76 protein-coding genes, 1 tRNA gene and 1 pseudogene are annotated in these 91,502 nt (G+C 41.4%); 42 read left to right on the top strand and 36 right to left on the bottom strand.

The window, feature by feature from the left end:
* A pseudogene (locus tag H6G83_RS22065) lies at window positions 1-113 on the bottom strand (photosystem II q(b) protein); the annotation flags it as partial.
* Window positions 114-335: 222 nt separating this feature from the next.
* Between H6G83_RS22065 and cofG the strand changes: the two are divergent.
* Complete coding sequence (cofG, locus tag H6G83_RS22060; RefSeq protein ID WP_242044739.1) at window positions 336-1,337, top strand: 7,8-didemethyl-8-hydroxy-5-deazariboflavin synthase subunit CofG; 1,002 nt, start codon at window positions 336-338, stop codon at window positions 1,335-1,337.
* Between the two features lie 3 nt (window positions 1,338-1,340).
* On the opposite strand, the gene H6G83_RS22055 is transcribed toward cofG, so the two are convergent.
* Together H6G83_RS22055 and H6G83_RS22050 are read right to left on the bottom strand one after the other, a co-directional pair.
* A complete protein-coding gene (locus H6G83_RS22055; protein ID WP_190476115.1) occupies window positions 1,341-1,640 on the bottom strand; it encodes a type II toxin-antitoxin system RelE/ParE family toxin in 300 nt (99 codons plus the stop codon).
* Complete coding sequence (locus H6G83_RS22050; RefSeq protein ID WP_190476114.1) at window positions 1,637-1,903, bottom strand: ribbon-helix-helix domain-containing protein; 267 nt, start codon at window positions 1,901-1,903, stop codon at window positions 1,637-1,639. Before H6G83_RS22050 ends, H6G83_RS22055 begins: the two co-directional genes overlap by 4 nt.
* A 236-nt stretch (window positions 1,904-2,139) precedes the next feature.
* Between H6G83_RS22050 and H6G83_RS22045 the strand changes: the two genes are divergently transcribed.
* From H6G83_RS22045 to hflX, 5 genes are all read left to right on the top strand, one after another.
* Window positions 2,140-3,471, top strand: a complete 1,332-nt coding sequence (locus H6G83_RS22045) for a P-loop NTPase family protein (protein WP_190476113.1) — start codon at window positions 2,140-2,142, stop codon at window positions 3,469-3,471.
* Window positions 3,472-3,701: 230 nt separating this feature from the next.
* Entirely contained in the window at window positions 3,702-5,072 is a 1,371-nt protein-coding gene (locus H6G83_RS22040) for a tetratricopeptide repeat protein (protein ID WP_190476112.1), read from the top strand.
* Between the two features lie 79 nt (window positions 5,073-5,151).
* The gene (locus H6G83_RS22035) at window positions 5,152-5,373 is read left to right on the top strand and encodes a hypothetical protein (protein WP_190476111.1); all 222 of its coding nucleotides are present in this window, start codon (window positions 5,152-5,154) and stop codon (window positions 5,371-5,373) included.
* Complete coding sequence (locus tag H6G83_RS22030) at window positions 5,354-5,680, top strand: type II toxin-antitoxin system PemK/MazF family toxin (protein ID WP_242044737.1); 327 nt, start codon at window positions 5,354-5,356, stop codon at window positions 5,678-5,680. The genes H6G83_RS22035 and H6G83_RS22030 overlap by 20 nt, the downstream gene beginning before the upstream one ends.
* Window positions 5,681-5,809: 129 nt before the next feature.
* Entirely contained in the window at window positions 5,810-7,549 is a 1,740-nt protein-coding gene (gene hflX, locus H6G83_RS22025; RefSeq protein WP_190476119.1) for a GTPase HflX, read from the top strand.
* Between the two features lie 649 nt (window positions 7,550-8,198).
* Here hflX and H6G83_RS22020 read toward each other — a convergent pair.
* The 3 genes from H6G83_RS22020 to H6G83_RS22010 all read right to left on the bottom strand — a co-directional run bounded on the left by H6G83_RS22020 (window position 8,199) and on the right by H6G83_RS22010 (window position 11,778).
* Entirely contained in the window at window positions 8,199-8,924 is a 726-nt protein-coding gene (locus tag H6G83_RS22020) for a hypothetical protein (RefSeq protein WP_190476109.1), read from the bottom strand.
* A 244-nt stretch (window positions 8,925-9,168) separates the two neighbouring features.
* Window positions 9,169-11,058 (bottom strand): M48 family metallopeptidase, encoded by a 1,890-nt coding sequence (locus tag H6G83_RS22015; protein ID WP_190476108.1) that lies wholly within the window; start codon window positions 11,056-11,058, stop codon window positions 9,169-9,171.
* A gap of 123 nt (window positions 11,059-11,181) precedes the next feature.
* Entirely contained in the window at window positions 11,182-11,778 is a 597-nt protein-coding gene (locus H6G83_RS22010; protein ID WP_199328540.1) for a LemA family protein, read from the bottom strand.
* Window positions 11,779-13,068: 1,290 nt separating this feature from the next.
* On the opposite strand from H6G83_RS22010, the gene H6G83_RS22005 reads away from it, so the two are divergent.
* Window positions 13,069-14,832: a fasciclin domain-containing protein gene (locus H6G83_RS22005; RefSeq protein ID WP_190476107.1), complete on the top strand. Its 1,764-nt coding sequence runs from the start codon at window positions 13,069-13,071 to the stop codon at window positions 14,830-14,832.
* Window positions 14,833-15,146: 314 nt separating this feature from the next.
* Entirely contained in the window at window positions 15,147-15,719 is a 573-nt protein-coding gene (locus H6G83_RS22000) for a Uma2 family endonuclease (protein ID WP_190476106.1), read from the top strand.
* Window positions 15,720-16,359: 640 nt separating this feature from the next.
* On the opposite strand, the gene H6G83_RS21995 is transcribed toward H6G83_RS22000, so the two are convergent.
* Together H6G83_RS21995 and H6G83_RS21990 are read right to left on the bottom strand one after the other, a co-directional pair.
* Window positions 16,360-17,751, bottom strand: a complete 1,392-nt coding sequence (locus tag H6G83_RS21995) for a malic enzyme-like NAD(P)-binding protein (protein WP_190476105.1) — start codon at window positions 17,749-17,751, stop codon at window positions 16,360-16,362.
* Between the two features lie 50 nt (window positions 17,752-17,801).
* Window positions 17,802-18,596 carry a PhzF family phenazine biosynthesis protein gene (locus tag H6G83_RS21990; RefSeq protein ID WP_190476104.1) on the bottom strand — a complete coding sequence of 265 codons (795 nt, stop codon included), beginning with the start codon at window positions 18,594-18,596 and terminating at the stop codon, window positions 17,802-17,804.
* A 98-nt stretch (window positions 18,597-18,694) separates the two neighbouring features.
* Here H6G83_RS21990 and H6G83_RS21985 point away from each other — a divergent pair, with 98 nt between their 5' ends.
* Both H6G83_RS21985 and H6G83_RS21980 read left to right on the top strand, forming a co-directional pair.
* The gene (locus tag H6G83_RS21985) at window positions 18,695-18,940 is read left to right on the top strand and encodes a hypothetical protein (protein ID WP_190476103.1); all 246 of its coding nucleotides are present in this window, start codon (window positions 18,695-18,697) and stop codon (window positions 18,938-18,940) included.
* 49 nt (window positions 18,941-18,989) lie between these two features.
* Window positions 18,990-20,351 (top strand): aminopeptidase P family protein, encoded by a 1,362-nt coding sequence (locus H6G83_RS21980; RefSeq protein WP_190476102.1) that lies wholly within the window; start codon window positions 18,990-18,992, stop codon window positions 20,349-20,351.
* 871 nt (window positions 20,352-21,222) lie between these two features.
* On the opposite strand, the gene H6G83_RS21975 is transcribed toward H6G83_RS21980, so the two are convergent.
* Together H6G83_RS21975 and H6G83_RS21970 are read right to left on the bottom strand one after the other, a co-directional pair.
* Window positions 21,223-22,137, bottom strand: a complete 915-nt coding sequence (locus H6G83_RS21975; protein ID WP_390822546.1) for a polysaccharide deacetylase family protein — start codon at window positions 22,135-22,137, stop codon at window positions 21,223-21,225.
* A 43-nt stretch (window positions 22,138-22,180) separates the two neighbouring features.
* Window positions 22,181-22,384, bottom strand: coding sequence for a hypothetical protein (locus H6G83_RS21970; RefSeq protein ID WP_190476100.1), 204 nt, complete (start codon window positions 22,382-22,384; stop codon window positions 22,181-22,183).
* A gap of 368 nt (window positions 22,385-22,752) precedes the next feature.
* On the opposite strand from H6G83_RS21970, the gene hpnK reads away from it, so the two are divergent.
* Window positions 22,753-23,652, top strand: a complete 900-nt coding sequence (hpnK, locus tag H6G83_RS21965; protein WP_190476099.1) for a hopanoid biosynthesis-associated protein HpnK — start codon at window positions 22,753-22,755, stop codon at window positions 23,650-23,652.
* 275 nt (window positions 23,653-23,927) lie between these two features.
* On the opposite strand, the gene H6G83_RS21960 is transcribed toward hpnK, so the two are convergent.
* Window positions 23,928-25,604, bottom strand: coding sequence for a cyclic peptide export ABC transporter (locus tag H6G83_RS21960; protein WP_190476098.1), 1,677 nt, complete (start codon window positions 25,602-25,604; stop codon window positions 23,928-23,930).
* A 410-nt stretch (window positions 25,605-26,014) separates the two neighbouring features.
* On the opposite strand from H6G83_RS21960, the gene hpnI reads away from it, so the two are divergent.
* The gene (gene hpnI / locus H6G83_RS21955) at window positions 26,015-27,199 is read left to right on the top strand and encodes a bacteriohopanetetrol glucosamine biosynthesis glycosyltransferase HpnI (RefSeq protein ID WP_190476097.1); all 1,185 of its coding nucleotides are present in this window, start codon (window positions 26,015-26,017) and stop codon (window positions 27,197-27,199) included.
* 383 nt (window positions 27,200-27,582) lie between these two features.
* Here the strand turns inward: hpnI and H6G83_RS21950 are convergent, their stop codons facing one another.
* From H6G83_RS21950 to H6G83_RS21915, 7 genes are all read right to left on the bottom strand, one after another.
* The gene (locus tag H6G83_RS21950; protein WP_190476096.1) at window positions 27,583-28,320 is read right to left on the bottom strand and encodes a phycocyanobilin:ferredoxin oxidoreductase; all 738 of its coding nucleotides are present in this window, start codon (window positions 28,318-28,320) and stop codon (window positions 27,583-27,585) included.
* 652 nt (window positions 28,321-28,972) lie between these two features.
* Window positions 28,973-32,185 (bottom strand): tetratricopeptide repeat protein, encoded by a 3,213-nt coding sequence (locus H6G83_RS21945; RefSeq protein WP_190476095.1) that lies wholly within the window; start codon window positions 32,183-32,185, stop codon window positions 28,973-28,975.
* A complete protein-coding gene (locus H6G83_RS21940; protein WP_190476094.1) occupies window positions 32,182-33,381 on the bottom strand; it encodes an ATP-binding protein in 1,200 nt (399 codons plus the stop codon). Before H6G83_RS21940 ends, H6G83_RS21945 begins: the two co-directional genes overlap by 4 nt.
* A 250-nt stretch (window positions 33,382-33,631) precedes the next feature.
* Window positions 33,632-35,371 carry a bifunctional serine/threonine protein kinase/MFS transporter gene (locus H6G83_RS21935; protein WP_190476093.1) on the bottom strand — a complete coding sequence of 580 codons (1,740 nt, stop codon included), beginning with the start codon at window positions 35,369-35,371 and terminating at the stop codon, window positions 33,632-33,634.
* A gap of 304 nt (window positions 35,372-35,675) precedes the next feature.
* Window positions 35,676-36,017, bottom strand: a complete 342-nt coding sequence (locus H6G83_RS21925; RefSeq protein WP_190476092.1) for a helix-turn-helix domain-containing protein — start codon at window positions 36,015-36,017, stop codon at window positions 35,676-35,678.
* A gap of 61 nt (window positions 36,018-36,078) precedes the next feature.
* Window positions 36,079-37,818, bottom strand: coding sequence for a 2-succinyl-5-enolpyruvyl-6-hydroxy-3-cyclohexene-1-carboxylic-acid synthase (gene menD, locus H6G83_RS21920; RefSeq protein WP_190476091.1), 1,740 nt, complete (start codon window positions 37,816-37,818; stop codon window positions 36,079-36,081).
* Window positions 37,819-37,828: 10 nt separating this feature from the next.
* Window positions 37,829-38,002: a hypothetical protein gene (locus H6G83_RS21915; RefSeq protein WP_190476090.1), complete on the bottom strand. Its 174-nt coding sequence runs from the start codon at window positions 38,000-38,002 to the stop codon at window positions 37,829-37,831.
* Between H6G83_RS21915 and H6G83_RS21910 the strand changes: the two genes are divergently transcribed.
* The 13 genes from H6G83_RS21910 to H6G83_RS21850 all read left to right on the top strand — a co-directional run bounded on the left by H6G83_RS21910 (window position 38,001) and on the right by H6G83_RS21850 (window position 54,486).
* Window positions 38,001-38,750, top strand: a complete 750-nt coding sequence (locus tag H6G83_RS21910) for a class I SAM-dependent methyltransferase (RefSeq protein ID WP_190476089.1) — start codon at window positions 38,001-38,003, stop codon at window positions 38,748-38,750. The two genes, H6G83_RS21915 and H6G83_RS21910, sit on opposite strands and share 2 nt — an antisense overlap.
* Window positions 38,751-38,929: 179 nt before the next feature.
* Complete coding sequence (gene folB, locus H6G83_RS21905) at window positions 38,930-39,295, top strand: dihydroneopterin aldolase (protein WP_190476088.1); 366 nt, start codon at window positions 38,930-38,932, stop codon at window positions 39,293-39,295.
* A gap of 218 nt (window positions 39,296-39,513) precedes the next feature.
* Entirely contained in the window at window positions 39,514-40,023 is a 510-nt protein-coding gene (locus H6G83_RS21900) for an inorganic diphosphatase (RefSeq protein WP_190476087.1), read from the top strand.
* A gap of 285 nt (window positions 40,024-40,308) precedes the next feature.
* Window positions 40,309-40,692 carry an aspartate 1-decarboxylase gene (gene panD, locus H6G83_RS21895; RefSeq protein WP_190476086.1) on the top strand — a complete coding sequence of 128 codons (384 nt, stop codon included), beginning with the start codon at window positions 40,309-40,311 and terminating at the stop codon, window positions 40,690-40,692.
* Window positions 40,693-40,703: 11 nt separating this feature from the next.
* Window positions 40,704-41,603, top strand: a complete 900-nt coding sequence (locus tag H6G83_RS21890; protein WP_190476085.1) for an MBL fold metallo-hydrolase — start codon at window positions 40,704-40,706, stop codon at window positions 41,601-41,603.
* 388 nt (window positions 41,604-41,991) lie between these two features.
* Window positions 41,992-44,022, top strand: coding sequence for a cation:proton antiporter domain-containing protein (locus tag H6G83_RS21885; RefSeq protein ID WP_190476117.1), 2,031 nt, complete (start codon window positions 41,992-41,994; stop codon window positions 44,020-44,022).
* An 82-nt stretch (window positions 44,023-44,104) separates the two neighbouring features.
* Window positions 44,105-45,151, top strand: a complete 1,047-nt coding sequence (mtnA, locus tag H6G83_RS21880) for an S-methyl-5-thioribose-1-phosphate isomerase (protein ID WP_190476084.1) — start codon at window positions 44,105-44,107, stop codon at window positions 45,149-45,151.
* A gap of 430 nt (window positions 45,152-45,581) precedes the next feature.
* On the top strand, window positions 45,582-46,784 hold the full coding sequence (locus tag H6G83_RS21875; RefSeq protein WP_206758999.1) for a S8 family peptidase: 1,203 nt from the start codon (window positions 45,582-45,584) through the stop codon (window positions 46,782-46,784).
* On the top strand, window positions 46,781-49,231 hold the full coding sequence (locus tag H6G83_RS36020; RefSeq protein ID WP_190476082.1) for an NACHT domain-containing protein: 2,451 nt from the start codon (window positions 46,781-46,783) through the stop codon (window positions 49,229-49,231). The genes H6G83_RS21875 and H6G83_RS36020 overlap by 4 nt, the downstream gene beginning before the upstream one ends.
* Window positions 49,232-49,305: 74 nt before the next feature.
* Entirely contained in the window at window positions 49,306-49,761 is a 456-nt protein-coding gene (locus H6G83_RS21865; RefSeq protein WP_190476081.1) for a GFA family protein, read from the top strand.
* A 1,194-nt stretch (window positions 49,762-50,955) separates the two neighbouring features.
* Window positions 50,956-52,380, top strand: coding sequence for an HlyD family efflux transporter periplasmic adaptor subunit (locus H6G83_RS21860; RefSeq protein WP_190476080.1), 1,425 nt, complete (start codon window positions 50,956-50,958; stop codon window positions 52,378-52,380).
* A 39-nt stretch (window positions 52,381-52,419) separates the two neighbouring features.
* The gene (gene devC / locus H6G83_RS21855) at window positions 52,420-53,577 is read left to right on the top strand and encodes an ABC transporter permease DevC (RefSeq protein ID WP_190476079.1); all 1,158 of its coding nucleotides are present in this window, start codon (window positions 52,420-52,422) and stop codon (window positions 53,575-53,577) included.
* Window positions 53,578-53,766: 189 nt separating this feature from the next.
* On the top strand, window positions 53,767-54,486 hold the full coding sequence (locus H6G83_RS21850; protein WP_190476078.1) for a DevA family ABC transporter ATP-binding protein: 720 nt from the start codon (window positions 53,767-53,769) through the stop codon (window positions 54,484-54,486).
* Between the two features lie 115 nt (window positions 54,487-54,601).
* Here H6G83_RS21850 and H6G83_RS21845 read toward each other — a convergent pair whose 3' ends face one another.
* Window positions 54,602-55,402, bottom strand: a complete 801-nt coding sequence (locus tag H6G83_RS21845; RefSeq protein ID WP_190476077.1) for a hypothetical protein — start codon at window positions 55,400-55,402, stop codon at window positions 54,602-54,604.
* Between the two features lie 104 nt (window positions 55,403-55,506).
* Between H6G83_RS21845 and H6G83_RS21840 the strand changes: the two genes are divergently transcribed.
* Window positions 55,507-56,337 (top strand): HAD family hydrolase, encoded by an 831-nt coding sequence (locus H6G83_RS21840; protein WP_190476076.1) that lies wholly within the window; start codon window positions 55,507-55,509, stop codon window positions 56,335-56,337.
* Window positions 56,338-56,539: 202 nt separating this feature from the next.
* Window positions 56,540-56,737 (top strand): hypothetical protein, encoded by a 198-nt coding sequence (locus H6G83_RS21835; RefSeq protein WP_190476075.1) that lies wholly within the window; start codon window positions 56,540-56,542, stop codon window positions 56,735-56,737.
* A 28-nt stretch (window positions 56,738-56,765) separates the two neighbouring features.
* Here H6G83_RS21835 and H6G83_RS21830 read toward each other — a convergent pair whose 3' ends face one another.
* Both H6G83_RS21830 and H6G83_RS21825 read right to left on the bottom strand, forming a co-directional pair.
* On the bottom strand, window positions 56,766-59,429 hold the full coding sequence (locus tag H6G83_RS21830; protein WP_190476074.1) for a KGGVGR-motif variant AAA ATPase: 2,664 nt from the start codon (window positions 59,427-59,429) through the stop codon (window positions 56,766-56,768).
* On the bottom strand, window positions 59,429-60,055 hold the full coding sequence (locus H6G83_RS21825; protein WP_190476073.1) for a hypothetical protein: 627 nt from the start codon (window positions 60,053-60,055) through the stop codon (window positions 59,429-59,431). Before H6G83_RS21825 ends, H6G83_RS21830 begins: the two co-directional genes overlap by 1 nt.
* 468 nt (window positions 60,056-60,523) lie before the next feature.
* Here H6G83_RS21825 and uvrA point away from each other — a divergent pair, with 468 nt between their 5' ends.
* The 5 genes from uvrA (at window position 60,524) to H6G83_RS21800 (ending at window position 67,532) form a co-directional block, all read left to right on the top strand.
* The gene (uvrA, locus tag H6G83_RS21820; protein WP_190476072.1) at window positions 60,524-63,424 is read left to right on the top strand and encodes an excinuclease ABC subunit UvrA; all 2,901 of its coding nucleotides are present in this window, start codon (window positions 60,524-60,526) and stop codon (window positions 63,422-63,424) included.
* A 32-nt stretch (window positions 63,425-63,456) separates the two neighbouring features.
* Window positions 63,457-64,650 (top strand): ATP-binding protein, encoded by a 1,194-nt coding sequence (locus H6G83_RS21815; protein ID WP_190476071.1) that lies wholly within the window; start codon window positions 63,457-63,459, stop codon window positions 64,648-64,650.
* The gene (locus H6G83_RS21810; RefSeq protein ID WP_190476070.1) at window positions 64,647-65,645 is read left to right on the top strand and encodes a ParA family protein; all 999 of its coding nucleotides are present in this window, start codon (window positions 64,647-64,649) and stop codon (window positions 65,643-65,645) included. Before H6G83_RS21815 ends, H6G83_RS21810 begins: the two co-directional genes overlap by 4 nt.
* Window positions 65,646-65,851: 206 nt before the next feature.
* Window positions 65,852-66,556, top strand: a complete 705-nt coding sequence (locus H6G83_RS21805) for a HipA domain-containing protein (protein WP_242044731.1) — start codon at window positions 65,852-65,854, stop codon at window positions 66,554-66,556.
* A gap of 211 nt (window positions 66,557-66,767) precedes the next feature.
* The gene (locus tag H6G83_RS21800) at window positions 66,768-67,532 is read left to right on the top strand and encodes an HIRAN domain-containing protein (protein ID WP_190476069.1); all 765 of its coding nucleotides are present in this window, start codon (window positions 66,768-66,770) and stop codon (window positions 67,530-67,532) included.
* A 7-nt stretch (window positions 67,533-67,539) separates the two neighbouring features.
* On the opposite strand, the gene H6G83_RS21795 is transcribed toward H6G83_RS21800, so the two are convergent.
* The 5 genes from H6G83_RS21795 to H6G83_RS21775 all read right to left on the bottom strand — a co-directional run bounded on the left by H6G83_RS21795 (window position 67,540) and on the right by H6G83_RS21775 (window position 73,342).
* Complete coding sequence (locus H6G83_RS21795) at window positions 67,540-67,737, bottom strand: hypothetical protein (protein WP_190476068.1); 198 nt, start codon at window positions 67,735-67,737, stop codon at window positions 67,540-67,542.
* 38 nt (window positions 67,738-67,775) lie between these two features.
* Window positions 67,776-68,630 (bottom strand): mechanosensitive ion channel family protein, encoded by an 855-nt coding sequence (locus H6G83_RS21790; RefSeq protein WP_190476067.1) that lies wholly within the window; start codon window positions 68,628-68,630, stop codon window positions 67,776-67,778.
* Between the two features lie 430 nt (window positions 68,631-69,060).
* Window positions 69,061-69,915, bottom strand: coding sequence for a mechanosensitive ion channel family protein (locus H6G83_RS21785; RefSeq protein ID WP_190476066.1), 855 nt, complete (start codon window positions 69,913-69,915; stop codon window positions 69,061-69,063).
* A gap of 291 nt (window positions 69,916-70,206) precedes the next feature.
* Window positions 70,207-71,673 (bottom strand): M16 family metallopeptidase, encoded by a 1,467-nt coding sequence (locus H6G83_RS21780; protein ID WP_242044730.1) that lies wholly within the window; start codon window positions 71,671-71,673, stop codon window positions 70,207-70,209.
* Between the two features lie 82 nt (window positions 71,674-71,755).
* Window positions 71,756-73,342 carry a M16 family metallopeptidase gene (locus H6G83_RS21775; protein ID WP_190476064.1) on the bottom strand — a complete coding sequence of 529 codons (1,587 nt, stop codon included), beginning with the start codon at window positions 73,340-73,342 and terminating at the stop codon, window positions 71,756-71,758.
* 346 nt (window positions 73,343-73,688) lie between these two features.
* On the opposite strand from H6G83_RS21775, the gene H6G83_RS21770 reads away from it, so the two are divergent.
* Window positions 73,689-73,928, top strand: a complete 240-nt coding sequence (locus tag H6G83_RS21770; protein ID WP_242044726.1) for an addiction module protein — start codon at window positions 73,689-73,691, stop codon at window positions 73,926-73,928.
* A 114-nt stretch (window positions 73,929-74,042) separates the two neighbouring features.
* On the opposite strand, the gene H6G83_RS21765 is transcribed toward H6G83_RS21770, so the two are convergent.
* Complete coding sequence (locus H6G83_RS21765) at window positions 74,043-74,381, bottom strand: XisI protein (protein ID WP_190476063.1); 339 nt, start codon at window positions 74,379-74,381, stop codon at window positions 74,043-74,045.
* Between the two features lie 311 nt (window positions 74,382-74,692).
* On the opposite strand from H6G83_RS21765, the gene H6G83_RS21760 reads away from it, so the two are divergent.
* On the top strand, window positions 74,693-75,307 hold the full coding sequence (locus H6G83_RS21760; RefSeq protein WP_190476062.1) for a TetR/AcrR family transcriptional regulator: 615 nt from the start codon (window positions 74,693-74,695) through the stop codon (window positions 75,305-75,307).
* A gap of 9 nt (window positions 75,308-75,316) precedes the next feature.
* Here H6G83_RS21760 and H6G83_RS21755 read toward each other — a convergent pair whose 3' ends face one another.
* Complete coding sequence (locus H6G83_RS21755; RefSeq protein ID WP_190476061.1) at window positions 75,317-75,784, bottom strand: DUF4332 domain-containing protein; 468 nt, start codon at window positions 75,782-75,784, stop codon at window positions 75,317-75,319.
* A gap of 472 nt (window positions 75,785-76,256) precedes the next feature.
* Between H6G83_RS21755 and H6G83_RS21750 the strand changes: the two genes are divergently transcribed.
* Entirely contained in the window at window positions 76,257-77,096 is an 840-nt protein-coding gene (locus H6G83_RS21750; protein WP_190476060.1) for a metallophosphoesterase, read from the top strand.
* Window positions 77,097-77,209: 113 nt separating this feature from the next.
* A complete protein-coding gene (locus H6G83_RS21745) occupies window positions 77,210-78,037 on the top strand; it encodes a metallophosphoesterase (RefSeq protein WP_190476059.1) in 828 nt (275 codons plus the stop codon).
* Window positions 78,038-78,513: 476 nt separating this feature from the next.
* Here the strand turns inward: H6G83_RS21745 and H6G83_RS21740 are convergent, their stop codons facing one another.
* From H6G83_RS21740 to H6G83_RS21725, 4 genes are all read right to left on the bottom strand, one after another.
* Window positions 78,514-78,684 (bottom strand): hypothetical protein, encoded by a 171-nt coding sequence (locus tag H6G83_RS21740; RefSeq protein ID WP_190476058.1) that lies wholly within the window; start codon window positions 78,682-78,684, stop codon window positions 78,514-78,516.
* Window positions 78,685-78,903: 219 nt separating this feature from the next.
* Window positions 78,904-79,545 (bottom strand): hypothetical protein, encoded by a 642-nt coding sequence (locus tag H6G83_RS21735; protein ID WP_190476057.1) that lies wholly within the window; start codon window positions 79,543-79,545, stop codon window positions 78,904-78,906.
* A 761-nt stretch (window positions 79,546-80,306) separates the two neighbouring features.
* Window positions 80,307-81,227: a WD40 repeat domain-containing protein gene (locus H6G83_RS21730; RefSeq protein WP_190476056.1), complete on the bottom strand. Its 921-nt coding sequence runs from the start codon at window positions 81,225-81,227 to the stop codon at window positions 80,307-80,309.
* Window positions 81,228-81,354: 127 nt separating this feature from the next.
* The gene (locus H6G83_RS21725; protein WP_190476055.1) at window positions 81,355-81,960 is read right to left on the bottom strand and encodes a J domain-containing protein; all 606 of its coding nucleotides are present in this window, start codon (window positions 81,958-81,960) and stop codon (window positions 81,355-81,357) included.
* 198 nt (window positions 81,961-82,158) lie between these two features.
* On the opposite strand from H6G83_RS21725, the gene H6G83_RS21720 reads away from it, so the two are divergent.
* The 4 genes from H6G83_RS21720 (at window position 82,159) to cobJ (ending at window position 86,837) form a co-directional block, all read left to right on the top strand.
* Window positions 82,159-83,232 carry a tocopherol cyclase family protein gene (locus H6G83_RS21720; protein WP_190476054.1) on the top strand — a complete coding sequence of 358 codons (1,074 nt, stop codon included), beginning with the start codon at window positions 82,159-82,161 and terminating at the stop codon, window positions 83,230-83,232.
* Between the two features lie 33 nt (window positions 83,233-83,265).
* Window positions 83,266-83,339 (top strand) — tRNA-Arg (locus H6G83_RS21715).
* A 352-nt stretch (window positions 83,340-83,691) separates the two neighbouring features.
* Entirely contained in the window at window positions 83,692-84,726 is a 1,035-nt protein-coding gene (locus H6G83_RS21710) for a hypothetical protein (RefSeq protein ID WP_190476053.1), read from the top strand.
* Window positions 84,727-85,106: 380 nt separating this feature from the next.
* On the top strand, window positions 85,107-86,837 hold the full coding sequence (gene cobJ / locus H6G83_RS21705) for a precorrin-3B C(17)-methyltransferase (RefSeq protein WP_190476052.1): 1,731 nt from the start codon (window positions 85,107-85,109) through the stop codon (window positions 86,835-86,837).
* Window positions 86,838-87,555: 718 nt separating this feature from the next.
* On the opposite strand, the gene H6G83_RS21700 is transcribed toward cobJ, so the two are convergent.
* Entirely contained in the window at window positions 87,556-87,729 is a 174-nt protein-coding gene (locus H6G83_RS21700) for a hypothetical protein (RefSeq protein WP_190476051.1), read from the bottom strand.
* A gap of 65 nt (window positions 87,730-87,794) precedes the next feature.
* Here H6G83_RS21700 and H6G83_RS21695 point away from each other — a divergent pair, with 65 nt between their 5' ends.
* Window positions 87,795-88,145, top strand: a complete 351-nt coding sequence (locus H6G83_RS21695; protein ID WP_190476050.1) for a hypothetical protein — start codon at window positions 87,795-87,797, stop codon at window positions 88,143-88,145.
* 73 nt (window positions 88,146-88,218) lie between these two features.
* Here the strand turns inward: H6G83_RS21695 and H6G83_RS21690 are convergent, their stop codons facing one another.
* Window positions 88,219-88,767, bottom strand: a complete 549-nt coding sequence (locus H6G83_RS21690) for a pentapeptide repeat-containing protein (protein ID WP_190476049.1) — start codon at window positions 88,765-88,767, stop codon at window positions 88,219-88,221.
* Between the two features lie 317 nt (window positions 88,768-89,084).
* Between H6G83_RS21690 and H6G83_RS21685 the strand changes: the two genes are divergently transcribed.
* Complete coding sequence (locus H6G83_RS21685) at window positions 89,085-90,056, top strand: carbohydrate kinase family protein (RefSeq protein WP_190476048.1); 972 nt, start codon at window positions 89,085-89,087, stop codon at window positions 90,054-90,056.
* Window positions 90,057-90,540: 484 nt separating this feature from the next.
* Here H6G83_RS21685 and H6G83_RS21680 read toward each other — a convergent pair whose 3' ends face one another.
* Together H6G83_RS21680 and H6G83_RS21675 are read right to left on the bottom strand one after the other, a co-directional pair.
* Complete coding sequence (locus H6G83_RS21680) at window positions 90,541-90,945, bottom strand: type II toxin-antitoxin system VapC family toxin (RefSeq protein ID WP_190476047.1); 405 nt, start codon at window positions 90,943-90,945, stop codon at window positions 90,541-90,543.
* Window positions 90,942-91,184 (bottom strand): DUF2281 domain-containing protein, encoded by a 243-nt coding sequence (locus tag H6G83_RS21675; protein WP_190476046.1) that lies wholly within the window; start codon window positions 91,182-91,184, stop codon window positions 90,942-90,944. The genes H6G83_RS21680 and H6G83_RS21675 overlap by 4 nt, the downstream gene beginning before the upstream one ends.
* Window positions 91,185-91,502: the final 318 nt, after the last annotated feature.

Below are 91,502 nucleotides of genomic sequence, written 5' to 3'. Positions count from 1 at the left end.
ATCATGAGTACGCCGAACCAACCGATGTATAGGCGGTTGTTGGTGCTGGTGATCCAGTTGCAGAACTGCTCCCATACGTTGGCGCTTTGGCGCTGTTGTAAGGTTGCTGTCATGTCTTTATGATTACGTTGTTTGTATGAATGTTGTAGGTGCTTTCACCTGTTACACATCTTAATACTAGTTATTGCAGTTTGTAAAGTATTTTGAGAAAAATTTTTTCTGCATAGCTGTCAATTAGGCTGTAAACCAGTAACTACAATGGTTTTAAGTTCTCACAAAAATAAATTTGTGTTACTCACACTCAAGTTAATTTATATTAAGCAAAAATCATTCTTATGTCAGATGCCAATAGTGCAGGTACAATGTATTGCCATCAGCTGCTCCGCGATTACACTACTTACAGCCCTGCATATACAATTGTTCCTACCTACGAGTGTTTTAATCGCTGCACCTACTGCAACTTTCGCACCAACCCAGGCGCAAGTCCGTGGATGACTTTATCAGCAGCAGAGGAAATCTTCAGGCGACTGCAAAAGCAAAAAGTCTGCGAAATTCTCATCCTCAGTGGCGAAGTACACCCCCACTCACCACAGCGTCAAGCATGGTTCCAAAGAATTTATGATTTATGTAACTTAGCCTTAAACTGGGGATTTCTCCCCCATACTAATGTGGGGCCATTGAGTTTTGCCGAGATGCAGCAACTCAAAAGCGTCAATGTTTCGATGGGTTTGATGCTGGAACAGTTAACGCCAAAATTATTAGCCACAGTCCATCGTCATGCACCGAGTAAGTTACCAGAACTGAGACTACAACAATTAACATGGGCGGGAGAGTTGCAAATTCCCTTTACAACTGGGTTACTGTTGGGAATTGGGGAAACCTTAGATGATTGTTGGGAAACGTTAGAAGCGATATCGCACCTACATCAGCGTTACCATCATATACAAGAAGTGATTTTGCAACCCCACAGCCCTGGAAATCAGCAAACCTTTGATGCACCAGCTTTTAATCCCCATCAATTACCAGAAATCATTACCCAAGCAAGGCAGATTTTACCCGCAGATATTACCATTCAAATTCCCCCAAATTTGGTTAAGAATGAGCAATGGTTACTAGCTTGTATAGAAGCTGGTGCAAGAGATTTAGGGGGAATTGGGCCGATAGATGAAGTCAACCCCGATTATCCTCATCTTCAAGAACAGGAGTTAAGAGAAATTTTACAGCCTGCGGGTTGGCAGTTAGTCCCGCGTTTACCTATATATCCGCAATTTGATAGTTGGTTGTCAGAAGAATTGCAAGCGGCGGTGAAACGGTGGAGGAAGTTTATATTTACATAGAAATTATTCGGATTCTGTAAATAAAGACTCTAAATTTCGATAACCACTAACTACACGTACAACTTCAATCCTACTATTTATAGTTCGATAAAGAATAATGTAACTATCTAAAGGAATACCCCTCAAATCAGATTGAATATTGCTATAACTACGTCCCATATTTGGGAAATTGGTTAAGTATTTACACTTTCTTTCAAACTCATCAATAAAACGTTCTCCTGCTTCAATATTTCTAGCTGTAAAATAATCAATAATTTCTGATAAATCAAGGCTGGCTTCTGGGGATATGATATATTGTTTCATTCTTGCGCCTCTCTGGCTTGACGTAGCTTAGAGCGCAATCTTTCAATAACAACTTCCCCGTCAATTCCTTCTCCCCTATCTAATTGTTCAATAGCTACCTCAACTTTTTGCCTTGTTTCTTCTATCCACTGTTGATAACCTTGTTCCCACTCTAATAAAAGTTTTAATGCTTTACTGATTACTTCCTCAGCATCGCTATATCTACCTGTAGCAATTTGTGCCTCAATGATTTGCTCTAGTTCAGGTTTAAGTTGGATATTCATGATTTTACTTTTAGTTGATTTACAGCTTTGATCTTGTTATAACAATTCTCTATGAAGTTGCACGGAAAAATAATGTAGAGACGTTGCATGCAACGTCTCTACAGTGCTTTGCGCCTCTGCACCTTTGCGTGAGCTAAATATACATCCTCAATCACCAAAGCCAAAAATTACAATCTAATCATATTTATCTCCGTAATTATGCGCTAATATGGCGCTAGTCTGGGAGATTTCTACTTATGACACAAGAATTTGCCCTTTTGAAGCGAATATACAACGTTTTTGACCCATTCCGACCTTTACCCGCAGGAGATCCGGCTTATGTCGATTGTGGGGAAGTGCGGGGAGAGGGCGATATCCTTGTGGAAGTGGGTAGAGAAATTTTGTTGTCAGACAGAAAGACTTGTCAACTTTATGCAGGACATCGCGGTGCGGGTAAGTCAACGGAACTGCTGCGTCTCCAGCAACATTTGGATGAGGAAGGCTGCTTTGTGGTCTATTTTCCCAGTGATGAGGAAGATATAGACCCAGAAGATGCTCAATATACTGATATTCTTTTAGCTTCCACGCGACATTTACTAGAAGGATTGAAAGATAGTGCTTCCCCTGCAAGTTTGTTAAATTGGTTAAAGGAGCGTTGGCAAGATTTAAAAGATTTTGCTTTGACTGAAGTGGCTTTAGAAAGTTTAAGCATTGAGGCTCAAATTTCTCAGTTTGCGAAAATCACTGCTAATTTGAGAACTGAACCAAGCCAGCGCCAAAAAATTCGGGAACGAGTCAACCCCCATACTATTACTTTAATTGAGGCGTTAAATCAGTTTATTAGGGATGCAAAAGAACATTTACCTGCGGGTTATTCTCAACTGGTGTTAATTGCTGATAACTTAGACCGAATTGTTCCCATACCTCAAGAAGATGGACGCAATAATCACGACCAGATTTTTATCGATAGGAGTGAACAGTTACAAGCTTTAGATTGTCATTTAATTTATACAGTGCCGATTTCTTTACTGTATTCTAACCGTGCGGCGGATGTGGCAAATATATATGGGAATACTCAAGTTTTGCCGATGATTATGGTGCAAACTCCAGAGAATCAACCGTATCAGCGAGGAATTAATAAGGTTACGGAAATATTGCAAAAGCGGCTAAGTTTGGTTGAGCCTAGTTTATCTATCGTCGATATGTTTGAGCAGAGAGAAGCTTTAGAAAAACTCTGCTTAATGAGTGGGGGTCATGTGCGAAATTTATTATTATTAATGAAGGAGGCGATTAAATACACTAACAGTTTACCCATTCCCAACAGAGCGTTACAGCGTTCGATTAGCGAGTTACGCAATACCTATCGTAATACTGTTTATTTTAATGAATGGGAAGCTTTAGCAAGGGTGTATCAATCTAAGCAGATAGAAAACGACCAATTGTATCGGGGGTTATTATTTAATCGTTGTATTTTGGAATATCGTTATTTGAATGGAGATGGAGAAAGTCAGGTATGGTATGATGTTCATCCTTTGATTAAAGGGATTAAGGAATTTCAAGATAAATATAATCAACTTTATTCATCATAAAATTTAAATTAAGACGAAATGGGCGGTTAGAAACCGCATCTACACAGACAAAACCTGCCTTCGCAGGTTGAAAAACCTTTAGCCCACCAAAACCATGATATGGTGGACAGTGCATCGGCATACGTATATTTAAGAAATTAAATAGAAATTCTATATATTGAATTGCTGATATCTATGTTGCCTTGCTATTAACCTAACCTAAATTTTACCCACAGCATTTGTCTGAGATTATGACACTAGAACTTACTGACTGGGATGAAGATTTACCAGCAACAGCAGATGAAGAATATCAAGCCTTAGTCCGCACGCTCAAGTTTACGGATGGCTTTGGTTTGTTATTTGTGCGGTGTTCTCCATCCCAAGGTCAGCAGTTAATTAACCAAGTTAAAGAAGATATTAGTGATAAAAATATTGAGGTTTTGAATTTAAGGCAACCTGTTGATAATTTATATCAAGAAATTGCTAAATTAAACAATAAACAAAAATTAGATATTTTATTTATCTCTGGTTTAGAGCAGTCATTTTATCAATACGAAGAAAGTAAAAGTTATTCAGGATGGGATAGTAGAGATACACACTCATATAGTTGGAAGGGTGTACCGCCTGTTTTGATTAACCTGAATCAACAGCGAGAACGTTTTAGAGAAAATTTTCATACTTGTTTTGTGTTCTTGCTGCCTATATTTGCAATTAAATATTTTATCCAACGCGCTCCAGATTTCTTTGATTGGCGTTCAGGTTTGTTTGATTTTCCGATAGATGAAGAAACCTTAGAGCAGGAATCATCACGCATACTTCAAGATGCAGATTATGAAAAATATCTAGCTTTAACCTCAGAAGAACGAAATCAAAAAATACTTGAGATTCAAGAATTAATTTCAGTTGGAAATTCAATAGGTAATAATCTACCAGAATTATTATTTGAACTAGGTAATTTATACACTGCTGCAAGAGATTACGATAAAGCGATCGCATCCTACGACCAAGCCATCAAATTTAAACCAGATGATCACGAAGCTTGGAACAATCGCGGCATTGTGCTAAGGAATTTAGGACGCAATGAAGAGGCGATATCATCCTACGACCAAGCTATCAAAATTCAACCAGATTTTCACCCAGCTTGGAACAATCGCGGCAATGCGCTATATAATTTAGGACGCTATGAAGAGGCGATCGCATCCTACGACCAAGCCATCAAATTTAAACCAGATGATCACGAAGCTTGGTACAATCGCGGCATTGTGCTAGGGAATTTAGGACAATATGAACAAGCGATCGCATCCTACGACCAAGCCATCAAATTTAAACCAGATTATCACCAAGCTTGGTACAATCGCGGCATTGCGTTAGATGATTTAGGACGCTATGAAGAGGCGATCGCATCCTACGACCAAGCCATCAAATTTAAACCAGATTTTCACGAAGCTTGGTACAATAAAGCTCGTTGTTATGCACTGCAAGGTAATAGTGAAAAAGCAATTGAAAGCTTGCAAACAGCAATTAATATAAATCCTGATGAATGCCGTAAATGGGCAAAAGATGATGATGATTTTGATAGAATTAAGAATGATGAACAGTTTAAAAAAATAATAAATTATTAGTTATAATAATCTAAATCTATGTTAAAATAAGAAATATTAGAAAAATTATACAGAACAACCCACTTACTCAATGCAGAATATGAATGGTGAATTGATTAAGTTGATTTATGAAATTGAACTGCAACCAGGAGAAAAATTAAATCTTCCAGAATCAATCGTGGACAGCATTAGTAATGGACGTTGGGTCATAACTATTGAACAAAAAGCAGAAAAAATCGAAAATATCCGTAGCCATGATGCTTTTTTAAAAGGTTACGCACCAGAAGACGAAGGATTGTATGATGACTATCCAAGCAGGTGATTTTTGGGTAGCAGATATTCCATTTACTGATGGTGACGGTTCTAAAAAACGTCCTGTACTTATTTTGTGGTTAGATGGGGATGATGTTGTAGCAGCAATAGTTACCTCTGCAAAACCGCGCACACAAACTGATGTTGTTTTAAATGATTGGTCTGCAAGTGGCTTGCGGGTTAGTTCGACAGTGCGTCTGTCTCGATTGGATTGTTTAGAAAAGACTTTGTTAACAGCCAGAATTGGAAAAATTTCTGAATCAGATGGAAAGCGAGTAAAAGAGGTATGGAATTTGTACATTAAACCTCAATTTTAAATTTAGAAGAAAAGGCGAACCACTCCTACACTCCTAATCCCACCACAAGATTGACCTTGCACCCTTAACGCTGTTGTAAAATAGACAATAGATGGATTCGGGGGGCCAGTTTAGCTGGTCGAAACGCCTATAGAAACTATTTTCGGTAATCTTCAGGGTTTAAAATCCAGTCAGCTGAAGCAACTACAGCGACTATACCACCAGCGTATCCCAGGCGATCGCATCACAACGCCTGAGTTCTCCCAGCGTCTGGCGGCTATTAGCACGGAAATTAACCTACCTGTATGTGCCTATGTTAACCGTCGCGGACAAGTGATTCGGGTTGGCGTAGGCACACCGCGTCAAACGCAAATTCCCCCGATGGAATTACCGCGTTATGGTGCGGAACGTTTGTGTGGTATTCGTTGCATTTCCACCCATCTCAAGGCGGAACCGCCTAATGATTCAGCTTTAACAGCAATGGCAATGCAGCGTTTAGATGCCCTAGTGGTGATTAATATTACCGGGACGGGCTTCACCAGACGCGGTGGTGGGGCTACAGGATACGTCAAAGAAGCGTATCTTGCACATCTAGTCCCCCAAGATACCCGTGCTTTGATTCCTAGTGCAGCATTTTCTGAGTCCAAGAATGGTCAGTCTGCCAGTTGGAGTATATCACCACCACTGAATTTAGATGATCTGGCACAGCAAGATTTCCTTGACCTTGTGGAAGGACTGGAAGAGGAGTTCCGGCGGGAGTTCGTCGCCCAGGAAGTTGATGCTGACCACGATCGCGTGTTAATTGTAGGAGTAATGACTGATGATATTTCATTACAACAATTTCACGACACTGTGGCGGAATTGGCGCGGTTGGTGGATACGGCTGGTGGAGATGTATTACAGACAATACAACAAAAGCGATCGCGCATTCATCCGCAAACCGTCATTGGCGAGGGTAAAGTCCAAGAAGTCGCCCTGACAGCCCAAACCTTGGGATGTAATCTAGTGGTCTTTGACCGCGACCTCTCACCCTCCCAAGTCCGCAACCTAGAAGCGCAAATTGGTATCCGCGTAGTTGACCGCACTGAAGTTATCTTAGATATCTTTGCCCAACGCGCCCAATCTCGCGCCGGGAAATTACAAGTCGAACTAGCACAGCTAGAATATATGCTGCCACGACTGACTGGTAGAGGTCAAGCAATGTCCCGACTGGGGGGTGGTATTGGTACACGTGGCCCTGGTGAAACCAAACTAGAAACAGAACGCCGCGCCATTCAACGCCGCATTTCTCGACTGCAACAAGAAGTTGACCAATTACAAGCGCACCGTTCCCGCTTAAGACAACGGCGACAACATCAAGAGGTTCCCTCAGTCGCTTTGGTGGGATATACCAACGCTGGCAAATCTACCTTATTAAATGCGTTAACTAACGCTGAGGTATATACAGCCGACCAGCTATTTGCTACCCTTGACCCCACCACACGCCGCCTAGTCATTCCTCATGCAGAAACTGGACAACCCCAAGAGATTCTAATTACAGATACTGTAGGGTTTATCCATGAACTACCTGCACCGTTAATGGATGCTTTCCGCGCCACCTTGGAAGAAGTGACAGAAGCCGATGCTTTATTACACTTGGTTGATTTATCTCATCCAGCTTGGTTGAGTCATATTCGCTCAGTGCGGGAAATACTAGCACAAATGCCCATAACTCCTGGCCCGGCGTTGGTGGCTTTTAACAAAATTGATCAGGTAGATAGTGCAACTCTCGCCTTAGCAAGGGAAGAGTTTCCCCTGGCTGTGTTTATTTCCGCAAGTCAGCGTTTAGGATTAGAAACTTTACGTCAGCGTCTAAGTCAATTAATTGAGTACGCTGTAGACTTGCAGTAAACACTTATTCTTTATGAAATTATTATCATGCCGTAGTTACAATGACTGCGGCATTTTTTATTCATAGCAGGGGACAGGCTGAAAAATGTGATGGTTTCCCTGAGCATTGCCAACTAGAATTATGAAAATAAGTAGGTAGAAATAATTAAATATAACGTGAGTTCGACAAGCGTTGTTTTGACCTCACCCCCAACCCCTCTCCTAAAACTGACTGTTCACGGGATCTGGAAGACCTCTCTCCAAACCTCTCTCCTACAAGGAGAGAGGCTTTGATTTCTCCCCCTTCCCTACTAGGGAAGGGGGCTGGGGGGTTAGGTCTGTCGTTAGCTTTTCCACATGACGTGAAAGGTCAGCTCCTAAAAGGCGTTCGCGTAGCGTCTCCGTCAGGAGAGGGAGGTTGGGAGGGAGAGGTTCATCGAACTTACGTTAAATATAAGAGAGTTATTGTTCGTATTGTTTGCGCTGCTTCTCTCAACAGAGGGATTTATCGCTGTGTTGCTGGGTTTGAAAGGACTAAAGTCCTCACTACAAACTTATATTTTATTAAGTCTGTCTACTTGTAGCAGTAGCCACATAGGTTATGACATTGAGGAATCACAAAATCTTTATGGTCAGCAGGTTTTGAACCTGTTACCTGTCCCCTACGGCGTTAAACATTAGATTGGCTTTGTAGAGTTTTCATTTCATATTGTACATCTAGGGCAATTTGTAATGCTTCATTGAGTAACCTGCCGTGTTCAGTTGCTTGTTCTGTTACCTGTATAGCGGTTAAAGCTGCTAAATTGTTAGTAAATAATTCTGTATTACTAAGAATAAAATTCTTATTTTCTCTCAATATTCTTTCTGTTCGCAAAGCTCTAATTAAATCTGCTCTTGTTAGTTTGAGAGCGGCAATAACTTTTTCTCTTTCTTTAATACTCACCCCCGCATTACCAGCGTCTTCTATTTGGTCATTAATATCTATCACTTTAATGACAGAATTATATCTTTGAACATCCTTTAAAAGGATTTCTAAAGAAATTGTCATATTTTTTTGCAGGATTTTTTGCTGGTTACGCCACCAGTAGTATAAAATAGCCTGTGTGCCTACACAGCCGAAAAAACCTAGAATTATCAATATTAGCCAGGATGGGATATCTATCCATGCTGCAAATACTTTGATAAAAACATCAAATATTAGATAGGCAAAAATAGATACAGAAACACTCAAGAAAACTACTGTGGCTCCTTCTGAACCTTGAATTTGAGTGATGATTTTTTGACAAAATTTATTAAAAATATTCCTGATAATAATTAATTCGGAATTAACGGGTAGATTAGTCAATTTTTCTAGTTCTTTCTGGCTAATCTCCAAATTTTGTAAATCATTACGCACAGTTTTCCCCAGGTTTGACCGAATGTTATTAGTACAATATAACAATCACTCTCAAGGATTATCGAAGGGTCTGTGAAATTTTACAATTTTACAAAAAATGGCATGGTTTGAGTTTGTAGTAAGTTGCTCTAGCCCTTTTTTCAGGACAAGTCTTGAATGTATTTATCAAGGATGCTGTTTTTGGCGAAAGAGCCTATCTTTAAATAAACACAAATTGTTTGAGCAAATCAGGCTAATTAAAAAATTAGGATCTGGCTTTGGTGATGCGGCGTTGAGAATTTAAAAATGGCGGGATGGGACAGTCTAAGGTCATGGCGATCGCTCTTAACAAATCGGCTTCGGAGTTGGTAACTTGATTATCTAATAGGACTGTGTGAGCGCAAGCATCAACGATCGCTTGCTTGAGTTTAGGAGCGGCGAGGCGGAGACGTTCCATACTCTTTTTCACTTCCGAGAAATTACAATTGACTGGTGTATCTGCTGTTGCTTGTTTTCCGGCTCCGGGTAGGCGGAAAACTCCAGAACGAAAGGCATAAGCAATATCATCAGGTCGGGACTGTCCGACACGGGCAATTGTGGATAGTACATTAATACTGTCTAACCAAATATCCTCTATGGACGTAAATTCTACTTTGATTGTTGCGGCGGGATCTATACAAGATTGCAAGCGATGCCATAGGACTAGCTGTAAAATAAAGTGCCACAAGGAAAAACTGCCAGTGGCGACAATTAAACCTTGAATACATTTACGTAATCTGTGACATTCTTTAGGGGACAACTTGCGTATTGCTGGTACTACTAAATCTATGAGCGGTAAGCGTAAGCCGGGGTCTAGTTGGCTGATTTCGTGACTAAATGTCAAAGTTTGCTCTACAACTTCATTTGGTTGGACTTCACGTAACCAAACTAGCTGGCGTTCATATACTTGAGGATTTTCTATTTCTAAGGCTAAGGCAAATGCGATCGCCATTGCACTATGCTGTTCCCTAACACCCAGACGTAGGGATTCTGGCAACTTTGATAATAAAGCTTGAGCATGGGCAAAATGCTCTGGTGCAACGCTCCCTACTTGGTTAACTACCTGTTCTGGGGTAATGGTAGGACTACCGCCAGCGAAACCCATTGTACGGGAATCTGAATTGTGAGAACGACGGGTGGGTGGTGGTGCTAAATCGCGGGTGTTCAAACCCCGGACGCGGCGGATACGTTCTGTCAGGGGTGGATGGGTGGCAAACATGGCTTCCCAGAAAAAAGGGTTGAGGGGATTGCCAAAAAACATATGACTGGAAGCTTCTGCTTGGGGGGAAATCAGCCGTGAGTCCAGACGTTGGAGTTTTTCAAAGGCGCTAGCAATACCATTAGGGTTACGGGTGAACTGTACGGCACAAGCGTCGGCTAGAAACTCCCGTTGGCGGGAAACGGCGGCTTTGATCAGGCGACCGCAAATTAAGCCAATCCAGCCGATTACCATCAATGCTAAACCAAAAGCCCACAGAGGCGGCCCCTTTTGTTCGCGGGACTGATAATCGCGCATCCGCCATAATAAATTTCCCGTGAGGTAGATGAATAAAATTCCATGTAGCAACCCCAGCAAACGCAAGTTTAGCCGCATATCACCGTTGAGAATGTGGCTAAATTCGTGACCGATGACTCCTTGTAGCTCATCTCTGTTCAGGGACAGGAGAGTACCACGGGTAACGCCGATGACAGCATCGTTAAGTGTAAACCCGGCAGCAAAGGCATTGATGCTCATTTCCGCATCCAAGAGATAGACTTCTGGCACAGGAACACCAGAAGCGATCGCCATTTCCTCAACAATATTTAATAGTTGCTTTTCTTGGGGGTTAGCGATGTCAGCAATCAATATGCGTCCGCCTAACTCTTGTGCAATGACCCGTCCGCCTTCCCGCAAACAGAATATTTTATATACACTACCGATAGCGATCGCTATAATGGTCACGCTAGAAACACAAAAAAATATTTGCGGTTCCCACCAAATACGGGGAGCCAAACGTAACAGAAACAACGCAGCAGTATAAATTGCGAAAATCATTACCACAATAGACAAGGCAAATAACCCCAGTAGCTGCTGTGTGTTTTGGCGTGCTTTGTCTTGGTGTTCAAAGAAGTTCATAGATGAGGGAGGGGGAAAGGGGAAGGGGGAAGGGGGAAGGGGGAAAGGGGAAGGGGGAAAGAGGCTAATGAATGTTGAAGATTGGAGTAATTCTTACCCTTACACCCTCACACCCCTACACCCTTAAAAAGACACGCGAGGAACATTCTTGACTTCGGGGGCGGCTTCTGGTAAAAGTTCTGCCAGGGTGAAGTTGAAGGTGTTGGCGATTAAGTTACTGGGGAAAGACTCGTTTTTGGTGTTGTATAGGGTGACTGCATCGTTGAAAGCTTGACGCGCAAAGGCTATGCGGTTTTCTGTTGAAGATAGTTCTTCCATGACTTGGGTCATGGTGCGATCGGCTTTCAATTCTGGGTATGATTCCGAAAGTACTATCAAGCGACCTAATGCGCCTGTTAACGCGGCTTCAGCATTGCCTAACTGTTGCATCGCTTGAGGATCACCGGGATTTTGTGAGGCGCGACTGCTAGCATTTATTGCCGAATTCCTGGCAGCAATTACAGCTTCTAAAGTTTCCCGTTCATGTTTTATATACCCTTTGGCAGTTTCTACTAAATTGGGAATTAGATCGTAGCGGCGCTGTAGCTGCACGTCTATCTGGGAATAAGCATTTTTGTAGCGGTTGCGAAACTTAACTAAATCGTTGTAGCTATTAATGATGATGACGGCAATAATCGCAACTATAGTAACGACAAATATCAAAAACCCTATCAGACTCATACATTTACATCCAATATAGAATTATTTTCTCTAGAGAAATTTGCAGCACAATTCTCACAGGACTTAAGCAGCAACAAGAGTAATCAAAGGTTTGGACAAGGGTTTGGGATGTGAGGTGTAGGTATTTAAAACCCTGACACGCTTACACGCTGACACCTAGTCTGAACAGATAACCTTGGTGCGTAAGTCCTAATCGAAGAAAGGTTTACTGGGATATAAGCACGAGTCTACTTTCAGCAAGCGAGTTCCGTCTTCTGTAAAATCAATTACGAAAATCTGCTGAGGGGCTAATTCATCTGTTTTTATCAACTGTTGACTCTTTCTCGCTTTCCGTTTAGGTAAGTAGTGGACTGGCAAGGCTAAAATGTTGCATTATTCCTTTCTTGTAGGATGGGCATCTTGCCCGTCCGGTGCGGACAAGATGCCCACACCACAAGATTTATTTTCATTGCACTATTTTAGGCTTGCCACGCCACTACTGGCGTGGCAAGCCTAAACTTGTGCATTAGCGAAAAATCTATCATCTTGTTCATCTGCGTTCATCTGCGTTCATCTGCGTTCAAATTTATCCAAACCTATTGCCACATTTTAGCCTTGCCAGTCCAGTAGGGTGTGTTACGGCAGTGTCAAGATTTGAGTATGAGCGACAGTATAAATTGCCGTAACGCACCGCTTGAGCATGGTGTGTCAGATGGGGAAAATCCTTGAATCTGTACGAAATTATTGGGGCTGACGCACCCTACAGTTAGTTTGATAATGAGACTTGCCTAAGTTGTAATGCTTATTCTTGTGATAATCATACTTATTTAGATATATTTACTTTGAAAAACCCAGCCAGATTCATGGCATAATTCAACTATCTAAGGTATGAAAAAATGTTTAGGAAATATAACCTTGAGCTAGTTATTAAAATGGGTTAATATCTGTAACAATTCTATTCAGAAGACTAATAAACTTTAAAGTAATATTATTACTAGATGGTGATAATGAGAGGATGTTTTTGAGTTCAAACCCTTACCTAATAATGAGTAGAGGATTATATAGCCATACATCATCTTATCTTATAACTTACTATCTAACTCATGATATTGTAAGTTTTAGTTTAGCAATAAACAGATATGTTATTAGAGAATTTGATGTCCAATGGCGAAAAATCCTTGATCAATTTGGCAATTTCTTAAACCAGAAGCCCATCTAGACATTTATTGAATCAACCCTAAAAGTAGTTGTTTCCCATAGTCGATCCATACGTTTGTGCAATTTTTTACTTAGTTTTTGGAGGAAAATTTCATGGTTAGTTCGGTTCATCGGTCGTTAGCACATACAACTTTGCTGGCTTTGGGGATGACAGCTATGACAATAAATCCCTCAATAGTTTTGCAGCCAGTTTCAGCACAAACACCAGTTCCTACTGACACACCTGCTACAACTGTCCCAACGGAAACTCCTGTTATAACTACTCCAACGGAAGCTCCTGATACCATTGTGCAATCGGATACACCTGCGAGTAGAACTTCTAACTTTTCTGATGTAAGTACAGATTACTGGGCGCAACCATTTATTCAAGCTTTAGCAGAAAGAAATATTATTGCTGGTTTTCCCGATGGCAGTTTTAGACCAAACCAACCAGTTACTCGTGCTGAATTTGCTGCATTAATTCAAAAAGCTTTTAACCAACAACCAGTTCGGCAATTAGGCGCAAGTGGATTTAGCGATGTTCCTGCTAATTACTGGGCATCTGGGGCAATTCGGCAAGCTTATGAGACTGGGTTTTTGTCAGGCTATCCAGGGAATGTATTTCGTCCCAATCAACAGATTCCTAGAGTACAGGCGATCGTTTCTTTAAGCACTGGTTTAAATTTGACAACCACTGATACTGCATCGGGTGTTCTCAGTAATTACTATGCAGATGCTTCCGCAGTTCCTAGCTATGCGGTGAATGGTGTTGCGGCTGCTACACAAAGCAATATAGTTGTTAACTACCCCAATATTAGACAACTTAATCCTGAATCGCCGCTTACCCGTGCGGAAGCCGCAGCAATTTTGTACCAAGCTTTAGTTAGACAAGGACGAGTACAACCCTTAGCCAGTAATGTTGCAGCTGCTAACTATATAGTAGGTGGTACTGGTACTACTACAGGTAGTACACAAGGCGGTACTATTGTTGCTTTGGCAGGTTCTAGTAGTTCTTTTAGTACTTTGACTTCTCTAATCAGAACAGCTGGTTTGACAGATGTCCTACAACAACCAGGTCCTTATACCGTCTTTGCTCCTACCAATGAAGCATTTGCGGCTTTACCTGCGGGTACTCTAGAACAATTGCAGCAACCTCAAAACAGAGAGTTATTAAGAAGGATTCTGCAATACCATGTGGTTCCCGGTCAATTAACTTCTAGCCAACTCACATCTGGACAATTAACAACTGCTGATAATGTGCCACTAAATGTAAAAGTTGACACAGCGAATAATCAAATTTCCATCAATGAGGCTAGAGTTGTCCAACCGAATATTCAAGCTAGCAACGGCGTTATCCATGCAATTAACGAAGTCTTGATTCCACCAAACCTTACCAGTCAACAGCCACCGGAAGGTACAAATCAAGGACAAACTCCTACTGATACTACTGTTACACCAGGTAGAGCTACTCGTGGCGGCTCTAGTTATATTGGGGTGGCTGGAAATATTGGTTTGGGTGGTGATTCTGCTCTGAGTGCAGGTAATCTTGCGGTCATCACTAAAGTTGGTTTGACAAGGGTTTTATCTGTACGACCAACAGCCGTGTTTGGTGACGATACAGTAGTCTTAATTCCTGTCACCCTAGATTTTGTCCCCCGTGCAGTAGAACCTACTGAGCAAGCAAGATTCCCCGTAGCGCCTTACGTCGGTGCTGGTGTGGCGATTGAAACTAGTGATGATGCTAATGTGGGATTACTGTTAACTGGTGGTGTTGATATTCCTTTGGGCAATAGATTCACCGTCAATGGTGCTGTGAATGCAGCTTTTCTAGATGAAACTGATGTCGGTTTACTCTTGGGTATTGGCTACAACTTTTAGGTCTTTCCCACTCTACAATTTCTGCTAATTTCTGATCTCTGTTTAATTCTTCCTACCACTATTGATAGGAAGAATTTTCGTCATATGGGAGTTTGTAGTAAGGGCTTTAGCCCTTTCCTGACAACTAAAGCTACTAAGGTGCGTCAGTACCAGAAACCCTAACTATACCAAGAAAATATTGATACTGACGCACCCTACATTTTGCTGCGCGTAGCTTCCTCGGATGGGTACACTACGAACTGAGGCGATCGCAATGCCCTAATAGTGTCAAGACGCTTTTTATAATAATCGTAATAACTAACTTAAAACTGCCTATGATTGCTTCAAGCGAACCAACATACCTCACCCCTGAAGAATATCTCCAGTTAGAAGAAAGCAGTCCCGTCAAACACGAGTATATCAACGGTTACATTTACGCAATGGCTGGGGCTAGTGATCCTCATGTAACAATAGCGGGAAACCTGTTTGCCCTTCTGCGTAGCCATGTACGCGGTTCTGGTTGCCGTGTTTACATTGCTGATATGAAAGCCAGGATTGAGTCGTTAAATCGATATTATTATCCTGATGTGATGGTTACTTGCGACCAACGAGATCAGGAAACGCCTAATTATAAAAGATTTCCTCGTTTAATTGTAGAAGTTTTATCTAGTTCTACAGAAGCCTTTGATAGAGGAGATAAATTTGCAGATTACCAGGAAATTGAAACTCTACAGGAATACGTTTTAATTAATACAAAACGCCAGCGAGTTGAATGTTTTAAACGGGTTGATAACGGTTTATGGATTTTGCAAAGTTACACCGAGCAAGATAAATTTTTCCGGCTCAATAGTATCACTTTTGATGGTGCGATCGCCGAACTTTACGAAGATGTAGTTTTTGAAACATAACTTGCTTGTGACCATTGCCAGATATACATAAATCCTTAATCATCTGGAAATTGCCAGGAGGAAATTTTCTCTACATTCTCACTACTGCATTTAATGCAAGTAACATCAAATTTTGAATCCATCCATTCATAACCGCAGGCTCGACAGTGGCAAAAAATATTATTACGGTTTGCATCTTTTATTCCCTGATGCCATTGTTGTAGTTGCTCAGGATTTTGAAAAGGAAAATTATCAGACATCCTTCGTAGAGTTATGCACAATTAAATTTAACGTGAGTTCGATGAACCTCACCCTCCCAACCTCCCTCTCCTACGAGGAGAGGGAGGAGAAACGAAAACCTCACCCTCTTACTCCCCTCTCCTGGTAGGCTATTCATTACCCACATCTTTCTTTACAATCTTAAAACCCTAGCCCCGTAAGCATCTTGTCAACTCAGTTTTTCATGGGGCTTGACAAATTCGCACCTTGTCTTCTCGCTAAAACCATGTTTTTATTGAGAATCAACAACGAACAAATCAGGGTTAGAAAAAACGTGAGTGAATACTCTCACAAATGTTGAGATAGATCCGGGTAATGGATAGCCTGGTAGGAGAGAGGTTGGGGGTGAGGTCAAAACAACGCTGGTCGAACTCACTTTTAACTAAGCTCTAGCAATTTCCTCTTCCCGTGCTGCACGTTGCACCGCAGCAGCGACGGCAAAGACGACACGTTCATCAAAAACTGAAGGAATGATATGTTCCCGATTTAAGTCTGAGGGGTTAACTAAAGAAGCGATCGCACTAGCTGCTTCTAAATACATTGTCGTGGTAATTGTCCTAGCGCGACAATCTAAAGCACCACGGAAGACCCCAGGGAAAGCTAAGACGTTATTAATTTGGTTGGGGTAGTCACTGCGACCAGTAGCGATAACAGCTACGTCTTTGTTAATCAATTCTGGCTGAATTTCGGGAATGGGATTAGCCATAGCAAAGACGATGGGGTCTTTAGCCATAGATTTGACCATCTCTGGTGTTAACACTCCAGGCGCACTGACACCAATAAATACATCGGCTCCTTGGACTGCACCTGCTAGTGTACCCTGAGCTTTCACAGCAAATTCCTGTTTTTCTTCATTCAAGTCAGTGCGACTAGTGGAAATAATGCCTTTAGAGTCGCACATCCAAATTTTATCTGCTCCCGCCTTCCGCAGTAACCTAGCGATCGCCACACCAGCTGCACCCGCACCATTAATCACGATGCGGATGTCAGCTAGTGATTTGTCTACCAATTTTAAGGAGTTAAATAGAGCAGCTAAGGTGACGATCGCTGTACCATGTTGGTCATCATGAAAAACGGGAATATCTAATTCATCGCGTAACCTTTGCTCAATTTCAAAGCAGCGTGGTGCGGCGATATCCTCTAAATTCACCCCGCCAAAGACGGGAGCAATATTTTTTACTGCTTGGATAATCTCATCGGTATTTTGGGTATTCAAGCAGATAGGAAAAGCATCCAACCCGGCAAATTCTTTAAATAACATGGCTTTACCTTCCATCACTGGTAAAGCTGCATGGGGGCCGAGATTGCCTAATCCTAAAACTGCACTGCCATCGGTGACAATGGCGACAGTATTTTGTTTGATAGTTAAATTGTAAACTTCTGCTGGGTCTTGAGCGATCGCCGTACAAATCCGACCGACACCAGGAGTATAAGCCATTGCTAAGTCTGATACACTCTTAAGCGGTATCCGGCTAGCGATGCTAATTTTGCCGCCACGGTGTAAATTAAAGGTGCGATCGTAAACACTGATCACCTTAATATCGGCTATGGCTTTGACGGCTTGCACAATAGTTTCCGCGTGTTCAGTACTAGCCGCATCAACTGTCAAGTCACGGATAGAAATTTGCCGAGTTTGCTCGATTAAATCGATTTGACCTAAATTACCTCCAGTGGATGCGATCGCCTGCGTAATAGCTGCTAACATTCCCACACGATTAGGAATCTGCACCCGGAGAGTAACACTAAAACTAGAATTGGGGGTTAAGTCTGCCATCTTGATTGAGGATTTGAGATTTTCGATTTTACAGCCTTTTTTGCTCTGCTTTAAATTAATTCTCCCCGCATGACTGTAACTGCTTGTCCTGCAAGCAAGACGCGATCGCCTCCTGCATAACGCACTTTTACCACTCCGCCACGACTGGAGGCTTGATAAGCTAAGAACTCATCTTGCAAGAGGCGATCGCGCCAGTAAGCCGCCAAGCAGCAATGGGCCGCACCTGTTACAGGGTCTTCGTTTATACCTAAGCCAGGGGCAAAGAAACGAGAGACAAAATCATATTCAGAATCAGGATTGGTTTTGCTAGTTACTATGACATCTGACAATGGCAGAGTTTTTAGTAGTTGGAAATTCGGCTGCATTTGCCGCAGCAAATCTTCAGACTCCAACTCTACCAAATAACCCAAAGTATTTTGATAAACTGATTTGTAAGCAATGCCCAAAGCTTCTTCAAGTATTGGCGATGCAATTACCTGTTTTGAGTGATTGACAGGAAAATCTAACTCAATCCAATCACCTTGTAATTTGGCAATTAGTAAACCACTTTTGGTATAAAAACGAGCTACTTCATCAGGTGATAAATGTCCCTGCGACCATAATACATGAGCGCTAGCTAAGGTTGCGTGACCACAAAGTGGCACTTCCACAGTCGGCGTAAACCAACGCAGATTAAAACCGTCATCTTGTTTGACTAAAAAAGCTGTCTCCGATAAATTCATTTCCAAGGCGACATTCTGCATCCATGTGTCATTTTGAGGAGAAGATAAAACACACACAGCCGCAGGGTTGCCAGCAAAGGGTTTATTGGTGAAAGCATCTACCTGAGTAATGATTTGTCCCATGTATAATTCGTAATTAGAAAAGTAAGTTTTATTAAAAATGAATCAAAGGCAATGCAGTACCTTAGAGATTAGTAAACTATTTGTAGAACCCTGAGTCAATGTTCAACGCCAAAGGTAATTTGCAACTCCAAATCATCAAAAGCATCTTTGCTACCTTCCATACAGGATTAATTTTTGTCGGTTTAGTTGGTTGTAGTGCTGAACAAAAATTACCATCAACTCCCCCGGAAGTACAACCACCAGTAGCGCAACCAGAAGCACCAAATAAGCAAAATGACGATGACGATGATGATAAAGAGCAAGAAAAGGACAATCAGGATGATGATAAAGATGATAAAGATTAATGTTTCTAAACCTGCGATCGCCTAAACCCTAAACCCCTACAATCCTACTATGACTTCCCTAGCTAATACTTTACGCGATCGCCGCCAAAAACTAGCCAGCCTAATTGATTTCCCGGTAATTCTCTGGTCTGGTAGCGACACTCCCCGCAACTTTCCCGCCAATATTTATCCGTTTCGTGCCAGCAGTCACTTCCTCTATTTTGCCGGCTTACCCTTACCTCATGCCGCCATTCGCCTGGAAGCAGGTAAGTTAGAACTATTCATTGATGATCCCACACCCGGCAGCGCCCTTTGGCATGGAGAAATGCCCAAACGTGAAGAAATTGCCGCCCAAATTGGCGCAGACTCCGCCAGAACCATGTCTGAATTAAAACATCGGGGCAGCAATGCCGCATCAATCCCCGTCCAAAATTATCGGACGACCCTTGTACAGTCACAAGTGTTGCAAAGAACCATATCTTCACCCTACGACTTGGATGGCATAGATAAGGAATTAGCCAAAGCAATTATCAGCTTACGCCTTACCCACGACACAGGGGCATTAGCTGAGTTACGCAAAGCAGCAGATGTGACTGTAGCCGCCCACAAAGCAGGCATGAAAGCCACAGCCAACGCCAAAATCGAGGCAGAAGTCCGGGCAGCGATGGAAAGCGTTTTCATCGCCCACAACATGACAACCTCATACAATAGCATCGTCACAGTCCACGGCGAAGTTCTGCATAACGAACAATATCACCACCCTCTGCAACCAGGGGATTTATTATTGGCTGATGTTGGTGGCGAAACAGCAACAGGTTGGGCAGCAGATGTTACCCGCACTTGGCCTGTTGCGGGTAAATTTTCCCCAACACAACGCGACATTTATGATGTGGTGCTAGCAGCCCATGATGCCTGCATTGCCAAAATCAGCCCTGGTGTGGAATATAGGGATCTTCATCTGTTGGCGGCGACAGTCATAGCTGAGGGTTTAGTTGATTTAGGCATTTTGCAAGGCAACCCCCAAGACTTGGTAGAAATTGATGCCCATGCTTTATTTTTCCCTCACGGGATCGGTCATTTATTGGGGTTAGATGTGCATGATATGGAAGATTTGGGAGATTTGGCAGGGTATGAAGAAGGGAGGAATAGAAGCGATCGCTTCGGCTTAGGTTACTTGCGTTTAAATCGTCCTTTAAAATCAGGAATGTTAGTCACAATTGAACCCGGATTTTATCAAGTCCCAGCAATTTTCAACAATGCCGAAAATCGTGCCAAATATCAAGATGTAATTAACTGGGAACGCCTAGCACAATTTGCCGATGTCCGAGGTATCCGCATTGAAGATGATGTTTTAGTCACAGATACAGGTAGCGAAGTACTGACGATCGCCTTACCAAATGATGCTGATACCATAGAATCTTTAGTCAATTAAGGCTTACGCACCAAAGTTGTCTATTGAGTTTGGGTATAAAGCAGTACAGATTATATCTTGCACCAGCCTCTTATTTTCAGGACTTACGCAAGTGTCACAATTGGTAGTTGGTGCGTGACGCTACAAGTCTCATGACTACGTTCAAATATTTTCGCAGCGTCACACACCCTACAGTAACGTGAGTTCGACAAGCGTTGTTTTGACCTCACCCCCAACCCCTCTCCTACGAGGAGAGGGGAGTAAGAGGGGGATTTTTTCGTTTCTCCTCCCTCTCCTAAAAGGCTACGGTGTACACACAAGTACTATATACAAGGGTTTCAGGCGTTATAGCCCCTTAAATTGTCATTACGAGCGGAGCGAAGTAATCACATAATCCCGTGGTTTTTGCAATTGCTTCGTCGTTCCTCCTCGCAATGACAGGTTTGAGAGAGCGATCGCACAACCTAAAGCTAGATGACGAAACCAAGTACTAAAGGGAATTTTCCGACTTGTGTGTACACCGTAGCTCCTAAAAGGAGAGGGAGGTTGGGAGGGTGAGGTTCATCGAACTCACGTTACAGTATCAGCACAATAGTAGGGTGCGTCAGATGTGGAAAATTCTTGAATTTGTACGAAATTATTGGGGCTGACGCACCCTACAGTTAGTTTAATTATCGTAACTAAAAGGGTTTAAGACCCCTACGTCTATACGTAGTATCAGTTTCAGTCGGGGTTTAAATCCCCGACTGTTCGCGTAGCGTGCCGTAGGCAAAATGTCTTGAATGCGCGAATTTTGCGGAAAGTTCTGTAGGCGGGTTTCCCGCCGTAGGAAACTTTCCAAGACGAATTTTGAATTTTGAATTGTTAACCCTTTTCAGGCGTAAGTTCTTTACTAATGACTAGGCTGATTTTCTGGTTTGGCCTTAGTTGTCACAGGTGATGCGACTGCAAGACTTTGTTCCTGAGACTGCATTTCCAAAAGTTCAGGTATAGTGACAAATTTATATCCTTGTGCCTTGAAATCACTAATAATTTGTGGTAAAGCCTGAACAGTGCGAGAACGATTACCTCCTCCATCGTGCATTAGCACAATTGCGCCCGGTTTCACACCTTTAATCACATTTTTGACCAAAGCAGATGGTTGTTCGCGACGCTGGGTATCAGATGACTCATCCGACCACATCATAATTGCATACTTTTGGCTTTTGGCGTAGTCAGCTAATCCATTGTGTAAAAAACCACCAGGAGGACGAAACAGAGTAGTTTTCACGCCTGTCGTCTTGTAAATAATATCTGCTGTGCGCTCAATTTCACTAGCAGCTGTGGCTACATCCATACGACGATACCAATGATGCCAAGTATGATTACCTATAACATGACCATCTGCGGCAACTTGCTTGGCAATTTGGGGAAAATTCTTAACCATCATCCCCACCATGAAGAATGTTGCTTTAATATTATTTTTCTTTAAAATCTCTAATACTTGGGCTGTGTTTTTTGGGCCTGGGCCATCATCAAAAGTTAAAGCCACAACTTTGTTATTAGGGTTTAATTTGGCTTGATAAATGGTTTGCCCTTGAAATTGTTTCGGTATTTCGGTTTTAATAACTGGGGCTGCGGCTTGTGCAGATGCACTTGTCACTGCTTGGTTATGGGCTTTGCTATGCCTATCAATTGGCTGTTTACTTAGCGACAAATGATCAAAGCCTATTTTGGGTATGAGTAGCCCTAAACTAATACCACCAGCCGTAATCCCAATAACACTAACTAATTTTATAGTTTGTAACAATTTCTCATTAGACACAATTAATACTCCTCAAGTTTCAGTTAGTAGTCGGTAGCGTTTTTGCTTATGCTCTTACCGCCTCATCTCCTAACTTTTGTCTTAGCTTGGCTGGTTGAAGCTTATGTAAGATTTTTGTTCCTGATGACTTAATTGGTAAGCACCCGTAACTAACTATATCTCTTACCAGAAGAAAATAGAGTAAAATGCTGTGAAACTTTAGGCGATCGCGATCGCTACCTGCACAATTTGTTGTGAAAACAAAGTGCAATTATGAAAAATTAATTTATCTTTACTGAATATCGTGGGTTGTAAGTAGAGAGACTTAACTAAATATAAGTTTGTAGTAAGGACTTTAGTCCTTTTAAACCCAGCAATAGAGCAATAAATCGCTCTGTTTCGTTCCCTAAGCGACGCTACGCGAACACTTAGCTTGTCGTAGACAGACGTTGCGCCAACAATACGAACAACTCACTTTATATTAAAATATTTCTACCTACTTAATAAAACTTCATTAATTTATGCCGCTCAAGCAGCATATCGGGGAATTGGTTTTCAAGCTACTGGCGAGAAGTTTGGTTTGATATTATTCCAAGATACTAACTAAAAGGGCGTAAATATTTCTTGGCTCAGACAATTATGACCCAGTCCCCAGTCCCCAGTCCCCAGTCCCCCCGCCGTTTCGCCATCATTAACGGTGATGATTTCGGCTTTTCTGGTGGTGTGAATCAAGGGATTATTCGAGCGCATCAGCAAGGGATACTCACCAGTACTAGTTTAATGGTAACTGGGGATGCAGCCCTGGAAGCGATCGCTCTGGCACAGAATCATCCTAATTTAGCCGTTGGTTTACATCTAGTTTTGGTATGTGGTCGTTCAGTATTACCACCAGAACAAATTCCTCATTTGGTAGACTCCCAAGGTAACTTTTCTGACAGTGCTTTTTTGGCAGGGTTGCGATACCAATTCCATCCTGCCACCCGTGGGGAACTGCGTCAAGAAATCCGCGCCCAGTTAACTAAGTTTCAAGCTTCAGGACTACCCCTTTCTCATGTAGATGGTCATTTACACCTGCACGTCCACCCAGTTGTCTTGCAAATTCTGGTGGAATTGGCGCAGGAGTTTAAGATTCGCTTCATCCGCCTACCTGCTGAAGAACTAAGCAAGAATCTCAAGCTGAACCGTCAAAACTTGCTGACTAAATTACTCTGGTCATTGGTCTTTGGAGCGCTGCGTCGTTATGGTGAGACAATGCTGACATCCCACGGTATTAGTTTTGCCCAGAGAGTTTACGGGTTATTGCAAACTGGGAATGTTACGGAGGAATATTTGTTGGGTTTAATACCGCAGATTCAAGCAAATTTGATAGAGATTTATTGCCATCCCGCAGCATTTCCAGATGGAGAGCCACTAAACGGCCCACCAGGAGCAGGTGAAGCGGAACTAGCCGCCCTGTTGAGTCAGCAAGTACGCGAGTTATTGACTGCAAATGGTTTTGAGTTGGTTAGTGCGAGGGGACGGTTGACAGTTGACAGTTGACAGTTATCAGTTGACAGTTGACAGTTATCAGTTATCAGTTATCAGTTATCAGTTATCAGTTATCAGTTGTCAGTTATCAGTTGTCAGTTATCAGTTGTCAGTTATCAGTTATCAGTTACCAAGTTACAGCATATTTTGGGTAAATGAGGTACAAGCTTAAAACCCAAAATCATGTAGAGACGTTACATGTAACGTCTCTACAGTATTTCACGAATAGCGAAACTGCTGTATTTTCATTGTCCACTGTTCACTATCCACTGTTCACTGTCCACTGTTCACTGTCCCCTGTCCACTGTCCACTGTCCACTGTCCCCTGTCCACTGTCCCCTGTCCCCTATCCCCCAGTAGTCAATTTTGCCGTAGTCTAGTTTGATGATGCGGTCTGCTAGGTGAAAATAGCGATCGTCGTGACTAATGACTAGCACGGTTTTACCTTTATTTCTCAATTGTGGTAGTAACTGTGTGTAGAAGAAATCCTTAAATAATGGGTCTTGATCAGATGCCCATTCATCAAATAGATAAATTGGTCTATCTTCTAAATATGCTGTGAGTAAAGCTAGGCGTTTACGTTGTCCTTGAGAAAGAGCCGTAGTTGAAAGTCTGCCATTGTCAATTTTCACTTTATGATCTAACTGGAGTTGCTTAAGGTAACTTTCAGCTAGACTATCTAAATCACTATTTCCTATACCTAAAAGTTCATCAAATAAATAAAAGTCGGAAAATACGACTGCGAAATGCTGCCGATACCATTCTCGATTCTCGTCGGTAATTAGTTCTTCGTCAAATACAATTCTCCCTCTTTCAGGAATGTAGAGTCCGGTAATTAATTTGGCTAGAGTAGATTTACCACTGCCATTTCCACCTACTATAAATATGAGTTCTTGAGGGTGTAGTCTTAAGTCGATGGGGCCGAGGATAAAGCTTTGGTCTTCCTGTTCTTGATGATAGGTGTGAGTTACTCCTTGAAAGTCTAAAATCTGCCAGGAAGTATTTAAAGGTGGTGGTACATTCGAGACTTCTGCACGGCTAGCTAGAGATAAACCTAAAGATTCTATCTTTTGCAGAGCGATATTGGCTTTACTAATTTGGGGAAGATTATTGATGATGTTGTCCATTGGTAACATCAAATAAGTAAATGTGAGAATGTAGCTAGAGATTGTTTGAGGATTAATTGTCAATATTTTAGGGAGTGCGAATAGGAGAAAACCCATCGCGAAGAAAAATATCAACCTCCCCCAGCTAGTTGTAGCAGCAAATAAAGTTAAACCATCGACGTTATGTCGGCGAAATTTGGCTACTGTTGGTTGCAAATTTCTTTCCAAAAATCCTTGACGGCGTTGATAGTTAAGTTTGAGTTCTTTCACTCCGGCGGTGACGGTTTGAAAATGCTTAAATAGTATATCTTGGTCATCACGAGCTAGTGCTAGTAATTTTTCCCCTTTGCTGATTAACCATTGACAACTGCCTATTCCGACTACAATTAAACCGCAAAGAATCAATAATACTAACCAAGATAACCAAGTGATATATACTAAACATCCCAAGACGATCGCTAAATCAATGCACAAAAAAGGCATCACATACACTGCATTAGCTACTGTCTGGACATCTTCTGTTAAAATTGCCAATAGTCGAGGATTGCCCAGCTGCTCTAGATGAGTTAATTCAGAAGTAAGTATTTGCCGACTCAAACGCATCCGCAATTGGGAAACTGCATCTTGAGACAAGCGCACTAGCATTACTTGAGAAGTGATGCTAGTGATGAGTCCGACTATCACCAGTCCCAGAAAAGCCCATACTATGTATGTTAATGATGTCTTGTTGCTACCTGCACTAGCACTGCTAATTAAAGCAATTAGTGCAGCACTACTACCTCCACTTAGGAAACCTGTACCAATTGCGATCGCCACCATTCCCCAAGAAGAACGTAGAAGTAAGTAAATCAGTTTCATAACAATAGTTTAACCAGCAATGAATTCCTACGCTAGGACATGAAAAACCATTAATATTAATAAATCATTACATATATCATCCCTTAGTCATAACTTTGTCAACTAAAAGTCATAAAATTTTTCCAAAAATATTCATAATTGATATAGAGATAATCAGTAAAAATATTATATATTCTCAATATATAGTAATCTGCTTTGATGGCTAAACCGATTTGCGTATTAGGTAACAGATAGCAGGGAATAGATATGTAATAAAATATGTTCAAAAATCAAATGAGACACCTATGATAAAGGAAATTTTTAATTTGTGAAAATTTAAAAAATAGGTTGACAAAAATAGAGAATTAATGCTTGAAAAACATAGGTGATTAAGTGATACAAATGGAGATTAATTTCGATAGAGGAAAAGTATGATTTGGCTGCTGGGGTGCTTATGCTTATCAGCTACTATCTATTACTGTTACGCAATTTATGCAGCGATCGCTTTTTCGCGTCAGCCCCACACCATAAATCATGAGTTTCATCCACCTGTGACTATTTTAAAACCACTGTGTGGGCTAGATAGTGATGCTAACAATAACCTAGTTTCCTTCTGCCTGCAAGATTACCCCAACTTTCAAATCATTTTTTGTGTGCGCGATCGCCAAGACCCCATCATAGAAGTTGTGGAAAAAGTCATCCAACAATTTCCCAATGTAGATATAAGTTTAGTGGTGAGCGATCGCGTCATTGGGGCTAACTTAAAAGTAAGTAATCTAGCCAACGCCTTAGCCCAAGCTAAACATGAAATTCTGCTGATAGCCGATAGTGATATTCACGTCAATGCAGATTATCTGCAAACAGTTGTGCAACCGTTGCAAGATGAAAGCGTAGGTGTTGTTACCTGTTTATATCGTTCCCTCGCCGAAGGGTGGGGCGCAATTCTAGAAGCAATCTCCACCGCTACAGATTTTCATGCAGGTGTGTTAGTCAGCAATCAATTGGCTCCTATAAAATTTGCCTTTGGTTCCACAATTGTCATTCGCAAATCTGTACTAGAAGAAATTGGTTCCTTTGCAGCGATCGCTGATTATTTAGCAGATGATTTTCAGCTAGGTCACTTACCAGCCAAAGCAGGCTACAAAGTTATACTGTCTAATTATATAGTTGAACACGTCTTAGGCAATAGCACCATTGCCAATTCCCTACATCGTCAGATTCGTTGGGCGCATAATATTAAAATTTCCCGTACTTGGGGCTATTTAGGTCTAATTTTTACCTATGGTACAGTTAGTAGTTTGCTATTTGTAATTATCACAAAAGGTTCTATACTGGGTTGGAGTTACCTAGCGATCGTTTGGACAATGCGGCTAGTTATGGGTTGGCTAGTAGGAGCGATCGTGCTTGATGACGTAGTTACCAAAAAATACTTCTGGCTAATTCCCTTGTGGGACTTACTGCACTTTGTTATCTGGTGTTTTGCTCTTGTCGGTGGAACAATTGAGTGGCGCGGACAGCAATTAAGATTAACCAAAGATGGTAAGTTAATACCGCTAGAACAGGATGCTGAGTTTGTCAGTAGTCAGTGGTCAGTGGTAAGGATGTTTGGGAGATGAGGGAGTAACCCACCCCTAGCCCCTCCCTGGAGGGGAAAAAAGAGATGAGGGAGATGAGGGAGTAGGGGGAGATGTAGTTCGACAAGCTCACCAACCGGAAGTGGGGGAGAATAATTAATAACTGTGGACTTAATGACTAATGACTGAATTTTGAATTTTGAATTTTGAATTGTTAATCTTATCTGAACTGTATATTTATATCTTGCACCCGCCTCTTATTGACAAAATAACGAGTCCAAAAGCTGATTATTTCGTAGGGTGGGTAGTGCAGGGAGCCACGTAGTTATTGAGAAGGTGCAAGATTTGAGTATAGGCTGAGAGTCAACCGTCAACCGTTAACAGTCAACAAGAAAAAATGTACAATTAGCGTTTGCTCATGACAATTATTGCGGTAAATCAAACAACACCGTGGTCATGTAATGTTCTGCCCATTCTGCACCAAAGGCTTTTTCTAGTACCCTGCGAGTTTTGTCGTTTTGTTGCTGTTTGGTACAGTAGTTGTGTTGTCCGGCGAGAATTTGCTGTGTTTGTTCTGGGGAAACGGGAGTAGCGGCGATCGCATTTTGACAATGTACTTCCAAAAACTCCCGCACCCTTCCCAAAAACATGGTTTCTTCTTCCGGGGAACTGGGACGGATAAAAATACAAAACTCAGAGAAAATATGTCCCCATTCTGGTAATTCTCGCGGCTGGGAAAAATTTACTGGCTGGAGATTTGACAGCGCAGAATTATAGGACTCAGGTAGGGTACGGTCTAAGTGTACAGGAGAAAGGTCAGCGATCGCCGCACTAATTTGACCCCTACCCCCAACTAAATCACAGCCAAACATCGGTAGGTCATATTCTGGACGGGGAAACATAACACAGTGCAGAATGTCAAGCATATTTCCCACTTTGGCTAATTCCAAGTGCATCTTGCGAAACTGGGGTGTTTGATAGCAACGGTTTTCAATCGTCAGTTTTTCACCCTCTAGTCTCCCTTCCACATACCCCAACTCAGCAGGCAAATGGTAAGGCGACAAATCCAAATGTTGATGCCAAACTGCTTCGATACAGTCCGCTAGTTGGCGAATGAGGGGATGTTGTTGCTCACGTAGCGAGGGAATGGAAGTTAGTGACATATCCTATTCGATAATGCAATCTAATGTCAGTCTACGGCCTGGGGCGTTTGTTATGTTCGCGATCGCAATATAAGTTTGGGTATTGGGGACTGGGGACTGGGGACTGGGGAGATTTGTTGTTAGATGAAGGAAGTATATTTGATTTCTCGTTTTGTAGGAGAGATTTTGACCCCTCTCCAAACCTCTCCCCCACGGGGGGAGAGGCTTTGAAACACAGTTATCATTTTTTTGGGTTATTAAAACCACCTTGCCCTTAAGATGACTTTGATTTCTCCCCCTTCCCTTGTAGGGAAGGGGGCTGGGGGGTTAGGTCTGGCGTTAGCTTTTCCCCATGATGCGAAAATTCAAGTGCTACATCTCAGCAAAAAAGGCTGTCAGTGCTGTTGGGGATGACAAATCAGGGTGGGAGTGATTATCACATTTGGGTTAATGATTATCTCAGTATATTAACGAGAATGAAGCGGTGGTGAAGAACCTATAAAATTACTATAAATTGTGGTAATTACAGTAGTCAAACAGGTGTCTAGGTTTTAGAATCAAAGCGTAAAGTAAATATACAGAACCAATTATAGTCTACCACCTATAAAAGCCCCCTGACTAGGTAATTATCGCCCGTCAGGGGGTATTAATTTGGGGAATGGCGAGTGGGTGGTTATTCTAGTCCGAGTAGGGGTTTTAACAGGTTGCGTTGTTCAATGGGTAGTTCTAGTAGAGTGCGGCGATCGCCTTTTGTCAACCGATAGCGCACAGCAGCATTCAGCAAGCCCAGGGCAATTTGGCAGCCTGCAAGCCCTCCCGCCAACTCCTGCCACACTTCGAGCCATAATTGCACAACTTCATCGCTCACCTTTTCGGACATTAAGGCGGGGATGCTGCGTACTAGACCCTGAGATAATGCGGGAATAACTTGATACTTGCTAAATAGTTCTAGCAGAATTTTAATCAGGGTTTTCCATGTCAGTGCATCCTGAGTATTTGCAAACAAAATCCGGCAGATGATTTCTGTGTCCTCTGTAGATGCTTCCTCCCCTTCTTCAAGATTTTGCAGAGCATCTTCCATAGCTGTTACCCCTTCTTCCCAACGTTGCAACCCCATAAGAGAAATAGCGCGGTTGGTTAAAACACAATCATCTCTCTCTCCAAAAGAGATGATTTGGTCGCAAGATTCCAAAGCTTGTTGATAGCGTTCAAGGTTAATTAATGTCCAACTTCGGTCTAGCCAAGCCAATTCATTATTAGTATCAAGTTCAATGGCTTTGTTATAAGATGCTAAAGCTTCCTCATAACGTTTGAGATTGCCAAGTGCATTTCCTCGACTTGCCCAAGCCAATTCATCATTAGGGTGAAGTTCAATGGCTTTATCGCAGGATGCTAAAGCTTCCTCATCACGTTTGACATGACTAAGTGCATGGCCTCGAACAGCCCAAGCCCAAGCATAATTGGGATCAATTTCAATGGCTTTGTCACAAGATGCTAAAGCTTCCTCATAATGTTTGAGATTACCAAATGTATTTCCTCGCCTTACCCAAGCCCAAGCATCGTTAGGGTCAAGTTCAATGGCTTTATCACAAGATGCTAAAGCTTCTTCATAACGTTTGAGATTGCCAAGTACATTTCCTCGCCTTGCCCAAGCCCAAGCATGATGAGGATTAAGTTTAATGGCTTGATCACAAGATGCTAAAGCTTCCTGATAACGATTGAGATTTTCCATTACCCAAGCTCTGTTTACCCAAGCCCAAGCATAATTAGGGTGAAGTTCAATGGCTTTATCGCAGGATGCTAAAGCTTCCTCATAACGTTTGAGATTGCCAAGTGCATTTCCTCGCCTTGTCCAAGCCCAAGCATAATTAGGGTGAAGTTCAATGGCTTTGTTACAGGATGCTAAAGCTTCCTCATGACGTTTAAGATTGTCCAATAGCCAGGCTCTGTTTACCCAAGCCCAAGCATAATTAGGGTTAAGTTCAATGGCTTTGTTACAGGATGCTAAAGCTTCCTCATAAAGTTTGAGATTACCAAGTGCATTTCCTCGCCTTGCCCAAGCCCAAGCATCACTAGGGTCAAGTTCAATGGCTTTGTCACAGGATGCTAAAGCTTCCTCATAACGATTGAGATTGTCGAGTACATTTCCTCGAATTGCCCAAGCCCAAGTATCATTAGGGTCAAGTTCAATGGCTTTGTCACAGGATGCTAAAGCTTCCTCATAACGATTGAGATTGTCGAGTACATTTCCTCGAATTGCCCAAGCCCAAGCATCATTAGGGTCAAGTTCAATGGCTTTGCTTAAAGCAACTAAAGTATCCTCATAGCGTTCAAGTCCATTTAAACAATCCGCTTTTAAAACCCAATCTTGTACTTGACCACGCTTTTCGGTAAGTTTCTCTGCATATTGCAAAGCACCTAAATAGTCTTTATTATCTATTAAATTTTTACATTCCTGTCGATATGCTACAAATATAGGGTTTTCTTCACCATCTTCTTCCATCGCCTCCAACGCTTTAAGAATATATTCTCTATCTACTACAGCATCAGGTGGTAGTGGTTCTAATATTTGTGGATATTTTCCATAATTTTTTTCCTGCGAAAAATCATTAATTAATGCTTGACTGAAATTTGAATCAGCCGCATTCCCGATTTCATTTCTTCTCGTATCATTAAATCCCAATCCCAATCTTTGCTGCAATTCTTCTCGCGTATACCACAACCGCAAAAAGTCTATAAATAAACGTATCGGTTCGCCTCGCTGCTTTTTCACTTCCAAGCAGAAACGCATGAGTGGTTCTTGCAGTTCGTAAAATGACTCACGCCCTATGGCTTCAGAATTAACATAACCCTTCTCTCGTAAATCTTTGAGTTGGCTGGATGCTGTCTGATGACTAATAAAACAGCGTTGGGCTATATATTTTACCGATAGCGCAAAACGACAGTCTGATAAAATCTCTACTATTTTTCTTTGCTGCGGTGATAGCCACTGCATCCGGGATTGATAGTATGGTGTCAAATCATCTAGCATCCCCATGAAGGGTTCTTGCAGTTCTTCTAATGACTGGCGGGTGAGAAATTCGGAGAAAATCACATACAGGCGGGGACTACCACCTGCTAAGTGATGGACTGCACGAATGCGATCGCATCCTCTAGGAGTGTGGATAAAATCTTCTAAGTCGGTTTTTCCTTCTAGTTTGGCAATATTCCCTAATAGTTCGGTTGCTTCCTCTGCTGTTAAGTCCATTAAATAGCGGATGCGGAAGAAACCATAAAACGGTGATGTCTGAAGTTTGACACCGTTAAACAAACTTTGCGATGTTGCCAAAATCGTACAGCAACTATTCTCCTGCAAGAAACCACGCAGTTGTAATTGTCCCTCTTCTCCTAACCCAACGAATATTTCATCGAGGTTTTCCATCATTAAAAGCAGGGTGCGGTTTCCTATCACCTCTTTTAAGATAGCTGCTGCTGTCTTTTGCGCTATCTCTGGCGACATTTGATATAGTGCTTCTACCTTTTGTACAAGTCCAGGTAACAGTTTGTTCTCGTCTCTATACTCTTCTAATAAAGCTCGAAAAATTCGCAACAGTAAATCTAAAAATGAGGTCACACCCCATTCTTCTTCTCTCAGCCAAGCTATTAATAAACTTGGCTGTAAATCATCCATCTTACAAACACGATGGTAAACCAAAGAAACAAAGTGAGTTTTACCAATACCACGAGGCCCAATTAACAAAGTATAGTATTTGGATGGTGTCAAAACACTTTCGCGGATGAGTTCAACTATATACTTTGCTAACTCCTGACGCTGCACAAAAATATCTTCCAAAGCTTGCGGTGTCATCAAGCTAGGAGTGAAGCGAGAAAGGAAGGTATCTTTCATGCGGCTAAACCTCTATGCAGTCGCCAGGAACGCTGAATTAAGGGGAAGCGGAAACATAACCCACCCTCAAGTTTGCGAATAACATAATGGTCGCATTCCAGTAGAGTTAAAACGCTACGTGTCTGTTCTTTGTCAGGGTTATCAATGTGGCTGTGTAACTGATTAAATAAATCCTCAAATGGTAAAGGCTGCTGGGTAACAGCCAAAATATCTAATATTGCTAACGCTAGGGGTTTTTGCTCATTTGGGTAATAAACATCTATGCGTTCACTGTAATAGCGTAAATGCCAAGGGTCATTGGGGTCAATGAGATAGTTGCTAACAATTTCCTCTACTTTCTCCGCGCTGGCATTGCTGTTTTGTGTGAACAATTGGTCAATAATATGATGGATAAAGTAAGGCATTCCATCAACGCTTTTTGCGATCGCCTTCGCTGTTCCCCTACCATCTATACTGACAATACCTTCCCCAGCCAGTAACCGATAAGCTAACTCTTCCGCATCCGCCAGCGCCAAGGGTGGGACATCCTGCTTGTTCATGTCGTTGGTGGGGTCGTTAGCATAACCTGCACGTTTCAACCCAGTCAGCACATTATGCAGTCCAATAGAACCAGTAAACACCATCCGCAACTGTGGGAACATCTGCCGCAGTGAACGCAAAGCATCCAACACTTCCATTGCTGCATCTTCACCCTGTCTGTTTTTAATGTTGTACAGCATCAAGGGCATTTCATCCCAAAAAAACACCATAGTCAGCTTTTGGTTATCTAGCTGCTTCACCAAATCTTCCGCCATCGTCATTAATAACTTTTTCCAATGCGCTGCATCGACTTCAGGGAACTTGATCATCCCGGCAATTTCTGTACCACCAAGTTCCGTTAATAATTTTCTTGTCCCCGTCGCCAACCGCTTAACACTGCTTAAGTGAGACTCGACATCTTGGAAGATGATCTCTACAAATTCTATAGGCGATCGCACCCCTTCCAAATCACGATATACAGTTAAATAATTCGCCTTCCCTTCCTTAGTCATTTTTTTGACAACACAAGTTTTGCCCATCCGCCTCTCTGCGCTCAAGACAAGACTCTGCCGTTCCAGTACCCGCCACAAACCTTGTATTAATCTATCCCGCCCAAATACCTCAGCCGGAGCTATTTCTCCCCCAGGATTAGCCCTTAATCTCTGTTGTACTGCCATACTTTATAAGTCAAAACCAATGTACGTCAAAAATAACGTATGTCAATCTTGACGTACTTTCATAAAAACGTCAAAAGACCTCTTGCAAAAGTCATTCTTAGCGTTCTTTTCTTTGCGTCTCTGCGCCTTCTCTACGAGACGCTACGCGAATGCGTGAGACAAAAAAGATTTATGCAAGAAGTCGAAACTATGTAGGCGGACTTTGTTTGTATAGCCGTGAATTACATTCTCCCAATCCCCAGTCCCCAACCTACCGCCAACCCAAAAAACGTAATCCTGGCACAACAAGGTAGTAACTTATACCTAACCAAAAGCTCATCAAAATACCAACAGAACTAAAAAAGGCAATAGGTAAAGATAAATCTGACCAAAGGTTACGACTAGAAATTTGTAATATATTAGGCGGAAACCCTAAAAATATCAGAATTGCTACAACGATCGCCGTTCCCAATGAGCCAATAATGGCATAAACTATATGATGGCTACGGAAACCCATACTGAGGGATAGCAAAAATACGGCTATGGCGGTTGCACTTACCAAACCCTCTCCTTCAGAGGTGTTGGAGGTGATTACTTGCCATAATAACCAAGCAAAAGCATAGCTAATTATACCCATGACTGAGGCGACTAAAAACCGTCGTCGTTGGGCAAAAGACCCGGATGCGGTCAGACCCCAAGCTGTACCTAAACCGGCGGCGGCAAATATGATTATTTCTAAACCCAATCCTGAGTCAGGCTCAGGTATAAATTGGGGTAATTGAGTGATGATAAATTCAATTAAGCGATCGCCTAAGTTCGTCTGATATGCCAAAATAAATCCAGCGATCGTCCCAGCGCCAGCACCAAGACCAGTTAACAGCATTGCCCAAATTGTTAAAGAACAAGCTTTGATAATTTGAAAGATTGTTTGAACAGTCCAGCGTAGGATTTTGCCGATGATTTGTCCTAAGTTGCTGAAAGCTTGGTCAGCAGCTTGACCCAGTAGCCTAAGTTGCTGGGAAATTTGTGTTAAAACTGGTTGGGGACTATTTTTTCCTGACGAGGGTTGATTAATTTTGGCTAACCGTTTTTGGATGATAGCAGCATTAGCGGGGCGCGATCGCACATCCTCTTGCACCATCTCATCCAACAAATCTGCTAACGCAGGTCTAACATTAACTCGATTACGCCACTGCAAAACCCCCGTCTGCGGATCTTCCAAATCTGGTGGATACCTACCTGTGAGTAATTCAATCATCGTCCGACCAAGGGCGTAAAAATCAACCGATGGGCTGATGTTTCCCCCCGTCACTTGTTCTGGTGGACTGTAACCAGAAGAAAATAATCTTGTCGAACTCGACTCTTGGCGCTGTCTGGCTGAATTAAATTGTTTCGCTCCCCCAAAATCAATCAAAACTAATTGTTCCCAACCCGTCCCCCCTGGAGATGTCAGGACACTAGGCGAGGGACTGCGTAACATTAAATTAGAAGGTTTAATATCACGATGTATAATTTGATGCTTATGTAATTCTTGCAGAATCTTGACAGCTTGGGTTAGCCAGTTTAATACCAAATCTTCTGTGCATCCTTGGGGATGTTGATTTAAAATTTCTTCCAAGGTAGGGCCGTTAATTTTTTCCATTACCAAGCATGGTAATTGGCGCGGCTTGGGATTCGATAAATTAACTTGAAAATGCCCATCAGCCTCAACTTTAGGCACACCCGGATGACGTAACCTGACTAAAACCTCAGCTTCTTGGGTAAATAATTCCAGTGCTTTAGGCGAATCTTCTATCAACACCTTTAACACTTTTTCAGTATCGGTCTTCTCATCCCACACTGTATAAATTTGGGCAAATCCTCCCGCGCCCAAGCTTTGTAGCGGGACATAACGATCTAACAACTTTAGCACCGCGCCACAGTTGTTACAAAACTTGTTACCCCAGGGTTGGGGATAGGGACGTTTACAGTCAGGATTTATGCAGTGAACCGCAGAAGCACGATTTACCAAGGCTTTTCATCTCTAATTCATTTTCAAAGCTCAAGTAATGTTCACAATAGTTGTTCGTCGGTTTTGAGCATATATAGTCAGCCTCCGTGTACTATTTTTATTATGCTCAATGGATGGTTAAATCGTGATGTTGAGTCCAAAAAAATCAATCCTGTTCTACCTCAGAAGATTGATCAACTAATTCTCCTAGTGTAGATATCGTTACAGGTGGTCTATCAGGAAATTCTGCTACAAGTTTTAGCTCACCTCCCATAGCTTTCTGACTTTTCACGGCATCTAGAAGACCTCTCTCCAAACCTCTCTCCTACAAGGAAAGAGGCTTTGATTTCTCCCCCTTCCCTTGTAGGGAAGGGGGCTGGGGGGTTAGGTCTGACGTTGACTTTTCCACATAACGTGAAAAGTTAGCCATAGCTTTGACATAGCTACGCAATGTAGACAGCAACAGGTCAGCACGTTTTTCTAGCCGAGAGACGCTATCTTGACGAATACCCAATAGCTCTGCCATAGATTCCTGAGTTAACTTTCTGGCCTTTCTCATATCTTGAAGTGTCATATTTTCAGCAATCAATGCTTGAACGCGAGCTTCAATTTTAGCGCGACGTTCAGGTGGCAATTGAGCCATTACATCACTGAGTTTTTTTGCCATAATTTCATTCTCCTGTTTCTTTCATCTGTTCAAGATGAGAGTCAAATCGTTGATAGGATAATTAAATTAAAATACTTGCAGCAAATTTATGTAAATTATCTCGTCGCCATTTAGCATCGGTTTTACGATTTGTTGGCAACTCTAAAACTCGAATACCTTGGGTTGGGAGTGGGTTTAATCTTTGTTGTAATTCCTGCCAAGAAGTAATTAATTCATGCTGGACACCATAGGTAGCACATAATTGAGCGAAATATATATCTTGTGGTGTACCGAAGAATTCTTCAAATGGTGGGTCGAATTTGGCAATGGGTAACATTTCAAATATTCCGCCGCCATTGTTATTAATTAAGATAATTGTGAGATGTCCAACGAATTTGTTTCTAATTAGAAAACCATTGGTATCATGTAATAAAGATAAATCTCCTGTGAGCATGATGCTACTTTGATGACGGTGGGCAATTCCTAAAGCGGTGGATAATGTGCCGTCAATGCCGTTTGCACCTCGGTTAAAATGCGATCGCACTCCTAAATTATTCGGTTTCCAGAAAAATTCCACATCCCGCACAGGCATACTATTGGCGATAAATAGGGGCGTTTCTGGCGGTAATACCTGAGAAAGCAACCAAGCAGCCTTACATTCTACTAAATCCTCCATCTGACTAAAAGTATCATCAACATTCGCCCTAACCTTAGCTTCAGCATCACACCACAACCGCAAATAATCAGAAAGAGATTTTACTCCCTCATCTCCCCCCACTCCCAAATCTTCCACCCTAATTCGCAAATGCGTCGTCCTCCCATGCAAAGGGTCGAGGTTTTCGTCACTGGGGTCAATTACCCAACGTCGGGGTTGGTGGTAATCTAGCCAAGTACGCAATTCTTTACTAGTTGGCATATCACCAACTTGAATTACCATGTCGGGTGCTAGCTGCTTGGCTAACTCTTGATGGCGTAAAATCAGGTCGTAGGTAGATATTAAATAGGGGTTGAGGTCAGCGTAATTTCTGACTGGGGAAAGTCCCTCGGCTAATACAGGCCATTGGAGGGCTTGGGAAAGTAGTGCGATCGCTCTACAATATTCCTGTGGTTGCTGTGGTTGAGCGACACCAGCAATGATGATTCCTCTGTGAGTTTGTGACCATTCTAGAGGTGTGGCGTGTGGGGTGTAGGGTGTGGGGTGTGGGGTTGTAGTTATTCCTGCGAAAAATTCTTCTGGATGGAACTGGGATAATAAATAGCTTAAATCTATGCCGTCGGGAATGGGTGCTAAAGGGTCACGAAACGGGACATTTAAGTGTACTGGCCCTGGTGTTGGTGCTTGCGCTCTGTGCCAACTATAAATTAGAGTTTGTCGCAGATAAGCTAGCATTCTCATCTCTGGGACGGGTAAGGCTAACTCTGTTTGCCAATTTGGGTAATTACCGTAGAGTTTTACCTGATCTATGGTTTGTCCAGAATGGCAATCTCTTAATTCTGGGGGTCTATCGGCGGTTAATAATAACAGTGGCACACGACTTTCTTTAGCCTCAATAACGGCTGGATAAAAGTTTGCTCCCGCAGTTCCAGAGGTGCAAACAATAGCCACAGGACGACCAGTCGCTTTGGCTACTCCCAAGGCGAAAAAGGCGGCGGAACGTTCATCAAGTATAGAAATCGCTTCAATATCAGGTGCTTGTTGGGCAAAGGCGACTGTTAAGGGCGTAGAACGGGAACCAGGGCAAATTACAGCACAAGTTAATCCTAAACGCTTCAGTGTTTCAACAAAGATATAAGTCCAAAGTTGATTGATATTTTTAGTCATTAGTCATTAGTCATATGTAGCTTGTAGGGTGGGTAATGCCCACCGTATGATGATTTTGTTGGGCGTTGCCCAATACTGATAAATACTTATAGTAATGAGTTAAAGAGACTACGCCAATAGGATCTGGTTTTAGCTGTTTTGTTTCTCGATAATGAAAATTGTTTTCATAAATCAGATTAATCATGGCTGCACATTCATTCGATGGTAACAGCGTGTTCGAGGATGATTATCTCTACTTTTATGACAAGTTGTTAACCCCAGAACGTACTCAACATGAGGTTGACTTGATTTGTCGCTTGCTTCATCTCCAACCAGGGATGAGCATTTTAGACTTAGCTTGTGGACATGGGAGAATTGCTAATCAGTTAGCAGTTCTTGGTTATCATGTGACTGGAGTTGATGCTACTCCTTTTTTCTTACGAAAAGCAATCGAAGATGCAGCAAATTGTGGTGTTCAGGTGGAGTATCTGCAAGGCGATATGCGTTCACTCCATTTTCAAGACTGCTTCCATTGCATTATCAATTGCTTCAATGCTTTCGGTTATTTTGATGACAATGACAATAGGCTAGTTTTAGCCCAAGCTTATAAAGCCCTGAAAGCTGGCGGTAAATTGCTCATTGATATTCAGAACCTCAGCCGCCTGTTACGAGATTTTCAACCTGACTTAGTTACTGAGCGTGATGGTAATTATATGCTGGCACGCAGTCGCTACGATGCTCTAACTAATCGGACTCACACTGAACGTATTATCATTCGGGATGGACAGGTGCGACGCGGTGAATACTTTATTCGTAATTTTACCTTTCCCGAAATCCGTGATTGGTTATTGCAAACCGGCTTCAGCCATGTAGAAGGTTATGGATACAACGGTGAACCGTTGGCTGTTGATAGTCAACGAATGATTGTGGTAGCTATAGCAGGGGACAGGTGATAGGTTACAGGGGACAGGTAAGAGAAAGCCCTTGCAGTAAAGATTTGATGATTCATCAATGTCCGCGCCCTATGTGGCGACTGCTATAACAAGTAATCATATTTCCCCCAGTTTCCAATCCCCAATCCCCAATCCCCAGTCCCTGGTATATTAATTAAGTTGCAGAGACGGAATTTGAGATGGACTGCATTCACTTAACAGGAATTCGCTGCTATGGATACACTGGTTATTTGCCAGAGGAACAGGTATTAGGACAATGGTTTGAGGTGGATGTCAAGTTATGGCTAGATTTATCCGCAGCTGCTAGGAGTGATGCGATCGCCGACACTCTAGATTATCGCAGCGTCATCAGCTTGATACAAGACATAGTGAAAACTTCTCAGTTCGCCCTTATAGAAAGATTAGCAGGTGCGATCGCCGATGCCATTATTCAGCAGTGTCATCAAGTCACCCAACTGCAAGTTATAGTCACCAAACCCGCCGCACCTATCCCCGACTTTGGTGGCAAAATCAGCATTGAACTCACTAGAACTAGGTCGGTGTAACTGGGGAAAGGGGAAAGGGGAAGGGGGAAAGGGGAAGGGGGAAAATAACAACTGACAACTGACAACTGTCAACTGTCAACTGTCAACTGATAACTGATAACTGATAACTGATAACTGACAACTTCAATAAATACTTTGGGAAGGTGTCCATCTTGGCCATAAAATTCTACACGGGGAGTATGTCCCCAATACACTTTTAGCTATGACAGGAGTTTTTTGTGGACTTATCCCGTATTCCAGCACAACCTAAAGCCGGTATCATCAATGTTCTGGTTGAAATTCCCGGTGGTAGTAAAAATAAGTACGAGTTTGATAAAGACCTGGAAGCCTTTGCTCTAGACCGAGTGCTGTATTCTTCAGTTAAGTATCCTTACGATTATGGTTTTGTTCCCAACACTCTGGCTGACGATGGCGATCCCTTGGATGGTATGGTGATTATTGATGAGCCTACCTTCCCTGGTTGCGTCATCGCCGCCAGACCAATTGGCTTTTTGGAAATGATTGACGGTGGCGATCGCGATGAGAAAATTCTCGCAGTACCCGATAAAGATCCCCGCTACGCTCACGTAAAATCTTTAAATGACGTAGCCCCTCACCGCCTTGATGAAATAGCCGAGTTTTTCCGTAGTTACAAAAATTTAGAAAAAAAAGTAACTGAAATTCTCGGTTGGCAAGATGTTGACCAAGTGAAAGCTTTAGTAGATAAATCTATTAAGGCTTACAGATAATAGCGACTGGGGACTGGGAAAAGGGAAAAGGGAAAAGGGAAATAATTATTTTCTCCTCTGCTGGGTTCCCATCCAGGGAGGGGCTAGGGGTGGGTTGCTCCTCTGCTCCTCATCTCCCCCATCTCCCCCCACTCCCTCATCTCCCTCATCTCCCCCACTTCTTGTTCCCCTCCAGGGAGGGGCTAGGGGTGGGTTGCTCCCTCATCTCCCCCCACTCCCCCATCCCCTCCTTCCACCGATAGGAGATAATTGACTTAAATAATTGCTGTAGAGATTTTAACTAAAATGCAACGTACCCTCCTGTTGGCAAAAATTCATAATTGCACCCTCACCGGAGCAAACATCAATTATGTGGGTAGTATCAGCATCGATCAAGTTTTATTAGAAAAGGCTGGCATTTTGCCCTATGAGCAAGTGCAAGTAGTGAATAACGCCAATGGACAACGTTTTATTACTTATGCGATCGCAGCTCCAGCCCATTCAGGAATAATTGAGCTAAATGGGGCGGCAGCTCGTCTAGGCATTAAAGGCGATCGCGTGATTATAATGACTTACGGGCAGTTTACATCGGAGGAGCTAAAAAATTACACTCCAACGGTAGTGATTGTAGATGAACACAACCGACCCCTAGAGGTGCGGCGCTACGATGACCTGCTTAGTAAGGTTTAAATTTTAAGAAGATGACAAATCTTGATCTGTCAGGTTCCCAAAGCTACCTAAATGATGAGTCTACTAGTAACCTAAGTAGTCTTGCTGGTAAATTTATTGTCCAGTTCTGGGGGGTAAGAGGATTAATTCCCACCCCAGGCGGTCATACTAGCCGCTATGGCGGAAATACTGCTTGTGTGGAAATGCAAGTGGCTGGTAAACGCTTAATTTTCGATGGTGGTACAGGTTTACGGCTATTGGGTAAAGCTTGGCAGCATTTGCAACAGCCGCTAGAAGCCCACTTATTTTTTACTAATTCTCAATCAAATCGCATCCAGGGTTTTCCCTTTTTCGCCCCAGCTTTTATTGCCGAGAATTGTTTTCATATTTACGGCGGTGCTGCTTCTAATGGGGCTTCAATTAAACAATGTCTGTGTGATCAGATGCTGCAACCACACTTCCCTTATCCTCTACAAGTGATGCAGTCAGACTTACAATTTTACCATATAACGCCTAACAGTGAAATCAGGTTAGATGATGTCACAATTACCACAGCATTAATTAACCAAACTCAGCGTTCAATAGGATATCGCGTTACATGGCAAAACTATAGTGTCGCCTACGTTACAGATATCAATATGAATGCTGAACAAGGCGAACAAGAGCAAATTATGCAAATTATTCAAGGTGTTGATTTACTCATTGCTAACGCCACTTATACACCCCCAACATCCCATGCTCATGAGTCAGCTGAGTTTCTCTGGCAAGCTGCTGTAGAAATGTCTCACAAAGCCGGGGTACAAAAGCTAATCATATCTCACCATCACCCAGATGATCATGATGATTTTCTTGATCAGGTGGCTAAAGAAGTTCAAGCTAATTTCCCTAACACCTTACTAGCTTGTGAAGGTTTGGTACTACCTATTGTTTAAACCATTTACAGCCGAATTTACAAGTAAATCCTCCAGGTTTGTCTCAAATTTATAACCAAAGCTCAGGATAAGCAATTTGTAATTAAAAAATTGCGTTTTTATATGGATTTCTAATACCAATTTGAAAAAAGAATGTACAGATGTGCGCCCCTACTGATAATGGATGTGTTACCAAGATTTTTGGAATCACTGTAACTTCGTGAATTTCAGATAAATTGACTGGAAAATGGAAAAATATATATCTAATAATAGTGTCAATTTAATAGCAGTTTTGAGAAGGTACTAGTGTTTGTGTTAATGCAAATATACTGCTGTATAAACCTTCATGTTATTCGATGCGATAATCTACGGTGGGTGGAATGCTTTCACCTATGCTGATGCTTTACCCATGACAACTTTTTGGCCAAGTTTAAGTAAGAATTTAATTGCTTCCATATTTTTGCGACCTATTAAAGACCCAGTACCAGTTTTCTTGATGATTTTGGGGATTATGTTAGTCGCTCCCCTACTCTTTGAGAAGATTAGGCTACCGGGGATTGTCGGATTAATTTTGGCTGGGGTAGTAGTCGGCCCCAACGGTCTGGGATTATTGGCAAGGGACAATACTATTGTGCTTTTAGGCACTGTAGGCTTGCTGTTCTTGATGTTTATGGCAGGCCTGGAAACTAGCCTAGATGACCTAAAATATAATGCTGATAAGGCTGTCATCTTTGGACTAGCAACTTTTGTAATACCGATGGCTTTGGGGACTGGGGCGATGATGGCTATTGGCTATGATTTCCTCCCAGCGATTCTTGTGGCTTCTTGTTTTGCTTCCCATACTTTATTAGCCTTACCCATCGCCAGCAAATTGGGGATCATGCGTTCTCAAGTCTTAACTACAACTCTAGGCGGTACGCTAATTACTAATGTTTTGGCATTATTAGTGTTGGCTGTGGTGGTGAGAGCGCATCAAGGCAATTTAACCCTGAGTTTTTGGTTATTCCTGATCCCAGCGTTAATTATTTACACCTTTCTCACTTTGTGGGGTGTACCACGCATTGGACGCTGGTTTTTTCAAAGGTTTGGACATGATGAAGGGGCAGAATTTACTTTCGTCTTGGCTACGCTGTTTGTAGTATCTTATGGGGCAGAATTAGTCCAAATTGAGCCGATTATTGGGGCTTTTTTGGCGGGTGTGGCTATCACCCAACTTATTCCCCAACTTAGCCCTCTGATGAACCGAATTCAATTTATTGGTAATACTCTGTTCGTTCCGTTTTTCCTGATTTCCGTGGGAATGCTGGTTAATCCTTTGATTCTGCTCAAAGAACCGCGATCGCTAGTAGTATCAGCTGTGATGGTAACTGTGGCTATTGTGGCTAAATTCCTACCTGCTTGGGGTTCGGGTAAGTTATTTGGCATGAATTTTAATAACATCATGGTGATGTTTGGGTTATCTGTGGCGCAAGCTGCTTCCACCTTGGCAGCGATCACCGTGGCTTATAATATCCAGCTAGTGGATCAATTGACAGTCAATGGTACGATCGCCATGATTTTAGTTACCTGTATTGCTTCGCCTTGGGTAACAGCAAAATGGGGACAAAATATTAAGCCAGAAGCCGATAATATTGTAGTACGTCAAGGTGGCAGTATAGGCGATCGCGTTTTAGTCCCAGTTGCTAACCCCAACACGGAAGATAACTTACTCCAATTAGCAATCATCCTGACGAAATCAGCCTCCGGTACTCTATTTCCCCTTCATATTTTACTAGAGGGCAATCAGCAAATTTCCCCGGATGCTAAAGCCAAACAAAGCCAACTCCTATCCAACGCCGAAATGATTGCCCATGCGGCAGTAGCCAATGTTACCCCTATTGGTAGAATTGATGAATCGATTGACAAAGGTATAGCCCGTGTAGCTGAGGAAAAACAAGCTAGTGTGATTATCTGCGGTTGGAAGGGCTATTCCAGCTATCAAGAAAACTTATTTGGCACAGTAATTGATAAAATTGTTCAACGTAGTTCTGTACCCGTTTTAGTATCTCGCTTTCCCTTACCTATTGAACATACAAATCGGGTATTTTTAGCGTTTACCACAGAACAAGCCCAAGCCAAAACCTTTAGGCAAAACATCGAATTGGCTAAAAGTTTAGCTACAGAACTCAAAGCCTCTCTACAACTTTTACAGGTAGTAGTGCGCCGAGGCGAAGCTATCGAATTAGCTGATGCTGGACTACCAGCAGATACACCAATTCAGAAAGTAAGAGGTAACTTTGTTAAGCAAGTTTCCCGCCTACTCAAAACCAACGATTTGCTGCTGTTAAATGGGACAGTGGAACAGAAAACTCAACTACTTTCCCTGTTTGATAATGCCCCAGATGCGATCGCTCGTAATCATCCGAAAGTTGCTATGATTATTGCTTACTTTCCGCAATAGGGACTAGGGACTGGGGATAAGGCAGAAATTCTTCCCCATCTCCCCCCACTCCCCCATCTCCCCACTCCCCCCACTCCCCACCATGATTTATCCCGTTATCTGGCAAAATAACTCTGTCCTCCTAATTGACCAAACCCGTTTACCCAATGAGTATGCGGTTGTAGAAATTCACCGTAGCGAAGATATGGCGCAGGCGATTAAAACTATGATTGTCCGGGGTGCGCCTGCTATTGGTGTGGCTGCGGCTTATGGGATGTATTTGGGCGCTAGGGAAATTGAGACAAGCCAACGTCATGAGTTTTTACAGCATTTAGAAAAAGTGGCTGAGTTATTGCGCTCAACTCGTCCAACAGCTGTAAACTTATTTTGGGCAATTAGTCGAATGTTGAAAACTGCCCATGAAAGTTTAGGAACCGTCGCCCAAATTAAAGAAAGTCTGTTGCAAACAGCCCAAGCTATTAATGCGGAAGATTTGCAAACCTGTCAGGCTATTGGTGATCATGGTTTGGCTGTCTTACCCAAAACACCACATAAACTTACATTACTCACTCATTGCAATGCAGGCGCTTTAGCCACAGCCGGCTATGGTACAGCCTTGGGGGTTGTACGTTCAGCTTGGCGCGAGGGGCGTTTAGAACGTTTGTTTGCTGATGAAACCCGTCCTCGTTTGCAAGGGGCAAAACTCACCACTTGGGAATGTGTGCAGGAAGGTATTCCTGTCACCTTAATTACTGATAATATGGCAGCCCATTGTATGAAACAGGGGTTAATTGATGCTGTAGTTGTTGGTGCTGATAGAATCGCCGCTAATGGTGATGCTGCTAATAAAATTGGCACTTATAGTTTAGCAATAGTTGCTAAAGCACACAATGTTCCTTTCTTTGTGGCTGCGCCTCTTTCTACTATTGATTTTGCATTATCTGATGGTAGTAAAATTCCTATTGAGGAACGCAATTCTGAAGAGATTTATCAAGTTGGTGATACTATTTTGACACCTGCTGGTGTGGAGTTTTACAACCCAGCTTTTGATGTGACACCAGCCAATTTAATCACAGCAATTATTACAGAGAATGGTGCATTTGCTCCTAGTAATTTAAGCAATGCCCAAATACAAGCAGTAGCTTTATAGGATTTGTACTTAATTGTTGAAATTGTAGGGTGGGCAGTGCAGCGCCATAACCATATACTGGCGTGGCAATAGATTTGGAGAAATTTGAACGCAGATGTACGCAGATGAACGCAGATAAATGCGGATGATCAAGACGTTACCTAATGTACTACTTTAGTCTTGATACGCTAATAAGGTAGTGGACTGTCTAGACTAAATTTGTGCATTAGCAAACTCTTGTGGGATGGGCATCTTGCCCGTCCAGTGCAGGCAAGATGCCTACACCACAAGAAAATTTTTTGCAACATTTTAGCCTTGCCACGCTAGTAGATTAGCATTGAGATTTTTGAATTTTTAATTCTAGCAGTCGTCTGATAGGTTAGGACATCATACAATTTTAAAACCTTTAGTTTCAAAAGTTTTCCGCCCTGTCACCTGTCCCCTGCTATACATGAAACTATATATTATTCGCCCTAAAACTTCTTCAGTGACTCGCTCTCTTTCGCTGATATCTAGAAAATTAACACCCCAAAGTCGGAGGGTGCAAGCGGTGGAAGTCAAAGCTTTTTGGCAGCAAGACCCAGTTTATCAAGAAATTGTCCACTGGATTAGCGATGCGAGAGAGGATGATATAATTCCCATTGCACAAGAAGAAACTGTGATTACAGGGACGGTTATTGTGAAAATGACCGAGGAAGAAGCAGCGAGGATGCGGGAAGAATTACCCAATGCTGATATCTCGGAAGACCGCAAAATTGAGCTAGTTCAACCTGTAGCCAGCGCTACTGATTTAAAAACAGAAATTTCTCAATCTGATTTATGGCATTTAGCAGCAATTAATTTAGATAATTGTCGTCAAAAAGGATATGAATATACAGGTAAAGATATCACTATTGCAGTTTTAGATACTGGGGTAGATGGCAACCACCCAGCGTTAAAGGGAAAAATAAGTAAAGCTTACACTTTTGATGCCGAAAATGATCAGGTATTGCCCATGAATCCTAGTAGTGATACACACAAACATGGCACTCATGTTGCTGGATTAATTTGTGGCGATAAAATTGGCATTGCTCCTAGCACTAATATTTTTAGTGGGGTAATAATTCCCGGTGGGACTGGCAATTTGTCTAATTTTATTTTGGCACTGTCTTGGGTAAGCCAACAAGCAGAAGTTAGCATTGTTAATATATCGGCTGGTATTATTGGCTATTTACCAGATATGGAAACAGAAATTGAAAGTTTGCTTTTATCTGGCATTTTACCAGTTTGTGCTGTGGGCAATGAAGGCAGAAATCGTACCCGCAGCCCTGGTAACTATCGGGATGTGGTTTCGGTTGGTAGTTCAACTATTGACAAGCGGATTTCTGGCTTTAGTGGTAGTGCTACATTAAATATAGGTTCGCATCAATATCAAGTGCCTAATTTAGTTGCCCCAGGGACAAATATTTATTCATCAATACCAGGAGAGAAATACGAAGCAATTAGCGGGACTTCAATGGCTACACCAATTGTTTCTGGAGTTGCTGCATTAATTTTAGAACAATATCCAAATATAGAGGTTTTAGATTTAAGAGAGGAATTATTTAATAGATGTGAAACTTTGCAAGCTCCATCAGACCGCCAAGGCTACGGCTTAATTCAAGTACAATTATGAAACTAGAACCCAAGCATCTAGAAAAAATTGACGAGTTGCTAGAACAAGAGCTAAAAGAGGCAAGAGGCGATGAAGAATTACTGGTAATTCTGCGGCTGGAAGGCAAAGATGTACAGTCCGAAAATAACTTCGTTCCTAATTTCAAACCCGCAGATTTTCCTAATCGCCAAGCTTATCGTCAAGCGTTGATTGAACTGCAAAAAAAGCGAGTAAAAAAGGCTGTTGGTGAGACGATTAAGGAGTTAGAAAGGTTGGGATTGACTATTACTGGCGGTGAGATGAGTGAAACAGTAATAGTCAGAGGAGAAGCGAGGCAAATTTTAAGCAGTTTGGAATTAGCAGCAGTCCGCCGTGCTACTTTAGATAGAGCGATCGCAATTAATGACGCTGGTAAATATTTAGCAACAATTCTGAGTCAAGTAATTGATACCTCAAGCCCACAAATTCAGCCAAAAATCCTCAAGTCTGCCTCTCAATATTACCAAAATTATTACAAGCGGTATGGCAGATTAAAGGTTTTGGGGATGAAACAGTCTGTACCCTTGGATTATATTTATACGGCTGTGCAAGTTCTCAGTCATTGGGAACTATCTAATTCAGTATCGATTCAGGATTTAGAAGAATCTTTGAAAACAGCTAAGAGCGGAATATTTAGCTCACAAAAAACTGAAACAAAAGAAGGTATAAAAGTTGCTAATACATTTCCATATTTAATGGTATTAGGTGCGCCTGGAGGCGGTAAATCTACATTTTTACGTAAGATAGGGTTAGAAGCATTTAAAGGAAAACAAGGTAAGTTTGAATATGAGTGCATTCCTGTCTTTCTCGAATTGAAAAGATTTAGATTTGATGAGATTAATATCGAACAATTAGTTGTTCAAGAATTTAACTGTTGTGATTTTGTTGACAGCCAAGTTTTAACTAAAAAGCTTTTAGAAGCAGGCAAATTATTAATTTTATTTGATGGCTTAGACGAAGTACCAACTAAAAACTTGAATGCAGCAGTGGCAAAAATTCAAGCTTTTGTGCATCAATATCAAAAAAATCGTTTTATTGTATCTTGCCGCACTGCTGCTTATAATCAAAAGTTTATAAAATTTGAAAACGTAGAAATTTCTGAGTTTACAGATAAGCAAATAAAACAGTTTATATATAATTGGTTTCAATCAGAAGAAGATATTCAAGCTGATACTGCTCGGCAATGTTGGGAGTTACTTCAAGAAAATGAGGCTGCCAAAGAATTAGCTAGAACTCCTTTATTGCTGACTTTTATATGCCTATATTATGATGAATATCAAAGTTTTACTAACAATCGCAGCGAATTATATAAAAAAGCTCTAGATATTCTTTTAGATAAATGGTTGGCTGAAAAAAGGGTAACACGCGACCCGATTTTTAAAGATTTTACTATTGCGATAGAAGAAAGCTTGCTGGCAGAAATAGCTTATCGAGGATTTCAACAAGACCGCTTATTTTTTACTAGAGATGAGCTAATCCAACAAATTGAAACTAATTTAAAGGCAAATGTTAATACCCCAGAAAATTTAGATAGCAAGGCAGTTTTAAAAGCCATCCAAGTAGAACAAGGAATTTTGGTAGAAAGGGTAAGAGATGCTTATGCTTTTTCGCATCTGACGCTGCAAGAGTATTTAACTGCTAAATATATTTGCGATTGGCAATTAATTGATGAGTTGGTGAGCCGTCATTTAATAGATACAAGCTGGAAAGAGGTATTTTTATTAATATCAGGTTTGCTGCGTCCAAATGCAGATAAGTTGTTGCTGCAAATGGAAAAAGAGGCACAGAAATATATTAATACGCCTAAGTTAAAAGCTTTATTAGAATGGGCAGAGCGAGAAACAAGCGGATCACCAGGAGATATGAAACCTGTTGGTAAAAGAGCGATCGCCAACGCCAACGCCATCGCCATTGCCAACGCCAACACCAAAGCCTACGCCTACGTCAACGCCATAGCTTACGCCATCGCCAACGCCAACCCCATCGCCTACGCCATCGCCATCGCCGTCGCCTACGCCTACGCCGTCGCCTACGCCGTCGCCAACGCCAACGCCAACACCAACACCTACGCCATCGCCATCACTAAAGCTATTAAAGCTATCCGCGAACTTGAAAAATTGCAAATCTTCAATAACTTAAATCTTACTAATTTAATAGGGCAACTGCAAGATTTAAAGATAGTAATTCCTGATGATAATCAATCGCAATCTGTAAAGCGCAAATTTGCCGACGAATTGCTACAAACCTTGCTAAATGGCTTTAATTTGAATTTAGAAATGGTGGGTTTATCTAAAGAAGAATTAAAAACTTGGAACAATTATTTCTATGCTAACTATTTAATCTTGCAGTGCAAACAAGCCGCAGTGCTAGTATCCCAGAAAACTTGGGCAGAAATAGAAGATAGAATGTTGCGGGTTATGGATAATTGAAAATATTCAGTAGGGTGGGCAGTGCAGCGCCAAAACCATGATACGGTGGGTTTAATTTGGAATTTTAAATTGTTATGAATTTTCCATACACTGGTGGTTGTCAATGTGGACAAATTCGCTATGAAATTCGTGCTGAACCGCTAACTCTGTATGTTTGCCATTGTACAGAATGTCAAAAACAATCCTCCAGTGCCTTTGGGATGTCGCTGACTGTTGCACGAGATGCTTTTGCGATTATTCAAGGACAACCAAAAGCCTGGAGTCGTAAAGCGGATAGCGGACGTGAAGTTAAAAATTGGTTTTGTGGCGACTGCGGAACACGATTATTTCATGAGCGGACTTATAGTCCAGATACTATTAATGTTAAACCAGGAACGTTAGATGACACATCTTGGTTACATCCAGTAGGTAATCTTTGGACAAGTAAGGCTCAACCTTGGGTGATAATTCCTGAGCAAATGCTTAATTATGATGGACAGCCAGAAGATGTGCATTTGTTATGGGAAAAATGGAGACAACAGCGTTTATAAGTTTCTAATTTTACTCTTGATGACTTTGTAAAATGTACCTATCATCACTCGTTAATTTTTTTGCCTTGTATTTGTAGATTCTGTTACTTTTATCGCCAACAAAAGAAATATAATTTATGTAATTAACTCCAATCTTGCACCTTATCAATAAATATGTGGTGGGCAATGCCCACCCTACGGAATCATCAGCTTTTCAGTTCGTCATTTTGTCAATAAGAGGCTGGCGCAAGATATAAGTTAAGGGACTTGCAGATACAAAAATATCTAAAATGTAGGGTGCGTCAGTAGGAGAAACCCCAGCTATACCAAGAAAGTATTCATACTGACACACTCTACTAAAAATTGTTATGTTATCGTACCAAATCTTACTTTATAAATCGTTGATTATGAAAGTTATGATAGATTCTCTTGAAAAAAACAAATAAAGTCACGTAAGTTGCAGAAAAGATGGAAAATTTTTGGCAAAATAAAATCTATCTGCATACCCAAACTGACTAACTCAGAAGTGAACTTTATTTGTAATACCCTACTTCTTAGTTATTTTGCATCTCACCCTCATAGGCTGCTATTGGCGATCGCCATTAAAAAAAGCTGTTGAGATAAGTATTTATCAGGTATTTGAAAATAGGGGCTAGGGACTAAAGAAGGGATATTTTTATCACTTCGTTTAACGTGAGTTCAATGAACCTCACCCTCCCAACCTCCCTCTCCTACGAGGAGAGGGAGGAGAAACGAAAAAATCACCGTCTTACTCCCCTCTCCTCGTAGGAGAGGGGTTGGGGGAGAGGTCAAAACAACGCTTGTCGAACTCACGTTAGCCTCTAACCTTTAACCTGAGTTCAATGAACCTCACCCTCCCAACCTCCCTCTCCTCGTAGGAGAGGGAGGAGAAATGAAAAAATCACCGTCTTACTCCCCTCTCCTCGAAGGAGAGGGGTTGGGGGTGAGGTCAAAACAACGCTTGTCGAACTCACGTTAGCCTCTAACCTTTAACCTGAGTTCAATGAACCTCACCCTCCCAACCTCCCTCTCCTACGAGGAGAGGGAGGAGAAACGAAAAAATCACCCTCTTACTCCCCTCTCCTCGAAGGAGAGGGGTTGGGGGTGAGGTCAAAACAACGCTTGTCGAACTCACGTTAACCTTTAACGCCTAACTTTTTAATCAGCAAAATTCAGATAAACGGACAAAAAACCATGTCAAGGGTGACGGAAGAACGTAGATCAAGAGAGCAGCAACTTGATCTAGAACAACCTAAGATTTGGTGGGGTCTTGCTGTAGCCCTACCAGTGGCGGTGGCTGCGGGGTTACTAGCTACAGCTAAATTTGAGCAAATCAAAAGGCTAGGCCCATCCGTACCGATTAAACCAGTAGTTACTAATGTTAGTGCTGTGGGTCGTTTGGAACCGCAAGGGGAAGTTATTAAACTTTCGGCTCCTGTGGGGGGATTACAATCAGCATCACGAGTTAAACAACTGTTTGTAAAAGAGGGGGAACGTGTGAGGAAGGGTCAAGTGATAGCTCTTTTAGATAATCACGATACCCAATTGGCTGCTGTGGAAGAGGCGAAAGCTAAAGTTTTGGAATCCCGCGCTAATTTAGCTCAGGTTCGGGTGGGTTCTCCCAGGGATATTCAAGCGCAAACAGCCGTCATTGCTCGTTTACAGGCGCAGTTGGTTGGTGAGCGGGAAGCTCAACAAGCAACGGTGTCTAGAATAGCGTCGCAACTCAGCGCGGAAAAGGTGGCTCAACAAGCGTTAGTTAACCGTTTAGAGGCTGAATTGAGCGGACAGCAATCGAGTTTGAGGGCTTCTCTCGACCGCATTAGAGCGCAACAGCGTAATGCACAAGTGGATGCGGGACGCTATGAATTTTTGTATAGCCAAGGGGCGATTTCTCAGCAAGAGCGAGATAATAGACGGTTGAATGCTGTGACGGCAAATCAGCAGGTAATTGAAAGCCAAGCCGCCTTGAGACAAACGCTAGCAACTCTCAGACAGCAAATTACTGAGGCGAGAGCTAATCAGGTGAAGACTTTAACGACTTTGCAACAGCAGCTGATCGAGGCGACAGCTACTCGCGACAAAACGATCGCCACCTTACAAAGACAAATTGAGGAAGAAAAAGCCAGACTCAAAAGATTGGTGGAAGTTAGTCCCACGGATGTGCAGGTGGCGCAAGCTCAAGTGAGTAATGCGATCGCCAACCTCAGAAAAGCCGAAGCCGAATTAAAATTAACCTACGTTCAAGCACCCACGGCTGGAGAAATCTTAAAAGTTTACAGCAAATCGGGCGAAGCTATCACCGCCGATGGTATTGCGGAAATGGGACAAACCGACCAAATGATGATTATCGCCGAAGTTCCTGAAGATAGTATTAGTCGAGTCAAAATAGGTCAATCTGTCACAGCTAGCAGCGATAACGGAGCCTTTAGCGGTGAAATCAGAGGAACCGTCACCGAAATTGGCAGAAAAATCGGTAAAAAGGATGTCTTAAATACAGACCCAGCAGCCGATGTTGATGCCAGAGTTGTGGAAGTCAAAATTAGTTTAACACCAGAAGATAGTCAAAAAGTCTCTGGTTTAACTTACGCCAAGGTATTAGTTGAAATTAATAACTAATCAATGCCAATTGATTAGCAAACAATCATACTCATGGGAATGAACCGTAAAAGAATACCTCTATCTTGGCTACAATTAACACGCGAAAAAACTCGCCTAGCCGTCGCCCTCGCCGGAATTGCCTTTGCTGATATTCTCATGTTTATGCAGATAGGTTTCCGCGATGCTCTTTACTTTAGTAATGTTCGCTTACATACCAGTTTGCAAGGCGATATTGTTTTAATTAATAAACAATCCAACGCTGTACTTGCTATGAAAGGCTTTTCACAAAGACGCTTGTATAAAGCCTTAGAATTACCCACAGTTCAATCTGTCCATCCTATATATTTGGATTACTCCGTTTGGAAAAATCCTTATACTGGTCTGACTCGCAGTATTTTAGTTTTTGGTATTAATCCAGAAACTAATATATTTAACTTGCCTGGAGTTCAAGAAAATTTAGATAAGCTCAGACTCCCTGATACTGTTTTATTTGACCGTTCTTCCCGACAAGAATATGGCCCCATTGCAGAAAATTTTGACAAAGGACAGGCTATTTCCGCAGAAGTAAGGCGCAGGCGAGTTAATGTTGTCGGGTTGTTTACCTTGGGCGCATCCTTTGGTGCTGATGGTAATTTAATCACTAGCGATGTGAATTTTTTGAGAATGTTTCCCATTCGTCGCCAAGGGTTAATTGATATTGGTTTGATTAGATTAAAACCAGGAGCAAATGCAGAAACTGTCGCTCAACAATTGCGGAGTTATTTACCTGAAGATGTTAATGTATTAACTAAGCAAGAATTTATTGATTTTGAACGTTATTATTGGGCAAGTAGTACAGCTATTGGTTTTATTTTCAGCTTGGGGACAATCATGGGCTTTATTGTTGGGACTGTGATTGTTTATCAAATTCTCTATACGGAAGTGGCTGACCATTTATCAGAATACGCTACTTTAAAAGCTATAGGATATACACAAAGATATCTATTAACTGTCATTTTGCAAGAAGCATTTTTATTAGCTTGTTTGGGTTATTTACCTGGATGGGTGTTAGCAATGTTACTCTATCGAACTGCTAGAGATGCTACATTATTACCAGTTTTTATGAGTTATGATCGCGCTATTACAGTGCTAGTCCTCACTATTATTATGTGTTTCGTTTCTGGTGCGATCGCTGTACGTAAGTTACGTTCTGCTGACCCAGCAGATATTTTCTAAGGGATAGGGGACAGGGTAAAAATCTATTCATTTACACCTTGACTTATTTGGCGACTGCTAGATTTATCATTGAGATTATTTGGAAAATGCAAGATGGTAATGGAACTAATTTTGAATTTTGAATTTTGAATTGTTATCGGCACTACAGTTCCGTCTCGGAACTATTCACTCCTAACAACATTAAATATTATGAGACAAGAAGCTGTAATTGCCATTAAAAATCTCAATCATTACTATGGCAAAGGCGCACTTAAAAGACAGATTTTATTTGATATAAATTTAGAAATTTACCCCGGAGAAATTGTGATTATGACGGGGCCATCAGGTTCAGGAAAAACTACATTACTGAGCTTAATTGGTGGTTTGCGTTCAGTTCAAGAGGGGAGTTTGCAATTTTTAGGTGTGGAGTTAGCAGGTGCTAGCCAGAATAAACTGGTGCAAATTCGCCGGAGTATCGGCTATATTTTCCAGGCTCACAACCTGCTAAATTTTTTAACTGCAAGACAAAATGTGCAGATGGCGGTGGAGTTGAACGAGCATATTTCTCAGAAAGATGCGATCGCCAAATCAGAAGCCATGTTGACAGCCGTGGGTTTAGAAAATCGTGTAGACTATTACCCAGACAATCTTTCCGGTGGACAAAAACAAAGAGTGGCGATCGCTCGCGCCCTAGTCAATAATCCGCCATTGGTACTAGCAGACGAACCAACCGCCGCATTAGATAAACAGTCAGGTCGCGATGTCGTGGAAATTATGCAGCGTCTCGCTAGAGACCAAGGTACAGCCATTTTGTTAGTAACCCACGACAACCGGATTTTAGATATAGCCGATCGCATCGTCGAAATGGAAGACGGTATACTAGCCCGTGATTCCCAAACGGCGATCGTCAGTTATGATTCTGGTGCGTGAAACGTAGTCAACAGTCAACAGTCAATAGTCAACAGTCAACAGTCAACAGTCCATAGTCAACAGTCAATAGTCAACAGTTCATAGTCAATAGTCAACAGTCAATAGTTCCCAACAATTACTGATTCCTAACTGGCTTCTGTGGTGCGGGGACATTTGCTTGTCTACTTGTACGGAAAGTTACATTCACGCCATCATTAGATTGCTCTAACACCAATAAAGGCGTTGGTTTAGCCTTTTGATCCCAGTGCATATGAGCAATGCGCCCTTGAATAGTGGGTTGCCATGTATCTTCGTCGTCCATTGGGCTAAGATAAGTCTCAATACAGTCAATAATCTGGCTAATGGTGGCAGAAGTTGCCTGGGTTGGTAGCTTCATTAAGCGCACTTGAATGCGGAACAATACTCTTTTGGCAGTATTTGGAGGAGTACCAGTTTCATACTCTACATCAAAAGTTTCATCAACTTGCCGCCCAGTAGTATTGGCAATACCTACACTACCTTGGTTCGCCTGATTGGGACGCAAAGCTTGAGATATTTTATCTTTAACTCTAATTTTTACTTGATTGAGTATGGCAAAATGAAACACTTCCTCTGACATCCGCATCCTGAGATAATCGAGGTTAAAGTCCCGCGAATTCACTAAGTCGGGATTAGTTTCCATTTTGCGAATTGTTTCTAGAGCAAGTTTGAATTTCTTCTCTAGTTCGCTAGCACGGAATTTTTCAAACTTTAGCTGTTTCTCCAGTTTCTTCATTTGCAGCTTACCATAAACCAGTAAAGCAATCACCGCTAGAAGTAATCCCCCAGAGGTGGCGAGTAAAACAGGCGAAATTTGAGTTTGGTTTTTGGCTTCTTGCTGGATGGTCTTTTTCGGCTTCGCCGATGGGGTTTGGGCAAGGATTATCGAGGTTGGCATAGTGAGGAAACAAAAAAATTTGACTATTTACTTTTAGGATTCCCAAATTTTGGCTTGTACATTGCTGTATTATTGGTATTTTTTACAGCTTTCTCCAACCGCATATGTACATAAATCCAAATGTTATTTCTGGGCATCCTCTAAATTTGCCAGACCTTTCTCAAGATGCCGTCCCTATTTGGGGCATTCGCTTCATTGCTACAGATATGGATGGTACTCTAACTAAGCAAGGGAAGTTTTCTGCTGCTGTCCTGCAAGCCATAGAAGCTTTAATGGCTGCTGGGATTAAAGTCCTAATTGTTACCGGGCGATCGGCTGGTTGGGTGAGTGGGCTGAGTAGTTTGATGCCAGTCGTCGGAGCCATAGCGGAGAATGGCGGTTTGTTCTATACTGCTGGTAGTGAGCAACCAGTATTATTAACATCCATCAGTGATATCACCCAGCATAGGCAAGACTTAGCTTTAGTTTTTCAGCAGTTGAAGTGGAAATTTCCCCAAATTGAGGAATCTGGTGATAACCGCTTTCGCATCACTGACTGGACGTTTGATGTAGCTAACTTAACTCCAGATGAATTAAAGATTATGGGTGATATCTGCCACGATATGGGATGGGGATTTACTTACAGTAATGTCCAATGTCATATCAAACCACAAGGGCACTCAAAAGCGATCGCCACCTTAAAAGTATTGCAAGAATATTTCCCTAACTATTCTCCAAATCAAGTTGTCACTGTGGGAGATAGCCCTAATGATGAAAGTTTATTTGATCAGCGTTATTTCCCGATTTCTGTCGGTGTGGCGAATGTAATGAAATATATAAATCAGTTGCAATATCAACCTAGATATGTAACAACTGCGGCTGAGGGAGAAGGATTTTGTGAGTTGTCTAGTTATATTTTGAGGGGAGTGGGGAGTAGGGAAAGTCCAAAGTCATAGTTAACAATTCAAAATTCACGCATTCGCGCATTAAAGACATTTTGCCTACGGCACGCTACGCGAACAGTCGGGGATTTAAACCCCGACACAATTTCTATACCTTAGAGAGATGTTTATTTATTTCCTATAAAGGAAAATATAATAATTGGGTGTAATTTAAAACAACTTACCAGCAACTGACAACTGACACACAAAAAAGATAATGCAAGACTCAGCATTTACCATCTTTATTATTTTCGGCTGCATCTGGATACTAATAGGAGCAGTTGGTGTAATTGCTCTCATAAAGTCTGAAAGTAAAGAATTTCGCTTTGATACGTGGGGATTAATAGTAGTAATTCCCATTGTTGCACCGATAGTAATCGTCTTGTTATATCAGGTGCTAAGACCTTTATTTTGATGAAACTCTGCCTACATAAAATCGCTGATTAACTCCCTTGTCTAGCCGCACGACGAGCCAAATACATAATAGCTGGACGACCAACAGCAGTTAAAGAGAAATTTAATCCCAAACGGAAGATTTCAGGCATATAATAATCATCTTTTTCTCGTATGATTACACCATTTTCTTCCAATATTTTCATTTCTTCTATAGATAATCGAAGTTGCTCTCTGGTAAAAGGAATTTTTCGCTCTTCTTCATAAAGATCGCGTAATTTAGTAAACACATCTTTCAGTGCAGTATTTTCTAGCTCAATTTCTTTAATTTTTTCTATACTACACTCACGTAAAGCACCTTTAATGCCTGGGGGAACAAGAATCCGGTCTTGCCATTTTGTATCGTCTACGGACGCTTTTGCAGCTAAATGAAGAAGACGCACTAAATCCCGTGACTGAATTTGTCCTCTAAAGTCTGAGAGCGCAGCTAATACGAATCTAGCTGAAGCAGCCTCTTTTGAGGTATCAGAACCGAGTTTTTTACCCCATAAAGGTATTAAAACCTGTGTCAGTTCTTCTTCCTTCATATCGTGAAGTTTTTCAATATCAGTTTCAAGAGCAATTTTGGACTGCATCGTTATCCAAGCTACTAGTCTTAAGGCTTCTTCTCTATTCCATTTCAAAGCATAAGGCTCATAACGTGCAATCATTTGGGCTGCGTTTTGACGTACAGCAGCTAGTACCATATCACGTCTAACAAAAATGAGAATACCCAGAGGACGACCAGGTAACAGCCCTAGCCATTCAGGAACTTCTTGGAGTAAAGCCCTTAATGCTGTCTTTTGATTCTCCTCATTAGTGAAATTTTGAAAAAGGTCTTCCAAACCATCGATAATCACAAGTAATCGTTGTTGTGTATAAAACAAATGGTCAGCTAATGCTCGACCTGCTCCTTCCTCTTCAGGTTTAAATCCAACACTCCAAGCAATTACATCTAACCAACGTTCTCGCCACTGACCTTCATGGAGGTTGAGGTGATAGCTATTTCTAATATAATCACGAATTTTATCAATTTCTAAAGGCTTATTAAAGCCTAAAGCTTTTGATGTCTTTTGCAGAACTTGTCTCGCTAGTTCCAAAATAGGCTGAGAGTTGAGCGGTGCTAAAACAGGACAAATCAAGGCGCTTATGTGGACTGGAGTGGCACAGGCATCTTGAGCAAAACTTTCCCAGTTTTCTCGGCGAATTATTTGTAAGAAAGTGTAAGTTTTTCCTGAACCTTTAGCGCCAACTACAACTGTAATAGGAACTTGATGTCTATTGTCTAAGGCTAAATGACGTAAAGGAATAGTAGATAAAAAATCGTTACTTTCTGCTGTTTCTGCAACTATTTGTTTTTTCGTAAAGTCTTTGAGAGTTTCTCTGGAATTTTTTAAAGTGACAGAACTACTTTCGGCATTTTTACTACTTCTTTTAGGTAGTAAGTCTACTAATGGACGTACAGAGTCTATAATCCCGGAACGCTTCAGCTTAGTAATTACTTCTTCCCAATTTGAAGGTAAGACTCGTAAATTATCGTCAAATCTTGTTCTTAGGTCTAAGTCCTCTCCGAGAGACAGTTTTGCATATTCCAGAAGCTTTATTTCTTTGTTTTCTAATGAAAATGAATCAGGTTCTTTTATTAATTCATCAGGAACTTGACTAATAATTATTGTCGGTAACGGCTCTGTGCTTTGTGAAGAAGGAGCTTTTTCTGCTATCAGTTCTAGAAGTCTAGCTGTACCTGAAATCGACTGTCCACTCAAAGTAGTGACAAAAACACGATAGACTCGTGGATCTAAAATCAAACCTGTAGATAATTCAGAAAGTCCGGCGCGTAAGTCAACTAAAACGACATCTACATTTAAAACTCTTCCTAAATCTGCCAATATTTGTGTAAGGATAAATGGATTTTTTGCACCTTGTATTAGATGTTCTGGTCTAATTTCTAAAGAAGAAAATATCTTAATTGAACGAAATGCTGGTAAGATATAAATATTATCAATAAAAGCACTCTGAAGCCGATTTGCAACTAATTGAATTGAATCTGTTGCTTCTGGATCTGGATCACCATGAACTAAAGCTATTAAATCAGCAAAAGCTACAGGAGGAGAAGGTAGCCTTTGCTCCAAAAGCCAACTTATACCAGGTGCTTCCATATCTCCATCTACTAGCAATACGCTATAACCCTCTTCTGTGAGAGCCTGGGCAAAAGCCAAGGCATTAGTTGTTCGCCCAACCCCTCCCTTAAAAGAATGAAATGCTACTATTGATGGAAAATCCTCGGTAAAACTTGGAGGCAGTTCGCCATTTTCATGATTTGAAACAATAACTCTTGGTCTTGCCAAACTTGGAACTCGTCTAGAGACAAAACGTCCTTCTTCTGTTTCTTCTAAAATTACTGGTAGAAGTTGTTGTTTATTAGGTAAGCTTTCTAAAATAATTAGTCCGTCTACTCTTTCATCTTCTGTAGATTTTTGAAATCGAGGATCATAAACTTGTTGCAACCACTCTTTTGCTTCTGCTTGAGTACCGGGGCGAATGCCAATTGTTAAACTATCCCAGTAGGCTTGTACCCAAACTAACCAGTGTGGCAGATTATTTTCTTCTTGAAGGCGAAGTATAACTTCTTCGGCATCAAGCCAAGTATAAAGGCGTATATCTGAAGGTATCATTATAGTGCCTCCTTAATCCAATTGCAGATACTATTTAACCATTCAACTAAAAGTTTTTCATCGTCAATATCCATTTCAACGCCATATCGCCAGGCTTGATGAGCTTTTCCTACATCCCAACTTGATTGATCTCTTGCAAGTCGAAAATAAGGAATTTTAGAGAAATCAGGATACTTACCTACTATTGTAGCTGGTAGTCCTAATTCTTTAAACCAAGTACGAAAGTTATGTCCATCCTTTGTGATTAGCGTTTTATCTTGAATTTTATCAGTTCCCGTTAGCTGATTTCTTTTTAACCAAATACTTTTGAAACCACATTCTACAGCATAAAATGTGAGCAAATAACAAGATATACTTTTATTTTTTTCAACAGTAACTATGCCCCGATGAGCATAAAAAGCTTTTTTAAGATCACGAGTACTAGCATGAATTAAGTTTGTATCGGAAGTTCCCTTTTGATATTTTAATTTTCTCACCTCTTCGTTAACTTTGTATAAAAATCGACTAACGTCATCAGGCTTATTATTCAGCAAATCCTCAATACTATTTACTAATTTTTCAATTGCCTTTAGTGTTGTTTGGTCTAGATTCAGATCAGAAAGGTTTATTTCAGGCAAGTCAGACATATTTTTCCATCTGTTTAAGGTGAAGAGTAGCGTATTAGCAAAATCGTATAAATATAAAACAATTTTTTAATAACTTTATTTCTAAAAATAAAAGTATAAATACTGTACAGTAGTTTCGGAAATAGTTAAGTTAATAATTGTGTTAACTTTTCATAGCATCTGGAAAACGCTATTTTAAGCTTTTCTCAAACCCTGATTTTTACATTAAACATTTTTAAACTTCAAGCTATTGAGAATTTGTTCCAGACTTTTCCTCCTCTGATTGAGTCTGTGGTGAGATGTGCGATACCATGCTCCCGCAGTAGGATGATGAGTTGGGATGCAGGCTAGCAGACGTGGGAGGATGTCTGTAGGATAGATATTGGGCAATCCCTACCTACAACAGTACGATTGTTCTACTATTACGATAGTAAAAGTAGTATTATTAAAAACTGTTTCGCGCTGCCTCACTCTATCATCTTCGTCGATATGTCAGATAACAAGCTAGCTGCATCCTTAAATGGACATCTTCCCTACAATCATCACAACAGCCAGAATACCATTAGGATTCGGGGTGCGAGACAGCATAATCTGAAGAATATTGACTTGGAATTGCCACGCGATCGCCTGATCGTGTTTACTGGTGTATCAGGTTCGGGTAAGTCTTCCTTGGCGTTTGATACGATTTTCGCTGAAGGTCAACGGCGTTATGTGGAGTCTCTCAGCGCCTACGCCAGACAATTTTTAGGACAATTAGATAAACCTGATGTGGAAGCCATCGAAGGTTTAAGTCCAGCAATTTCCATTGACCAAAAATCTACATCTCATAACCCCCGTTCCACTGTGGGGACGGTGACGGAAATTTACGACTACCTGCGACTATTGTTTGGTCGGGCTGGTGAACCCCATTGTCCCATATGCGATCGCTGTATTGCACCCCAAACTATCGATGAGATGGTTGATAGAATTATGGAATTACCAGACCGGACAAAGTTCCAAATTCTCGCGCCTGTGGTGCGGGGGAAGAAAGGAACTCACCGCAAGACCTTATCTAGTTTGGCTTCCCAAGGTTTTGTCCGGGTGCGGGTTAATGGCGAAGTCCGGGAACTCTCCGACTCGATTGAGTTGGATAAAAATATTACCCATACTATCGAAGTTGTTATTGACCGTTTGGTGAAAAAAGACGGTCTACAAGAACGTTTGGTTGATTCCCTATCTACGTGCTTAAAACAGTCTGGTGGTATTGCTAACATCCTAATTAGTCCACCCTCGGACGACGCAGAAACGAAAGAGGATGAATTAGTCTTTTCGGAAAACTTCGCCTGTCCTGAACATGGTGCGGTCATGGAAGAGTTATCACCGCGCTTGTTTTCCTTCAATTCTCCCTACGGCGCTTGTCCCAACTGTCACGGACTAGGGACTTTACGCAGATTTTCGCCAGAGTTGGTAGTACCTGACCCTGATGCACCAGTATATGCGGCGATCGCACCTTGGTCAGAAAAGGAAAATTCCTATTACTTGGAACTACTATATAGTTTAGGACAAACTCATAATTTTGAGTTACAAGTCCAGTGGCATAAGCTGACACCAGAACAACAGCAAATTATTTTGTATGGGGAGAAAGCAGAAGGTAAAGATAACCAAAAGACACCAAGTTTTAAAGGTGTACTGCCAATTTTACAACGCCAATATGAGGGCGGTACGGAATTAGTTAAGCAGAAATTAGAACAGTATTTAATTGACCAACCTTGTGAAGTATGTCAGGGTAAACGGTTAAAACCAGAAGCTTTAGCGGTGAGGTTAGGACAATATAATATATTAGATTTAACTGGGGTATCGATTAGGGATTGCCGGGAGAGAGTAGACAAGTTAAAATTGAGCGATCGCCAGATGAAAATTGCTGATTTAGTTTTGCGAGAAGTGAAAGCTAGATTGCAATTTTTATTAGATGTCGGCTTAGATTATCTTACTCTAGACCGTGCAGCCATGACCCTTTCTGGTGGGGAAGCCCAACGTATTCGCCTCGCCACACAAATTGGTTCCGGCTTAACAGGAGTTCTTTATGTTTTAGACGAACCAAGCATTGGTTTACATCAAAGAGATAACGGCAGACTGCTGAAAACTTTAATTAAATTACGCGATTTAGGTAATACCTTAATTGTAGTCGAACACGATGAAGAAACCATCCGTGCCGCCGACCATTTAGTTGATATCGGCCCCGGTGCAGGTATCCACGGCGGTCATATTATTGCCCAAGGTGATTTAGAGGATTTATTAACAGCAGAAAAATCTCTTACTGGTGCATATTTATCAGGACGTAACGTGATTCATACACCAGCAGAACGTAGAGAAGGTAACGGTCGTAGCCTGATAATTAAAAATGCCCATCGGAATAATTTAAGAAATATCGATGTCGAAATTCCTTTAGGTAAACTTGTAGCCGTAACTGGTGTTTCTGGTTCCGGTAAATCTACATTAATTAACGAATTACTTTACCCATCACTGCAACATCATCTCACTAAAAAAGTTCCTTTACCCAAAGAGTTAGAGAAAATTCAAGGCTTAAACGCAGTTGATAAAGCCATTGTCATCGACCAGTCACCCATCGGACGCACACCACGTTCTAACCCTGCAACATACACAGGTGTTTTTGATGTTATTCGTGATGTCTTCTCGCAAACAATAGAAGCCAAAGCCAGAGGTTATAAACCCGGACAATTTTCTTTCAACGTTAAAGGTGGACGTTGTGAAGGTTGTAGCGGACAGGGTGTCAATGTGATTGAAATGAATTTTCTACCTGATGTTTACGTGCAGTGTGAAGTTTGTAAAGGTGCAAGGTACAACCGCGAAACTTTGCAGGTGAAATATAAGGATAAATCTATTTCTGACGTTCTCAACATGACCGTTGAAGAGAGTTTAGATTTCTTCCAAAACATCCCCAAAGCTGTGACAAGGTTGCAAACTTTAGTTGATGTCGGCTTGGGTTATGTGCAGCTTGGACAACCCGCTACTACCTTATCTGGTGGTGAAGCGCAACGGGTAAAATTAGCCACAGAATTATCTCGCCGCGCTACAGGTAAGACATTATATTTAATCGATGAACCTACAACAGGTTTATCTTTTTATGATGTCCATAAATTATTAGATGTATTGCAAAGATTGGTAGATAAAGGTAACTCAATTTTAGTCATTGAACACAACCTAGATGTAATTCGTTGTGCTGACTGGGTGATAGATTTAGGGCCAGAAGGAGGCGATAAGGGGGGAGAAATTATTGCAGTTGGAACACCAGAGGAAGTTGCTAAAAATTCCCGTTCTTATACTGGGCAATATTTGCAGCAGGTGTTAAAACAATATCCGGCACAAGCCACTATGATACAAAATAGATAGAAAAACAGATGGCTTATTGCTAGGAGAAACACATGGATGATCAAGAGTTGGAATTTCTCCTCAAAAATATAGAATCAGATCGGGTTGAACGTAAGGCTTCGATATCTGATAAAAACAGACTTTGTGAAGCAATTTGTGCATTTGCTAACGACTTGCCAAATCATCAACAGCCAGGGGTCTTATTTATTGGGGTTAATGATAACGGTAGTTGTGCAAATCTTTCCATAGACGATAAACTGTTGCTCACACTTGCAAGTATTAGGTCTGATGGTAACATTTTGCCTTTTCCGACCATAATTGTACAGAAAAGAAATATTAATGGCTGTGAATTAGCTATAGTCATTGTAGAACCTTCAGATGCTCCACCTGTGCGCTTTAATGGACGTGTTTGGATTAGAGTAGGGCCACGCAAAGCAACTGCTACACCCGAAGAAGAACGGCGTTTAGCAGAAAAAAGACGCTGGAAAGATTTACCTTTCGATTTGCGTCCTCTAGAGTTTGCTGAGTTACAAGACCTAAATTTAGAGTTATTTCTGCGAAATTATTTACCTTCTTCTGTGGCTGTCGATATTCTTCAAGAAAATCAGCGTTCTGTTGAGCAGCAATTGTCAGGAGTCAGGTTTGCTAAAATTGAACCATCGCCTAAGCCAACTGTTTTGGGTATCTTAGTTATTGGTAATGACCCTAGACAGTATGTACCCTGTGCTTACGTGCAGTTTCTTCGCATTGATGGGAAGGAATTAACTGATCCTATTAAAGACCAAAAAGAAATCGGTGGTTCGCTGATAGATTTGTTGCGGATGTTAGATGAAATTTTGCAAGCTCATATTTCCATAGCAACAGATGTGACAGCACAACCAATAGAAATTCGTCAGCCTGATTATCCCATAGTTGCCTTACGACAACTAGCAAAAAATGCAGTCATGCACCGTACTTATGAAGGAACAAATGCACCAGTAAGAATTACATGGTTTAATGATAGGATTGAAATTCAAAATCCCGGCGGACCTTTCGGTCAAGTAACTCGACAAAATTTTGGACAACCAGGAATTACAGATTATCGTAATCCTCATTTAGCCGAAGCGATGAAAAATCTTGGTCATGTTCAGAGATTTGGAATGGGTATTGAACAAGCACGTCAACAATTGGAAAAGAATGGCAACCCGCCTTTAGAGTTTATTGTTGAAGATACTTATGTGTTAGCTATCCTCAAAAAAAGATTATGAGTACCAGAACAATTGCTGTTTTTAATCATAAGGGAGGAGTAGGTAAGACTTCCCTAGTATATCATTTGGCATGGATGTACAGTGATTTAGGATATCGGGTAATCGCTGCTGATTTAGATCCACAGGCTAATTTGACATCTGCTTTTTTAGATGAAGAACGTCTAGAAGAAATTGTCTCGAAAAAAAATGATCACAAAACTATTTTTGGTTGTTTTGAGTCGATAATTAAAGGTAAAGCTGATATTAGTGAATTGCAGCTAGACAGCAGTGATAGTTTAGAAAGTATAGTTAATCAATTAGCTTTGCTGCCAAGCAGTTTATCATTGGCAGAATTAGAAAGATACTTATCACAGTTATGGTACGAATCTGTAGATAATAATGTCAACAGTTTGACGAAGATATCATCTTTTTCTAGGATTTTAAAAAAAACTGGTACTGATTATAAAGCAGATATTATATTAATGGATTTAGGCTCAAATTTAGGAGCTATTAATCATACTGCGTTAACGTCCGCAGATTACGTTATCATACCTCTTTTTTTAAACTTAATTGTTTTGGATAATTTACGTTATTTGGGAGAAAATTTACTAAATTGGCAAAATAGTTGGCAAAAAATCCTACAACATAATGCTATTGATTATAAATCATCAACAGGACGTATGCAGCCAATTGGGTACGTAATTTGGCAACCACCAATTCTCTTAGACCGTCCAACAAACGCATACTATAATTTAGTAAATGATATCCCAAAGGTTTATCAGAATGCTGTTTTAAATATAACAGACGGTAAAGCTTATTCTTTAAAAGATGACCCCAATTGTTTAGCTGTACTTAAAAATTACCAAAGCCTGATGTCAATGGCTCAGGAAGCGCACAAGCCGATGTTTCACTTAAAACCTGCTGACGGTGCTATTGGTTCTTCCTACAGTCAATCTGTTAAAGACATATATAATAATTTTGAGAGGTTAGCTCGCAAGATAGCAGCAAAAATATAAGTAAGGATTTTATTTACTTATGGATTTATGCTACTTTTTACAAGAGAAAACTTAATTGTAGGCGATCGCCACTTTGTAGCGGAGGTAGATGTTCTTGGGGTGGGTACTCTCTAACCATTTACCAATAGTCGATAATCCAGCCACTTGTTACAGACTAAGCAGCTATGCTTAATCTAGCGAAAAATGCTTACTGTCAATGATCTATAATGAATGCTATTTCCGAATTTCCCATCATTTTTGTTACCAAAGCTGATTATGCCCTTTCCAGTAACGAAACGATGGGTAGCAAATATAAATTTTGGTTTCAACATGAACAACTTGGTTACTGCCTATATAAACAAGCACGACAAAATATAGGGGAAGATTGGGCAGAAAAAGTAGCATCAGAGTTGTCTGAGCTTTTAGGATTACCCCACGCCACTTACCATTTAGCAGAAACTTGGGAAGGTCATCGAGGTGTAGTTTCAGCCTACTTTTTGCCACCAGGAGGGACACTTGTTCATGGCAATGAAATTCTCACGCCAATTGTACCAAATTACCCTACTTGCGCCACCTACGGCGTATCACAACATACAATAGATATTGTTGTGCAAGTAATAGAAGCATTGGACGTAGGCTTGCCAATAGCTTGGACACCACCGAGCGGTATCCAAAAAGCAGTCGAAGTATTTGTTGGCTACCTTCTGTTAGATGCTTGGATTGGCAACGGAGATCGTCATCACGAAAACTGGGGTTTTGTGCGATACAAGGTGGATTCTACAGAAACTATACATTTAGCACCTACCTATGATCATGGCTCCTGTCTGGGACGTGACCTCACTGACGAAAAGAGACAGAAACGCTCGGTCGAGGCTTATGTAAATAAATGTTATTCTGCTTTTTATAATAGTTTGAAGACCAAAAAAGCCTGAAAACTTTTGATGTATTTGACCGAGTTGCTTGCCGTTACCCTCAAGCTGCCCATATCTGGCTGGCTCGTCTTGAACGTATCTCAAGAGCGAATACGCGCTTGATTTTTGATCGCATTGACAAATCGCGTATCTCAACTGTTGCTATTGAGTTTGCACAGAAGATTTTGGAAATCAACCAAAACAGGCTACTTGATTTAAGGAAATCGCTCCAGTGACGACACAAAAAACACTATTTTTAGCTTGGCAAGACCCACAGAGCCACTCTTGGTTTCCCATTGGTCGGTTAACATTCGACGGTGCAAGATACAAGTTTGTTTACATCAAAGGTGTAAAAGAGGCACAACAAAAGTGCAGTTTTTCACCTTTATCTTCATTTCCTGATTTAGAAAAAGTATATACATCAACCCACTTATTTTCAGTCTTCTCTAATCGGTTAATGTCCCGTTCCCGCCCTGATTACGCCAAGTTTCTGCAATGGCTAAATATTTCAGACAATGAAGCAGATCCACTGGCAATTTTAGCCCGTAGTGCGGGAAAGCGGGAAACAGACAATCTCGGCGTTTTCCCCTGCCCAGAGCCAGATGCAGGAGGGCAATATCAGTTACACTTTTTCGCCCACGGGCTGAGATATCTACCTGAATCAACAATTGAGAGGATTAATAAATTGGAACCAGAAGAGAAGCTATTGTTAGTTCACGAATTTCAAAACCCTCATGATTCCCAGGCATTATCTTTGAATACAGAGGATAACCATATGGTAGGTTATTGCCCAAGGTATTTACGGAGTGAGGTTTTTGAGCTTTTTAAAAAAGACCCTAGTTCAGTAGACCTGCGTGTAGAGCGTGTAAATTTACCGCCCACACCGTTCCAGTTCCGTTTATTGTGTAGGATAACTGCTTTATGCAATCAGGACTTTCGCCCCTTTTCTGGTGAAGAGTATCAGCCGCTAATTAAAGAAGATGTCGCCACAGTATAGGCTAAAACTAAGCCTCAGCAGTCTCATCACTTTGTGGCGGTAATGGTTTGACTACAACCCTACCATTCTCTACCACAGTACAAGTTTTCTCCACAGTCTTAACTTGGTCTACCGAATCATCCTGAGACTGGTTTTGATGTGAGGTATTTTGCATCTGTTGTTGGTTCAGGACTACCGCACAACTAGAGCAAGCAAAAGAAGACATATCAAGTAAATTGGTATATATCTTTATTATCGCATACTCTAGCTCAAAGATGTGCGTTGTACCACACTGGCGGATGTGCCATCGGGTGTTGGTTCAATAAACCTGTAGTTTTGTTCGGGGACGGGATATCCAGCTTCACCAAAAGTTTCCCGAATGGCTTTATTGGTGGCAAAATAAACCTGCCAGTAATGCTCATGATGGCAATAAGGACGCACGGCTAAGACTGTCCCTGCTAAATTAAACTCTAATATTTCTACATCTGGTGCAGGATTATTTAACACATGAGGAATTTGGCTAATTCTCTGTTTTAACCGTCTAATTGCATCCTCATGATCAACCGCGTGATGCAGTTGCGCTTTTAAATCTACACGGCGGTAAGGATTAGCAGAAAAATTCTCGATATTGTCAGCAAATATTTTATTATTACCAACAATTGTCTTCACATTATCCAGTGTATTAATAGTTGTGGTAAACATTCCAATTTCTTCCACAGTTCCGGTAACACCTGCTGCTTTAATGGTGTCACCAACTACAAATGGACGGAAAATAATCAAAAATGCACCAGCCGCAAAATTAGCTAACAGTCCACTCCAAGCTGCACCAATAGCTATACCAACAGCCGCTAGTAATGCAGCAAAGGAAGTAGTTTCTATGCCGAAAAAACCCAGAATTGCCACAATTAACACAATTCTGAGTAATACGGCAACTATATTCACAATATAGTTAATTAATGTTGGCTCAACCTGTCTACTACGGAAAGCCCGCCGCATTAATTTTAAGCCAAAATCAATTAACCATTGAGCAACAATCCAAAGAGCGATCGCGCCTAAAACTCTCAGCCCAAACTGTGTTAAAAGAGCCAGAGCAACTTGACTAATTGCCGCTATATTCATCAGCTTTTCTCTATTTATTATGCTTTTGACTAAAAACAGTAAATTCAACCAGAATGTTTTTTTGGTGCTGACATAATATTGAGAATAAGCTGATAAACTCTCCTCTTTCTTAAGGTAGGTTTTGCTTATCTATCAGGACTTACGCACCAAGGTTATCTGTTGAGACAGGGTGTAGGGGGGTAAGGGTGTAAGGGTGTAAGGGTTTTAAAGATTTACACCCCTATACCCCTACACCCTTGCCCAAACCCTTGATTTTTCGTTTTTATGCGTAAGTCCTAATCTATGTGTCTGTTTGTTTCTATGTTTAATCACCACAGAAGCAAGGAGGCACAGAGAATAAATAGTAAAAAGGTAAGCTGTTGAATGACCTACCTTTTTGTGAGTTGTTGTGTGGAAAAGATACAGAAGTTCCAACTAAGTAGTTACCGTATTATGAAGATATTACAGATGAGGGAATAACGGAGCTTGTGCCATTTTCCGGTGGAAAAGTAAAGGCGTAGCGTTGTTCAGGCATGGGATATCCAGCTTCGCCAAAGGTTTCGCGTATAGCTTTATTCGTGTCAAAATACACTTGCCAATAATGTTCATTATGACAATAAGGACGCACAGCTAATACTGGCCCTGCCAAAGTAAAGGTGAGAATTTCTACATCTGGTGCTGGGTTACTGACTACATTGGGAATTTGGCTAATTCTCGTTTTTAAAAGTGCGATCGCCTGATTATGATCAACGTCATGATGTAGTTGTGCTAGCAAATCAACGCGACGATAAGGATTAGCTGAGAAATTCTGGATATTATCGGAAAATATTTTATTATTCGCCACAATTGTCAACACATTATCGGGTGTGGTAATATCAGTAGTGAACAGTCCTATTTCTGTCACAGTTCCTGTTACCCCGGCGGCAGTAATAAAATCACCAACTTTAAAGGGACGGAAGATAATTAAAAATGCACCAGCCGCAAAGTTAGCCAACAGCCCGCCCCAAGCAGCCCCAATGGCTACACCTGCTGCTGCTAGCAATGCGGCAAAGGAAGTTGTTTCCACACCAAAAAAGCCGAGAATGGCTACAACTAGCACAATTCTCAGGGTGACAGAAATGATATTTAGTAGATAGCTAATCAGCGTCGGCTCAATATTTTGGCTGCGGAAAGCACGGCGGATGAGCTTTAAACTAAATTCTATTAACTTCTGAGCAATAATCCACAGAGCGATCGCACCTATTACTTTCAGCCCAAATTGGGTTAACAGGGCAAGGGCGAGTTGACCAATTTCTGGAAATCTCATAGGTTTATCTTATTTTGTTGTTTATCAAACAAGATAATAGAAATTTCTCAGAAATCTCCTATCAACACTTTTTTTTAATCTTTAGTACTTTTAAGAGATGGGGAAATGCTGAATGATACAGCAGTTTGCAAGTAAATGAGGTACAAAAAAACAGATTTAATCCCACAACCAACATTGAGTATCCAACAACAACTTCACTTTTCACCACCCTCAAATGCTGCCAAGATAGGCAGGGGAGAATAACAGCTGACAACTGACAACTGTCAATTGACAATTGTCAACTGTCAACTGTCAATTCCGCGCTTGTGAACTAGGAATAGTCACATCAATTGGTGTTACTTGGGCGGCTAATTGAGTTAATGGTGGTTGAATGGCGGTTTGATTTCCCACTACTAAAGTCACGAGATTATCTGGTTTGAGGTATTGCTTGGCTACTCGTTGCACATCGGCGGCTGTGGTTGCGGCTACAGCTTTTTGATAGCGGAAGAGAAAATCAGCCGGATAGCCGTAATACTCATAACGCATTAACCGTGATAGAGTTTGTGCAGGGTCTTGAAAGTTAAACACAAAAGAGTTAAGTGTAGAATCTTTTGCACGGGCTAATTCTGCTGCTGTTACTGGTTGGGCTTGGACGCGCTTGATTTGGGCTTGTAAAGCTTTGACAAACTGCACAGTAGCATCAGAACGGGTTTGTCCACCTGCGATAAACATCCCTGGATAGTCAAAGCGGGGACTCCATAAACCATATACAGAATAGGCTAAACCTTGACGCGATCGCAATTCATTAAATAAGCGTCCCCCAAACCCATTAAATACCTCATTCAACACATCCAAGGCTGCATAGTCGGGGCTATCGAATTTACCTCCCAAATGCCCAATTAAAACACTACTCTGGGTAAGTTGGGGTTGATTGACAAAAAATACTCCGCCTTGATTAGCTGAAGCTACCTCTGGTAAGGTTGGTTTAGAGAATTTGGGGTTACGCGCCCAACTGCCAAACTTAGCTTGAATGAGCGATCGCATTTTCTTACTATCAAAATCCCCCACAATCCCCAAAATCGTATTATTGGGGTAGAAATACTTTTGATGGAACTGTACCAAATCTTCGCGGGCGATCGCATCCACAGTAGCATATTCTGTAATCCGCCCATAGGGGCTATCTTTGCCATAAATCAACTTGCGAAACTCCCGACTAGCTATATCACTGGGGTTATCATTGCGCCTTGCAATACTCCCCTTAGCTTGAGTTTTCGCTAAATCTAGTTTTTCTTGGGCAAATACTGGTTGTTGCATAATCTCTGCAAACAACCCAAACACCGTATCGACATCTTCAGTCAGTGATTCAAAACTAGCACTAGCCGCAGCTTCATTGATACTCACTTCCACAGATGCAGCCCGTTGCTCTAATATCTCATTCAGCTTATCAGGTGAATGCTGCTTAGTTCCCCCAGTCCGCATGACTGCACCCGTAAAACTAGCCAGTCCCACTTTATCTGCTGGTTCCCAACGACTCCCAGCCCGTACCATTGCTGTACCACTGACTAAAGGTAATTCGTGATCCTCCATCAGATACACAACCAAGCCATTTTGCAGCACATACCGTTCATATTTGGGTAACTTAATCTCAGGTAGAGGGGCAAATTGCAACTCTGTATAATGTTTGGCTGCTGCTGTCGCCGTCAAAGAAAAGTTAAAAGTGACAGTTAAAAACGCCAACACAGCAACTAATACATAAATCAACCTCTTACTGTTCTGCATTTTGAATCGGAAATTTTGCATTTTGAATTGTTTAAGCCTGTGCATATCCGTTGCTTATCTCCTAATCTTTGCGGTGTCTTGCTTATGCTTTTTTGGACAACAACTTGCCAACTGTGCGATTTTCTGGTGTAAAAGTTGCCTTTGCCACTCGCTGAATATCCGCAGGAGTTACAGCAATAATCTCATCTAATTGCTTAAACAAATTCCGCCAAGAACCAGTTTTTACCTCATATTCCAACAGTTGTTGTGCCATACCCATATTAGAATCAAGGCTACGTAACAACCCAGCCCTAGCTTGTGTTTTTACCCGTTCTAACTCAGTAGCCGAGACAGGTTCAGTTTTTAGCTTGTCAATTTCTTGACGTAAAGCTACCGCCAACTCATCAACTGTATGACCGGGAGCTGTGAGAGCATAGAACAGCATCAGGTTGGGATATTTATCCCCAGGGAAACCACTAAAACCTTGAGCATTCAACGCTAAACGCTGTTGTTCAACTAAAGATTTATACAACCGCGAAGTGCGCCCATTACTTAACAAAGCGCCGATAATATCATACGCCGCATTATCAGGATGGGTAATTGCCGGACGATGATAACCTTCAAAATAAAAAGGTTGAGAAGGTAGTTCTACAGTCACTTCTCTCTTTTGAGTTTGCTGTGGTTCTACGGGAATTTTTGACTGTGGTTTGGGTGCGGCTTTGTAGCGACCAAAGTAGGTTTGTGCTAGTTTTTTCACCTCAGCCGGTTTGACATCTCCAACCACAGCCACAGTAATATTACTAGGTACGTAGTAAGTCTCGAAAAACTTTTGTACATCCTCTGGGGTGAGGTTGCGGATATCTTGGTCGTAACCAATGACAGGTCTTCTGTAAGGATGGACTTTGTAAGCGGTATCGATAAACTTTTCCACCATCAAGCCGATGGGTGAATTTTCCACCCGCATCCGCCGCTCTTCTAAAATTACATCTTTTTCTTTATAAAATTCCCGGCGAATTACAGGGTCAAGAAATCGGTCAGATTCTAATGACATCCACAATTCCACCTTGTTAGCGGGGAAACTGTAAAAGTAACGTGTCGCTTCCGTTGAGGTAGTGGCGTTTAAACCTACACCCCCAGCCTGTTCGACAATTTGCCCCATTTCATTTTGCTTGACTAATTTAGCAGCTTGTGCTTCTACTTCCTTAAAAGTCGCTTGTAGCCTAGTAACTTCATCTTGCTTACCATTGGCTTTTGCGGCTCTAATTTGCGTATCTAACTGCTCTAAACGCTCAAGCAGGGGTTTTTCGGCTTGATAGTTTGTTGTACCGATGCTTGTAGTGCCTTTGAACGCCAAATGCTCTAAAAAATGAGCCACACCTGTTTTCCCATCTGGTTCATCCACGCCACCGACATCGGCGTAGGTAACAAAGGAAACTACTGGTGCTTGATGGCGTTCTAAGACAATAAACTTCATCCCATTATCTAATCGGAACTCTGTCAACTCTTTAATTACCCGCTCCAAATAAGGTTGAATCGAAGTTTGCACCTTGGATGTAGGTGTTTTGCTTGGTTGGACAGTGGTAGACCTTTGTGCTAAGGCAATTTTTGGTGTCCATCCCCACCAGAAGAGGACTGTGGCTAACAAAATTGCCAACAGCCGCCGGGATATTGAACGACTAGATTGATTCATGAGCTTCAGGAATTTGAGTAATGAAATATAAATGCAATCATGCTCCGCCCTATTGTAAGCGATGAGCGATGCTCCACGTAGGCGATCGCACTTATCATCTGCGGAGGATATCAGTAATCAAGTGCATAATAGTATCCCTCGCTTCGGTGCAAGAGAATTTCGCATTTTGTAATATATGCTCAAACTTGAGTTTGGATAAAATAGACTTCTTGCATAAATCTTTTTTTGTCTCACGCATTCGCGTAGCGTCTCGTAGAGAAGGCGCAAAAACGCAAAGAAAAGAACGCTAAGAACGACTTTTGCAAGAGGTCTAATAGTCAAAATTTACTAAGAGTCAAAATATCCTATGATAAGCATGAGTGAAACCGCCGAAAAACTTAAACTACAACTTTCTGGGCTTTCTGCAAAAGAACGTGCTGAAATTGCCTACTTTTTAATTAACTCTTTAGATGAAGATATAGATGATAATCTAGAAACTGCATGGGATACAGAATTAAACCAACGGTTAGAAGATATTAAGCGCAAAACAGCTATTTGCGAATTATCATCCCAGGTTTTTTCTGAGTTACGAGACAAGTATTCGTGAAGTTTATACTGAACTTGAAGAAGTGATTTGGGTTATTGCGATCGCATGTAAGCGCCAGCCTAATTACTGGGAACAAAGAAATCTGGAAATTTGATAAAAAACTGATTCTTTGTCTTATATTACAGCAAAACCCGTATATATCCGTACTTTAGGATGGCGAAAGCCGAGAACTATATCTTCTTTAGGCACTCCGGCTTGCAGCAAATCAGTGGCTACACCTTCTTCTGTATCATCATATTGAATCCAAATTTTGTTATTAATTAAACTTAAATGGATGGGTGTATTATGAAGATATTTATCGCCACTCCAACCTATATCCAAAACCAAGTATTGTCCGTGCTGATCATCAAACAAAACTTGAGATGTATAACCATCGGGTAAATTAGCTCGATAATCGGCATGGTCTTGGAGTATGGTTTTAATGATATCTTGGTATTTTAATCGGGTATCCATTGCACGATCACCTCATTTTTATTATCAACGGTAACTAATAACAGATAGCTGCGATCGCCTTCTCATACCTGGATTTAATATGCTCATGCTCCTTCTACCCGCCGTAGGATTAATCAGCTTAGACAAAACGACACAATTAAACATGGGTATTTAATCAGCAAAATTGCAATATTTTTACATTAATTAACGTACTAAGATGTTTCTCCATTTGTTGAGAGCGTTAATCTTGTATTAAGCTTTCTATGCTTTTTGCTCCTGACGTTAGACAATAATGCTACAAGTAATGTTTCGGAGATTTTACAATAACGAATATGCGAGTTTTTAATTCTTCTCCACCTTCTGAAGCGCAGACACGCTCCCGCATTTTACAGGCGGCGCTGAAGTTATTTGCTGCTCAAGGTTTTGATGGTACTACCACCCGTGATTTAGCACAAGCCGCAGGTGTGGCGGAAGGGACTTTGTTTCGCCATTTTCCCAACAAAAAAGCGATTTTGGTGGAAGTGGCGACGGGTGGTTGGGTGGATATCCTCACAGATTTGCTGACAGAATTGAGCGAAATGGGCAGCTATAAGGCTGTCGCCCAGGTGATGCGCCGGAGAATGTGGAATTTGCAAAAAAACGCCGATTTAATGCGGGTTTGCTTCATGGAAGTGCAATTTCACCCAGACTTGCGCGATCGCATCCAAACAGAAGTCATTGAGAAAATGACCGATGTCGCCGAAGCCTTCTTCCAAACAGCAATGGATAAAGGGATCTATCGGCAAATGGATGCGAATTTAGTCGCTAAAGTTTTCTTGGGAATGTTTGCGATCGCTGGTTTCTCTAACAACACCCTGATGCAGCCAGACGCTTCACCCCAACAAATGCAGCAAATGGCCGAAGGACTGGCTGATATCTTCCTCAATGGAGTATTAGCGAAAGATTGAGAAAGGGAATCACTGTTGACTGTTAACTGTTAACTGTTGACTGTTGACTGTTTTCGCTTGCTGACTCCATTGCTGCACTAACTCAATTGCTGGACATAAATCACGGCGCTGCATAGTTGCTACCTGCAAGCGCAAAATTTGTTTGTGCAATCGATGAGTGGGAATTTCGGCTAACTGCACCACAGAACCAACACCAGCGTGAAGCAATAGCCCACAATATTGTGTTCCCACGCTAGGAATCCGGGCTAAATCCGCTAAGGCTATCCATTTATTCACATACTGAATATGCACTTGCAATTTACTAGCCAAAGCGAGCCTAGATTCTAAAGTTTTACCTTGTTTGACTAGGGAGGCTGTAGTTTTAATCCCACAATTTTGGAGTTGGGATTGTTCTTCTTGACTCAATCCGGGTAATTGGTCAATGGGCCAGTCACGACCAGAGATAGAACTTTTATTAGCTGTATTTTTAGCAGACATAGGAAATAAGACATAAGTTTATATATCTATTGTGACGTTTATTTTTTCAAGGCAGAAGAATGTATAGCAGGGGACAGGTGATAGGGGACTCTTGACAGGGCTGAAAGCCTTTGAAATTAAAGGTTTTAAAATTGTATGATGTCCGCGCCCTATGCTTCGACTGCTATAAAGGCAAAATTAACTGTAGGGTGCGTCAGCCCCAATAATTTCGTACAGATTTAACGTGAGTGTGACCAGCGTTGTTTTGACCTCTCCCCCAACCCCTCTCCTACCAGGAGAGGGGAGTAAGAGGGTGATTTTTTCTTTTCTCCTCCCTCTCCTCGTAGGAGAGGGAGGTTGGGAGGGTGAGGTTCATCGAACTCACGTAAGTTTAATGAAGCGATCGCTACAAGACTTGAGCAACCGATTGGGCTTTATGTAACAGTTGTAGCTGCGGCAGGTGGGTTATTATAAAACTTTATCAATTGAGATTATGCACAGGCTTTTATCTGGGCCGTTGACTGTAGAACAATTAACGGTAAAGATTGCAGGTTTATCTGCATCGCTACGAGGTAAGAAGTTGGTGCAACTATCAGATTTTCATTATGATGGTGTGCGACTGTCACCAGCGATGTTAGAGGAAGCGATCGCACTTAGCAATCAAATACAACCAGACTTAGTTGTACTCACAGGTGATTATGTCACAACTACCCCAAAACCCATTCATCAACTAGCCCAACACCTGCAAAAACTCCAAACTCATGCAGGTATTTATGCCATACTGGGAAACCACGACCTACATCGCCAAAACTCAAAAACAGAAATCACCCAAGCATTAACAAAAGTTGGGATTCAAGTTTTGTGCAATGAAATCGCCTATCCTTGGGGAAAGGAATTACCCATAGTCGGACTCGTTGATTATTACTATCGGGAATTTAATCCAAAATTAGTTTTTGAGCAACTAGACCCCACCACACCACGCATTGTTTTATGTCATAACCCAGACACCGCAGAGTTTTTGCAACCTTGGCGAGTAGATTTACAATTATCAGGTCATACTCATGGAGGGCAAATCGTCATTCCTGGTGTTGGGGCTGTGTTACACTATCACAAAAAAATCATCCGCAAAGTACCAAGAAAAATCCGGCGGCGTTTTCCCTGTTTATTCAAAGAGTATCTTTTGTCAAACCATTCAGAATGGCTACAAGGTCTACACCAAATCGGCGAAAACCAGCTATACGTCAATCGTGGTTTAGGAACCTATCACCCTGGACGCTTATTTTGTCCACCAGAATTAACAGTAATTACCTTGGAAAGTAAAGAGGGAGGCTAGTTAATTTATAGGAAATCCTTAAATAAAATTTATGGTAAACTTTTTTAAGTTTTAAGTTATTACCTAAATTTTTGATAAGCTGTAAGCGCTGGTCTGAGGAGTTCCTAGCACATATGCACTGGTTGTTTACAGGACGTTTAAGCACAGATAAAATAACGGTTAAGATAGCAGGGCTTTCACCCAAATTACAGGGTTTAAAGTTGGTGCAGTTGTCAGATTTTCATTATGATGGCTTGCGACTGTCGGAAGAGATGTTGGAGGAAGCGATCGCAGTTACTAACGAAGCCGAACCTGATTTAATAGTCTTAACTGGCGATTATGTCACCGATGACCCTACACCAATTCATCAACTCGCATCCAGACTTAAGTATCTGCAAAGCCGCAATGGCGTTTATGCTGTACTAGGAAACCACGATATCCACTACAGTCACTCCCAAGCCGAAGTTACAACCGCCTTCACCAGTATCGGCGTTAATGTCCTGTGGAATGAAATTGCTTATCCTTTCGGACATGAATTACCAATAGTAGGACTAGCTGACTATTGGTCAAAAGAATTTCAACCTGCATCAGTCATGAACAAACTCGACCCCGCCATACCCAGGATTGTTTTATCTCATAACCCAGATACTGCTAAAATCCTAGAACAATGGCGAGTAGACTTGCAACTATCTGGTCATACCCACGGTGGACATATTGTATTACCAGGTCTTGGCCCTGTAGTTTATCATTATAAAAAGCTGTTAAAAAAATTCCCCAAAAAATTGCGGCGCTGGGTTCCCTTGTTACTAGGAGACTGTTCAAAAGTAGTCCGCTATTGGGAATGGGCGCAAGGATTTCATCAAGTAGCCGACAACCAATTATATGTTAATCGCGGTTTAGGTACTTATCGACCAGGGCGTTTATTTTGCCCACCAGAAGTTACTGTAATTACTTTAAGTTAGTCAAGCAAACTGTTTACTATCAGGACTTACACAACTGACACTTGGGGTAGGGTGCGTCAGATGTGGAAAATACTTGAATGTGTAATATCATGTCCGCTTAATCACTTATCATATCTTCGGGGTTGGTAATTGGTAATTGGTAATAGGTAATTGCTAATGGTAGAAAACAATTACCTATTAGCTATTACCCATTACCGACCAAAACAACCATATTAAGTAATTAGCCGAACTTGATATAAGACATTATTGGGGCTGACGCACCTTACAGTTAGTTTGATTATGTTATGACAATATTTTAAGCCAGTCCCCAGACCCCAACAATATTAACCGCCATTAGCTAAGATGGAATAATATCATTAGCAAATGGCGGTTTGGTAAATATAAGATCGTCAGAGAAGATAGGAAAAAACAGAATCAAACAACTCAACTAGGGTGGACAATATTCGCAATTAAACATCCCTAAAAATCCTGCATCCTTAATTCCAATAGGCAGGCATTTTTAACTGTAATTTCAACACCTCCATACAATCATGTACACTCAAGGCGAAAACACTTTCACAGAGGATGCAGCCAACAACTTTAGGATTGCGAATAATTAAAACATTAGAGCGAGGAGGTACAGACTCTAATTTCAAGACTTGTTGCAATGAACTTTTAACCTTTTTGTACCCTGCTCTTAATGTAGCATCCTTTTTTGTAAGTGGTATAGTTGTTTACTAAACTTCAATACCATTTATTTACCGCAACAATTGAGAAATCTTTCTTAAAATTTCCGGCAACAAGGGCAGAAGGCAAACTGTCCCCTGTCACCTATCACCTATCACCTATCACCTATCACCTGTCACCTGTCACCTATCACCTGTCACCTATTGACCAGAATTGGTGTTTTGATTAACATCGTCAGCACCAGAAGAACTGCTATCAGAATTATTTTGTGGCTGCTCCCCAGCTTCAGGTGTAATGGTGGGAGAAGGACTGGCTTGTGTCTCTGTACTAGGGGTAGTAGTTCGAGCCGGCTGAGGTGTATTAGGTGCTACAGGAGGTACTGTCACTCTCACAGAAGGCTGAGGTGGAACAGTAATATTAACCTGCGGTGGAGAATATGTTGGTGTTGGTGTAACTTGCTGTTGAGGAACAACAACAGGTACTTCTCTAGTTCTTTCGATGATGGTTGTTTGTTGTGGTTGAGGCGATAGACTAGGACTAGCGGTAACAGGAGTCTCTACAGGTGCAGTACTATCAACAGCCGCATTGTTCTGATTAAAATACCACAGTGCGCCAGCCATCAAACCTACCAAAGAAGTCAAGACAATACCAAAAATCAACCCAGTAGCTGTATTTTCGTTATCACGATCAGCTTGATAGTTGCGTTCAAGATTACGACCATCGACATAACCATTACTATAACGATTATTAGAGGTTTCTGTAGTTCTGGTTACGTGATGGGTATTACCATTATTATCAGTGTAAGATTCTCTATTAACTTCGCGTTCATTAGGGTTAGTCATAATTTTTAGTTTCCTTTCCTCACTGTAATTTTGACAAGATAAAGTTTCGTAAAAACAAAACATTTTTACTGAATGAGAGATTTTGAGTTGGATTTATAACCCTGGTTTGAATATTTATCAGAATAACTTTGATACTTTCAATAACGGATCTATCTTCAGGTAAAAGCTAGATACTTCAAAAGAATGAATATAGTTGCACCTTTACAGTATCTTTACTTTCATCTAGGGACAAGACTAATAAATTTTTACAATTTATTTGATTTTTACTAATAAGAGCTATGTTAATTTCACCCATAAAAACTGGTCAAACTTTCATTTGAGAGGTTATTTATAAAGTAAATATTAAGTAGGGTGTGTTACGGCTATGTAAGGATTTGAGTATTAGCGAAATTAAGAATTAGCCGTAACGCACCAGCAAATACGCTGCGTTAAGCGCTGCTTTGACGCACCCTACTGGACTGTCTAGACTAAAATGTGGCAATAGATTGGAAAAAAAATCGAACGCAGATGAACGCAGATGAACGCAGATGAATAAGATGTTAGATTTTGGCTAATGCCACATTTTAGATACGTAGGGTGGGGAGTGCATCGCCACTATCTTATTGAGAAAGTGCAAGATATCAAATCAGGACTTACGCAAGTGTCACAATTGGTAGTTGGTGCGTGACGCTACAAGTCTCATGACTACGTTCAAATATTATCGCTCCTCACACACCCTACAGAAAAAATATGCCAGTTGCGTAAGTCCTACAAATAATGACTCAGATTTCAGGACAAGGTAACAGAGTAATAATTTTATCGCCACCAGCACTAGCTAAAGTTTTCCCATCTGGACTAAAAGCCACAGAATAAACTGATTCTTCATGCGCTGCTACACTGTGTATTAAAGTTTTAGTATTTACTTTCCAAAACTTAATAGTTTTATCTTTACTACCACTAGCCAAAATCTTACCATTTGGGTGGAAAGCTACACAACAAACATGATCAGAATGCCCTATGAGAGTGCCAATTTCTTGACCTTTGCCCCACTCCCACAATTTGATTGTTTTATCCCAACTACTACTAGCTAAAATCTTACCATCTGGACTGAATGCTAGAGAACTAATGCCTCCGAACCAATCAGAATGTCCAGTAATAGTCTGAACTTTTCTTTGAGATATATGCCAAATTTGAATTTTTTTGTCATTCCCAGCACCACCGCTAGCTAAAACCTGTCCATCTGGACTGAAAGCTAAAGATAAAACATCATCTGAATGCCCTTTAAAAGAATATATTTCTTGTCCTGTTTCTATCGACCAAAATTTGATGCTTTTATCCCCGCTACCGCTAGCTAAAGTTTTTCCATCAGGGCTAAAGGCGACACAATGAATTTTTTCTTCATGTCCTGTGAGAGTGCATATTTCTTTTCCTGTAAATACATCCCACAATTTAATAGTTTTATCTTTACTACCACTAGCTAAAATTTTACCATTTGGGCTGAAAGCTACAGAATTAACACCTCCAGACCAAGATGATTCACCATGTCCTTTAAGAATTATGGACTCCTTATTAGTTAAATTCCAAATTCTTACAGTTTTGTCATCACTACCACTAGCCAGTGTATGTCCGTCACGGCTGAATACAACAGAAATAACCTCATGTGAATGACCTTTGAGACTGCGAACGGATATTAAGTCTTGCATAATGATATATATAGCGACTTTTAGTCAGATATGGCTCACGCTAGGAATACTAGAAGAGAAGCTTCTCATTTGACTATACTTAGTATTCCCATATACTGACTGTTTATATCAGACGCGATCGCTAAATTTATCTGAGTCTGAGAACTTGTTTAATTTTGTGGCACAATCTTTCTATAAAGGAATTACGTTGGATTTTATATCTTGACGACGAGGTATAAGTCGCTTTGGGAATTTTACCTTCTAACTGTGCGGCTTTATTTAAGTCGGCAGTGGCTCGATATTCGTAACCTAACTGGGAACAAACAAATCCCCGATATTTGTAGGCTGCAATATAATTAGGGTTGAGACGAATGGCTTGGGTAAAGTAGGCGATCGCTTCCTCGTACTCTTTTTTTGCTACACTCTCAACACCCCAGTTATAGTATGTTTCCGCACCCCAACGATTTACAGATACTTTCCCCGATTTTTTGGGTGGAGGCGGTGGTGACGACGATTTCTCAACATGGGGAATTACCGCCTTGACTGTATTGTAAGCCGCGTTGATTTGTTTAATTTTTGCCTCCGCTTGCTGCTTTTGCTTTGCATCAACGAAGCGATCGGGATGCCAAATTTTCACTAACTTGCGGTAAGCTTGCTTTACTTCTAGTTGTGATGCACCAGCTTTTAAACCCAGAATTTCATAAGCATAATTAATATCAAGTTCTAAACCATTTCGCGGCTTGTCGTTAGACATCGCACATACTAAAAAATAAAACTATGTAAATCTATATTAACTAAATTCTCACGAGGTTTTTGAAGATAAAATTTCTAAAATCATTGATAAATCAACATATTCCCGATTTTTGAGGAAGTTGTTAATCTAAGATAAGCGCGATCGCTCCGGTGGGTGGTAGGCGATCGCATTTCCAAATCAGCATCTATCATCAGTACAATGTCCAAAATGCAAACGCCCCATAGCGGCTATCATTGGGACGGTGGTAATCGCCGTTTTTTTGAAGGTTGGTATTATCGAGTCACCTTACCAGACTGCGGTCAAACCTTCGCCTTCATGTATTCCATTGAAGACCCCATCGGGGGTAAACCTGACAGTGGCGGTGCGGCTCAAATCTTGGGTGCTGATGATGAATATATCTGTCGGACTTTCCCTGATGTCAACAAATTTTGGGCTAGTCCAGATGTTCTCGCTTTAGGTCATTGGGGAGAAACGAACCTCAACACCAAACCTATCTACCTCCTACCAGCAGAGTTTGCAACCCATGTACAGCAAGGCTACCAAGCTACAGCTACCCTCAATCAAGGCATTATCAAAGACCCCGCCACAGGTAATTATTGCCAATGGCAGTACGAAATTCAACCCCTATACGGTTGGGGAAATCGAGATAGTATGCAACAATCCACAGCTGGCTGGCTGTCATTTTTGCAGATATTTGAACCCGGATGGCAAATTTTAATGGCGCATGGTTTGGCTAGCGGTTGGATTGATTGGAATGGTAAAATCTACCAATTCCAGAATGCGCCAGCTTATAGTGAAAAAAACTGGGGTGGTGCTTTTCCGCAAAAATGGTTTTGGGTTAACTGTAATAGCTTCGATGGCGAACCTGACTTAGCCTTAACTGCTGGTGGTGGTAGGCGCGGTGTGTTGTGGTGGATGGAATCTGTAGCCATGATTGGCTTACACTATCAAGGTAAATTCTATGAGTTTGTTCCCTGGAACGCAAAAGTAGAGTGGAAAATTCAGCCTTGGGGTAAGTGGGAAATGAAAGCCACCAATTCAGATTATGAGGTGAAATTAACTGGAACTACCCATTTACCGGGTACACCTTTACGTGCGCCGACCGCCCAGGGTTTACAATTTTGTTGTCGGGATACAATGCAAGGTAAGCTGGATATAGAATTACGGCAAATCAGAGGCGAAAACCGTCTAGTCATCCTCAAAGCACACAGCCATCTTTGTGGTTTAGAAATAGGTGGCGGTTCTTGGGACGATTGTTGGCAATCTAGTTAAAACTACTGCTATCATTGTAAGTGCTTCCTAGTTGGGGCTGTAGCTCAGTTGGATAGAGCGACCGCCTCCTAAGCGGTAGGTCGAGGGTTCGAGTCCCGCCAGTCCCGTTTCCCAACTAATCCCGGAAATCTACTATTAACAAAGGTTTCAGGGATTATATATTTTGTCTTGGTTGCTGAAATGTAGCAAACGAAAGCGATTTATAGCGGTTTTCAAGTCAGTGATGTACAGAAAAAATGATTGAACGCAGATGAACGCAGATGAACGCAGATGAATCTGTATTCTATCCGATTGCAATCCGCTATAAAAGTTATTGGAGAAGCAAAATGAATATGAAATGAATATGATATGTTAGACCGAGTATTTGTAGGGTGGGCAATGCCCACCTTGTCTTTATTCTGTAAGGGATAGCCCTACCTACTTTACTTTCTGAAAAAGTTATTTTTTAGGAAAACATAAATGAAAGAAATCCTTATAAATTTACCAGAAGAATTAAATATTAAGGGAATAACTGACTTTTCAAGAGAATTGAAGACAATCGACGAAGGAGAAGTATATCTATTTGATATGGGAGATAAGCGTTTTTTTCCTCCCTTTTCTATGTTATTTTTAGCTCAACAACTTGCTAAATTTCAAAAAAAACACCCCAGTTCTAAGTTTTTGTTTAAAAATTGCCAAAACCATGATTATGCTGCCCATATGGGTTTTTTCCAAGCATTTCGGGTTGATTACGGAAAAAAGCCAGGAGAAGCGTCTGGTAGTAGTACTTATCTACCAATTACGTATTTTTCAGTTGCAGATATTCAAAACGAAGCAAATGAAAATTTAGAACATACTGGAGATGTGATACAACGTTACTCTCGGCAATTAAGTTCTATGTTAACTCGTCAGGATGAGGGAGATTTAGTGGATACCTTAGAGTACTCAATTTGTGAAATATTAAGAAATGTTGTCGAGCATAGTCAATCAAAAAATATTTGGTACTGCGCTCAGTATTGGCCTAGTAAAAATCAGGTTGAAATAGGGGTTCTAGATTCTGGTATTGGCATTCTTAAAGCCTTGTCTGCAAATCCATCTTTATCAACAAAAATAAAAAGTGACTATGAGGCGTTACAAATGAGTTTGCTTCCCGGAATATCTGGTAAGGTTTACAAAGGGCAGCGTCGAGATCCTAATGATCATTGGGGAAATTCTGGTTATGGGTTATACATGACAAGTCGTCTTTGTCGCAATGGTGGTAATTTTTTTATTTGTAGCGGACAATCAGGAATTTTTTTAGAAGGAGATGAAAAATCAGAGTATAAAATGGATATAGCTGGAACAGCTATTAGAATGATTATTGATACCTCAAAAATTGAGAGTTTAAACGATAGGCTTAAAAGTTTTAGTAATGAAGGTCATAAATTAGCCAAAGAAATTGGTGGCATAATTGATCCTTCTTCTGCGTCTCAAATGTTAAGTAGAGATTTTAAACCTGTCAAAGGTAATTTGTAATTGAGTAAGTAAGAGTGACATCTTGCACCTTCTAAATAAGCAGGTTGTGGGCAATGCCCACCCTACGAAATAATAGGCTTTTGGGCTTTACTTTTCGCAATAAGGTAATGGTGCAAGATATAATAATAGCCTATTTGGAAAGGAAATCTAAAGCTGAGTATAAACGTATTTTCGTGAGGTACACAAGGGCGGGCAAGATGCCCACCCCACAATAATTTTACAATTTATATCTGTACCTCATTTACCTGCAACTTGCTGTGACTATTTCTCCCATTACCAATTACCGATTACCAATTACCAATTACCATTATTTATAATATTTGTTTATCTGTATACATCTATGCTTTGATTTGAGAGATATCGACTATTCAAAAAGTTTCATGATGATGGTTGCACCTGCTGTTGTAGTATTGGGTCAAAATAGCGTACCACTAGCCCGGAAAATTATCACCGTCTTACCAGGGGCGAAACTGTACGGTTTAGCAGGACGCACTTGGGAGGTTGATGTTAGCTTTACGAATTTTGGTGAAACTCTGCGAGAGTTATTTGCAGGGGGAACGCCGATAATTGGTATTTGTGCGGCTGGGATTTTGATTAGAACCTTAGCACCGTTAATTTCCGATAAGCGTCAAGAACCGCCCTTGTTGGCTGTGGCGGAAGATGGTAGTGTGGTTGTGCCTCTGTTGGGTGGACTCAATGGGGTGAATGATTTAGCCAGGCGTATTGCTGAGGTACTTGAGGTTAAACCAGCAATTACAACCACGGGTGATATCCGTTTCCGCACAGCTTTGTTATCACCTCCCCCTGGATATCATTTAGCCAACCCAGACGATGCTAAGAAGTTTATCTCAGATTTGTTAGCGGGGGCGCGGGTGAAGTTGTGGGGAACTGCACCTTGGTTGAGTAATAGTCAGTTACCTATTGACGCTGAGGGAGAGTTAACAATTCAGGTGACAGAAAGCTTAGTCAAGCCTACAGCTAATTGTCTGGTGTATCATCCGCAAACTGTAGCGATCGCCATCACCCACCCCTGTGTTACAGTAGACTCCATACAGCAGTTCCTCACCGACGCACAACTCGCACCCGCATCTGTCGCCGCAGTAGTCGCCCCCCTCACCATCGCCGCCAGTCCAGCAATTCAAGCCATAGCCGCTACCTACAACGTACCCACCCGCTTTTTCACTCCCAGCCAACTAGAAAGCCTACTTACACAAGGTTACAGCCTCGCCGAAGCCATAGCCCTAACCGCTACAGGTAATGGTCAACTCATCTCTCCTCCCTCTCCCTCATCTCCCCCATCTCATATTGCAGCCATCTCCCCCCAACCCATCGACCCCAACACCATCGGTCAACCAAGGGGAAGGTTAGCCATTATTGGTACAGGCCCAGGCGGTGCAAAGTGGATGTCGCCGGAAGTCAAGGAAATACTCACCTCAGCCACTGACTTAGTAGGTTACAAAACTTATTTAAATTTAGTTGGTTCTCTGGCTGATGGTAAGCAACGTCATGAGTCAGACAACCGCGAAGAAATTGCACGGGCGATGATGGCGCTTGATTTAGCTGCGACTGGGCGATATGTAGCTGTAGTTTCTTCTGGTGATCCTGGTATCTATGCAATGGCGGCGGCTGTGTTTGAAGTGCTTGATTATCATCATAAACCAGAATGGGATAGTATTGATATTTATGTTGCACCAGGAATTTCCGCCATGCAGGCCGCAGCCGCTACCATTGGCGCACCTTTGGGACATGATTTTTGTGCAATATCTTTGTCTGATATTTTAAAGCCTTGGTCAATTATTGAACAACGTATTGCCGCAGCAGCCCAAGCAGATTTTGTCATTGCTTTTTATAATCCTGTTTCTCGCGATCGCACTTGGCAATTAACAGAAGCTAGAAACATATTATTGCGATATAGAAAACCTAGCACTCCGGTAGTGTTGGCAAAAAATGTTACCAGACCGGGACAAACTGTCAAAGTAATCACTCTTGAGGAGTTAGCAGCCGATAGCGCCGATATGCGGACGGTAATTCTGATCGGTTCTACCCAAACCCGGACTATTGAACGTAGTGATGGTAGTATTTCGGTTTATACGCCCCGGCGATATGAGTAGGATTTCCATTTAATTGCTTAAGTTAATTATTAATGGTTTTTTACTAAGCTGAAAAACATCATATTTGAGAACAAAGTAAAACCCCAGAACTGGGAATTTCTGGGGTTGTTAACCTGACCACCTCTATTGTTATACTGTAAAAAATATGATGATGAATCAAGCTCTGTAGACCTAAAGATAGGATTTACGTCTATACAATAGTGAAAATTTTCCTGATGTTTTGCTAAACTATTCTTGGTTTGAAACTGCTATTGAATAATAAATCAATTTGACATTTGTGAATGATTAGTAATCTTAATAAAAATCCAGTGATATATGATTAAGATGGCAATTATCAAGATATAATTAAATAAATTATGTCTAAAATTATGAGCTATTAGGATTGATTTATTAATTGAAATCAGCAAGAATAAAACAATCATGCTCCAACATGATTGTAGCCGATTACAGTGACAGAAAGCCTCATAAATGTCTGCATATGCAGGCATTTTTTATTGTGGGGAGGGGACAGGGGATAGGGGACAGGGGATAGGTTAGAGACTGATAGATGATTTTGGTGTAGGGGGTTAAGCTCACCTGACTTTTCACATCATGTGGAAAAGCTAACGCCAGACCTAACCCCCCAGCCCCCTTCCCTACTAGGGAAGGGGGAGAAATTAAAGCCTCTCTCCTTGTAGGGGAGAGGTTTGGAGAGGGGTTTTCCAGATCCCGTGAAAAGTCAGTTAAGCTGACATCTGCTTGCTTGATGGCGATCGCATTCCACCCAGCGTAGGCGATGGCGTTCCGCCCAGCGTAGCTGATCGCTAGATGATACAGTTTCCCTAGAATCCGGTAATCTAAGTAAGTCGCTATGAATATTTAGTTTTGGGCAACATAATCTCCTGATGGACAATCAGTAGCACTGTAGGATTTAATCGGATTATTCTGAGTTGTCAGAATTTATTTCCAAGGAAACCCATGAACAGATTTATCTTAGCCTTAATTTCTAGCCCCGTCTTAATAGCCTCTATGCTATCTACAACCGTGATGGTAAATCACGCACAAGCACTTGAGCCAGAAGTCAAAAACACAGACAAGCTAACCTGTATCAGAAATAAACATAAGGTAGGATTGGTCTGTATGAGAGCTTCTGTTTTAGCTCAAGTGCCTAACTATCAGCAGGAAGTGGAGTTTTCTCAAGAAGATGCGCCGATGTTAGAGTTCAATGACGCAGAAAGCGATGTAGCAATTCAATTGTTTGGTTGTGACTGTCCCGCTTGCATTAATTCTTTACGGCAGATGCGCGGTGTAACTCCCTTGGTGTACTAAAGTTGACAGTTGACAGTTGACAGTTGACAGTTATTAAGTTGTTTCCACTGTTCACTGTCCACTGTTTACTGTTTTAATGACAACCAGCCCATGTTATCCATCTGTGGGAGATACTTAAACGCAACACTCTACCAGTGATTTCTTGTTCTGTAATCATAGCTTCTAAGAAATCTGCACCTTTTAATTCGGCTTCTATGACATTGCTCCCTATCAAATTGGCTTGTTTGAGATTAGCACCACTCAAATCAGCACCACTCATTTCCGCTTCGCTGAGATTGGCATGAAATAGGTTTGCCAGAATTAATGTAGCAGTTCGTAAATCAGCTCGATTGAGATTACTATCTTTCAGGTTGGCTCTAATTAAATCTGCACCTATCAAATTTACTTCACTTAAGTTTGCATCACTTAAGTTAGCTCCACTTAAGTCTGCATCAGTTAAATTGGCGCGGCTGAGATTACAACCAATCAAATTTGCTTGACTCAGGTTGGCTCCACTTAAATCGGCTTCGGTAAAGTTAGCACCACTCAAATCAACGGCGTAAAGGTTCGCTTGATGCAGATTTGCTCTAAAAAATTCTCTCTCTCCTATTGCATATAACTCTAGGAGTTTATTGGCATCCATAATGACACCTCTCCATGTTTGTGTGTAAGCAAGTTTATTTTTGAGTTAACACTAACCACACCACAATACAGATAATTGGTTGAGTTGCCAGCTAGTGGAATTTGAGAAAAAGGTTGTAATTTTATTGTGATGGAATTTTTGATATTCTGCACTAATACTTAATGGAAATACATTTTAGGGGACAGGGACGGTTTTTTCAGGAACCACAGAGGCACAAAGACACAGAGGGTTTTGAGGAGAGTGATCAATATGAGAGTTTTAATCTCAAGGTAAAAATCTAAAATGAGATGAGCAATCCCGTGAAAAGTTAAAATGCGATGAGTAACTCCCGTGTTTTGTGCCTCGGCGAAGTTTTATTTGATTGTTTGGCTGATCAATTAGGCTTAAAGCTGGAGGAGGTGAAGTCTTGGACTCCTTACCCTGGTGGTGCGCCGGCTAATGTGGCCTGTGCTTTGGTGAAGTTGGGAACCCCAGCCGGATTTATTGGTGCTGTTGGTGAAGATGAGCCAGGAAACGCGCTTGTTAAGCTTTTACAAGAGGTAGGTGTAGATACAACGGGTGTACAACGTCATCCTACTGCGCCAACGAGGCAAGTTTATGTGGTGCGGGATGAAGCCGGCGATCGCACTTTTGCTGGTTTCGGTGAGTATGACACCTCAGAATTTGCTGACACTCGTTTACAAGCCAAGGGAATACCAGAGTCATTGTTTCAAGAGGCAGATTTCCTCATCTTGGGTACTTTGGAATTAGCCTACCCTGACAGCGAAAAGGCGATTTACCGCGCTTTAGAACTGGCTGAACAGTATGATTTAAAGATTGTGCTGGATGTCAACTGGCGACCAGTATTTTGGCAAGATGAAAATATCGCTCGGCAAAAAATTCAAGCAACTTTCCGGCGCATCGATTTTCTCAAGCTGGCTAAGGAAGAAGCCCAATGGCTATTTGATACAACAGACCCAGGTGCTATTACGTACCGTTTAGGCACAATTGAAGGCGTGTTAGTCACTGACGGGGAAAATGGTTGTGCCTATTGTTTAGGTGAAAATGAAGGCAAAATACCCGCTTTTCATGTCCCTGTAGTGGATACCACTGGCGCAGGAGATAGCTTTCTGGCAGGATTTATTCACCAATTAAGTAAACATGGTATTCACAGCTTGAACTATGGCGAGACAGCAAAAAGCATTGTTACCTATGCGAGTGCTGTAGGAGCGCTGACTACCATTAAACCAGGTGCGATCGCTTCTCAACCCACAGTTGCAGAAGTGGAAGCTTTTCTCAAATCTCATTAAGTTGAGGGACTGGGGACTGGGGGGATGAGGGAGATGAGGGAGTGGGGGGAGATGAGGGAGTGGGGGGAGATGAGGGAGATGAGGGAGTGGGGGGAGAGAGAAGAATTTAAACCTTTTCCCCTTTACCCTTTCCCCCTTCCCCTTTCCCCTTTACCCTTTCCCCTTTACCCTTTCCCCCTTCCCCCTTCCCCTTTCCCCTGACTTCCTTGGTAAAGTAAATATTAAGTAGGGTGTGTTACGGCTATGTCAGGATTTGAGCGTTGGCGAAATGAGGAATTAGCCGTAACGCACCAGCAAATACGGTGCGTTAAGCGCTGCTTTAACGCACCCGACAATTTAAGGTTTACTTTATCGTAATTCCGAGGGTTAAAGACCCCTACGTCTGTACGTAGCAAATTTTCAGTTGGAGTTTAAATTCCCAACTGAAAATGCCTTTAATGCGCGAATTTTGAATTTTGAATTGTTAAAAATCATCTCTAAAACATTAATCAAAAATAGAAATAACTTTAATGCTAGATATCCTAAACATAGGCTTTGTTTTCTTCTCAGTCGTCATAAATTCCTCTGCACCAACTGACAACGCAGCCGCAATATGTAGCGCGTCCATAGCAGCTAAACCATACTGACAAGCAATGTTATAAGCATCTTGTATTACTTTTTGTATATCGTTAGCCCAGTAAGTGACCGCACTAAAGAATAATTCGTAAAATTCAGCTTCTACCGTTTTTCGGTTGTAAATTGCTTTAGGTATTACCTCCATTTTGATAAATTCGCTCGCAGCAAATTCGCGGTTTGAATCTGCTAAAATCTCCAAAGCTTTCTCTGAATCTTCTCCCACACCACGCGCCGCAGTTACTAGCACTCCAGAATCAATAAAAGTTATCTTCATGCGTCAGTTTCCTGTAATCCCCCACGACGACTCGCAATTTCTTTTTCTATTTCATCTCTACTTAATAAATGTTCACCAGAAGCAATAATTTTAGAACGAATTTGCCGTAAACCTTCTCCCAAGGGAGTTTTATTTGTAGAGGTTTTCCAGCGAAGAAATTCAACAAAATCTAAAACTTCCTCTTGTTTGTCTGGTGGAAGAGAACGCCAATTGCTTAATAATTCTTGTTCTGCACTCATCTTTACTACCTACCTCTGCTAATTTAGTTTTTATTGACCAGTATAAAAAACTTATAATCATCAGCGCAAAATATAGAAGAAACACTTTTTTCTTCCCCTATACCCCCAGGACTTACGCACCAATGTTATCTGTTAAGACTGGGTGTAAGGGTGTAAGGGTGTAAGGGTGTAAGGGTGTAGGTTTTGAAGGCTTACCCCCCTACACCTTTCAAGGGCAGGTTTTTTGAAGAATCAGATGTTAAGATAAATCGTCGTGACACAAAGCAGGTCATGAGCAAAGATTCGGGTTTAAACAGTTGGATTGCGATCGTTAGCCAA

The sequence above is a fragment of the Anabaena azotica FACHB-119 genome, assembly GCF_014697625.1.
Taxonomy (GTDB): domain Bacteria; phylum Cyanobacteriota; class Cyanobacteriia; order Cyanobacteriales; family Nostocaceae; genus Trichormus; species Trichormus azoticus_A.
The sequence above is the reverse complement of the archived record's forward strand: the minus strand, read 5'-3'. Positions and strand labels throughout refer to the sequence as shown.

What these genes read in the sequence shown, in the direction of transcription:
- cofG (WP_242044739.1), top strand. Translation starts at nt 336, where the DNA reads ATGTCAGATGCCAATAGTGCAGGTACAATGTATTGCCATCAGCTGCTC.
- H6G83_RS22055 (WP_190476115.1), bottom strand. Translation starts at nt 1,640, where the DNA reads ATGAAACAATATATCATATCCCCAGAAGCCAGCCTTGATTTATCAGAA.
- H6G83_RS22050 (WP_190476114.1), bottom strand. Translation starts at nt 1,903, where the DNA reads ATGAATATCCAACTTAAACCTGAACTAGAGCAAATCATTGAGGCACAA.
- H6G83_RS22045 (WP_190476113.1), top strand. Translation starts at nt 2,140, where the DNA reads ATGACACAAGAATTTGCCCTTTTGAAGCGAATATACAACGTTTTTGAC.
- H6G83_RS22040 (WP_190476112.1), top strand. Translation starts at nt 3,702, where the DNA reads ATGACACTAGAACTTACTGACTGGGATGAAGATTTACCAGCAACAGCA.
- H6G83_RS22035 (WP_190476111.1), top strand. Translation starts at nt 5,152, where the DNA reads ATGAATGGTGAATTGATTAAGTTGATTTATGAAATTGAACTGCAACCA.
- H6G83_RS22030 (WP_242044737.1), top strand. Translation starts at nt 5,354, where the DNA reads ATGACTATCCAAGCAGGTGATTTTTGGGTAGCAGATATTCCATTTACT.
- H6G83_RS22015 (WP_190476108.1), bottom strand. Translation starts at nt 11,058, where the DNA reads ATGAACTTCTTTGAACACCAAGACAAAGCACGCCAAAACACACAGCAG.
- H6G83_RS22010 (WP_199328540.1), bottom strand. Translation starts at nt 11,778, where the DNA reads ATGAGTCTGATAGGGTTTTTGATATTTGTCGTTACTATAGTTGCGATT.
- H6G83_RS22005 (WP_190476107.1), top strand. Translation starts at nt 13,069, where the DNA reads ATGGTTAGTTCGGTTCATCGGTCGTTAGCACATACAACTTTGCTGGCT.
- H6G83_RS22000 (WP_190476106.1), top strand. Translation starts at nt 15,147, where the DNA reads ATGATTGCTTCAAGCGAACCAACATACCTCACCCCTGAAGAATATCTC.
- H6G83_RS21995 (WP_190476105.1), bottom strand. Translation starts at nt 17,751, where the DNA reads ATGGCAGACTTAACCCCCAATTCTAGTTTTAGTGTTACTCTCCGGGTG.
- H6G83_RS21990 (WP_190476104.1), bottom strand. Translation starts at nt 18,596, where the DNA reads ATGGGACAAATCATTACTCAGGTAGATGCTTTCACCAATAAACCCTTT.
- H6G83_RS21985 (WP_190476103.1), top strand. Translation starts at nt 18,695, where the DNA reads ATGTTCAACGCCAAAGGTAATTTGCAACTCCAAATCATCAAAAGCATC.
- H6G83_RS21980 (WP_190476102.1), top strand. Translation starts at nt 18,990, where the DNA reads ATGACTTCCCTAGCTAATACTTTACGCGATCGCCGCCAAAAACTAGCC.
- hpnK (WP_190476099.1), top strand. Translation starts at nt 22,753, where the DNA reads ATGACCCAGTCCCCAGTCCCCAGTCCCCAGTCCCCCCGCCGTTTCGCC.
- H6G83_RS21960 (WP_190476098.1), bottom strand. Translation starts at nt 25,604, where the DNA reads ATGAAACTGATTTACTTACTTCTACGTTCTTCTTGGGGAATGGTGGCG.
- hpnI (WP_190476097.1), top strand. Translation starts at nt 26,015, where the DNA reads ATGATTTGGCTGCTGGGGTGCTTATGCTTATCAGCTACTATCTATTAC.
- H6G83_RS21950 (WP_190476096.1), bottom strand. Translation starts at nt 28,320, where the DNA reads ATGTCACTAACTTCCATTCCCTCGCTACGTGAGCAACAACATCCCCTC.
- H6G83_RS21945 (WP_190476095.1), bottom strand. Translation starts at nt 32,185, where the DNA reads ATGAAAGATACCTTCCTTTCTCGCTTCACTCCTAGCTTGATGACACCG.
- H6G83_RS21940 (WP_190476094.1), bottom strand. Translation starts at nt 33,381, where the DNA reads ATGGCAGTACAACAGAGATTAAGGGCTAATCCTGGGGGAGAAATAGCT.
- H6G83_RS21925 (WP_190476092.1), bottom strand. Translation starts at nt 36,017, where the DNA reads ATGGCAAAAAAACTCAGTGATGTAATGGCTCAATTGCCACCTGAACGT.
- menD (WP_190476091.1), bottom strand. Translation starts at nt 37,818, where the DNA reads ATGACTAAAAATATCAATCAACTTTGGACTTATATCTTTGTTGAAACA.
- H6G83_RS21910 (WP_190476089.1), top strand. Translation starts at nt 38,001, where the DNA reads ATGGCTGCACATTCATTCGATGGTAACAGCGTGTTCGAGGATGATTAT.
- H6G83_RS21915 (WP_190476090.1), bottom strand. Translation starts at nt 38,002, where the DNA reads ATGATTAATCTGATTTATGAAAACAATTTTCATTATCGAGAAACAAAA.
- folB (WP_190476088.1), top strand. Translation starts at nt 38,930, where the DNA reads ATGGACTGCATTCACTTAACAGGAATTCGCTGCTATGGATACACTGGT.
- panD (WP_190476086.1), top strand. Translation starts at nt 40,309, where the DNA reads ATGCAACGTACCCTCCTGTTGGCAAAAATTCATAATTGCACCCTCACC.
- H6G83_RS21890 (WP_190476085.1), top strand. Translation starts at nt 40,704, where the DNA reads ATGACAAATCTTGATCTGTCAGGTTCCCAAAGCTACCTAAATGATGAG.
- H6G83_RS21885 (WP_190476117.1), top strand. Translation starts at nt 41,992, where the DNA reads ATGACAACTTTTTGGCCAAGTTTAAGTAAGAATTTAATTGCTTCCATA.
- mtnA (WP_190476084.1), top strand. Translation starts at nt 44,105, where the DNA reads ATGATTTATCCCGTTATCTGGCAAAATAACTCTGTCCTCCTAATTGAC.
- H6G83_RS21875 (WP_206758999.1), top strand. Translation starts at nt 45,582, where the DNA reads ATGAAACTATATATTATTCGCCCTAAAACTTCTTCAGTGACTCGCTCT.
- H6G83_RS36020 (WP_190476082.1), top strand. Translation starts at nt 46,781, where the DNA reads ATGAAACTAGAACCCAAGCATCTAGAAAAAATTGACGAGTTGCTAGAA.
- H6G83_RS21865 (WP_190476081.1), top strand. Translation starts at nt 49,306, where the DNA reads ATGAATTTTCCATACACTGGTGGTTGTCAATGTGGACAAATTCGCTAT.
- H6G83_RS21860 (WP_190476080.1), top strand. Translation starts at nt 50,956, where the DNA reads ATGTCAAGGGTGACGGAAGAACGTAGATCAAGAGAGCAGCAACTTGAT.
- devC (WP_190476079.1), top strand. Translation starts at nt 52,420, where the DNA reads ATGAACCGTAAAAGAATACCTCTATCTTGGCTACAATTAACACGCGAA.
- H6G83_RS21850 (WP_190476078.1), top strand. Translation starts at nt 53,767, where the DNA reads ATGAGACAAGAAGCTGTAATTGCCATTAAAAATCTCAATCATTACTAT.
- H6G83_RS21845 (WP_190476077.1), bottom strand. Translation starts at nt 55,402, where the DNA reads ATGCCAACCTCGATAATCCTTGCCCAAACCCCATCGGCGAAGCCGAAA.
- H6G83_RS21840 (WP_190476076.1), top strand. Translation starts at nt 55,507, where the DNA reads ATGTACATAAATCCAAATGTTATTTCTGGGCATCCTCTAAATTTGCCA.
- H6G83_RS21835 (WP_190476075.1), top strand. Translation starts at nt 56,540, where the DNA reads ATGCAAGACTCAGCATTTACCATCTTTATTATTTTCGGCTGCATCTGG.
- H6G83_RS21830 (WP_190476074.1), bottom strand. Translation starts at nt 59,429, where the DNA reads ATGATACCTTCAGATATACGCCTTTATACTTGGCTTGATGCCGAAGAA.
- H6G83_RS21825 (WP_190476073.1), bottom strand. Translation starts at nt 60,055, where the DNA reads ATGTCTGACTTGCCTGAAATAAACCTTTCTGATCTGAATCTAGACCAA.
- uvrA (WP_190476072.1), top strand. Translation starts at nt 60,524, where the DNA reads ATGTCAGATAACAAGCTAGCTGCATCCTTAAATGGACATCTTCCCTAC.
- H6G83_RS21815 (WP_190476071.1), top strand. Translation starts at nt 63,457, where the DNA reads ATGGATGATCAAGAGTTGGAATTTCTCCTCAAAAATATAGAATCAGAT.
- H6G83_RS21810 (WP_190476070.1), top strand. Translation starts at nt 64,647, where the DNA reads ATGAGTACCAGAACAATTGCTGTTTTTAATCATAAGGGAGGAGTAGGT.
- H6G83_RS21805 (WP_242044731.1), top strand. Translation starts at nt 65,852, where the DNA reads ATGAATGCTATTTCCGAATTTCCCATCATTTTTGTTACCAAAGCTGAT.
- H6G83_RS21795 (WP_190476068.1), bottom strand. Translation starts at nt 67,737, where the DNA reads ATGTCTTCTTTTGCTTGCTCTAGTTGTGCGGTAGTCCTGAACCAACAA.
- H6G83_RS21790 (WP_190476067.1), bottom strand. Translation starts at nt 68,630, where the DNA reads ATGAATATAGCGGCAATTAGTCAAGTTGCTCTGGCTCTTTTAACACAG.
- H6G83_RS21785 (WP_190476066.1), bottom strand. Translation starts at nt 69,915, where the DNA reads ATGAGATTTCCAGAAATTGGTCAACTCGCCCTTGCCCTGTTAACCCAA.
- H6G83_RS21780 (WP_242044730.1), bottom strand. Translation starts at nt 71,673, where the DNA reads ATGCAGAACAGTAAGAGGTTGATTTATGTATTAGTTGCTGTGTTGGCG.
- H6G83_RS21775 (WP_190476064.1), bottom strand. Translation starts at nt 73,342, where the DNA reads ATGAATCAATCTAGTCGTTCAATATCCCGGCGGCTGTTGGCAATTTTG.
- H6G83_RS21770 (WP_242044726.1), top strand. Translation starts at nt 73,689, where the DNA reads ATGATAAGCATGAGTGAAACCGCCGAAAAACTTAAACTACAACTTTCT.
- H6G83_RS21765 (WP_190476063.1), bottom strand. Translation starts at nt 74,381, where the DNA reads ATGGATACCCGATTAAAATACCAAGATATCATTAAAACCATACTCCAA.
- H6G83_RS21760 (WP_190476062.1), top strand. Translation starts at nt 74,693, where the DNA reads ATGCGAGTTTTTAATTCTTCTCCACCTTCTGAAGCGCAGACACGCTCC.
- H6G83_RS21755 (WP_190476061.1), bottom strand. Translation starts at nt 75,784, where the DNA reads ATGTCTGCTAAAAATACAGCTAATAAAAGTTCTATCTCTGGTCGTGAC.
- H6G83_RS21750 (WP_190476060.1), top strand. Translation starts at nt 76,257, where the DNA reads ATGCACAGGCTTTTATCTGGGCCGTTGACTGTAGAACAATTAACGGTA.
- H6G83_RS21745 (WP_190476059.1), top strand. Translation starts at nt 77,210, where the DNA reads ATGCACTGGTTGTTTACAGGACGTTTAAGCACAGATAAAATAACGGTT.
- H6G83_RS21735 (WP_190476057.1), bottom strand. Translation starts at nt 79,545, where the DNA reads ATGACTAACCCTAATGAACGCGAAGTTAATAGAGAATCTTACACTGAT.
- H6G83_RS21730 (WP_190476056.1), bottom strand. Translation starts at nt 81,227, where the DNA reads ATGCAAGACTTAATATCCGTTCGCAGTCTCAAAGGTCATTCACATGAG.
- H6G83_RS21725 (WP_190476055.1), bottom strand. Translation starts at nt 81,960, where the DNA reads ATGTCTAACGACAAGCCGCGAAATGGTTTAGAACTTGATATTAATTAT.
- H6G83_RS21720 (WP_190476054.1), top strand. Translation starts at nt 82,159, where the DNA reads ATGTCCAAAATGCAAACGCCCCATAGCGGCTATCATTGGGACGGTGGT.
- H6G83_RS21710 (WP_190476053.1), top strand. Translation starts at nt 83,692, where the DNA reads ATGAAAGAAATCCTTATAAATTTACCAGAAGAATTAAATATTAAGGGA.
- cobJ (WP_190476052.1), top strand. Translation starts at nt 85,107, where the DNA reads ATGATGATGGTTGCACCTGCTGTTGTAGTATTGGGTCAAAATAGCGTA.
- H6G83_RS21695 (WP_190476050.1), top strand. Translation starts at nt 87,795, where the DNA reads ATGAACAGATTTATCTTAGCCTTAATTTCTAGCCCCGTCTTAATAGCC.
- H6G83_RS21690 (WP_190476049.1), bottom strand. Translation starts at nt 88,767, where the DNA reads ATGGATGCCAATAAACTCCTAGAGTTATATGCAATAGGAGAGAGAGAA.
- H6G83_RS21685 (WP_190476048.1), top strand. Translation starts at nt 89,085, where the DNA reads ATGAGTAACTCCCGTGTTTTGTGCCTCGGCGAAGTTTTATTTGATTGT.
- H6G83_RS21680 (WP_190476047.1), bottom strand. Translation starts at nt 90,945, where the DNA reads ATGAAGATAACTTTTATTGATTCTGGAGTGCTAGTAACTGCGGCGCGT.
- H6G83_RS21675 (WP_190476046.1), bottom strand. Translation starts at nt 91,184, where the DNA reads ATGAGTGCAGAACAAGAATTATTAAGCAATTGGCGTTCTCTTCCACCA.